The sequence below is a fragment of the Marinobacter shunpengi genome, assembly GCF_045449695.1.
Taxonomy (GTDB): Bacteria; Pseudomonadota; Gammaproteobacteria; order Pseudomonadales; family Oleiphilaceae; genus Marinobacter.
The window spans coordinates 1-113,651 of sequence record NZ_JBJJKZ010000022.1; the positions used below are offsets into that span (position 1 = coordinate 1).

Sequence of the window (113,651 nt, forward strand, 5' to 3'; positions counted from 1 at the left end):
TCCTGGCTGGCCTCGTTGGTCTGGGTGACGCCGGTGTCGCTGTTCTGGGCCGCCTCCACGATGCGCACCACGTTCTTGTTGATCTCCTCGGCCACCTGGCTCTGCTCCTCGGAGGCCGTGGCGATCTGCGTCACCTGATCGTGGATGTGCTCCACCGACTGCTCGATGGTGCTCAGGGCCGAACTGGCGTGGTTGATACGCTCCACAGTCTCCTCCGACAGGCCCTGGGAGGAACGCATGCGCTCCACCGCGCTGCGGGACTCACGGATAAAGCCATCGATCATCTCGCGGATCTGGCCGGCGGACTCGCCACTGCGCTTGGCCAGCTGGCGCACCTCATCGGCGACCACGGCGAAGCCACGGCCATGCTCGCCGGCCCGGGCGGCCTCGATGGCGGCGTTCAGGGCCAGCAGGTTGGTCTGGTCGGTGACTTCGTGGATCACGTCCAGCACCTTCTGGATCTCGTCACTGCGGGAGGCCAGGGCGTCGATGGCCTCGGCGCTTTCCAGGATATTCCGGGACAGGCTGTTCACCGACTGCTGGGAGCCGGCCATGGTCTGGCCGCCATCCTTGGCCAGGCGGTCGGCATCCGCCCCGGCCTGCTGCACCTCGTTGGCGTTCTTCGAGATCTGGTGGATGGTGGCGGCCATCTGGTTGATGGCGGAGGCGATCTGGTCGGTCTCTGAACCCTGGACCTGCACCGAGGCGCGGGTCTCTTCCGCCACCCGGCTCAGTTCCTCCGCGGCCGAGGCCACCTGGTGGGTGGTGTCGCCCACTTCGCGAATGGTGCTGTGAATCTTGCCTACAAACGCATTGAACTGGTGTCCCAGCTCGGCCAGTTCATCGTTGCCATCGTCCGGCAGGCGGCGGGTGAGGTCGCCTTCGCCTTCGGCAATATCCTGCATGGTGCGAGTGACATTGCGCAGGGGCACGGTAACGGTCCGCCCCATGAAAATGCCGAAACCTACGGCAATGACCACAATCACCAAGGTGATACCCAGGATGGTCAGCAGGGCACTGCGAATCTGCGCATTGATTTCTTCCCGCGCGGCCGCCACGGCATGGTCGATCTCAGTAATGTAGACACCGGCGCCGATCACCCAGTTCCAGCGGTCCAGGGTGATGGAATAGGACAGCTTGGGCTCGGGAACTTCTTCCGCCGTTGCAGGGTTGTCGAACTCGTAACGGAAGAAGCCGCCGCCATTCCGGCCCACTTCAAACAACTTGGCCAGCAGTGCCTTTCTTGCCGGTGTCGATTCCTTGGATGGGCCCTCCATGCTGGGGTCCGGAGCGTAAATCAGCATATAGGAGTCGTCACGATAAGCATAAAGGTAGTTGTTATCGCCAAACACAATGGAGCGGAGCTTGTCCCGGACTCGTTCCTTCGCCTCCGCTTCCGGATAGGCTTGCTCGTCGTACTCCTCGCGGATCAGCGCACGTGCACCTTCAACGAGATTCTTCAGGCCGGTCTTGTGAGCTTCCAGCAGGTTGCTGCGCAGGCGTTCGACCTCGGCCTCACCGTCGGCACTGAGCTGCTGAGCGGTGACCCATGCCACGGCGCCGGCGGTTACCAGCACAGGAACCAATACGGCTATTAATAGACGTGAACGGATACGCAGTCGTTCCACCAGTTTCATGTTAAAACTCCAAGGTTAAAAGGACATCGGGCCGGGAAAACTGTGTATTTATTATCCGGGTTTGTGGCGGGAGTGCCGTTCCAAAATGTAACCTGACATACCGCCTGTGCAGGCATAACGGCTTCTGTGGTCATTTCTTGAGAGCCTGGTGTCGGACGGGGAGCCGCATTCCACAACACTGCATTCACCATGTCCTTTAGCCGGCAGGGGCGGCGCCCGCGTTCCTGCTGTTATCCATACTGGTCCAGGGATGTAAAACCATGTACAAGAAACTGATCCCCGCCCTCTGTCTTTCGTTGTTGATGGCAAACTTGATACCAACGGCTAGTGCTGCCGTTTCCCAGGCCCAGGCCAATCGTCTGGGCAATAGCCTGACCCCCTTTGGCGCCATTCGAGCCGGTAATTCCGACGGCACCATTCCCCGCTGGACCGGAGGTGATATCACCATTCCGGAAGGCTATGAGGGAACCGGTGACCACCACATCGACCCGTATCCTGACGATGAGCCGCGCTATGTGGTGACCGCCGACAACCTGTCGGAGTACCGTGACGTGGTGCCGGACGGTGCGGCGGCGATGCTGCAGGCCTATCCGGAAACCTTCAGGCTACGGGTGTTTCCCACCCGCCGGAATCACACCGCACCGGACCACATCGCAGAGAACACCCGCAGAAATGCCACCAGCGCCAGCCTGGTTGACGGGGGCAATGGCGTGCAGGACGCGTTCGGTGGACACCCGTTCCCGATCCTCCACGGCTCCAGTGAGGAAAAGGCCATGCAGGCGGTGTGGAATCACATCACCCGCTGGCGCGGCCGGTATACCGAGCGGGAATTCGCCGAAGTGGTGGTGGTCCAGGGCCAGTTCCGCCCCATCACCATGCGACAGGAGGTCTTCTTCAACTGGAACAAGGAAGGTGGCAGCGCGGAAACCCTCGACAACATCATCAACTACTACCTGTCCACGGTGCTGGCGCCCGAGCAATATGCCGGTGGCGGTATTCTGGTGCACGAGACCCTGGACCAGGTCAAAGAGCCCCGTAAGGCCTGGGGCTTCAGTGCCGGTGAGGTTCGCCGCGCGCCCAGCCTGGCCTACGATGCGCCGATTGCCTCATCCGGCAACCTGCGGACCGTGGACGACACCGATGTTTTCAATGGCGCCCTGGACCGCTACAACTGGGAGTACCAGGGGGTGCACGAAAAGCTGATCCCCTACAACAACTACGAACTGTCCAGTGACCGGTACAGCTACGACGAGGTACTTGGTGACCATCACCTGAACCCGGACCTGACCCGATGGGAACTGCACCGGGTACATGTGGTGGAGGCCACCCTGCGGGAGGATGCCCGCCACCTCTACCACAAACGGGTGTTCTACATTGACGAGGATAGCTGGAACATCGCCCTGGCGGACCAGTACGATGATGAGGGCAATCTTTGGCGGGTGACCATGGCCATGCTGAAGAACTTCTACGATATGCCGGGCGTGTGGATTGATATTGCCGCCTATCACGACCTCAAGGTCCGCCGGTATCACGTGCAGGGCCTGGTCAACGAAACCGAGGGTTCGCGGGTGTTCAGGGACGAGTTTCCGGGTAAGCGGTACTTTTCTCCCTTCACCCTGCGCCGAAGGCTGTCCGAGTAAACCCCTTTGTTAACTGGTGTTAAATGAGCGTGATAGGTTGCTCGCCACTGTGTAACGGCGTGTAACCGCCATGTTTTGAGGTGGCATGGCCATGAAAAATAGTAAAGAATGAGACCAAATCCCATAACGTCCATGAGACCTGCGCGACAGGAGTCTGTGAGTGGCGGACTCCTGTTATGTTCTCAAAACAATAAGATGGTCTGCCCAGATGTACGAGACTATGCGAAAAAACCTGATCCCCGCACTGTGCGTATCATTGCTGGCCATGGTCAGCGTGACGTCCACCCAGGCCGCTGTTACCCAGAATCAGGCGTATCGCCTGGGCAACAGCCTGACGCCATTCGGTGCTGTCCGTGCCGGTAACTCGGCAGGCACCATTCCCCGCTGGATCGGTGGTGATACCACCATTCCGGACGGTTACGAGGGAACCGGTGACCACCATATCAACCCCTATCCCGACGATGAGCCCCGCTATGTGGTCACCATCGACAACATCGAAGAGTACCGGGACGTGCTGCCGGACGGTGTGGCGGCGCTGATCAACCGTTACCCGGAAACCTTCAAGGTTCGGGTCTTCCCGACCCGACGGACCCATACCGCGCCCGAGCACATCATTGAGAATACCCGTAGCAACGCCACCTCCGCTTCCCTGGTGGATGGCGGTAATGGTATCCAGGATGCCTTTGGCGGCCATCCGTTCCCGATCCTGCATGGCTCCAACGAAGAGCAGGCCATGCAGGCCATGTGGAACCACCTGACCCGGTGGCGTGGCCGGTACATGGAGCGGGAGTATTCCGAAGTGGTTGTGGTCGGGGGCCAGTTCCGCCCGGTAACCATGCGCCAGGAAGTCTTCTTCAACTGGAACAGGGAAGGCGGCAGCGCGGAAACCCTCGACAACATCATCAACTATTACCTGTCCACGGTGATTGCGCCCGAGCAGTACGCCGGCGGCGGTATCCTGGTGCATGAAACCCTTGACCAGGTAAAGGAACCCCGCAAGGCCTGGGGCTTCAGCGCCGGTGACGTGCGCCGTGCTCCCAGCCTGGCCTACGACGCCCCGATTGCGTCCTCCGGTGGCCTGCGTACGGTAGATGATACCGACGTGTTCAACGGCGCCCTCGACCGGTACAACTGGGAGTACAAGGGGCTTGAGGAAATGGTCATCCCCTATAACAACTTCCAGATCACCAGTGACGAGTACACCTACGACGAAGTGCTTGGTGACCAGCACCTGAACCCGGAACTGATGCGCTGGGAGTTGCACCGGGTGCATGTGGTGGAAGCCACACTGCGGGAGGATGCCCGCCACCTGTACCATAAGCGGGTGTTCTATATCGACGAGGATAGCTGGAACGTGGCCGTGGTTGACCAGTACGACGACAGCGGCAACCTCTGGCGTGTCACCACCGCCATGCTCAAGAATTTCTACGACATGCCGGGCGTGTGGACGGACCTGGAGGCCTACCATGACCTTCACAAGGGCATTTACCATGTGATTGGCCTGACCAACGAATCCGACAAGACCCGTACCTTCTCGGATGACTTCCCCGGCAAGCGTTACTTCTCCCCGTTCACCCTGCGGCGGCGTCTCTCCGACCAGTGAGGCGATTTGCAGAACGTGTCACAAGGAAGTGACACGACTGACCATCTCCCGCAACACTTGCTCCGCGGGGCTCCAGACAGCCCCCATTGCCTCCCTTTAATCTGTGTACAGGTTTTCGACCCTTCGATTCCCGAAGGGAACGGTCCTCCCTCGAAAACATCCCTGTCCGGTCATGCCCGGCCAGGCCACAAGAACAACAGATTGAGGCTGACTGAACAATGAAACGGTATAACAAGAACAGGTTCTGGCAGATGTCCCTGAGTACTGCGCTGGCGGCGACACTGTTGGCGGGGTGCGGTGGCGGTGGGGGCTCCGGGTCCGATGACGATCCGATCGGGTCGGTGGATACCGAGGTCACGGTCAGCCAGGGCGCCGTGAACGGTACCCTGGAGTCCGGCATGATTGCCTTCCGGGGTATTCCCTATGCCAAACCGCCGGTGGGCAACCTGCGTTTCGCACCGCCCGAGCCCGCTAATGCCTGGGACGGAGTGCTCGAGGCGGATGCGTTTGGTAACAGTTGTCCCCAGTCCGGCAGTGCCTTCAACGGCTTCCAAGACAGCCTGGACGAGGACTGCCTCTTCCTGAATGTCTACACCCCTGAAAGGGGGAGCGATCTGCCGGTGATGGTGTGGATCCATGGTGGTGCCTTTATCACCGGTTCCGGTGGCAGCTCCTATGAACCCTCACGGCTGGTGGCGGAGGATGTAGTGGTGGTTACCATGAACTACCGCCTGGGTGTCCTCGGTTTCCTGCCGGTGGACGGCCTGCCCGAGGGCAGTGGTCAGTATGGTCTGATGGACCAGCAACTGGCGTTGCAATGGGTACAGGACAATATCGAAGCCTTTGGTGGCAACCCGGACAATGTAACCATCTTTGGCGAATCCGCCGGCGGCCACAGCGTGCTGTCACAGCTTGTCTCCGCTGGAGCCGGCACAGGCTCCGAGGGCCTGTTCCACAAGGCCATCGTGCAGAGCGGGGCTTACCAGCCGACGCAGATTCCCCAGGCCTTTGGTGAAGCCAATATCGGCGACCCGGTTATCGCTGCCCTGGGCTGTGATGACTCGCCCGATGTGGCAGCCTGCCTGCGGGACGGGAGCATCGACGCATCGGCTATCCTCGATGCCCAGGGTGATCTCTGGTTCAACCCGACATACGGAGAGGGCATGTTGCCGTACTCTATCCAGGACGCACTGGATAACGATGCCTTCCCGCAGACGATCCCGGTCATGACCGGCAATAACCTGAACGAGGGTCGTCTGTTCCTGGCGTTGGATGAGGTGTCTGCATTGGTGGCGGGCTCCATGGACACGGTGACGGAAGCGGAGTACGGGACCGAAGTGGCCACGCTGCTGGCTTCAGACCCCCGGGGGCTGGATGCTGCCAGAATCGCGGAGGATTATCTGGATACCACGCCGGCAAGCAGCGGTGGCGAACTGATCACCCCCGCCTTCGACGATTCGGCAGGCGATGAGAAGTACACTCTGGCCCTGGCCTCCATCCAGACCTCCTGGCGTTTCGCCTGCAACCAGTTCGACCAGATCGAAAGCCTGTCGGATCAGGGCGTGAGCGCCTTCGGTTACTGGTTTACAGATCAGGATGCGCCGAGTCTGTTCGGTCCCGAGCTTACCGCCGGCCTGAGCTTCGACCTGGGCGCCGCCCACGCTCTTGAAATCCAGTACGTGCTGAACTCCGAAGACACCATGCGTGCCCGGGATGCTACCGATGCCCAGATCGCCCTATCCGAACAGATGATCCAGTACTGGGTCCAGTTCGCCCGCAATGGCGACCCGAGCGCCAGCGATGGCACGGCCACCTGGCCGACCTTCGGCACCAGTGGCGAACTGATGGCGCTGGAACCGTCCACCCTGGGTAACGATGCCCTGGTGAATGCCAGTGCCGCCCAGGACGCCCACAACTGTGACTACTGGGACAATCCTCCCATCGTAGCGCCCTGATCGTGCGGCCCAGCCCGGGGAATGACGCAAGGTCGCTTTCCCCGGGCCGGCCTGTGTGCCCACGGATAATCCACTGAACAAAACTTCAGTCTCACCTGACGCCTCACATTGGAACTTCCTGCTCCAGACAGCTACCGGCTACGGGATTACCCTCTCTGTGCATACCTAACAAAGCGAATGCTCGCTTTATTAGGGCAATGACGAATGAACGGATCCTTCCGAAACAATAACAATGAGGCATTAACATGATATCCATACGAAACAGGGCCTGGCCGCTGGCGTTCGGGGCTTTTCTTGGCTTGGCACTGCTCACGGGCTGTGGCGGCTCTTCCTCGGGCTCTGACAACGACACCGACAATGAGCGTCCGGCCAACGTTCGCGAAACCCAGCAGGGCCAGGTGGAAGGCGTCAGGGAGAGCTATGGCCTGGCTTTCCGCGGCATCCCCTACGCACAGCCTCCGGTTGGCGATCTGCGCTATGCGGATCCGGTGCCCGCCGAGCCCTGGGACGACACACTGGTGGCGGACGAGTTCGGCGGGAGCTGTATCCAGCCTGCCAGTACCTTCGGTGCATCCGAGTCCACCGAGGACTGTCTCTACCTGAACGTTTATACCCCGGAAGAGGCCGAGGGCAGACCGGTGATGGTCTGGATCCACGGCGGCTCCTTCGAGACCGGGTCCGGCGGTGGCAGCTATACACCATCCGGGCTGCTCGAGCATGATGTGGTGGTGGTCACCGTGAACTATCGCATGGGCGTGCTGGGGTTCCTGTCCCACCCGGACCTGGATGGCCCGTCCGGCAGCTACGGCATCATGGACCAGCAACTGGCCCTGCAATGGGTGCAGGACAACATCGCCAACTTTGGGGGTGACCCGGGCAACGTCACCATTTTCGGCGAGTCCGCTGGTGGTGCCAGTGTGCTGACCCATATTGCCTCCCCCGCTTCTGGGGATCTTTTCCACAGGGCCATTATCCAGAGTGGTGCCTATATTGGTCAGATAGACCAGCCCACCCAGGCGACGATGCAGGCTGCCGGAGACACTTTCTACGATGGGTTGGGGTGCGGTGACATCGACTGCATCCGCGACCTGGACGCCCAGACTATCCTCGAGGCCCAGCAGGCGGCGGGGCTGAGCTATGTGCCAAGCCTGCGCTCGGACATCCTGCCGAAGGATGTAAAGACCTCCCTGGCCGATGGGGATTACAACAAGGTTCCGGTGATCGCAGGCAGCAACCTGGATGAAGGCCGGCTGTTCGTGGGTATTGCCGAACTCACCCGGATCGGCGCGCTGATCGAGGGTGGAGCCACCCCGGAGGATGCCGCAGCCCAGGCCATGCTCAAGGAGGAGGACTACCGGGACGAAGTGGTCGCCCTGGTGGGTGAGGACGACGCCGATGCGGTGGTGGCCGAGTACGACACGGCGGACTACGACAATGTCAGCATCGCTGTCAGCGCCATCAATACCGACATCCGCTTTGCCTGCCCGTCCGTGCCCCAGTTGCAGCAGTTGGCTGCCGGCGGTGAGATGGTGTATGCCTACGAATTCACGGACCGGGATGCGCCTTCCATTATTCCTGCCGGGAACACCTTCGACCTGGGGGCCGCCCACGCCTTCGAGATCCAGTATGTGTTTGGAAACCGCGCCAGCCGGGAGGCCAGGGGCATGACCGATGAAGCCTCACTGGATCTGGCAGACGCCATGACCGCCTACTGGGCCTCCTTCGCCACCAACGGTGATCCCAACACCAGCGACGGTACCGGGGTGATGTGGGAGAACGTCCAGGCCAACAGCAACATGCTGGAACTGGACCCGGCGCAGATCGGCAACCTGGCGGTGAATGACTTCTCAACCCGCCACAAATGCGGATTCTGGAATGACCTGTAAGCCGGCGGTCCAGATCAGGGGGCGCCTTCGGGCGCCCCTTTTTTGTAAATCACCGTTTCCTGATGAATAATGGAACGCCATTTCGTTAAACAGAAAACCCACCCACGACTTTTCGTAACAGGGGCGTTCCATGAAGACAAGAATCACTGAACTGTTTGGCATCGAGCATCCGATCATCCAGGGCGGCATGCACTGGGTCGGCTACGCGGAGCTGGCGGCCGCCGTCTCCAATGCCGGCGGCCTGGGCATCCTCACTGCGCTGACCCAGCCCACCCCGGAAGATCTGGCGAAGGAAATCGCCCGTTGCAAGGAAATGACCGACAAGCCCTTCGGCGTCAACCTGACGTTCCTGCCGTCCTTCAAGGAACCCCCCTATCCGGAATACATCCAGGCCATTATCGACGGCGGCGTGAAGATCGTTGAAACCGCCGGTCGCAGCCCGGAGAAGTATATGCCTCTGCTTAAAGAGCACGACATCAAGGTCATCCACAAGTGCACCTCCGTGCGCCATGCCCTCAAAGCCCAGAAGATCGGCTGTGACGCGGTGAGTGTCGACGGTTTCGAGTGCGGCGGTCATCCGGGCGAGGACGACATCCCCAACTTCATCCTGCTGCCCCGGGCGGCCGAGGAACTGGAGATTCCGTTCGTCGCCTCCGGCGGCATGGCCGATGCCCGCAGCCTGGTGGCGGCAATGGCCCTGGGGGCCGACGGCATGAACATGGGCACCCGCTTCCTGGCCACCCGGGAGGCCCCGGTCCACGACCGGGTCAAGGAAACGATTGTCGAGTCCGACGAGCTGCAGACCCGCCTGGTGATGCGCCCGCTGCGTAACACCGAGCGTGTGATGAAGAACGCCGCCGTGGACGAGATCCTTCGCATCGAAAACGAGAAGGGTGCCGACACCCAGATCGACGATATCCGCCACCTGGTCACCGGCGCCAAGGGCAAGATGGTGCTGCACGAAGGCAAGATGGACGAAGCCGCCTGGAGCTGCGGTATGGTAGCCGGCCTGATCCATGATGTGCCATCCTGTGAGGAACTGATCAACCGCATCATGAGCGAGGCGGACGAGATTATCCGTGGTCGCCTGATGGGCAGCCTCTAAGGGAGATGGAACCATGGCAGACGTAAACCTGCTCACTGACGGTGGCCGCTTTTTCGAGGGCCCCCGCTGGCGGGATGACCGCTGGTGGGTATCGGATTTCTACCGTCATGCCATCTACACGGTGACCATGGACGGCCTGGTGGAGAAAGTGGCGGATGTGCCCCAGCAGCCATCCGGCCTGGGCTGGCTGCCGGACGACTCGCTGCTCTATGTCTCCATGGTGGACCGGAAGGTCATGCGCCGGACGCCGGATGGGGCGGTATCGGAATACGCCGACCTGTCCGGCTATGCCACCGGTCATGTCAATGACCTGGTGGTGGCCAACGATGGCAATGTCTGGGTCGGTAACTTCGGTTTTGACCTGATGGCCGGCGCCGACCTGGAACCGGCCAAACTGGTGCGGATTGCCCCCGACGGCAAGCTCAGCGTCGCGGCGGAGGATCTCTACTTCCCCAACGGCATGGTGATCACGCCTGACCAGAAGACCCTGGTGGTGGGTGAGACTTTCGGCAACCGCATGACGGCCTTCACCATTGCCGACGATGGCGAGTTGTATGACCGTCGTGACTGGGCGGAATTCGGCTCGCGGCCTTCACCCGGCCCCCGTGCCGATATGCTCAAGCAGCTCAGTATCGGCCCGGACGGTTGCGGTATGGACGCCGAGGGCCAGATCTGGATCGCCGACGCCTTCAACCAGCGCTGCATCCGTGTGGCGGAAGGCGGGGAGATCACCGACGAGATCAAGGCCCCGGACGGCCTGGGCGTCTTTGCCTGCATGCTGGGGGACACCGATGGCCGAACACTGCTGATGTGCTGCGCCCCGGACTCCTCCGCCAAGCGTCGCAAGCAGGCTGAGGAAGCCGCCCTCTACACCGCCCGGGTGTCGGTGCCCCACGCCGGCAATCCCTGAACGGTAATGCCGGAACATCACGCCAGCTTCCACCCCCGGGGCTGGCGTGATGCTTTCCTCTGGCGTGATACATTTGTGATAAAACACGGACACACTGTTTAATCGACTGTGAGGAAGCCGTGACGGGGTCTCTCCATACTCGGTTGTCGAAACGGGCAAACGCCTGATTCACCACCCTGACCTCAAGGAGAGCACCATGAAAACCCTCGCACTGACCTTCACCCTGCTGCTGGCCACCCTGTCCACCCATGCCCTGGCGGGCGACATGGAAAAAGACGCCATGGGTGACGACATGATGGACGACAAGGCCATGCATGACGAAACCATGAACGGCGACGGCATGATGGGCAACGACCATGGCGACGACATGATGAAAAAGGACGACGCCATGTCCGATGACACCATGATGGACGACGACCATGGCAAGACTTCCATGGACGACGATGCCATGATGGAAGAGTCCACGGACGACCACTGACGGAGCGACACTTGAGCCGTACGGTACTGATCATCGAGGATAGTCCCGGCATTGCCGAGCTGGTGCGGATGCATATCCAGGACCTGGGCATGCATCCGGTGCTGGCGGACCGGGGTGACACCGGCCTGGAGCGTTTCCGGGAGGGCGGGGTGGACCTGGTTATCCTCGACCTGATGCTACCCGGCCTGGACGGGCTGACGGTGTGCCGTGAAATCAGGGCCGGTACCGACTATGTGCCGGTGCTGATGCTCACCGCCAAGAGCACCGAGCTGGACCGGGTGCTGGGCCTGGAAATGGGTGCTGACGATTATCTCACCAAGCCCTTCAGCGTGGCCGAGCTGGCCGCCCGGGTGAAGGCGCTGTTCCGCCGCGTGGATGCCATGGCGAAACAGGACCCTTCCGGCGGACCGGACGAGGAAATCGTCCGCGGCGGTCTCAGGATCGACCCGGCCCGGCGACGGGTGGACGTACATGGCGAGGCCATCGACCTGACCGCCCGGGAATTCGACCTGCTCTGGCACTTCGCCGCCAACCCGGGCCGGGTGTTCAGCCGCAGCCAGTTGCTGGATGCCGTCTGGGGGTACAACCACGACGGCTACGAACATACCGTCAATACCCACATAAACCGCCTGCGCGGCAAGATTGAGCGCGACCCCGCCCACCCCGAGTTCGTGGAAACCGTCTGGGGCGTCGGTTACCGGCTGCGGGATTGAATGATGCGCAATAGTCTGTTTGCCCGGCTCTCCCTTGGCCTCTTCCTGCTGCTGCTGGCGGTGGGGGTGTTGTTCACCCTGTTGGGTCTGGCCTCCCTGAAACAGTACAACGCCTCCCTGGACCAGGAGCTGAACCGGGACCTGGCCAAACGGCTGGTGGCGGACCGTAACCTGGTGGCCGACGGTGAGCTGGACCAGCAGGCGCTGAAAGCCCTGTTCGAGCTCTACATGACCATCAATCCCAGCATCGAGATCTACCTGCTGGATACCGATGGCCGCATCCTGTCCTACTCCGCCGACCCCAGCAAGATCAAGCGTAACCGGGTGTCCCTGGACCCCATCCACCGGCTGCTCGGTGACATGGCGGAATACCCGGTACTGGGTGACGACCCCCGCAGCCACGACCGCCGCAAGGTATTCTCCGTCACCCCGGTGCCCTCCGAGGAACGGCGGGAAGGCTACCTGTACGTGGTGCTCCGGGGCGAGGAATACGACGCCGCCGAGGCCATGGCCCGCAGTGGCCATTATATGGAGATGGCCGCCTGGGCCATGGGGGTGAGCCTGGTGGTGGTACTGCTGGCGGGGCTGGCCATCTTCCGCCTGCTGACCCGGCGCCTGACCCGTCTGACCGGGCTGGTGGCGGAGTTCGAGCACAGCGATATGAGCCGGGAGCCGAGGAAAACCTGGCGCCAGCAGCGACCGGTGATCCGGGACGAGATCGACTACCTGGGGGCCACCTTCGACGACATGGCCAGCCGCATCACCTCCCAGATCCGGCAACTCCAGGACAAGGACGCCCAGCGACGGCGGCTGGTGGCCCAGGTATCCCACGACCTGCGTACGCCGCTGGCGTCCATGCAGGGCTACATCGAGAGCCTGCGCCTGCGTTCCGAACGTCTGACCCCGGAGGAGCGCGAAGCCTTCCTGGATATCGCCCTGCGGGAAAGCCGTCGCCTGGGCCGGCTGGTGGACGAACTGTTCGAACTGGCCTCCCTGGAAGCCTGTGAACGACAGCCGGAGGCGGAACCCTTCGCCCTGGCGGAGCTGGTCCATGATGTGGTCCAGAAACACCAGCAGGAAGCCGCACGCCGTGATGTCACCCTGACCGTCACCGGTGATCCGGCGATGCCCCTGGCCATTGGTGACGTGGCCATGACCGAGCGTGTGCTGGACAACCTGATCGGCAATGCCCTGGCCTACAGCCCGGAAGGGGGCACCGTGGAACTGGCCCTGGCCGGTGGCAACCTGCCGGCGGTGGCCGTGCGTGACACCGGCCCGGGTATTCCGGAGCGGGATCTGCCCCACGTCTTCGACCCCTTCTTCCGGGGCAACCAGGAAGCCGCCCGGGGCGAAGGACTCCATGCCGGACTGGGTCTGGCCATTGCCCGGCGCATCATGACCCTGCAACAGGGGGATATCCGGGCCGGTAACCGTGCCGGTGGTGGTGCCGAATTCCGGATCGTGTTGCCGCGTAGACTCCCAGGTCAGTGACATGCCCGCCGCCGGTACGAGAGTCATCGTTCATCGTTATGAATTCGTAACAACTCCGGGAACAAGGCGTTAGGGCTGGCCCTCATACTAATACCTCGCCTGGTTAATTCATTAACCAGAGTGGATACCAGCAGGGTCATTGTTAAGGAGGCATTAAGATGAAACGCATTATACTAGCCACCCTGGTTGCGGTACCGCTGGCACTGGCGGCCGTGTCATCCGCGGTCCTGGCCCAGCGGGGCAACGACTCCGCCCATGCCCCGGATGACCCCGACCTGGCCGTGGCTACCTTTGCCGGTGGCTGCTTCTGGTGTGTGGAGGCGGGCTTTGAGAAGATTCCCGGTGTGGTGGAGGCGGTTTCCGGCTATGCCGGCGGCAGCGAACCCTCACCCACCTATGAGCAGGTGTCCTCCGGTCGCACCGGCCATACCGAAGCGGTCCAGGTCTACTACGATCCGGACGAGATGACCTATGAAGGGCTGCTGGAAGGCTTCTGGCGTTTTATGGACCCCACCGACGCCGACGGCCAGTTTGTGGACCGTGGTAAACAGTACCGCCCGGCCATCTTCTACCACGACGAGGAACAGCAACGGCTGGCGGAGGCCTCCAAACAGGCCCTGGCGGACTCCGGGCGTTATGACAAGCCGGTGGTGATCGAAATCACCGAACTGGACCGGTTCTACGAGGCCGAGGACTACCACCAGGACTATTACAAGAAGAATCCGATCCGCTACAAGGTGTACACCTTCAACAGCGGTCGCTTCCAGTTCATTGATGAGTACTGGACGGAAGAGGAGCAGGACCTGGATTTCTCCCGCTTCCAGCCGGGCGCGGACAGCGCCAGTAACAGTGCGGGTGGTTCGGCGGCAGCCAGCCGGATTGTTACCGGCCCCGGTTTTGACCCGGAAACCTTCACCCTGCCGGACGACGACACCCTGCGGGAAAAACTGACCGACCTGCAGTACGAGGTCACCCGGGAAGACGGCACCGAACGGGCCTTCGACAATACCTACTGGGACAACAAGGAGCCGGGCCTGTACGTGGATATCATCTCCGGCGAGCCGCTGTTCTCCTCGCGGGACAAGTACAAGTCGGGCACCGGTTGGCCCAGCTTCACGCGGCCTATCACACCGGATGCCGTGGTGGAGAAAGAGGACAACACCCTGTGGATGACCCGTACCGAAATCCGTAGCGTCCATGCCGACTCCCATGTGGGTCACGTGTTCAGTGACGGTCCGCCGCCCACTGGTCTGCGTTACTGCATGAACTCCGCCGCCATGGCGTTCATTCCCCTGGATGAGATGGAAGCAGCCGGCTATGGCGAGTATATCGACCGGGTACGGGAAGAGTAGGCCCGGTTACAGCCAGAGGTCCTTGACCGGTGTTTCCGGCGAGAAGTGATAGCGGATCTGCGCCTGAAGCAGCTCGGCGGTGGCAATGGCATCTATCAGGGCATTATGGCCGGGATAGTGGGGCAGGTGATAACGCAGCCGGCTGTCTGGCAGGCGGATGGACACCGGCTTCTTTCCCAGTATCTGCTGCCAGCGGGTGGGGTTGCGGTTCGGGTTCAGGTGGGCCTCGATGGCCATGGTATCGATAACCGGGAACTGGATTCCCTCCTGCAGACGCCATCGCATGGCCACGTCGAAGAAGGGGCGCTCGATGGCGCGGTAGTGCACCACCACGATCCGGCCCGCCAGGGCTGGCAGCAGCTCGGACAGTATCTCCCCGAAGTCCGGTGCGTGCTCAATGTCGGAATGGGTGATGCCGTGGATGGTCACGGATTCCCGGTGCAGCGGCAGTGGCGGTCGGACTACCCAGTGCCGGGCCCCCGACAGGTGGATCCGGTTCAGGGTGAAGGGCACCAGGCCAACACTGACAATAGAGTGCTCATCCGGGTCCAGGCCGGTGGTCTCAAAGTCCAGGGCCACCATCGGCACATCCGACATGGGCGTGGCCGGCGCCACGCAGCCTGCCTCGTAATAGGTCTTCAGGTGCGGGTCACGGGTGTCCGCGGCCAGTGCCGCCATCCGGTCCGGCCAGTCCGTGCTGGCAAGGTCGTCCGTACTGTGTTCGCTTTCCTGCCTGTTCATGGTCCTCCTGTTATCGGGTGTCCGGCCGGGTACACGAAAGGGCCTAGCGGGGCATGTTGGCGTTGTAGCGGTAGCGGAGGAATTTCTGTGCCTGGCTGACAATCTGGAAGGCGTCCTTCAGGTGGCTGCGTTCGAACGGCGACAGGTCTTCCGGGCGCACGTTGTTGTCCGGTTCACGGCCGTCTTCCATGGCCAGGGCCTGGTGGCGGATACGCACAATGGCAATGAATTCCAGGGCATCCCGCAGGTTGCCGACACCGTCGTCCGGCAACAGTCGTGTCCTGGCGATGTCGCCAAGCCGGGTGAAGGAGTTCTGCCGGCGGGAGCCGCAGGCCAGGGCGTGAACCCGGATAAGGTCGGAGACCGGCGCCGTGCCCCGGCGCTTGAGGTTGAAGGTCTTGCGCTGCCTGCCGCCCTCTTCAAGCATGAACTGACGGAAAAAGCCCAGTGGTGGCGTGCGGTTAATGGCGTTACGGGCCATCATTGCCAGGAAGCGCTGACTGTTCTGGGCCTTGGTGGCAATCAGGTCCTGCAGTGCCTTGGCGTAGCTCATTTCACCGTGTACCCCGTCCAGGTCAAAGAAAATGTTGCTGTTCAGCAGGGCCTCCGCCTTGGGGTTCTCGATCCAGTCGGTGAAATAGTCCTTCCAGACCGACAGCGGCTGGCGCCACTGTTTGTTGGTTGCCATGATATCGCCGGTGCAATAGGCATAGCCGCATTGCGCCAGGCCATCGCTGACAAACTTGGCCAGGGCGAGGAAATACTCGTCATGCTGTTTGGGGTCGAAACTGTCATCCAGCACCATGGCGTTGTCCTGGTCGGTGACGATCAACTGTTCATCCCGGGCCATGGAGCCCAGCGCCAGAAAGCAGTAAGGCACCGGCGGTGGTCCCAGTTTTTCCTCCCCCAGTTCCAGCAGGCGTTGGGTGAAGCTGCGACCGATACCGGCCATGGCGCTACCAATCATGTGGGAGTTGGCGTCCTCGTGGACCATGCGGATGAAGCTGGCCTTCACATCCTTGCTGACGGCCTTCAGCCCCTCCACATCCTGCTGGCGATAGATGTTGCTGACCACGTACAGGCTGTTCTGGGACTCGTACTTCATGATGTCCGACAAGGCGATGACACCCCGGGGTTTGCCGTTCTCCATCACCGGCAGGTGGTGCACATTGTTGTGCAGCATCATCAGCATGGCCTCGAAAATATAGGCATCGGCACGAATGGTGATCAGCTCCCGGGACATGATGTCGGCGACGGGCGTTTCCGAGGGCAGGGCATCGGCCACGGCACGGGTACGCAGGTCCCGGTCGGTGATGATGCCCACCAGGTCTCCCTCATGCTCGCCGCTGCCTTCCACCAGTGGCAGCGCCGACACGCGCTCCCGGGTCATGATGTGGGCGGCTTCCTGCAGGCGGACGGTGGAGGCGGCCATGACCGGTTCCCGGTTGATCAGCCGGGATACCCGCGAGGTCATCAGCTCATTGCCCTGCTGTGACCGGTTCATGGCAGCCCGCAGGCGGCTCTGGTCCTCGACTTCCACATAGTCGGCAAACCCATCCTGGGTGTTGAACAGCTGCTGGAACACCGGCTTGGGGATCAGGTAAATCAGGGTGTCCTCGATCGCGGTGGCGGGAAACCGGACCTGCATGCCCATAAGCAGGCCGGTATGGGCAAAAATCTCGCCCTCCCCGAGCCGGTTGTAGAGTTCTCCCGAGCGCCGGTAAAGTTCAACCGCCCCGCTGCGGATGTAGTGCAGGTCGGTGTTCTGCTGGCCCAGTTCCAGAATCCGGGAGCCGGCGCGGAAGTAGGCAATTTCGATGCTGCCGGCGATGTCGTCCAGCACGGACTCGGGCAGCTCGTCGAAGGGGGCATGCTGCTGCATGTGATTCCGGATGTCGATCAGTTCCGCTTGCATTGTCGGGCCTGTAATCCTGTACTGACGAACGGGTTTTCATAAGACTGCCTGGCATGCCAAGGCTACTTTACGCAATATAGCAGGACACCATGGGGAGCTGCGAATGAGCAATTTGGCCAATAAGACACTGGTGCTTGGGGGTGTCAGATCCGGCAAGTCAGCGCTGGCGGAACGGCTGGCGGGCCAGGCCGGGGTGCCGGTGGTCTATCTGGCAACCGCCACCGCGGGTGATGACGAGATGGCGGACCGCATTGCCCGGCACCAGCAGCAGCGGCCCGACGACTGGGGACTGGTGGAGGAGCCGGTGGACCTGGCGGCGGTGCTGCAGGCCCAGGGAGAACGGCAGCCCGCCCCCGGACTGCTCATTGACTGTATGAGCCTTTGGATGAACAACCTGCTGCAGGAGCCGCAACACCGGTTTGCCGGCCATCGCCGGGCCTTCCTGGATGCCCTGGCGGGCTACCCGGGCCCGGTGGTGATAGTCAGTAACGAAGTGGGGCTGGGTATCATCGGCATGGATTCGCTCACCCGGCGCTTTGCCGATGAGCTGGGGTGGCTCAACCAGGACCTGGCCAGCCGTTGCGACCGGGTGATCATGAGTGTCGCCGGGCTGGAGCTGCCCCTCAAGTGATAGGGTTATCGAGCGATCCGTGGCTGAGCAGACAGGTCAACCGGCCGTGGGGTGACTCGTCCAGCCGGATGCGGCTGCGGCTGGCATAGGGCACCGCCACTGTGCGGAAGGCGGCGTCCAGGGGTGTTTCCAGGATGTCCGCGAGTATCATGCGGATAACCCCGCCATGGCACACCATCAGTATTCTCTTTCCGGCCAATTGCCGGTTCCAGTGGTGCCAGGCTTCCATCACCCGTGCCCGGAACGCTGCCAGGGATTCACCGCCGGGGGGTGGATGGTCCACCGGATTGTCCCAGAAGCGTTGCAGGGCTTCGCCCCAGGTGGCCATGACCTGGGGCGTGGTGTGGCCTTCCCAGTCGCCGAACCCGATCTCCCGCAGGCGTGGCTCGGTGTGAAGGGGAACCCCGAGGCGCTCCGCCTGTTCCCGGGCGAACACTGCACACCGCAGCAGGGGGGAGGCGACAATCGCGTCCCAGTGCTCCCCGTCATTCAACGCCCCGCGCATCTGGCGCCACCCGGTCTCACTCAGGGGGTGGTCGGTCTGGCCACGGAACATGGGACCACCCTCCGGCTCGCCGTGGCGGATCAGGTCAATCAGGGTTGTGGTCATGAACGGTTACTCACACCGGCATCGTCGAAGGTGGCCATGGTGTTATGCAGGGCACAGGCAGAGCGTAGCAGGGGCACGGCGACGGCGGCGCCACTGCCTTCCCCCAGGCGCATGCCCAGGTCCAGCAGGGGCGTGGCCTCCAGGGCATCGAGTACCCGTTGGTGGCCGGGTTCCGCGGAGCGATGGCCGAACAGCAGCCAGTCCCGCACCCGGGGTTGCTGGCGCACCGCCACCAGAGCGGCGGTGGACACGATAAAGCCGTCAACCAGTACCGGAATCCGTCGTTGCGCGGCGCCCAGGATGGCCCCGGTGAGAGCGGCGATCTCCAGGCCGCCCAGGGATCGGAGTACCGCCAGCGGATCGCGATCCTGGCCATGGCGGGCCAGGGCGCGGGTGACCACCTCGGCCTTGTGGCTCAGTCCCTGTGCGTCCAGGCCGGTGCCTGGCCCGACCAGGTGCTGTGGGGCCTCGTCCAGTAAGGCGCAGGCCAGGGCCGCGGCGGAGGTGGTGTTACCGATGCCCATGTCGCCGCCGATAAACAGGTGGGCCCCAGCGTCCGAAGCCCGCCCGGCAGCGTCATCTCCCGCAGCCAGGGCGGCCATTACCTGGGCATTCGTCATGGCGGGCTCCCGGGCCAGGTTGGCGGTGCCCGGGGCGATGGGCTGGTTGCGTACGCCATCCAACGGGCCTTGCAGCGGATTGACCGTGCCCAGGTTGACCACGTCCAGGCTGGCGCGCAGTTCCCTGGCCAGCACGCTGATGGCCGCGCCGCCACCGGCGAAGTTGGCCACCATCTGTGCCGTTACCGCCTGGGGAAAGGCGGAGATGCCTTCTTCACAGACACCGTGGTCGGCGGCAAATACGGTGATGGCAATGCCGTCCATCTCTGGCCGGTCGCTCCCCTGCAGGGCGCAGAGTGTCACCGCCAGGGACTCCAGCTGTCCCAGTGAGCCGGGAGGCTTGGTCAGCACCGCCTGCCGCTGCAGGCCCCGGTCGCGGGCCCCGGTGTCCGGTTGCGGGGGTGGCGTGGTCCAGGCAGGAGGCAGGGTCATGGTGGTCGTCCGTCATTGATCAGGGGTGAAAATGGTCGGATGTGCGCCGGTCAGTGTCAAGAAGGCCTCCGCCTGACGTAGACTGTGACTCTTTTATGGACTCTTTATATAGATACGGGGAATCAGGCGATTGAACGGGATGATCGAGCCGGCGCTGGTGTGTGCGGTGGCGCTGCTGTTGGACCAGGTGCTGGGCGAGCCCCGTCGCTGGCACCCGGTGGTGGGCTTTGGCACCCTGGCGTCCCGGCTGGAATGGCGCCTTAACAGGAACCCCGGCGCCGGTTTCTGGCGGGGGTTGCTGGCAGTGACGGTGCTGATCGTTCCCCTGACCCTGATTGCCTGGCTGATGGTCTGCCTGGCCCCGTCGTGGCTGGTGCCGGTGCTGGAGGCGGTCGGGTTGTGGCTCGCCCTGTCCCTGCGGGGGCTGCGGGAGCACGGGCTGGCCGTGGTGGCACCACTGGAGCGCCACGACCTGGACGGTGCGCGCCAGGCAGTGGGCGGTATTGTCAGCCGCAATGCCCGGCGGCTGGATGAACAGGGCGTAGCCACCGCCGCCACCGAATCCATGCTGGAGAACGGTGCCGACGCCGTCTTCGCCAGCCTGTTCTGGTTCCTGCTGGCCGGGCTGCCCGGGGTGGTGCTGCATCGCATGGTGAACACCCTGGATGCCATGTGGGGCTACCGCAATGAACGGTTCCTGACCTTTGGACGGGTGGCGGCCCGCCTGGACGATGTCATGAACTGGGTGCCGGCAAGGCTGACCGCGTTGACCTATGCCCTGCTGGGGGATACCCGCCAGGCCCTGCGGTGCTGGCGGACCCAGGCCGGTGCCTGGGAGAGCCCCAATGCCGGGCCGGTGATGGCGGCGGGCGCCGGCGCTCTCAATATTACCCTGGGTGGTCCGGCGCCCTACGGTGACCGGCTTCGCCCGCGCCCGATACTGGGGGCCGGCAGGGCGGCCACCGCCGGTTCGATTCGTGGGGCACTGGCGCTGGTCACCCGGGGCGCCTGGCTCTGGGTGGCGCTGCTGGGATTCGGTGCCATGATGTTCACGGGAGGTAACGGATGAGCGCGATATCCACCCATGGCGGGCGTCTGATCGAGGCGGCCCGTCGCTGGGGTATTCCACTGGACCACTGGCTGGACCTGTCCACCGGCATCAACCGGCAGGGCTGGAAGGTGCCGCCGTTGCCGGATCACCTGTGGCGTCAGCTTCCCGAGGACGACGACGGCCTGGATAGCGTGCTGCGTGGCTGGAGCCGGGCCCCCGGCAATGCCGGCTGTCTGCCGGTGCCTGGCAGTCAGGCGGCCATCCAGGCCCTGCCGTTGCTGCGCTCCCCCTGCCGGGTGGGCGTGCCCGCCCCCGGATTCGAGGAACACGCCCGCTGCTGGGCCCTGGCCGGACACCAGGTGGTGCCCGTGGGTCTGGCGCAGGTGGAAGCCGGTGATGACTGGCTGCGTGAGCTGGACGTGATGGTATGGATCAACCCCAATAACCCCACCGGCATGACAATCTCCCGGGAACGGTTGCTGGACTGGCATGCCGATCTGGTGGGCCGCGACGGCTGGCTGGTGGTGGATGAGGCCTTTGCCACCAGCTATCGGGGCATCAGCCTGGTGCCCATGTCCTCCGCGCCGGGGTTGGTGGTGCTGCAATCCCTGGGCAAGTTCTTCGGACTGGCCGGGGTGCGTGCGGGGGCGGTCTTCGCGGAACCGGCGATCACCGGCGCCCTGGCGGCCCGGCTGGGGCCCTGGTCGCTGAGTTCACCGGCCCGTTACATCATGGCCCGGGCCCTCAAGGATACCCTCTGGCAACAGCGGACGGCGGAGCGACTGCAGGCGGACAGCGAACGGCTCGACCGGTTACTGCAGGAGGCTGGCCTGCCCGCCACCCGGGGAACCATCCTGTTCCGCTACCTGGAGCATCCGAAGGCGCGACTCATGGCGGATTTCCTGGCCGGTCGCGGCATCCTGGTGCGCTATTTCGACAACCCGCCGGCGCTGCGTATCGGCCTGCCCGGCGACGTTTTCGAGTGGGAGCGGCTGGAGCGAACCCTGCAACACCTGATGAATGTCGTTGACCAGCACAGGTCGGATTGCTAGCCTGTTGCCCTGTTTTCAGGTATCCCGAAGCCTACTTCGGGTAAAACGGGAAGTCGGTGCGCCCTCAACAGGCAAGTCCGACGCTGCCCCCGCAACGGTAATTGAGTCCGGGAGTTCCATAACCTCCCACGGATAGCCACGACGCCACTGTGCCATCGGCATGGGAAGGCGGTTATCCGGGATGCTTCGGCATCCGCTCATAAGCCCGGAGACCGGCCTGTGAACACACCTGGTGCTGCGGAGGGCGGCAATGGTGGGTGAACCGGCGCATCATTCCTGGTCTCTTGCCCCTGCCCACCCTGCCTCTGGGCCATTCCTTCCCTGACTTTCGCAGCAATGTTGTTTTCACCGTGCGGGGACGCGCGGTTAGTCAGCGAGATCCGAACATGCCTTTTTCCGATCCGGCCAGCAAGCGTCGTCTGGCGTTTCCTGCCCTTGTACTGCTCCCACTGTCCGTTACCGCCGCCGAGACAGAGGCAGACGACCCCATCTATGCCGCCATTGATCCCATTGTGGTCACCGCGACCATGGGGCCGCGCACCGTGGGGGAAAGCCTGTCTTCCGTGACCGTGATCGACGAGGACCAGATCCGCAGGCAGCAGCCGGCGGAGTTCAAGGACCTGCTGCGCAGCCAGCCGGGCATCAACGTGATCAGTAACGGCTCATTCGGCAAGAACACCAGTGTCTACACCCGGGGTACCGGCAGCGAGTCCACCATCTTCCTGGTGGATGGCATCCGCCTGCGTTCCTCCACCAGCGGTAGCGCGCCCTGGCAGTACTTTCCCGTGGATCTGGTGGACCGGGTGGAAATCGTGCGTGGGCCCCGCAGCTCCCTTTACGGCGCCGACGCCGTGGGCGGCGTGATTCAGGCCTTTACCCATGAACCGGGTCGGGACAGTCAACGGGGCTGGGTTGAAGCCGGCGCCGGCAACTTTGATACCCAGATGGGCTCCGGCGGCATTTCTGCCCGTTCAGGCAACACGCGCTTCAGCCTCAGCGGTGTGCACAAGGAAACCGACGGTACCGAGATTGTGGAAGGCGGCGATGACAAGGGCTTCCGCAATACCGCCGGTATTGCCAAGGTCACCCATGAACTGGACAACGGTGGTGAGGCGGGCCTGCTGTTGATGCAGTCCGAGGGCAACAACGAATTCGAGGGTGGCGACACCGACTATATGATCCGCCTGGCCGGCTTCCGCCTGGCGACCCCGGTGAGCGACTACTGGGACACCGCGATCCAGGTTTCCGAGTCCCGGGATGAGCAGGACAACTTCCGTGACTCCGGTGACTCGGTGTTCAACACCACCGCACGCACCGCGCGCTGGGAGAATACCGTCTACTTCAGCAGCCACGAGCTGGCCCTGGGCGCCGAACTGCTGAACGAAGAAGTCAATAGCACCACCGACTACGACGAAGACAGCCGCACCAACGCCGCTGCCTTCGGCCAGCTCCGCCTGGGCTTCGGGCCCACGGACGTGCAACTGAGCCTGCGGACAGACGATAATGAGGCCTACGACCGGGAAACCACCGGCGGCATTGCCCTCGGCCATGCCCTGGATGACTACCACCGGGTTCGCGCCAGTTACCAGACCTCCTTTCGGGCACCCACCTTCAACGATTTGTACTACCCGCTGGAAACCTACGATTTCGGCGGTTCCTACGCCGGCAATCCGGACCTGGAGCCGGAGAAGGGCGGCGCTTTCGAACTCGGCATGTCCGGTCGATATGATATCTGGTTCTGGGATGCCGCCATCTACCAGTTGGATGTGGACAATCTGATCTCCCTGGAAACCGACAACGCCGGCAATACCCGCCCGGCCAATGTCGACGACGCCCGTATTCGCGGCGTGGAACTGACGGGGGGCTTTGACTACGAAGGCTGGCGCGCCCAGGCGGCGCTGACCCTGATGGATCCCCGTGACCGAGATAGCGACAACCGTCTGCGACGCCGCAGCGCCAAACAGTTCCGCCTGGACCTGGACCGTGACTTCGCCAACTGGAGTGTCGGCGGCACACTCAACGCCGAGGGATATCGATATGACGATGCCGAGAACGAGGATCGTCTGCCTGGCTTCGGTACCCTCGACCTGCGTGCCGGCTGGCAGTTCGCCGCCAACTGGTCCACCCGCCTGAGCGTGGATAACGTGCTCGACAAGGAATACGCCACCGCCCTTCGCTTTGATGGCAAGGGTTACCTGGCCGCTGGCCGTACCGCCATGCTGACCGTCCGTTACGACATCCAGTAACACGGCAACCAGGGCAGGGGAATGGCTATGAAACCGATAATGACTGCCGCCGGGGACTACCTGAAGATCCTGGCACTGTTGCTGCTGACACTGCTGGCCCCGCCGGTGGTTGGGGCGACCCTGGTGGGTGTGGTCTCGGAACGGTCCGCCGCAGAGCTGGCCGCCGGGGCGGAACGGTTTGTGGAACGCTACCCGGAGCATCGCGTGGTGCTGCGAACCCCGGAGCAACTGGCGCGCCTGGAGGACCGGGAACTGGCCGGGCTGGTGTCCGGGGCGGATGCCCTGGTGATGGCGGCAGTGTTCGGTGAACAGGTGGGCCGCCTTGCGCGGGTGGTGTCGGAGCAGGCGACAGCGCGATCATTCCCCATACTGGCCATTAACGGTGACCGGACCCTGACCCGGCTGTCGCGGCTGGGCGGCGAATCCCCGCTGGCGGAGCTGGACGACCAGGCCCTCAACGAGCTGATGGCCGCCCCGGAACCGGGCGCCGATGTGGCCCGGCACAACGCTGCCCTCAGGGAGCAGTTCCCGCAGCAGGCCTCCTGGCTGGACGGGCGCATCCTCTACCAGGGCCGCACCCCGGAACATCTGGACGCCCTGCTGCGCTGGCTTCTGGTGCAGGCGGATTATGACCTGGAGGTGCCCGAACTGTCGCCCCGGTCACTGATCCGCTACTACCGCGCTGGTGAGGCCATGGACGACCCTGAAGGCCTTGGCCTGCAAGCCGGGCCGGTGGTGACCCTGCTCGATTTGGACAGTGGCGATCGCCCCGGCGACCGGGCGCTGCTGGATGAAACCTGCAAGGCACTAGAGGCCCGTGATATCCAGTGCTTTGCCGTCCTCGCCCGCTGGGGTGGCGCCAGCCTGGAGGCGGTCCGTGCCCTGCCGGAAACCGTTGGTGATGCCAGCCTGTCCGCCATTGTCAGCCTGCAGGATTTCACGATTGGCGGCGGTGAAGGCCGTCGCCAGGTCACCGAGGCACTGGAGTCGCTGGACGTGCCGGTGATCAAGGGCCTGCGCCTGGCGTCCCGCACCCGCAACCAGTGGCAACTGTCCATCGACGGGGTGCCGGCGGACAAGGTGCACTACAAGCTGGCCATGCCGGAACTGCAGGGCGTCAGCCAGCCGCTGGTGCTGGCGGTGGCGGAGCCGGAGGAAATCCACGAACTCACCGGGGTCGCCCTGACCCTGACACGCCCGGTCCCCGAGCGCATTGAGGCCCTGTCGGAGCGACTGTCCCGCTGGCAGGTGCTGCAAAGCCGGGCCAACGAGGACAAACGGGTCGCGATCATCTACTACAACCACCCGCCGGGGCGGCAGAACATCGGCGCCGACAACCTGGATGTGCCCGCCTCGGTGTTCGAAATGCTGCACTGGCTGAAAGATGAGGGTTACGACACCGGGCCCCTGCCGGAGAGTCCCGAAGCCCTGCTTGACCGCATGCAGGCCCGGGGCGTCAACCTGACGGACGATCCCCGGTCGCTGCGGGCCATGGCGGACCAGGTGCCCCAACTCTCTGCCGACGACTATCTCACCTACTTCCATACCCTACCCACCGTGGTGCAGGAGGAACTGGTCCACGGGCCGCTGGGCTATCTCCATGCGCGGCTGGAACAGGCCCACGAGCTGGGCGAACAGGATATCGCCCTGGACCTGCTGGACCGGGGCACCGGCGACCTGCGCCACCTGGTCGAGCACCTCCAGCACCCCAACCGCCCGAAGGCCCTGGCAGAGCTGGACGAGTACGAGGCCCTGTGGCGCCAACGGCTGACCGAAGGTGGCCAGCGGGACGCCGTGATGGCCCAGCGTGAGGCGCTGGCGGACACCGGTATTCCCGGCCTGCGGGGCTGGGGCGAGGCGCCGGGTCAGTCCATGGTGGTGGACGGCAACATGGTGTTCCCGGGGCTGCGCTTCGGCAATATCTACATTGGCCCGCAACCGCCCCGGGGCTGGGAAGTGTCCGAGGAACTGCTGCACGCCAACACGACCTTTCCGCCGACCCATCAATACGTGGGCTTCTACCACTGGCTGAAGGACGACTTCCGGGCCGACGCCCTGGTCTATCTGGGCCGCCATTCCACACGGGAATTTCTGCCCCGGCGCCGGGCCGGCCTGACCACCGATGATTACCCCGATCTGCTGGGTGGCAACCTGCCGCTGATCTATCCCTACATCGTCGACGGCGTCGGCGAGGGCATCCAGGCCAAGCGCCGGGCCCTGGGCGTGATGATCAGCCACCTGACGCCACCGCTGGCCGCCACCGAACTCTATGACGACCTGCTGGAACTGCGCCAACTGGTGGAAACCTGGGAGTCCGCCTCCGAGCCGGACAGCCCGACCCGGGAACGGGCGGTGACACTGCTGCGGGAGAAGGTTCGCGACCTGGAGATCGGCGACGACCTGGAGCGTGAAATCGCCGGCGAGATGGGGCTGTCCCGGGAGGAAGTGTCCGTGGATGAGCTGTCCCCGGACCTGCTGGTCCATGAGGCGGGCCACTATGTCACCGACATGCAGGAACACTTCATGCCCCTGGGCCTGCATGTGTTCGGCAAGGACTGGACCCCGGAGCAACTGGACACCATGCTCACGTCCATGGCCGGTGAGGACGGTGAACCAGACCCGGACTGGCGTGAATGGCTGGCGGAGTCCCCGGCCAACGAGCGCGCCAGTTTCCTGGCGGCGCTGGACGGGCGGTTCGTGGCGCCGGGGCAGGGCAACGACCCGCTGCGGACCCCGGAAGTGCTGCCCACCGGGCGCAACTTCCATGCCCTGTCCGACGACCTGATTCCCACCCGCGTGGCCTGGTCCCTGGCGGAGGAACTGACCCGCAAGGCGCTGGAGAAAGACAACGGCTCCGCTGAAGACAGCGACGCCCTGGTCCTGTGGGCCTCGGATACCGTACGGGATGAAGGCGTGATGATCGCTTTCGGCATGAAGCTGCTGGGTATCCGGCCGGTGTGGAACAGCCGGGGCATCGTCAAGGGGCTTGAGCGGCTGCCCGTCGGCCCCGACGAGACCCTGGCGGCCCGCCACAATGTGGTGTTCACCACCTCCGGCCTGTTCCGGGATCTGTACGGCAGCCAACTGGAATGGCTGGACCAGGCCGTCTTGATGGCACTGGATGCCTCGGCCGAGACCATCCGCCAGGAGTATCCGGCGCTGACCACGGCCCTGGATCAGGCGCTGTCGGCGTTACCGCCGGAAGTACGCCGGCCCGGCACCGAGCCGCTGGTGTTGAATGGGGTTGCCCGCCGCTGGGTGGAAGACACCCGCGCAATGATCGCCGAAGGCGTGGCCGCGGAAGAGGCCGGCACCCAGGCTTCCTACCGGGTATTCGGTGCCGCCCCCGGTGCCTACGGCGCGGGGGTTAACCGGCTGGCCTCCCGCTCCGGCGCCTGGAGCGACCGGCAACAGCTGGGTGACGCCTATCGCCGCCGCATGGGCCATGTCTACGGGATGGACCGCAATGGTGAGGCCAGCCACCAGGCGTTCGACCGCCAGTTGCAGTCGGTCGGCCATACCTACCTGGGCCGCGCCAGCTATCTGTACGGCCTGCTGGACAATGACGACGGCTTTGACTTCCAGGGCGGTCTGTCCAACGCTGTTGAGCACCTGCGGGGCGAACCTCCCCGGAACCGGGTGCTGCAATACGCCGACCCGGCCAACCCCCAGGTCAGTTCCCTGCAACGGGCGCTGGATGTGGAACTGCGGTCCCGCAACCTGAACCCGCAATGGCTGGCACCGCTGATGGAACACGGCTATGCCGGGGCCCGCACCATGGGCAGCGATTTCCTGGACAACCTCTGGGGCTGGCAGGTCACCAGCCCCCAGGTGGTGCGTTCCGGCGTGTGGAGAGACGTTAACGACGTCTACTTTCAGGACAGCCTGGATCTGGGGCTGGATGAGTTCCTGTCACAGGGGCACAATGCCCACGTGAAAACCCATATGCAGGCCATCACCCTGCTGGCCGCCAAGCGGGGCTTCTGGGATGCCGATCCGTTCGTGCTGGACCAGCTTGCCCGTGACTTTGCCAACGGGATTATTGACCATGGCCTGCCCGGCGACGGTCACACCCGCCCGGACCACCCGCTGATGGACTGGGTGGCCGACCGGCTGGAGCCGGCCCGGCGGGAGGCCTTCAACGCCGCCCGCAAGGGCGGACCACCGCCTGAGGACAGCGGGGACAACCATTCATCATGCCAGTCAGCCGGGAGTCTGTTCGCCGCATGCTAATCCGACGATTCATGGCCGCTGCCCTGATGTGGGGGTGCGTTACCGCCCAGGCGGATGAGGTGTGCGCCACCGACGCCACCGGCCAGCGCCTGTGCCTGGACCAGCCGGCCGAACGCATCGCCGCCCTGTCCCCCGGCGCCACGGAACTGGTGTGGGCGTCAGGGGCTGGCGACAAGGTGGTGGCGGTGGTGGCCTTCAGCGACTATCCGCCGGAGGCGAAGGAGGTGAAGTCGGTTGGCAGCCATACCCGCATGGACCTGGAGGTGCTGGTCTCGCTGAAGCCGGACCTGGTGATCGGCTGGGTTACCGGCAACCCGCCGGAGCAGTTGGAAACCATCCGGGAACTGGGTATACCGGTCTTCTCCATCGAGCCCCGGAGTTTTGACGACGTCTCCCACACCATCCGGCAACTGGCGGCCCTTGCCGGCACCGAAGCCCATGGCAACAAGGTTGCCCACCACTTCCGCCGGGGCATCGCCGAGCTGGAGGCCACCTATCGGGGCGCTGAACCCGTGCCGGTGTTCTACCAGGTGTGGGAGGAACCCCTGATGACCGTGAACGATGAGCACCTGATCGGCAAGGTCATCGCCCTGTGCGGTGGCGTCAATGTCTTCGGCGAGCTGGACCGGCTGGTGCCGAGGATCAGTGACGAAGCGGTACTGGCGGCCGATCCAGAGGCGATTCTCGCTGGCGGCATGGGCGAGGAGAACCGCCACTGGCTGACCCACTGGGAGCAGTACAACGAACTGACCGCCACCCGCCGCGACAACCTGTTTTTCGTGCCCCCGTCGCTGATCCAGCGCCCGACGCCGCGCATGCTTGAAGGCAGTCGGCTGTTCTGCGAGAAACTGGACGAGGCCCGGACCCGTCGCACCGAAACGGTCGGGGAATAGACGATGCCGCTCGCTCGCCCCCATCTGCTGCCGTTACTGATGCTGGCCTGTGCCGGGCTGTTGGCCATGGTGCTGTCCGTCGGCACGGGCAGTGTCAGCCTGTCGCCGGGTGAGGTGATGTCGGCGGTGATGGGTGATGGCGAGCCCCTGCACCATACCCTGGTGCTGGAACTGCGACTGCCCCGCACCCTGGCCGCCTTTGCCACCGGCGGTTTGCTGGCGGTGGCGGGGGCGCTTATGCAGGTGCTGTTGCGTAACCCGCTGGCCGATCCCTATGTGCTGGGCCTGTCCGGAGGAGCCTCGGTGGGCGCATTACTGGCCATGCTGGCGGGGCTCGCCAGTGTGATCATCACAGCGTCGGCCTTCGGCGGTGCGCTACTGGCCACCTTGCTGGTCTTCGGTCTGGCCCATGGCACCGGAAGCTGGACGCCGTCACGGCTACTGCTCACCGGCGTGGTGGTGGCCGCCGGCTGGGGAGCGGTGATCACCCTGATGCTGGCCATCGCCCCCGCCCAGCGGCTGCCGGGCATGCTCTACTGGCTGATGGGGGACGTCTCCTACGCCCGCAGCCCCTGGCCGGCGCTGGTCCTTTTACTGTTGACCTGCCTGCTGGTACTGCCGGTCGGGCGTAGCCTGAATGTGCTGGCCCGTGGCCCTTTGCAGGCGGCGGCCCTGGGGGTGAATGTACGCCCGCTGGAGTGGATGATCTATCTCAGCGCCAGCCTGCTGACGGCGACGGCGGTGACCACGGCGGGCAGCATCGGCTTCGTCGGGCTGGTGGTGCCCCATATGCTGCGTTTGCTGCTGGGCAACGATCAGCGCCTGATCCTGCCCGCCTGTGCCCTGGCCGGCGGTACCCTGCTGGTGCTGGCGGATACCCTGGCGCGGGTGGTGATTGCCCCGGAGCAGCTGCCGGTGGGTGTCATCACGGCATTGTTGGGCGTGCCCACCTTCCTGTATCTGTTGTACCGGAGCCGCTGATGAATCCGCTGCAGACGCGACAACTGGTCATTGACATTCCCGACCGGGCATCGGGCCAGCCGCTGGACTTTGCCCTGGAAAGCGGACAGGTGTGGGGCGTACTCGGCCCCAATGGCGCGGGTAAGACCACGCTGCTTCATACCCTGGCCGGACTTCGTCCGCCACGTAGTGGTGAGGTATGGCTGGGTGAGCGTTCACTGACCCGGATTCGCCGCCGGGATGTCTCTCAGCAACTGGGGCTGGTGTTCCAGGAACGGCAGGATGGCTTCCCCGCCACGGTGCTGGAAACCGCGTTGATTGGCCGCCATCCGTGGCTGTCCCCCTGGCAGATGGAGGGAGGCGAGGACCTGGCCCTGGCGCAGCAGGCCCTGGAAGCGCTCGACGTGGCTCACCTGTCAGACCGGCTGGTGAATACCCTGTCCGGTGGCGAGCGCCAGCGGGTGTCCATTGCTACCATGCTGACCCAGAACCCGGATATCTGGCTGCTGGACGAGCCCACCAACCATCTGGACCTGCACCACCAGGTGGCGGTGCTGCGGCTGCTGGAAGAGCAGGCAAAATCCGGCAAGGCAGTCTTCATGTGCCTGCATGACCTGAACCTGGCGGCCCGCTGGTGTGATCACCTGTTGTTGCTGTTCCCCAATGGCGATGCCTGTTGGGGGGCGGCGGATCTGATGCTGGTGCCGCCGGTGCTGGAGCGTCTGTACAACCAGAAACTGATAACGGTGGAGGCGGATGGGGCGCCGGTGTTTGTGCCGACGCGGTCATAGCCCATTTGTATGATCACGGTGAGTGGGGACCCTCTTGCCGTAGACTCCCAAGCTGAACAAAAAGGGAAGATACACTTGCTAAAGACAACCACCCCTGCCGCAATGATCACCGCCCCAGGCTCCGGCCAGGGCAAATCCATGGTCACCGCCGCCCTGGCGCGCCTGCACCGCAATGCCGGTCGCAAGGTGCGCGTGTTCAAGCACGGCCCGGACTACCTGGACCCCATGGTGCTGGAAGTGGCCTCCGGGCAACCGGTCTATCAGCTCCATCCCTGGATGACCGGTGAGGACGAGTGCCGCTGGCGTCTTGCGGAGGCTGCGCAGGAGGCGGACCTGATCCTGGTGGAAGGCTCCATGGGGCTGTTCGATGGCGACCCGTCCAGTGCCGATCTCGCCAAGCTGATGGGCATTCCCGCACTGCCCGTGATCGACGCCCGGGGCATGGCCCAGACCTTCGGGGCCGTGGCGCTGGGGCTGGCGAGCTTCGACCCGGAGTTACCGGTGCATCAGGTGATCGCCAATCGTATTGGCAGCCCCCGTCATGGGGATATGCTGCGCGAGAGCCTGCCGAAGAACATCGAACTGCTGGGCGCCATTCCCCGTAACGACGCCATGAACATTCCCGACCGTCACCTGGGGCTGGTGCAGGCGGCCGAGGTAGCGGACCTTGATGCCCGTCTGGATGCCGCTGCCGACGTCCTGCAAGAAGCGGGGCTGGATCAGTTGCCGCGACCAGTCCAGCTCAGTGCGGAGCCACCGCATCCCCCGAAACGCCTCCTTGAGGGAACCTGCATCGCCATTGCCCGGGATGCCGCCTTTGCCTTTATCTACCGCGCCAACCTGGACCTGTTGGAGGCCATGGGCGCTGACCTGGTGTTTTTCTCGCCGCTGGCGGACAGCCGCCTGCCCCAGGCGGATGCGCTCTGGCTGCCCGGGGGCTATCCTGAACTGCATGGGGCCACCCTGGCCGACAACACCGGCCTGTTGGCGGATATCCGGGCCTATCATGCCGCAGGTAAACCGATCCTGGCGGAGTGCGGCGGGCTGATGGCCTGCTGTGAACACCTGGTGGACCGGGACGGCAACCGCCATCCGATGCTGGGACTGATGCCCGGGCGGGCGGAGATGGCCGACCGCCTGCAGGCGCTGGGGTTGCAGGGCCTGGCCACCGTTGATGGTGAGTTGCGGGGCCATACCTATCACCATTCCCGGCTGACGACCGACTGGCAACCCCTGGCCCGCACCCGCAAGGTGGCCGGCACCGAGGCGGAACCGGTGTTCAGCCACCATGGCCTGGTGGCCAGTTATTTCCACGGGTATTTCCCGTCAGCCCCGGCCGTGGTGGCACGGATCTTCCGGGGCGAACCGATTCAACCGAAGGAGACCAACCATGGCTGAACGTGCCAAAGACCCGGAGCGCCATGCTCGCCGTATGGCGGCCAAGCAGAAGATCATGAACGAACGCATTGCCCGGGCCCAGAAGGAGCAGGGCGTGCTGCTGGTGCTGACCGGCGCCGGCAAGGGCAAGAGCAGCTCCGGGTTCGGCATGGTGGCCCGGGCCCTGGGCCATGGCATGAAGGTGGGGGTTGTGCAGTTTATAAAGGGGGCCTTCAGCACCGGCGAGGATGCCTTCTTCCGCAAGCTGCCCAATGTGGATTACCACGTGATGGGCGAAGGCTATACCTGGGACACCCAGAACCGGGAGCGGGACATCGCCGCCGCGTCTGCTGCCTGGGACATCGCCGCCCGCATGCTGAAGGACGACAGCTACGACCTGGTACTGCTGGACGAGCTGAACATCGCCCTGAAGTACGGTTACATCGACCTGGACCGGGTACTGGATGACCTCCAGGCCCGACCGGAGATGCAACATGCCATCGTCACCGGTCGCCATGCGCCACAGGAGTTGATCGAACTGGCGGATACGGTCACCGAGATGAAGGTGGTCAAGCACGCCTTCAAGGATCTTGGGGTCAAGGCACAGAAGGGCGTGGAACTTTGACCACCCTGATGATCCAGGGTACTACCTCGGATGCGGGTAAAACGACCGTCGTTGCGGCCCTGTGCCGGTGGCTTTCGCGGCAGGGGGTGTCGGTGGCACCGTTCAAGCCCCAGAACATGGCCCTGAACAGTGCAGTGACCGTGGATGGCGGTGAGATCGGGCGTTCTACGGCCTTGCAGGCCCTGGCCTGCGGGCTGGCACCCCACAGTGACATGAACCCGGTGTTGCTGAAACCCCAGAGTGACCAGGGGGCGCAGGTGATCCTGCGGGGGCAGGTCCACGGCAATATGGACGCGCTGGACTACCACGCCTACAAGGCGGAGGCGAAGCAGTCGGTGATGGCCGCCTGGCAGGCGCTCTCCAGTCGTTACGATGTCATTATTGCCGAAGGCGCCGGCAGCCCGGCTGAGATCAACCTGAGGGCTAATGATATCGCCAACATGGGATTCGCCGAAGCCGCGGACTGCCCGGTGCTGCTGGTGGGGGATATCGACCGGGGCGGGGTGTTCGCCCAACTGGTGGGTACACTTGAACTGATCTCCCCCAGTGAACGGGCACGCACCCGTGGCTTTATCATCAACCGGTTTCGCGGTGACAAGGCCCTGCTGGACCCCGGGCTGGACTGGCTGAACGAACGTACCGGCAAGCCGGTAGTGGGGGTGTTGCCCTATCTGCACGGACTGGTGGTGGATGCCGAAGACAGTGTCGGCACCAGCGGTGACAGCGAAGAAGGCGCCCTGAAAGTGGTGGTGCCGTTACTGCCGCGCATCAGCAACCACAACGACTTCGACCCCCTGCGACTGCACCCGAAAGTGGACCTGCAGTTCATCGCGCCGGATCAGGCGATACCGCCAGCGGACCTGATTATCCTGCCCGGCAGCAAGAGCACCCGGTCGGATCTGGCGTGGCTGAAGTCCCAGGGCTGGCCCACGGTTATCCAGCGTCACCTGCGATACGGTGGCAAGGTATTCGGCATTTGCGGCGGTTTCCAGATGCTGGGAGACGGGGTTGAAGACCCGGATGGCCTGGAAGGCGATACCGGCACCACGGCGGGTCTTGGATTACTGGATATGACCACCCGTATGGTGGCCGGCAAACAGCTCAGACAGGTGAGCGGCCAGCTCACAGAGCAGGCCGTGGGCGTGGCCCAACCGGTGACGTTCACCGGCTACGAAATGCATAACGGCGTGACCCGTGGTGGCGCACTGGCGTCACCCACGGCCACCCTGGACGGTCGCCCCGACGGCGCCGTCAGCGGCGACAACCAGGTGATGGGCACCTACGTGCACGGCATCTTCGATGAACCGGCCGCCTGCGATGCCATCCTCCGCTGGGCCGGTCTGGCGACTGGCGGCCAGTCGGTGGACTACCAGCAACACCGCCTGCAACAACTCGACCGCCTGGCCGATCAGGTGGAAGAACACCTGGACACCGCCTGGCTGAAAACACTGCTGGGCCTGCAAGGATAACCATGACTAACCCCAATCGCCCCTTCTCCGACGAAGAACGCCAGGGCCTGTACCGGGCCATCCACGAGCGCCGGGACGTACGGTCCCAGTTCCTGCCGGACCCGATTCCCAACGACATCCTGGCAAGACTGCTCAACGCCGCCCACCATGCCCCGTCGGTGGGCTTCATGCAGCCCTGGGATTTTATCCTGATCGACAGCGTGCCGGTGCGGGAGCAGGTGGTGGCCATCTTTGAGCAGGAGAACGAGAAGGCCGCCAATAACTACACCGGTGACCGACAGCAGACCTACCGCAGCCTGAAACTGCAGGGCATCCTCGAAAGCCCCATCAACCTGTGCATCACCTGCGACCGAAGCCGGGGCGGCGAACACGTGCTGGGTCGTAACTCCATTGTGGAAACCGACCTGTTCAGCACCTGCCTGGCGGTACAGAACCTGTGGCTGGCCGCCCGGGCCGAAGGCATCGGCGTCGGCTGGGTCAGCATCCTGGAACCGCAGCAACTGGCGAAAACCCTGAACCTGCCGGAACACGTCTACCCCCTGGCTTACCTCTGCCTGGGTTACGTCAGCGAATTCCTGGACCAGCCGGAACTGCAGAAAAAGGGCTGGCGTTCACGGTTGCCCCTGGAGGAACTGGTGCATGGGAATGGGTGGGGAACGCCTTCCGACAATCAGGAACTGCTGTCGAAATTGGCTGACCGTCCAGAGCAGACCTGCTAACCCAGCGGGCTGCGAACACCCGCAAACCCCTGGCCCAATACGTGGGTGTAGATCTGGGTTGTTCTGAGGTCAGTATGGCCAAGAAGGTCCTGCACCGTGCGAATATCGTTGCCACGCTTCAACAACTCCGTAGCAAAGGTGTGACGAAACGTGTGGCTGCTGGCCGGTTTGCCAATGTCAGCATTTTCTATACTCTGTTTGATCGCTTTTTGGACCGAACTGACATGTATGTGATGGCGCACGGTGTTACCCAGGTCATCAACGCTGAGGGAATGGGAGGGGAACAGCCATTGCCACGCCAGGGTTGAACCGGCATTGGGGTATTTTCGGGACAGCGCAAACGGCAAGCTGACCGGCTTTTGCATGGATGGTTCGTTTTCTTTCCATGTCCGACGAACGTGGTCCATATGACATCTGAGGTCAGCAGCAAGGGTGACCGGTAGTAGCGTCGTGCGATCCTTCGCGCCCTTGCCATCGCGCACAGTAATCACCTGCTGTCCGAAATCCAGGTCTTTCATCCTGAGGCGGCACGCTTCGGTTACCCGCAACCCAGAGCCGTACATCAATGACGCCAGTAGGCGATAGGGCGCATCCAGCCGATCAATAACGCGCATAGCCTCGTCATGGGAAAACACCACAGGAAGTTGCCGTGGTTTCTTCGAGCGCACGATCTGCCCAATATCACCCAGCGGCGTACCCAGTACTTTTGAATAAAGAAATACCAGCGAATTCAGTGCCTGAGCCTGCGTGGCGGAAGCAACATGTCGTTCAACTGCGAGCCAGGTCAAAAATTTGTTCACTTCCTGTGGCCCCATGTCACGTGGATGGGTCATTCCGTGAAAGCGGATGAAATAGCGAATCCAGTACCAGTAGGATTTTTCCGTGCGGATGCTGTACCGGTTCACCCGGATGACGGCTCGAAACTGTTCTCTCAGCCGTGGTTTCGGTACCTGGTGGTTGCCATCCATGTTGGCTCCTTTCTATTGAGGCTGTATGTATATACAGTAGTATTGAGCGAGCAAAACATGGAAGTCAAGCGATTACGTAGTTCAGCAGGCGAAATTAAGCTAAGCTGTTGGGAAATTTGAATTTTGAGACTGCGACTGATCCTGCGAAAAGCGGAGTTATCTAGAATCGGCTTTTTCGTAATGATGCGGAACGCGGTCTAATACCTGTTATGCCTATGAATAAAAGACGAATGTTGTTGGCTTTGGTGATCGCGCCGCTCATTCCTGTAGTGGCGGTGATTCTCTTGCCTGCGTTGTTGGGGCAGCAGATCTTTGGCAACTGGCTGCCCTTTGCAATACTTTTTGGGCTAGTCACTAGCTATCTAGGTGCGATCGCCTTTGGCGTACCCCTGATTTCACTACTTCGGAAATTCGGGCGGCTTAATATAATTTCGGTATCACTGGTAGGCGCGGCTTCTGGTTCTGTTGTCTTGTGTCTATCCATGAATCTTTTTGGTTTTATGCTAGGTTCTCAGCCGAGCGTCAATTTAGCGACTCTTGTTTGGGGTGCCGGTTTAGGCCTTACGGTGGCGATCCCTTTTTGCTTGATCGCTGGCATAACCAGTCATTCCAGTTCGTTACGGCCCTGAAGGGCCTCCACCGGACGGCCTTTTCTCCGCTTCGCTGCGCAAAGGCCGCCGCTGAATATTGGCGTTATGGCTAAACCAGGTACACAATGAAATATGTAGTCGGTGGCGTAACTTTGGCTATTTGCATGCTCATTGTCGTTCTTTTTCAAAGTTGGGGCGAGTGCTCATTCAGCGAAGAGTATGCTACTCAGAGGGTAGTTAGGACTTTGTCTGAGAATCAAGATCCCAAGTACTTGGGCGCTCCGACTTTCGAGAAAGAACAATGCTCATACAGTTACCTATATAAAAGTCCGAGCTCAAAGATATCGTATATATTTACAGGCTGGGGTGAGGTTCATAAATGGGATTATGCGCGTGATGAATGACCCAAGCCATAACCAGCCAAGGCAGTGGGACATATTTTGCTTCGCTGCGCTCAAAACGCAAAATATGCCCCTGCTTGGGGGCGTTATATTTTAGGGACGCTATGTACTACGAAAATGAAAACTACCGAATAAGTGATGACCGGGAAGAGATTCAACTTGATGCAGTGGTGTCACTGTTAAGATCATCTTATTGGGCCAGCGAAAGAAGCCTAGAAGCCATTAAAATGTCCATAGAGAATAGCATTTGCTTTTCACTCAGTTATAGTGGCACTCAAGTAGGGTTTGCACGAGTAGTAACCGATTTTGCTTCGGTTGCCTATATCGCTGATTTAATAATCCACCCAGATCATCGCTCTAAGGGGATAGGAAAATGGATGTTCGGGGTTATAGTCAACGATTCGCGTTGGTGCTCTAAATTTCAGTTCCTAGCTACGGACGACGCTCATGGCTTATATGAAAAGTTCGGATTTTCAGGTAGCAATAAACTAATGAGCACAAAAATATAACAATCGGCTGTTGTCGCCCCTACGGGGCTGGGACGGCCTTTCCGCCGCTTCGCGGCTACAAGTCCGCCCCAAAGCCGGGCGTTATGTGTAAGGAAAGCCGAACATGGAAGAGATAGGCGCAGGCATATTTGGCTGGCTACTGAAATTACTCGGTTTAGCTGCAAGATCAATGGTTTGGCTCGTCGTTGCGGCTTGGGAATACCTTATAGTGAATTTGGCCTGGTATTTCGGTTGGCCTATTTGTCGGGTACTGAGCATTGGGCAATTTCCGAAAACAGAGATCGGCAATGGTGATAATGCCTCACTGACGGAAGCAATTTTGGTTTGCCTGGTTGGTTTAGCAATACCGTTCACCATAGCGGTGCTCCTCGCTCCGTGGGAGAACTTTGGTGCGTCGTGAATGCATGCCACATAACCAGTCGCTTAAGTATGTTCCCGGCCTAGCGACCGTCCACCGGACGCCACTGACGTGGCGCCGCTTAGCTCTGCGTTAAACGGTCATTGAAATGGACGTAGCTCAAACCTTAATTGATCTTGAAATGGAGCTGGTAAGCTCTTCGGCGAGAGCGAGCGTTGATCGCATAAATGAGCTCCTTTCCGAAGGTTTCGAAGAGTTTGGTAGCTCGGGAAAAGTTATTACCAAGGCCGATGTTCTGAAGGCTGATGGCCCAGTTCCTGCGTATGAGCTTAGCGATTTTTCGGTCCACATGCTTGGGGAGAGGGCGGCGCTAGTGAAATACCGTGCCAGTATTCCAGATCATAACTCGCACAGGAGTTCGGTTTGGGTGAAATGCGAGAATAGGTGGAAAATGCTTCACCATCAATCTACGGTGGTGCCAAGTGACGTTTAACCAAGCGCAGCACTACGCAGCCTTCGGCTGCCGGATGCTCGCAAGCTCGCACCGGTGTGCGCGGCGTTATGGTGCCGGGTCGTAAAATTATTGGTCTGTGCCAGTGTGTAATTTTGGGCACTGTTTTGGCACGCAGTATTTGGCTTTTTGCCATGATAAAATTCAACAGATTCGTTCCTAGTGCTTTCGTTTAAGTCCAAAGGAATCGCGGTAACTCCGCTGCAGTAACGTTGAGTGCCAGTAAGAGAATAATTGGTTGGGGAAAGTTCAGAGTTCTTTCCTCGTTTTTAATGGGCTGCGACACCGTAGCTGCCAGTAGGTACCTCGGAGCGCGTCAGCCATAACCAAGCGCTGCAGCCGACATCTTACTTTGGGCACTTTGTTGCGCGGTCGCTGCGCTCCCATTTTTGCGCAACAAAGCACCCAAAGTAAGCTGCGGCTGAGCGCGGCGTTACATGCCTAAAGCAGACCAGGAGTAAAGTTGGAAAAATTTTATACTGTTGATAGGACTGGAAGCCTTAAAGAGGGTTTAGAAATTTCGCTAAACTCTCCTGAGATTAATTCACCAGAGCTTCAAGAGCATATGCTTTCTATGTTCCCGGAAGGGTTATCTCATCACGGCGTGAGCTATTTTGTAAGTTCAGAAAGCCGCGCGGATTCACCGAGTCAGTCAATAGAGCTTCTATTTGAATATGTCAGGCAAGCGCACTATCCAGAGCTAATGTCGAGGTTTCAGAGCTTTTTTGCGTGCCAAAGTATAGAAGAGGCTCGCTTGTTCAGGCAGAACTACGGTACAGGAGATGAAAAAATCTATGAGGTTCTTGCGAGAGGCCGTTACTTTAAAGCAAATATGAGGCTTCTGGATAACAATCAAACTTCTTTGTGCTGTTCTTTTCTCGCGCACAAGTACTGGCGATCTGAAACTGTGTCTTTACCGAATGAGCTTTGGGAAATCCTTTTGGAGCTGCCGGTAACCATAGGCCGGGTGGTTGGGCAGCATGTAACAAGGCCATGAACTTCGCGCCTGACGGCGCCGGACAGCCTACGCTGCGCTCCGGCTGCCGGTTATGGCAACGTTATAAGCCATGGAGACTTCATTGAAAAATCTGGCTATCGGTGTGATTGTCGGTGTTTTAGTCAGCGCAGCGGTGTTCTATCCCCTTTTAAAGGGTGAACAAGAGAATAAATTTAATTTTGGTCAATCCCAAGGATTCATCAACGGTCAATGGGAAGCTATTGAGGCGTTGGAGCCATTTTTAGATCAGGTTCCTCCAGAAAAAGAGGTTAAAATTTTGTTCTCGGTTAAAACCTCGGATATTGTTGTTTATGAAGAAAATGGTGTAAAAGTCATTGGGCTTCGGGAGTAAAGGGCTTATAACAAGCAGCGGCAGAGCGACAGCCAACACTACGCGCCTTTTGTGTAACTCGCTGTCGCTCAAACATTAACACAAAAGGCGCTCCGCGTTGGCTGCGCCTGCGCTGGGCGTTAATGCTCATATGAATAGAAAGTTAGTCTTGGCTCTAGGTTTCGTATTCCTGGTTTCTGCCGGCATCAATGTCTACTGGTACATTGAGTTGCAGAGATACGAGGAAGCTTTGGTAGAGCAGATAGTAGCAACAAGCGAAATTGAAGCTATTCTCAAGGAATCCGAGGCTGACACGTCTTTTGAGGGAATAAAGCGCTTAGCTATAGCTACATTCGGAAGTGATAGTGTTAGCGAAGTTGATGTCCCTGAAATACAGATAACCTGGGGCGCCGACAGAATTGGACTAAAGGTGAACGAGACGCTTCTTTTGTTTAGGAATGGTGTCTACTATGGCAGCAAGGCGAACCTCCCGCTGCATTAACAAGGCCAAGCACAGCGACAGCTTTTCCGTTGCGGCTTCGCCTTCACTACAAAGCTGCGCGTGTTGGCGGCGTTAGTAGCACCAAGAGTTGGGCAATGGAAATAGAAGGCGAATTAAGGCAAGCAGAACTGATTTTGGGTGCACTTGGGTGGTGCTCTGATGAGCATCATTACGACATGCTGTTAGTTATGGCCAGGGAAATCCTTAAGCCCTATTGGGCAAAATCCCACCCCAGGGCGCTTTGGCTCAAATCGGGTATGCCGAATCTTGGTGAAGATACTCCGCCTCTTGGCGACGCTGAGTTTGACCAGAAATATGACGAAATTATACGTCTAGCAGCGGAAGGCGGCTGCCCTGAAGCCCAATACAGGCACGGCTGTAAACTTTACGAATTGGGTGAACAAAGCAAAGCGGCTGAGCTCTACTTGAAGGCAGCCCAAGAAGATTTTGCGCCAGCCCAATGGTGCTATGGATTGGACGTCCTGAATGGTAATGGCGTCGATCAAAACGAAGAAATTGGTCTCAGCTATATCCGTATGGCAGCTGAGCAGCGCTATGAATACGCAGTAGAGTTTATGATCGATGCCTATCAAAACGGTAGGTATGGCGGCAGCAATGATGAATCGGAACTACAGAAATGGCAGCGCATTCTGCCTTTCTGCGAGTATCGCTACTAACAATTCACAGCACCGGACGCTGGGCTTCCCCCGGTGTAGTGGGCACGCCAGCCCCACCACTATTACATGGAATAAGACATTGCGATCGAGTGTTTTCGCATACGGTGATACCCCCATAGTCCCATGAGCAACACTGTTCCCCCTGCGACCAGGGCAACACTAAAACCAGCACGCGCCCCATCCATATCCACGACCTGGCCTGAGACTGCCGCCCCCATCGCGACTCCGACATTCAACCCCGCAAGCAGCCAGGTCATACCCTCGGTCAGCTTGTTTTCCGGCACCATGCGCTCAACCAGTGACATTGCCACAATCATGGTAGGGGCAAAGAACAGACCCGCGACAAACACCGCCCCGGCCAAGCCAGCAATATTGCCCGCAAGCAACAGTGGCAGTGTCGTTGTCGCGGTTGCCAAGCCCCCGAGCAGCAGCAACTGGTGCTGCGGGGTTTTTAGTTTGAGCGCACCGAACAGCAGGCCAGCCAGGCAGGAGCCGATAGCATACGCCGACAACACGAAGCTGGCCGCTGCGGGGCTTCCCATCTGCTCGGCAAACGCAACGCTGACGATATCTACCGTCCCGACAATGACCCCCATCGCGATCATCAGCACCGTCAACAGTCGTACATCTGTCAACCGGATAACCGAGCCGGTGTTGTCCACCGCAGCGTCGTGCTGCTCTAACGGTGGCTCAGTACCACGTAACGCGACAAAGACCTGTACACCAACCGCCAGCAGCATCGCCGCCACCAGCGGGCCGGCCTGGGGAAACAGTGCCACAGATAGCCCCACCGACAGCGGTGGGCCCGCGATGAAAGTCACTTCATCGAGCACCGTTTCCAGAGAGTGGGCAGTCTGCAGGCGGGGCTTGCCCCGGTAGATGGCAGTCCAGCGGGCGCGCACCATCGCCGACATGCTCGGCATAAAGCCCGCCAGTGCCGCACCTGTAAATAGCGTCCAATCGGGCATCTGCCAATACGAGCAGGCAAGCAACAGCAAAATACCTGCCACACTGATCCCGGCAGCAGCCGGCAATACCCGGCTTTGGCCGTGCCGATCGACCAGGCGCGAGACTTGCGGCGACATCAGCGCATAGGTCAGTACGAAGGTAGCGGCCACGGCACCGGCCAGGCCGTAGCTGCCGCGTAGCTGTGACAGCATGGTAATGATGCCGATGCCAGTCATCGGCAGCGGGATACGCGCCACCAGGCCAGCCACAGAAAAGCCTTTGGTGCCATGGGCGTCGAACAGCTCGCGATATGGATTGGGCATACCAACTCTCCTTTTCTAGAGGGCTCAACTTGCTAAAGCAGAGTTGGGCGGGAATAATACATACAGCGCGTATGATTAGAGTATAATCATACGCGCTGTATGTAAATGGTCCGCCGACGTATTTATGAAGAAGGAGAAGGCGATGGTTCGACGTACCCGAGCCGAGATGGAAAAAACCCGTGCCAAGCTGCTGGCTACTGCGCGCCAGGTCTTCAGTGAGCAGGGCTACGCCGATACCTCGATGGACGACCTCACCGCACAGGCCGGCCTAACTCGCGGCGCGCTTTATCATCACTTCGGTGATAAGAAAGGATTGTTGATGGCGGTGGTCGCACAGATTGACGCTGAAATGGACGCACGGCTACAGGCCATTTCAGATGGTGCCGACGATGCTTGGGAAGGTTTCAGGAACCGCTGCCAGGCCTACCTGGAGATGGCACAGGAACCCGAGATCCAGCGCATAGTGCTGCGTGATGCCAGGGCGGTCTTAGGTAACCCTTCCCTTAACGAGCAACGGTATTGCGTAACCTCTATGCAAACATTGCTAGAGCAGCTCATGCAGCTTGGCATTGTGGAGCAATCCGATCCCGAAGCGTTGGCCCTAATGATCTACGGCAGCTTGGCTGAAGCAGCATTCTGGATTGCTGAGTGTGAACGCAGCAAAGAACGGCTGAGGCAGGCGTTAGGGGCCATGGAGCTACTGTTAAAAGGGATACGCGCCATATGATATGGACTGCTCCTATTGAAGGCTAAAGACAAAGGGTGGTGGTCGATTCGGGGTAACGGAAACTGGTGCATGACGTTCGAATTTCAGGACGGCAACGACTACATTCTTGATGATGAGGATTATCATTAATGACTATGCATAATCCGCCACATCCTGGTGAATTCATTCGGGATGTGTACCTGGAGCCTTTCGGTATCAGTTCCCGTCAGCTTGCTTCCAGTCCGGGGGCTCTCCTTCCACTTTGTCTCGGCTTCTCAAAGGGGATAGCGGTATTAGCCCGGAAATGTCTCTTCGGCTATCCAGGGTTCTCGGATGGGCCCGCGCTCCGGCACGCTGCAAAGCCAGGGCGTTGGGCAGAACCCAAATCAAACAACTCTATGTAGGGAAGATAGTGAATATGAATGCCAGACCAAATATTGTCATCTCATCGCGTGATGCAGAGAGGCTTGAGGCGTTATTGGACTCTGTGTCAGACGGCGCATTTCCTGGTAAAGCGGAATTGGAGAACGAACTCGCGCGGGCGGAAATAGTGGATCCGAAGGAGATCCCATCCACCGTTGTATCCATGAATTCAACGGTAAGGTTTCGGGTAGAGTCGTCACAGGAGGAGTTCAACCTGACGTTGGTGTATCCAAAGGATATGGACTCTAGCGGTAATACGATTTCAATTCTTGCTCCCGTGGGGAGCGCTTTACTAGGGCTTTCGCAGGGAGATCAAATCGAATGGCCAAAGCCTGGCGGAGGGCTCTTGAGTGTCCGTATCGAGGAGGTTGTGTACCAGCCAGAACGGGCAGGGGAGTACCATCGGTAATGACGGACCGGAGTCTGCCTTAACGCTGGATCGAGAATCCGCGGGCAGTCGTGATGTTCGTATTGCGGGTGGAGCCGGTGTGATCCAGCAGTACCTGAATCTCGGCTTCGTTGATGAGCTGGAAATTGCTTTGGCGCCCGTATTGTTTGGCAGTGGGCGTCGTCTCTTCGAGAACTTAACCGAGCCCCCGCCGCAGTTTCGCATTGATAAGGTTCTTGATGGTCCGGATGCCACGCATTTGCGCTATGTGCCTCAGTGAGGCGGGCCTAAATTTTATCTGCCTAGGACAGGAGACCCAGATATGCCGGCAAACAAGCAAGCCTTACCAGAGGTCGTCTCTCGTGAGGCGTGGGAAGTGGCACTCAGTCAGTTGCTCGTCAAGGAGAAGGAGCTAACCCGGGCGCGTGATGCATTGAGTGCCGAGCGCCGAAAGCTGCCCATGGTAAAAGTGGAAAAGCACTACGAGCTTCATGGCGACGAAGGTCCCATATCCTTCCTCGAGTTGTTCGGTGGGCGCCGCCAACTTATCGTCTATCACTTCATGTTTGCGCCTGACTGGAAGGCGGGTTGTGACGGATGTTCCTGGGTTGCCGATGCCATGACTCACCCGGCCCACCTGCATGCCCGGGATACCTCGTTGGTCATGGTGTCACGGGCTCCTTTGGAGAAACTCCAGCAGTACAGATCCCGTATGGGGTGGACGATTCCCTGGTACTCGTCATACGAAAGCGACTTTAACCATGATTTCGGTGTAACGACAGCCGATGGTGAAAGGCACGGAGCAAGCGTGTTTCTCCGGGACGGAAACGACATCTATCGCACCTACTTTACGGGTGCCCGTGGCATTGAGCACCTGGGCAGCCACTGGACGTACCTGGACCTGACACCGTACGGTCGCCAGGAAACGTGGGAGGATTCTCCGGAAGGTTGGCCACAGACGGAACCCTATGTGTGGAACCGCCGCCACGACGAGTATGACCTTTAGAGGTCTGTACGTGGGCTAGCAGCCCAATCGCGGCGGTGGCTCTCCGCTACGGTTCCCGCTGGCCGGATCGTTCATACTGCGCCGGTACTCGTGGATACGATGCCTTTGGGCCGCATCCCCGGGTACCGGGGCAGCATGTACGGGCTGCCTGATGACAGAGGCCAGGGGACACTCCCAAGCCGCCACTCCGGCAGACGTCTGATCTATGCACTCAGCAACTGGCCGATGCGCTCCCCCGCTGTAGCCAGGCTTTCCGCTTTGTGGCTCTCGTTCAACGCCAGGCCCTCGGCGTGGATGAACTCCACATCCGTGATGCCAATGAATCCGAGTATCTGGCGCAGGAAGCTGGTCTGGGAGTGATCCTCTCCGTAAACCCCGCCACGGCTGATGAAGACGTAGGCTTTCTTACCCTTCAGCAACCCCTCCGGTCCATTTTCCGTGTAGCGGAAGGTAATGCCGGCCCGGGCAATATGGTCGAAGTAGGACTGCAGCATGGTGGGCACGTTGAAGTTGTACATCGGCACGCCCAGCACGATGACATCGGCATTCTTCACTTCTTCAATCAGGGCGTCCGAGTAGTCGGCCACCTGCTGTTGTGCCTCGGTCCGTTCGTCCGGTGCGGTGGTGAAGGCCTGGAAACGGTCCAGGCTCAGGTGCGGTACCGGTTCTTCGGCGAGGTCGCGGCTGACGATGTTCCCTTCCGGGTGCTGCGCCAGCCACTCTTCGGCAAAGCGTGTGGCCAGGGCGGATGATTGTCCGTGGCTGTTGAACAGGCTGCTCTGGATCTTCAATAAGGTGCTCATGTGGTTATCCCCCGATAGGATGATGATTGATGGTCATCATTTAAGCATTGACTGTTTCGATGCAAAAGCGTAAATATTTGCCTTAAACCATCGAATAATTTGATATATGGATAACAAGCAGACCGCTATCCCCCATATCAGCCTGGAGCAATGGCGAAGCCTGGTCGCGGTGGTGGACGAGGGAGGCTATGCCCGGGCCGCTGAGGCGCTGCACAAGAGTCAGTCGTCCATTACCTACGCGGTACAGAGGCTGGAGCATGTGCTGGAGGTGAAAGTGTTTACCATCCAGGGGCGCAGGGCGGTGCTGACCCCGGTGGGGCAGATGCTGTACCAGCGGGCCTGCCAGTTGCTGGAGGATTCCCTGGCTATGGAGCGGGCCGCGGGCAGGGCCTCCGCCGGCTGGGAAAGTGAGATAGCGATTGCCGTGGAGGTGCTGTTCCCCACCTGGCTATTGCTTGGATGTCTGGATGTTTTCGGTGAGGTCAGTCCCCAGACCCGGATCAACCTGTACGAAACCGTGCTCGATGGTGGCACGGAGTTGCTGCAGCAGGGCAAGGTTGACCTGGCCATCCTGCCCAAGGCCCCACCCGGCTATCACGGTGAGGTGCTGCAACCGGGGGCAAGGATTATCCCGGTCGCGCATCCGGATCATCCGCTGCACCAGGTTGAGGGTGAACTGTCCCTGCGTGACCTGCGCAAGCACCGGCACATTGTTGTGCGCGACACGTCGGCCAGGCGCGATGACAGAACCCGTACGGTGGATGTGGCCCGGCGGTGGACGGTCACCAATATGGCGACGTTAATTGGTGCGGTATCCCGGGGGTACGGTTTCGCCTGGATGGCGGCGGACAAGATCCGCCACGAACTGGAGGCGGGGGTTCTGAAACCGCTGCCATTATCGGGTGGTGAGCGTCTTGCCGACCTGTATCTGGTCTTTGCCGACGCAGAGGCTGTTGGCCCGGGTGTCAGGCGTCTGGCGGAGATCCTGCGGGATAAGGTGAAACCGGTTTGTCCTTCCAGACCGAGCCTGCCATCCTGAAGCGGTTGCTGGAAATCCGGCGATCCGTTCACCGCGGATATGTTGGAAGAGTTTGAGGGGAGCAGCGGTCGGGAACCGGCGGATGACGTCAGTGCCGACCTGTTCATCTTCCCTGTACCTTATCCCGATAGGCCTGACAAATGAGAGCCGAGACCCCGATGACCAACTACCAGACCGGATTTGTAACTGAAGCCGACAAACCCCAATGGCGGACCCTGTTCAATGGCTACGCGGACTTCTACGGCGTGCCCATGGACGACACCATCGCAGACACCGTCTGGAACTGGCTGCTGGACCCGAACCATGTGCTGGAAGGCATCGTTGTGCGGGATGAGAGCGAAGTGGTGGTGGGCCTGGCCCATATGCGGGCCTGTCCACGGCCACTGGGTGGCTGTGAGATGGGGTTCCTGGACGATATGTTCGTGGCGCCGGAAGCCCGTGGCACGGGTGCGGCGGATGCGTTGTTCGAGGCGCTGCGCGACCTGGCCACCGAGCGCGGATGGCCGGCGGTGCGCTGGATCACCCAGCATTTCAATGAGCGGGGCAGGGCCTTCTACGACCGCTACACGAATGGCCCCAGCGACTTCATCATGTACCAGTGGAAGCTGCCCAATCCATAACGGCCATTCGGGCATTACCTACCCGCAGGTTTTGTGCGCCCTGACCATCTTTGGTAGTATCGCTACCTACCAGATCGGAACGTAATGTTTTTGTGTTCCCCTCTCTTACCTGCAGCCCTTTCTGCGTCAGTCATCTGCCGGATGAGTTTGTGAAAGTGATCAGTCTGTCAGCACCCATCAATGAGAACGCTGCCGTGGCTTCCCTCCGGGAACCTCGTACCGGTGTGACGTTGCTGTTGGCGATGCTGATGACTGGCCTGGCCGGTACGCTGGTCCACTTCGGTCTGGCCTATGACACGGCTGAGCTGATCCCGTTGCTGGAAAACGCCATCACCCTGGAGTTGCTTGCCAGCGTGGGCCTGGCCGGGTTGGTTGTTTCCCCGTTGCTGGTATACCGGCACCTCCTGTTACTGCTCCACTTTGTTAACTCCCTGCGCCATGCCTTCCTGCGGCAGTTGCGTCAGTGGTTGCCGGCCACGCCGGCGCCGCGTGTTGTTCCCCGTGCAGCCCATGGTTGCCGGGCGCCTCCCACCGTGGGCCGTGCGTAAGATTCGCTAACGGTTCGCGGTGCCAGTACTCCCATGTCCTCTGTGAGCAGCGCCTGACATAGCGCCGCTATCCGGGTGCCTGTCTCCCGGAGTTGCAGTCACTGGCTATCCTCCCGCCCCCGTAGCTTGCCCACGGCCTATCCCCGGTGTTCGTCCTGCCTCGTTTGCGGGCAGATGTTGTCACTTTCCGTGTTTAGGGGATCAATCCTCGTGTCAGTTCGTAGCCTCAGAAAAGCTGCGCTGGCGGCTGCCGTGTTCTCACTGGCGGGCTGTCAGGGTGGTGTGCTCGACCCCAAGGGTCAGGTGGGTGTCGATGAGAAGACCCTGATCATCGTCTCGACCCTGCTGATGTTGCTGGTGGTCATTCCGGTGATCGTCATGACCCTGTACTTCGCCTGGAAGTATCGCGAAGGGCGTGACCATGAAATCTATGCCCCCAAATGGGCCCACTCGGGCCGCATCGAAACCATTGTCTGGCTGGTGCCGGTGGCGATCATCGTGATCCTGGGGGGCATAACCTGGTATTCCACCCACGCGCTGGACCCCTATAAACCCCTGGATCATGAGCGTGAGCCGCTGACCGTGCAGGTGGTGTCCCTCAACTGGAAGTGGCTGTTCATCTATCCGGAACAGGGCGTGGCGTCGGTGAATGAGCTGGTGTTCCCGGTGGATGTGCCGGTGCAGTTCAGGATCACTTCCGAATCCACCATGAACTCCTTCTTCATCCCTCAACTGGGCAGCCAGATTTATTCCATGGCGGGCATGGAGACCCGGCTTCACCTGATCGCCAATGAGCCCGGCACTTACCACGGCATTTCGGCCAACTACAGCGGTGAGGGCTTCTCCGATATGCATTTCGATGCCATCGCCACCAGCGATGCGGCGTTCGAGCAGTGGGTAACGTCCGTCAGGCACGACAATCCGACCCTGACCCCGGAGCGTTACGCCACCCTGGCCGAGCCCAGCGAAGACCACCCGGTGGAGCACTTTGGCAGCGTCAGCGACGGCCTGTTCCACCAGATCATCGACCGGTACATGCAGAACTACAACGACTGGAACGAGGGGCCCCAACACCACGGATCCGCTGAGCGTTCATCCCCCGTCCACCCATCCGCTGAACAGGCATCCGCTCTGTCCGGTTCGGCCACACCAGAGGAGGCCCAGGACCATGTCGCTACTCGGTAATCTGTCGCTGGATGCGATTCCCTTTCATGAGCCCATTATCATGGGCACCCTGGCGGTGGTCGGCGTGGCCGGCATCGCCCTGGTTATTGCCCTCACGGTGTATAAGAAGTGGGGCGTGCTCTGGCACGACTGGCTGACGTCCGTGGACCACAAGCGCATTGGCGTGATGTATATCGTGCTGGCCCTGATCATGCTGATCCGGGGCTTTTCCGACGCCATCATGATGCGTGCGCAACTGGCCATGGCCACCAGCGGGGCGGAAGGCTACCTGCCACCGGAACACTACGACCAGATCTTCACCGCCCACGGTGTGATCATGATCATGTTCATGGCGATGCCGTTCATGATCGGCCTGATGAACATCGCCCTGCCGCTGCAGATCGGCGCCCGGGATGTGGCTTTCCCGTTCCTCAACAACCTGAGTTTCTGGTTCGCTGCTGGCGGTGCGGTACTGATCAACCTGTCCCTGGGCCTGGGCGAGTTCGCCAAGACCGGCTGGATGGCCTATCCGCCGTTATCGGAGTTGTCGTTCAGTCCCGGAGTAGGGGTGGACTACTACATCTGGGCGTTACAGATATCGGGCATCGGGACGCTGCTGACCGGGGTGAACTTCCTGGTGACGGTGTTCAAAATGCGCGCCCCGGGCATGAAGCTGATGCAGATGCCCATCTTCACCTGGACCTGCACCTGGGCCAATATCCTGATCGTGGCGTCGTTCCCGATCCTGACCGCGGTACTGGGGCTGCTGACCCTGGACCGCTACCTGGATTTCCACTTCTTCACCAACGACGCCGGCGGCAACGCCATGATGTACATCAACCTGTTCTGGGCCTGGGGCCATCCCGAGGTGTACATCCTGATCCTGCCGGCCTTCGGCATTTTCTCCGAGGTGATCTCCACCTTCACCGGCAAGCGCCTGTTCGGCTACAAGTCCATGGTCTGGGCCAGTGGCGCCATTTCCATCCTGGGCTTTATTGTCTGGCTGCACCACTTCTTCACCATGGGCTCCAGCGCCAATGTGAACGCCTTCTTCGGCATCATGACCATGATCATTGCCGTGCCCACCGGGGTGAAGCTGTTCAACTGGCTGTTCACCATGTATCGCGGCCGGCTGCGCCTGGCGGTGCCGGTGCTGTGGACCCTGGGCTTTATGGTGACCTTCACCATCGGGGGCATGACCGGCGTGCTGCTGGCGGTGCCGGGGGCGGACTATGTGCTGCATAACAGCCTGTTCCTGATCGCCCACTTCCACAACACCATTATCGGTGGTGCCGTGTTCGGCTACCTGGCCGGGTTTGCCTACTGGTTCCCGAAGGCCATGGGCTTCCACCTGAATGAGCGCCTGGGCAGGGCCTCCTTCTGGTGCTGGCAGGTGGGCTTCTACGTCGCCTTTATGCCGCTATACGTGCTCGGCTTCCTGGGCATGACCCGTCGCCTCAACCACACCAACAACCCGGACTGGAACCTCTGGCTGACCATCGCCTGTGTCGGCGCGGTGATCATCCTGGTGGGCATCGTGCTGCAGTTCGTCCAGCTTTACGTCTCATTCCGTCAGCGTGAGCAGAACCAGGACACCACCGGTGATCCCTGGAACGGCCACACCCTGGAATGGGCCACGGCCTCGCCGCCCCAGTTCTACAACTTTGCGGAACTGCCCCAGGTGCGGGATATCGATGCCTTCACCGATATGAAGGAGCAGGGCACCGCCTACCAGCGCCCGGCCCGGTACGCACCGATCCATATGCCGAAGAACACCCCCTACGGCATCCTGATTGCCGGCGCCACCACCGTTTTCGGCTTTGCCGCGGTGTGGCACATCGGCTGGCTGGCCGCCATGGGGCTGGTGGCCGCGGTCGGGTTTTACCTGATGCGGGTCTATGACAACGATGTGGATTACTTCGTGCAGCCCGAGGAAATCGAACGTATTGAATCCGCCCACTTGCAACAGCTTGGTGTGGCGTCGGCAGACCGGGCCGGGGAGGTTACGGCATGAACATGATGACCAACGCGGCCCACGTGGCCGACGAGCACCACCACGATACCGGCGAGAGCACGGTGTTCGGTTTCTGGCTCTACCTGATGACCGACTGCCTGCTGTTCGCGTCGGTGTTCGCTACCTACGCGGTGTTGTTCATGAACACCGCCGGTGGCGTGTCCGGTCGGGACATCTTCGAGCTGGACTATGTGGCCATTGAAACGGCGGCACTGCTGCTGAGTAGCATCACCTACGGTTTTGCGATGATCGGCGCCCACCGCCAGAGCCGTCCGGCGACCCTGGGCTGGCTGATGGTGACCTTCGCCCTGGGGGCCGTGTTTATCGGCATGGAGATCAATGAATTCCATCACCTGATTGTCGAGGGCCACGGTCCTTCGCAAAGCGCCTTCCTGTCTTCCTTCTTCGCACTGGTGGGCCTGCATGGGCTGCACGTCACCGCCGGCCTGATCTGGATGGCGGTGATGATGCTGGAGGTGCGCAAGCGGGGCCTCGGCAGCCAGACGGTGACACGGCTGAGCTGCCTGAGCCTGTTCTGGCACTTCCTGGATGTGATCTGGGTCTGTGTGTTTACCGTGGTTTACCTGATGGGAGTCCTGTAATGAGTTCTCATTCCTCTGAGCATTCACCCGCCCATGCCCATGACGCCCACGAAGCCAGTCACGGCTCCGTGAAGTCCTACCTGGTGGGCTTCGTGCTGTCCGTGATCCTCACCGTGATTCCGTTCTGGGCCGTGATGACCGGCGCGTTCGAGAAATCCACGTTGATCCCGCTGGTGGTGATCCTGGCGATTGTCCAGCTCATCGTGCACCTGAAGTACTTCCTGCACCTGGATTTCAGCCCGGCGAGTCGCGCCAGTACCTTCGCCTTCCTGTTCTCGGCGCTGATTATCGTGATGGTGGTGGGGCTGTCGATCTGGATCCTCTACAGTGCCAACGCGATGATGATGTACTGATGATGGCGGCCCCAATGAAACACTACCTCAAGGTGACCAAGCCCGGGATCATCATGGGCAACCTGATCTCCGTGGCGGGCGGCTTTTTCCTGGCGGCCCGTGGCGAGGTCGACTGGCCGGTGTTCCTGGCGACGGTGATTGGTCTGTCGCTGGTGGTGGCCTCCGGTTGCGCGGTCAACAATGGTATCGACAGTGATATCGACGCCCGCATGCAGCGCACCCGTAACCGTGTGACGGTGACCGGGGAACTGTCCGCCCGCGCGGCGATGGTGTTCGGGGCCGTGCTTGGTCTGGTGGGTTTTGCCCTGCTGGCGTTGTTCACCAATGGCATCAGTGTGGCGTTTGCTGCGCTCGGATGGCTTGTTTATGTGGGCCTGTACAGCCTGTGGCTGAAACGTAGCTCTGTCTACGGCACGCTGGTGGGGGCCCTGTCCGGGGCCATGCCGCCGGTGGTGGGCTACTGCGCCGTCACCGGTCGGTGTGATGCTGGCGCCCTGATCCTGCTGGCGATGTTCTGCCTGTGGCAGATGCCCCATTCCTACGCCATTGGCATCTTTCGCTATCGGGATTACGAGGCTGCCGGCATCCCGGTGCTGCCCGTAGCCCAGGGCATTGCCCGCGCCCGGCGGCATATCGTGCTGTACATCGCGGTATTCAGCCTGGTCACGGTATTGCTGCCCCTGGGGGGATACACCGGCGTGGCCTTCATGGCCGTGGCCTGTACCACCAGCTTGTGGTGGCTGGCCATGGCCCTGCGGGGTTACCGGCCGGATATCGAGGTCACCGGCTGGGCGCGGCAGGTCTTCGCCTTTTCCATCGTCACCATTACCGCACTCAGTGTCACCATGGCGCTGGATTTCAATGCGGTAGCGCCAAACCTGCTGGTGCTCAACCCCTGATCCTGTCTGGCTTCCCCGGACGCTTGGGGTAAAATACCCGGCCCCCACACAGGATGGAGTAGACATGTTCAAACCCAGAAAAACAGAAAGCGCCCCCGACTGGCTGGATGACGATGGCATCAAGCTGTACACCATCTCCGCCACCGGACAGCCGGTGGATACCAGCCCCTACTATCCCAGGCTGGCGGAGGTTAAGGTGTCGAAGGCCGTGGACTGGCCAGAAACCCCGGCCTTTGCCATCTTCCACGACGGCGCGGGCATGAAATACCTGGTGCTATGCTGGTGGGGCAATGACAACGAACTGTTTACCTCGGTATCGGTGCACACTGGTGAGGAATGGGTAGAGGACCCCTCACGCTTCTCCTTCTGCCTGTGGGACCTGGAAGTCATCTGGTACGAACGCAATGCCTTTGTGGAGACCCTTTACAGTGGCGCTCCCGATATCCGGCAGTACCAGGCGTCCCGCCTGATCCAGGAGAGCTGAGCCCGGAACAGCCCTACATGGAGGTGGCGATTGAAAACCCTTGGCATCTACGTGGCCACAACCGCCTTGTTATTGCTGGCGCTGGCCCTTGGCTATTTTGCCATGGACTGGCGCTCGCCGGACTTTGCGGGGTATCGCAGGGTCGCACTGGTGGTTGCCGTCGCGGTGGCCCTGCTGATTGTCCTGGCCGCCGTGGTGGCCTTCCTCCGTGGCCGGACTGGCCGGTGGCATCGCGGGGCGTCCGGTCTGGCATTGCTGGCGGGCGTGATTGCAGCGGCGGCCCTGGGGCAGGTTATTGTCATGGAAGGTCGCTTCCAGTGGATGAGGTATACGGTGCTCAACAGCGATCCGGCGACGCTGGAAGCGCTGGGGCAGCACTTCATCGTCGGTTACCGAAACCGTGAGGAAGTCAGCGTCCTTGGCCAGCGCAAGGCAGTCGCCGGGTTCTTTATCACCCATCATAACGTTGGGGGCATGGACGAGTCGGCCATCCGCCAGGAGATCCACTGGCTGCGCTCCACACTTCCCGCCCAGGATGCCCACCCGATGTGGATTGCCACGGACCAGGAGGGCGGGGGCGTATCCCGGCTGTCCCCACCACTGCCACGACAGCCCGCCCTGGGGCGCGTGCTGGAGGAGCAGGCACCTGGTTCCACGATTGAATCGGCCAGCCTGGCCTATGGCCGACGCCAGGGCGAAGGGCTGGCCTCCCTCGGCGTGAATCTCAACCTGTCGCCGGTGGTGGATATCGACCATCAGGTGGATAACCCGGCGGACCGGTTCACCCGCATCTCCACCCGGGCCCTGTCCGACGATCCGGCGGTGGTGACCGAGGCGGCAGGCGCCTATTGCCAGGGGCTGGCGGCATTCGGGGTGCAATGTACCCTGAAGCATTTCCCGGGCATCGGCCGGGTGTTCCACGACACCCATGTGGAGCGTGCGGTGCTGTCGGAATCCCCGGACCAGCTTCGGGAGAGCGACTGGCTGCCCTTCCGCCGGCTAGCAGGTTCCGGGCCCCCGCCCTGGATCATGCTCAGCCACGTCATCCTGGCCCAGGTGGATCCGGACCGGCCGGTGTCCACATCCACCCCGGTGGTGCAGGGGTTGCTGCGTGACCAGTGGAGCTTCCAGGGCGTATTGATCACCGATGACTTCTGCATGCGGGCCATCCATGACGCCCCGGGCGGGGTTGGCCAGGCCACCGTGGATGCCCTGAACGCCGGGGTGGACATCATCCTGATCAGCTTCGACCCGGACCAGTACTACCTGGCGATGTATGCGCTGTTGCAGGCGGACCGGGAAGGGAAACTGGACTGGGATGTGTTGCGGCGGTCGAAACAACGTCTCATGTCGTCCGGATCGCTGGAAGGGCAGGAGGGACAGTCCGTTTTTCCACCGGTCACGCCGGAGGCGATCCCGTCCAGTCGATAGAGCCGGTTATACCCTGACCCCGTGTTAGTCCGCCATCCTCCCCGCATTGTGATTTCGCCCCGTTTTTCCTTTTGCCCGGGTTGGGTATACTCGAATTCCACCGTAAAAGGGACTTCCCCAGTGGTTCCCACACTAAGGAAAGGCGCGGGCACATGGCAGTAGTAGGCATTGATCTCGGCACCACCAACAGTCTGGTGAGTGTCTGGCAGGATGGCGAGAGCCGCATCATTCCCAACTCTCTCGGCGAGTTACTCACCCCCTCCGTGGTCAGCGTGGATGACCGGGGCATGGTCCTGGTGGGCCGGGCCGCCAAGGACCGGCTGGTGTCCCACCCGGAGCAGACCGCCTCCCAGTTCAAGCGCCTGATGGGCAGTAACGAGAAGGTCACCCTGGGTAACCGTACCTTCTCCCCGGAGGAACTCTCCGCCCTGGTGCTCAAGCAACTGAAGGCCGACGCCGAGAGCGACCTGGGCGAGCCGGTAGAAGAGGCCATCATCAGCGTGCCCGCCTACTTCAACAACAACCAGCGCACCGCCACCCTCCATGCCGCTCAGCTGGCGGGCCTGAACGTGGAGCGGCTGATCAACGAGCCCACGGCTGCGGCGCTGGCCTATGGCGTTCAGGAAGCGGAAGACGAGCGCAATTTCATTGTGGTGGACCTGGGCGGCGGCACCCTGGATGTGTCCATCCTGGAGAAGTTCGACGACCTGCTGGAGGTTCACGCCACCAGTGGCGACAGCTTTCTGGGCGGCGAGGACTTCACCTTTGCCATGGTGGGTGCGGTCTGCGGCAAGCTGTCCATGGACCGCCAGGCCCTGAGCCGGGAGGAGCGCGCCCACCTGTATCGCCTGTGCGACCAGGCTAAAAAAGCGCTGGCGGACGAACCGGTGGTGGAGATCGCTGCCAAGCTGGGTGGCGGGGAGCACCGGGTCAGCTTCAGCCGGGAAGACTTCAGCCACTGCTGCGCTGACCTGCTGGAGCGTATCCGCGGCCCGCTGGAGCGCTCCGTGAAGGACTCGGGTATGGGCCGGGGGGACTTCGACGACGTCATCCTGGTAGGCGGCGCCTCGCGGATGCCACTGGTGAAGAACTTTGTCGGCCGTCTGTTCGGTCGCATTCCCTCCGCCACCATTGATCCGGACCTGGTGGTGGCCATGGGTGCGGCGGTCCAGGCGGCCCTCAAAAAGCGTAACCAGGCCCTGCGGGACACGGTGCTCACCGATGTCTGTCCCTTTTCCCTGGGCATCGAGACCGCCCACAAGATGGAACAGGGCCACAGGACCGGCTTCTTCTCGGTTCTGATTCCCCGCAACACAGTGATCCCCGCCAGCCGGGTGGACCGTTTCTTCACCATCGACGATAACCAGACCGACCTGCGGGTGGTGGTATACCAGGGTGAGCAGCGGCTGGTGAAGAACAATATCCGCATTGGCGAGCTCAGTGTGAAAGTGCCAAAAGCCAGGGCCGGTGAGGAATCGGTGGATATCCGCTTCACCTACGACATCAACGGCATCCTGGAGGTGCAGGTGGATGTGGTGAGTACCGGCGTCCGGGAAACCCTGGTGATCCAGAACACCACCAACAACCTGGATGACGCCGAACTGGCCAGCCTGCTGAAGAACATGGAAAAGCTCAAGTTCCATCCCCGGGAGGACAGCGCAAACATCGCCGTGATGAACGAGGCGGAGCGCATGTGGTCCGAGGCCCTGGGCGAGGAGCGGGACTACATCGAACAGATTATCCGCTACCTGGAGGACGCCCTGGACTCCCAGGATCCACAGCGGGCGGAGGAAGCCCGGGGCATGGTCTCCGACAAACTGGAGGAGCTGAAAGCCCGGCGGGGGCGGTGGTGAATCCCTGGCAGGTACTGGGGGTTGAACCCGGCAGCGACCGCAGGACCATCAAGCGGGCCTATACACGCCTGGTTAAGGAGGTGCACCCGGAGGACCATCCGGATGAGTTCATGGAACTGCGCCAGGCTTACGAGTGGGCGCTGAAAACGCTGGATGCGCCCGCAAGGCCCATGGCATTCACGGTGGAGCCGGAGAACACCGGGTTCGAACCGCCGGAGCCCTCTGACTGGGACAGCCAGGGGAGCGCTTCGTCGGCCGATACCCGGCAGGCTTCCCCTGTTATCGAGGACACCTGGTCCGTGACCCTGCCGGAAGCGGAATCACCGGTTGTTCCCATCACCGATACCTGGTCAGATCCGGAGCCGGATGGCGCCGACCGCCAAAGCGCCGATGCCTGGAACGAGCCACCCCCTCGGCTGGTGGAGGATGAGGTCCAGGACCGGCAGGAAACACTGAACCGGCTGGTATCCGCCATGGCCCGGCTGCTGGATGACCCGGACCACCGCAATGACCTGGCCCGCTGGGAACCCCTGCTGATGGCGCCGGAGCTGAACGACTTCCAGTCAAGCTCGGCGGTGAGCAGCTGGCTGCTGCCCCAGGTAATCCGGGTACTGCAGTCGGGGCAGGTTGAATGTCCATTCGAGCCGGGGGTGCTGATTCGTTTTGATGACCGTTTCCAGTGGAGTTCCGATCACAGTGGGACCATGCCGGTTATCGAGGATCAGATGTTGCGGCTGTGTCTGCTCATTGAAGCCGCACGGGCGTTGGGCGGGCGGTCCCGTGCCCGGCTGGGTTGGGCGTGGCTGGCAGAAACCCTGTTTGGCGTATCGGGTCGCCTGTCCCGTATTGAGTGCCTGTTGGGGTATGGCGTTGCCCTGGGAGTCCTTGGTCTGCTAACCGCCCTGTCCATAACAACCGCCATGCCCGATCACAGTGGCCTGGCTGCTGTGGCGGTGATGCTGTTGATGCTCTATAGCACGATCAGCCTGGCCATCAAGCGTGTCAGGGACGCCGGTATCAACCTGGCGCTGGCGTTTGTGGTGGGGGCGATCCTTCCCGGCTCTTGGCTGGTTTTCCTGCTGGCGGCGCCGAAGCACAATGACAAGGTGCCTGATCCGCGTCTGAAGTACTCGCAGGTTTTCGATCGGACCTATCGGGAACACTATGTGGCCGAGGGGAAACGCTCCCTGCCGGCCCGGCTGCGGGAGCGGTTGTCCGGCATTCACCCCGGTATCTATCTGACCCTCGCCGGGCTTTGGGCCGCCACGGCGGTGCTGTTATCGTTGTAAGCCGTGATCCACATGTTGGGGGAACCCCATGAGTGAGCCCTGGCGCCCCGCCAACCACCTAGCCTGGCTGTGCCAGGCCCCGCAGTTGCTGGACAGTCCGGAGACCTTTCCCCTGCGTGACCACCTGCCGGACGACTGGCCTTCCAGGCTGGCGGGCTGGGCCACCGACCCTGAGAACCGCCCGGCATCCCTCACGGAACCCGCCCATCCGCGCCTGGGATACTACTTCGAACGGCTCTATGAATGCATGCTGACGGAACTGCTGGGCTGGCCCCTGCTGGCGAAGAACCTGCAGGTGCGGGACGCCGCCGGCCGCACCCTGGGCGAGCTGGACTTCGTGGTACAGAATCCCCACACCGGGGCGGTGGAACACCATGAGATTGCGGTGAAGTTCTACCTGGGCTATCCGGAGCCGGGGCAGGACACCCGCTGGTTCGGGCCCAACAGTCGCGACCGGCTGGACCTCAAGGTCGGGCGACTGCTGGAGCACCAGAGCCGCCTGGGCACGTTGCCTGAGGCGAGGGCGCTGCTGGCGGACCTGGGTGTGGACGAGCCGGTGATGCCCCGGGTGTTCATCCCCGGTTACCTGTTCTACCCGACCGGGGATGTGGTCAGCCTGCCGGACTTCGTGCCCGGGAATCACCTGCGGGGCCACTGGCTCTACCATGGGGATACCCGCACGCTGGACACCCGCCACTGGGTGCCCCTGCACAAGCCCCACTGGCTGGGCCTCTGGTGGCAGCAGGAGCCCCCCGATGCGGGGCTGTCATCAACGGCGCTGGCCAGTGTGGAGGAGTACCGTCGCCCGCGCCTGTTCGCGGCTCTGGAGCAGGCCCCGGATACCGGTTTCTGGCATGAGACGGCGCGAACCTTCGTGGTGCCATCCAGCTGGCCGGGGCAGGGTTAGGAATCTACGCGCTTTCTACCGCACAGCCTGCTGGGCCAGGCGTCAGCGGGCATCACCCCTCAGGTATCGTACTTTTTCCTCCAACACGGGAGCGGAGGCCTGTTCCGGGGCCACCGGCTCACCGGCCCGCAAGTGGATCTTCGACCAGAAACGCTTCGGCAGGTGACGGAATGCCGGTCCGCCACAGTTGCTGAAGAAACTGCCCCACAGGCCCTGTAACGCCATGGGCACGACCGGTACCGGGCGCCGCTCGAGGATGATATCCACACCGGGTCTGAACGTGTCGATCTCGCCATCCCGGGTCAACCGGCCTTCCGGGAAGATACACACCACATTGCCGGCGGCCAGTTCCTCGTCGATTCGGTCGAAGGCGGCGTCGTAGATCTCGGGTACCCTGGTTTTCGGGCCGATGGGAATGGTCTTGGCCAGTTTGAAGAAGCCGCCGATCACCGGGGTGGAGAAGATCTGGTGGTCCATGACGAAGCGGACCGGGCGGCGCACGGCACCGGCAATCACCAGGGCATCCATGTAGGAAACGTGGTTGCACACCAGCAATACCGGGCCTTCCTCCGGTATGCGATCCAGGTCGTGGTGCTTCACCCGGTAGAGGGTGTGTGACAACACCCAGATCACGAAGCGCAGGGCGAATTCCGGTACCTGTTGGTACACGAACGCTGCTACCACCAGGTTCATGATGGCCAGCACCAGGAAGAACTCGGGAATGGAGATGCCGATTACCACCAGCATCAGGATGCCCATCAGGGCACTGACCACCATGAACAGGGCATTGAACACGTTCAGTGCCGCAATCACCCGGGCTCGCTTGTCCGGTACGGTCTGCTGCTGCACGAAGGCATAGAGCGGCACGATAAACAGGCCGCCGAAAAAGCCGATGGCCAGCAGGTCGATGGCCACCTGGCGGTAGTAACCGTCGGTGAGGATCATCCACCAGTCCGACGGAATCGGCTGGTCCGGCATGTTCATGTACAGGTCGATGCCGAACAGGCTGATACCCAAGGAGCCGATGGGCACGATGCCCAGTTCCACCCGGTGGCCGGACAGCCGCTCACAGGCCATGGAGCCGGCGGCAATGCCCACGGTGAAGATCGCCAGCAGCAGGGTAACCACGGTCTCGTCGCCCATCAGGTGGGTCTGGGCAAACTTGGGGAACTGGGCCAGGTAGGCCGCCCCCAGAAACCAGAACCATGAGATCGCCATCACGCTCAGCAGGACATTGTGGTTCTCCCTGGCAATGGCCATCAGGCGCCAGGTTTCCCGCAGTGGATGCAGGCTGACCTTCAGGTCCGGAGCGGCAGGGGGCGCCTTGGGAATCATCAGGGCGGATGCCAGCCCGACCACGGCCAGCAGGCCCAGCCCAATGGCCACCAGTTGCTGGCCGGATTCCAACTTGGTCAGCACACCGGCCAGCAGGGTACCCAGCAGGATGGCGATAAAGGTGCCCATCTCCACCAGCGCGTTACCGCCCACCAGTTCCTTGTCCCGCAGCACCTGGGGCAGGATGGCGTACTTCACCGGCCCGAAGAAGGCCGACTGCACCCCGGTGAGGAACAGCAGCAACAGCAGCGCCCCGTACCAGCCGTGCCATACGCCCACGGCGGCCAGCCCCATGATCAGCACCTCCGCCAGCTTGATCCAGCGGATCACCGTGCCTTTCTCATAACGGTCCGCCACCTGGCCGGCAATGCCGGAGAACAGGAAGAAGGGCAGGATAAACAGCAGGCCGGCCAGATTGGAGAGCATGTCCAGGGACATGCCAAGCACGCTGGTGGCACTGAAGGTGACCAGTAGCAACAGTGCCTGCTTGAACAGGTTGTCGTTCAGGGCACCGGCGAACTGGGTGAGGAAAAAGGGCAGGAACCGTCGCTCGGACAGCAGGCGAAACTGGCTCTGGTCTTCCATCGACTACATCTCCTTGAATGGGGCTGGCCATCAGGCGAATCCGTCACTATATAGCCTGCTTCAACCGGGTCAAGGAACGGGCACACGCACGGATATCGGCTTTGCACCATGCTGGTGCGGAATCAGTGCGCTCTCCGGTCGTGGACCACAGATAACGCAGGATGTCCTGGCCTAGTCTCTGAAAAGCCGGTGAAAAATTGGTCACCGGCACAGAACCTGCACTTGTCCAGGTAAGGACACACCATGCAACCGAGGCCCTGAGGCCGGGAGTGACCGTGATACTTGCCACTGATCTGGACGGAACCTTTCTCGCCGGCGATCCGGAAAATCGCCTGAAACTCTACCAGCTTATCTCCACCCACCCTGACCTGACCCTGATCTACGTGACCGGGCGCGGCCTGGAATCGGTGCTACCCCTGCTTTCGGATCCTACACTGCCCCAGCCGGACTACATCATCTGCGACGTGGGCTGCACTGTGGTGGAGGGCGAGACCCAGCAGCCGATCATCGAGATCCAGGCGGAGATCGAGAAACGCTGGCCCGGGGAGCACGTGGTGGAAGACATCATGACGGCCTTCGAGGGGCTGAGCCGGCAGGAGGTGCCCCAGGAACGTCGATGCTCTTTCCTGTGTGAGCCGGACGCGGTGACCGATGAGGTGCGTGCGGCGGTGGAGGAGCTGTCCTGCGATCTGCTCTATTCCGCCGGTCAGTATCTGGACGTGCTGCCGCCGGGGGTGAACAAGGGGCGTACCCTGCGGGACCTGGTGGAACACCTGGGGGCGGACCCGGAGAACGTACTGGTGGCGGGCGATACCCTCAATGACCTGTCCATGTACGAGCAGGGCTTTATCGGCGTATGTGTGGGTGAATCGGAACCCGCCCTGCTGGACGCCACCGAGAGCCGGGCCCGGGTCTACCATGCGACCCTCAGTGGCTGCGGTGGCATCCTGGAGGCCATCGGCCACTTCGGTTTTCTGGGGCCCCGGGGGCTGGCGGCCGAGGCCCGGGATATCCTCAAACCGGGCAAGTCCGACCTGGTGATCGTCTACCACCGCCTGCCCTACGAGGAAGTGGTGGAGAACGGCACCCTGGTGCGTCGCCGTCCGACGTCGCCCAACGGCATCATTCCCACGCTGCTGAGCTTCTTTGCCGACGGCAAGGCCGGCTCCTGGGTGGCCTGGTCGGTCCATGAGCCGTCGCTGGGCGCCTTCGAGACCCACACCGAGGTGGACACCAGTCGCTATGCCCGTTTGCGGGCAGCGCGGGTCCGGCTCAGCAAGGAAGACGTGGATATCTTCTACAAGCAGTTCTCCAAGGAGGCCTTCTGGCCCACGCTGCACACCTTCTGGGAGCGAGCGTCATTCCGGGAGGACCACTGGCAGGTGTTCCTCAAGGTGAACCGCCTGTTTGCCGAGCGCACGGCGGCGGAAGCGGCGGAGAATGCCGTGGTCTGGATCCATGACTATAACCTGTGGATGGTGCCCGCGTTCCTGCGGGAGCTGCGCCCGGACCTGACCATCGCCTTCTTCCACCACACCTACTTCCCTTCGGCCGATGTGTTTAACGTACTGCCCTGGCGCCGGGAGATTGTCGGCAGCCTGCTGCAGTGCGATTACATCGGCTTCCATATCCCCCGCCAGGCGGAGAATTTCGTGGACGTGGCCCGGGGCGTGACGCCCCTGGAAGTGATCGACCGCACCGGCTGTGCGCCACGCTTCCTCACCTATGGCTGCGCCGTGGGGCTGGACGAGATGACCACCACCATTCGCGTCAATGACCGGGAGATAGGCCTGGGCGCGCACCCGGTGGGACTGGATCTGAACCGGGTCGGCCAGGCCCTGGAGCAGCCGAAGGTGCAGCAACGCATGGCGGACCTGCGTAACGAACTGGGGAATATCCGGCTGGTGCTGTCGGTGGAGCGGCTGGACTACACCAAGGGCATCCTGGAAAAGCTGGAAGCCTTTGGCCGGCTACTGGAGGAACATCCGGAACTGGTGGGCAAGGTCACCCTGATGACGGTCTGCGTGCCGGCGGCCCGGGAGATGACCATCTACCGTCAGTTGCAGACGGATATCGAGCAGGCCGTTGGCCGCATTAACGGTCAGTACGCCCGGGTGGGCTGGACGCCGATCCAGTTTTTCTTTCGGGGCTTCCCGTTCGAGGAACTGGTGGCCTGGTACGCCATGGCGGACGTGATGTGGATTACCCCGCTGCGGGACGGACTCAACCTGGTGGCCAAGGAATACGTAGCCACCCAGGGCATGACCGACGGACGCGGAGTGTTGGTGCTGTCGGAGTTCGCCGGAGCGGCGGCGGAACTGCGGGGCGCGTTGCTCACCAACCCCCACGATCCGGTGGAGATGGCCCGCACCTGCTACCTGGCCCTGGCCATGCAGAAGGATGAGGCGAAGGACCGCCTGCAGAAAGGGTTCGAGGTGGTCAGCTACTATGATATCGAGTTGTGGGGCCGTGAGTTCCTGGAAGCGGTGGGAAACGGCCGAAAGCGGCGACTGGCCAGTGAGGGCAAACGCCCCAAACCCCTGACATCCGTGGCCTGAAGGCGTCCACGCAACCGAGTAACCGGGAGTATGAATGAGCCTGCGTAATGCCGTACAACTGATGTGCTACCCCAACCGGATCGGTCGTAACCTGGCGGACCTGGGCACCTTTATCGACCGCCACCTGGAGGGCGCCATCGGCGGCGCCCATATCCTGCCGTTCTACCCGTCAAACGCCGACGGCGGTTTCTCGCCCCTGACCCACACCGAGGTGGACCCGGCCTATGGTGACTGGTCGGATATCGAACGGCTGGCGAAGGATATCGATATTTGCGCGGACCTGACGGTGAACCACATCTCCGACGAGTCACCGGAGTTTCTGGATTTCGTGAAGCACGGCTACGAGTCTGAGTATGCCGACCTGTTCGTCCATGTGCACACCTTCGGGGAGATCAGCGCCGACGACCTGGCCAAGATCCACATCCGCAAGGAGAAGGAGCCTTTCCGGGACGTGACCTTTGCCGATGGCAGCAAAGGCCAGGTGTGGTGCACCTTCACCGAGCGCCAGATCGACCTCAACTACGAGTCCGACAAGACCTACGAGTTGATGGAGCACTACATCCACTTCCTTACCAGCAAGGGCATCAAGCTGCTGCGACTGGATGCCTTTGGCTACACCACCAAGCGCATTGGCACCAGTTGCTTCCTGGTGGAACCGGAGGTGTACCGCATCCTCGAATGGGTGAACGAGACAGCCCAGCACCATGGCGCCGAATGCCTGCCGGAGGTCCACGACCACACCAGCTACCAGTACGCCATCGGCCGGCGCAACATGCACCCCTATGGCTTTGCGCTGCCGCCGCTGATTCTCTACTCCCTGCTGGCGGCCAACAGCGTATACCTGAAGAACTGGCTGCGTATGTGCCCCCGCAACCAGATCACTGTGCTGGATACCCACGACGGCATCTGCATTCCCGATGTGGAGGGCGTGCTGCCGCCCCGGGAGATCCAGGACCTGATTGACAACATTGACGCCCGCAGTGCTGACCCGATCCTGCGACGGTCCGCCGCCAATATCCACAGCGTCGGCTCCATCTACCAGCTTACCTGCACCTTCTATGACGCCCTGATGCAGAATGACGATGCCTATATTGCCGCAAGGGCGATCCAGTTTTTCACGCCAGGGATTCCGCAGGTCTACTATGTGGGGCTGATGGCGGGCTGCAACGACCAGGAACTGATGGAGGCGACCGGCGAGTTGCGGGACATCAACCGGCATTTCTATTCCATGGACGAGGCGGATGAGGCCATGGCGCAGCCGGTGGTGAAACGGCTGCTGACGCTGATGCGTTTCCGCAGCCAGTACCCGGCGTTTGACGGACGTTTCGAACTCAACTATTCCAACCAGTCCAGTGTGGCCATGGCCTGGCGCCACGGTGAGTACTACTGTCACCTGTTTGTGGACCTGAACTTCAACACCACCCGCATCCGCTACCGCGATCCGGACAACGGCTTTGAGGAAACCGCCCTGGAATGCTGAGCTGATAAGCTATGCTAGTCTCAGGTAAGCCATTCAACGGCAAACCCACAGGGAGACAGTCATGTACCTGTCCGTGCAACTCAGCTTCTATCCCTTTACCGACAACCACAAGCCCCCCATCAGGGATGTGATTGATCGCCTCCAGCGCAGCGGTCTGGAGGTCCATGCCAATCGCATCAGCACCCAGGTGTTCGGCGAGTACGACCAGGTCATGCGGGTGCTGTCCGACACCATGAAATGGGCTTTTGAGCAGTATGGTCAGGCGGTGTTTGTGGCCAACTTTGTTAACGGTGACCGTCGACCGGTCAGCTGACCGGGACCATACAGACTGCTCCTCTGGTCACGGGGGCTTCATACCCTTGTCACGGATGCCATGAACACTGGGTGAGCATGCATTGTCATGTCACAGGTTTCACGGAACAACTAGGGAGTGGTTTATGAAGCTCAAACAATTTGGTTCGTCTGTTCTTGCGGTGACCACACTGGTGGTTGCCGTTTCACTGCCGCTGTCTGCCTCCGCCAGGGGGTGGCAGCACGAAGGCGACCTGCCCCCCGGCCTGGAACGGCTTCAGGAAAAGTTCGAAAAACTGAAGCGGGACCTGCGGAGTGGCCACGGCAACGTCCAGGTCGGTCCCCGGCCCTACTGGCTGGTGGATGATATGGACGATGGCTGGCTGAAGGACAAGCTGGAGCGCTGCGAGAACCGTCGCATGCGCCGCACGGATTTCTCCATCGGCCATCGGGGCGCGCCGTTGCAGTTCCCGGAGCACACCATGGAATCCTACGTGGCCGCAGCCCGTATGGGAGCGGGTATCGTCGAGTGTGACGTGGCTTTCACCGCTGACCGTGAGTTGGTGTGCCGCCATGCCCAGAATGACCTGCACACCACCACCAATATCGTCACCATCCCCGAGCTGAACGCCAAGTGTACCCAGCCGTTCGTGCCGGCGGACCCGGCATCCGGTACCCCGGCCCAGGCGGAATGCCGCACCAGCGATATCACCCTGGAAGAGTTCAAGTCCCTGGAAGGCAAGATGGACGCCTACAACCCCATGGCCACCACGCCGGAAGAATACGTGGGCGGTACCGCCGACTGGCGCACCGATCTTTACGCCAGCCGTGGCACCCTGCTCAGTCATCAGGAGAGCATCGAACTGTTCAAGGCCCTGGGCGTGAAAATGACACCGGAACTGAAGACCCCGGTGGTCGACATGCCCTATGAGGGCGACTACACCCAGCAGGACTATGCCCGCCAGATGATCCAGGACTATATCGACGCCGGTGTCGATCCCCGGGATGTCTGGCCGCAGTCGTTTCTGCTGGACGACGTGCTGTTCTGGGTCAACGAGACCCCGGCGTATGGTCGTCAGGCGGTGTTCCTGGACCAGGAACCGATCACCCCGGAAACGTCTTCACTGGCCTATATGGAAAGCCTGAAGGCCCAGGGCGTGAATATCATTGCCCCGGCCATCTGGAAAATGCTCACCCTCAATGGTCACCAGGACATCGTGCCGTCCGAGTATGCCGAGAATGCGAGCGTTGCCGGCCTGGATATGATTGCCTGGTCGCTGGAGCGTAGCGGCCCGCTGGCCAATGGCGGCGGCTGGTACTACCAGACCGTCACCGACGCCATCAACAATGACGGCGATATGCTGACCGTGGTGGATGTGCTGGCCCGGGACGTGGGCGTGATCGGCATCTTCTCCGATTGGCCGGCCACTACCACCTACTATGCCAACTGTATGGGTATGCGGTAGATTTTCCCTGCCGGGGAAGGGGGGGTAATGAGCTTTCCCGGTGACGTCCGGTCCGGTACGCTTGGATTTCTTTCAAGGCGTACCGGACCCGATCCCATCCATGTCAGCAGAACTCTTCACACGGCACTTCCTCGGCAGTTTCTTTCTCCTGATTGGTATCCTGTTCGCCTGTCGTGCCCTGGGCCTGTATGCCCGGCTGGGTTTCAGTCACATCAACTACGGCAAAACGGGTAGCGCCACCTGGTGGAACCGCCACCTGTTCAATGGGTTCCGGGCCACCATCCTGGTGGTATGCCTGGTGCGAATGGTCTGGCCCATTGACCCCTGGCTGGGAATCTTCGACGGGTTCTATCAACCGGTGGTCCTGCTTCCGGGGGTGGCCACCCTGCTGGTTTCCTTTGGTCTGGCCAGTTACCTGCAGGCCTACATGCACGCCGACTGGCGTTCGGGCATTGACCTGGACCATGCGCCCAACCTGATTACCTCGGGGCCCTATGCCCGTAGCCGAAACCCGCTGTTCCTGGCCATTATGCTGGGGCAGTTCGGGTTCTTCCTGGCCCTGCCGAGCCTGTTTTCCCTGGTCTGCCTGGTGGTGGGTGTGTGGGTGATCCGTCGTCAGGCGCTGGAAGAGGAAGCCGCGCTGGCCGCCCACTACGGCGAACCCTACAGCCGGTATCGTCAGCAGGTGCCGCGCTGGCTCTGACCGGCTCTGGTCAGGGGGAGTGCGCCCAGCAAGGCGATGACGGCTGCTGCCAGCATCGCCCAGCCAATGGGGGAGCCCAGGCCCAGCAGGGTGATGCCGCCGATCAGGCTCCACAACAGGGGTACAGGTATTGCCAGTGCCAGCCGCCAGCCATCCAGGGTCACCAGTACCACGCCCAGGGTGGTGATCGCCAGCGGGTCCGGAAACAGCAGCCAGGTATCCGCGGCCTGCACCCCGCGCTGGTCCAGCAGGAAGCCCAGCGGATGGATCAGGGTGCCCCAGACCACCAGGAGCAGGCCTGCCCAGTGCCGATGGAGGCGGGACAATGGCTCTCCGGCTTTCAGGACGAACAGCAGGAACAGTCCTCCCATGGCGACGAAGGGCACAATGGCCCAATCCACGGCCCAGTTGATGACCCGGTACTGCTGCCACAGGAAAGACCAGGTGACGAACCACCAGACCAGACCCATACCGCCAAATACCAGTCCGTGCCGTTTATCGCCACGGTGTCCGAGCTGCCAGGCCAGTAAGAGGCCGGCCACGGGGGCCAGCAGCGCCAGCCACCACCAGCTAACGTTATTGCCCGCCACCAGGGCCCAGTAGACCCGGGGCGAGAATAGCAGGAAGTCCTGGGGATGGTAGCTGAGCAGGGTGTCCATCACAGGGATCGGATGGTGTCGCTGATGCGTCGACGCAGGTCCGGATCCGGCAGGGGCTCGCGGGCCGCGGCCAGGTTCTCCCGGACGTGATCCACCCGGGTGGTCGCCGGGATGGCGCAGGTTATGGCGGGGTGGCTGAGGATAAACTTGAGGATCAGTTGCGCCCAGGAACCGGCATCCACCTCCGTGGCCCAGTCGGGCAGGGGCTCGCTGGCGAGTCGTTCGGTCAGCGCACCCCGCTGGAAGGGACGGTTGACGATCACGCCGATGCCTTTCTCCCTTGCCAGTGGCAGCAGGCGATCCTCGGCCTCACGGTCCACCGGGTTGTAGGTCAGTTGCACGAAGTCGATGGGCTCCGAGGTCATGACCTGTTCGATCTCCCGATGGCGACGACCATGGGAAGTGGTGATGCCGATGGTGCGTACGGCGCCTTCATCCCGCATGGCCTTGAGGGTATCCAGGTGGGCCTGCCAGTTCACCAGGTTGTGCACCTGCAACAGGTCAAACCGGTCCACCTGCCATAACTCCGCGGATTCCCGGCTCTGGCGGCGGCCGTCGTCGCCGCGGGTCCAGATCTTGTCTGCCGAGAATACCTGGTCCCGGGCATCCAGTTTGTTGAGGCCGTATCCGACCGTGTTCCGGGAAGACCCGTACATGGGGGAGGAATCGATAATGGCGCCGCCATCCTCGAAGAAGGCCGCCATCACATCGACGCAGTTGTCCAGCAGGCGCTGGTTGTTGCCGACGTTAAAGGTGATCCAGGTGCCCAGCCCGACGGACGGAAGGGTGATGTCGCGGCCGGGCAGTGGACGGGTAAGCGGGCCGCCTTCCCGGGCCCGGGCCAGTGACAGGGGCAGGGCGGACAGACTGGCGGCGGCCGCCAGGCCCCGTAGCAGGCGACGTCGCGTCAGTGACCACTGGTCTGCCATGACGGTCTCCGGTCAGGGAATGTATCTGCACTGACACTGACAATAATCGACAGTTCCCGGATGTCCAGTTCAGACAATCGCCGTTCCAGGGTTCAGGAATCACCGTCGGACGCTTCTTCGGACTCCGGCGCTGGCTGGTAATACACCTGCAGCATGGTCCTGGAGCCTTCCATGTGGGTGGCCGTGCGGGCATCCGTGGGCTGGATGCGAATGTTGGGAATCCGGTAGGTGTCCGGCCCGTCAATGCGGGTATCATCGCCGGCGCTTTGCAGTATCTGTACATGCTCGCCGCTGTCGTTTTGCAGGATGGTGAAGTCCGGCAGTTCCTTCCGGTACCAGTCGACCACTTCCTCCGGTGTCATCAGGGTCAGGAACACGGCCAGGGGCAGGCTTTGTACCGTGCCTTCGTTGGTGCTCTTGTCGATGCCACTGGTGGCGTGGATGATCAGCTTGCTCTCCGGTATCACCGGCAGGGTGACCTTTTCCTCGCCTTCGTTGGTGATGTCACTGAGGGTGGAATGGGCGCCGGCCTGGCTGACAAGCAGGGCACCAGTGCACAGGGCCAGCAGGGTGAAGCCCTGGATAACGCGGGTTCGGAATGCCGTGCGGATAGTCATGATGTTCTCCCTGTGAGCCGGTTCAGATTCCTGGGGGAGCACACGACAGCCGTGGAGGCTGCCTGTAGGCTCCTGCTTTCCTGTGAGGCGGGGACATCCTGCTCCCACCGAGGGGCTATCCTGCCCCAGAGCCGGAGAGGCTGAAATCGAAGGGTTGGCAATTTACCAGGCTGTAAGTTACGCCACTGGACACTCTCCGGGGTGATGTGGGTGTGGCGTCACTTTCAGGTCGTTATACTGACCGGATACACCCATGATCTCTGGAGGCCGACATGAAATACCTGCACACCATGGTGCGCGTCAGTAGCCTGGACGACTCCCTGCATTTTTACTGTGACCTGCTGGGGCTGAAGGAAATCAACCGTAAGGAAGTGGAGAAGGGGCGCTTTACCCTGGTGTTCCTGGCAGCGCCGGAGGACGAGCAACGGGCACGGGAAGAACGGGCACCGATGATCGAGCTGACCTGGAACTGGGACCCGGAAGAGTACGCCGGTGGCCGCAATTTCGGACATCTGGCGTACCAGGTGGACGATATCTATGGGCTCTGCCAGCACCTGCGGGACAACGGCGTCACCATCAATCGCCCGCCCCGGGATGGTCGCATGGCGTTTGTGCGTTCACCGGACGGTATCTCCGTGGAACTGCTTCAGAAAGGCGAGCCGCTGCCGATACAGGAACCATGGGCCAGCATGGAGAACACCGGCAGTTGGTAGCGTCCTGTGCCGTGGTGGGCTGGCTGAATTGCAAGCCCGGGTTTGCAATTGCATTACAAAAATAATCCAAACAGTCGTTCTAAGAATGCCGGCTCAATAGGCTCATAACGATAGTAAAGCCGGATTGGTTGTCGCTTTACGGTAACGACAGACAATAACGATAAAACCATCAGCGCACACAATATCCTGCCGTGCAGGGAGGTATTCGCATGCAATCTTCGTCCGCCAGTGCCCAGACGATGTCCCAGGCAGGAGCCGCCGCCACCGACCAGCCGGCCAGTCCACATCGCTGGCTGCCCACACCCACGGCCATCCTGCTGATCCTGTTGCAGGCCGCGCTCGTGATCGCCGTCGCCTGGCTGGGAACCGCCACCTTGGCCACCGTTGCCGTGGTATTGGGTGGCATTGTGCTTGTGCTGGCCTGGTACCTGGGCGTGCGTGCCCGCCAGGACCAGGGCATCAGCCGGGTGTTCGAACTGGCGCTGGGTCAGCAGATTGATATTTCCGAGAGCCTGACCGAAGGCGATGATTCGGAAGAAGCCCGGGCGCTCAGGGACTTCAACAAGCGACTGCGGGACATGATCCTGGACTTCCAGCACCAGAGCATCAGCATTTCGCTGTCGTCCGCCCGCAGCCGTCTGTTGGCCGAGCTGGCCAACCGTGAGGCATCCGGTCAGCAGAAACTGTCTGAACAGATCTTTCTGGCCAGCGATGAAACCACCACTGCCCTGCAGGATGTCTCCGGCCGTACCTCCACCATTACCGAGATGAACAGCCGCAACCTGGAGGTGGCCAAGGACTCCAGCCAGCAGCTGGAAGAGGCACGGTTCCAGGTGGAAACCATCAATAACGCCATGGGTGAATTCCAGCAGAATATCGCCCGGCTGGATGAGTCCTCCAACCAGATCCAGAAGATCCTGGGTACGGTGCAGGATTTCTCCGAGCAGACCAACATGCTGGCCCTGAATGCCGCCATCGAGGCGGCCCGTGCCGGTGAGCAGGGGCGCGGTTTCGCGGTGGTGGCCGACGAGGTGCGCAACCTGTCCGTGAGGGTGGGTGAGTCCGCCAGCCAGATCGGCGGCCTGCTGGATGACATGATCAATGCCATGTCCGGCGCCGGCAACCAGGCCCAGTCAATCATGACCCAGAGCGCCACGGCCGGGGAATCCGTCAAGAGCGCGGCGTCCCAGTTCACGACCATGGTGGACGACTTCACCCGGGCCCATGAGGACCTGCTGATGGTGAGCAGTTCCCTGGAGCAGCTCACTGCCACCAACACCGAGACCCACAGCCATGCCACGGCGATCCGCGACAGCAGCGATCAGATCCTGGAGGGCATGTCGAACATCTTCACCCAGGCCGACGCCCTGCGGGACAACACCAACCTGGTGTTGCAGGCACTGTGTCGGTTCAACCTGGGCGAGGGCCCCCTGGAGGGCATGGTTAACAAGCTGTTTACCCGGCGAGACCAGCTCCAGGAGATCATGGAGAACCTCCGCAGGGAGGGGTACAACCTGTTCGATTTCAACTACCGGGAAATTTCCGGCACCGGCGGCCAGAAGTTCGACACCAGTTGGGCCGATGCCCTGGGCAAGCGTATCCAGCCCCTGCTGGATGAATGGGATCTGGGTGGCAAGGATGGCATCATCTACACCCTGCCTACAGACCACAATGGTTACCTGGCCATCGCCCGCAGCGCCAGTGCCCAGCCCATGACCGGTGACCCGAAGGTGGATGCCGCCCGCAGCGTGCACAAGCGTATTACGGTTCGGGGCCGGGAGCTGGAGAACCTGCGCAAGTGTGACTACCTGAGTATGGGGACATTCATTCTGCCGGGCACCACCAATGTCATACTGGTGATCTACGTGCCTCTGTATGTGGATGGCAAGAAGTGGGGGGTGATGACCTCCGGTATCGTGCCGAAAGCGGTTGGCGTTGATCTGTAAGGGAGAGGGACAAAAAACCTCCCCGCATGAGCTCCATGGCCACAGGTGGTATGATGCGCCTTTTGCATCGGGAGCCAGTCCATGGGCCTTCTGTTTGAACAGATCGACAGCCAGCCCTCCCCCCTGGGGGAAATCACCCTGCGTCGCCGCCGTATTCCGGCCCTTGGTGACCGGGATATCTATGAGGTCAAGCTGGGCGAGGAATTCCTCATGTCCAGCATGTTCGTGGATGCCGAGGTGGCACTGGCGGACCTGACGCTGGAAGTTGCCCAGGGGGATGACCTCGCCGTCGTGGTGGGTGGTCTGGGCCTGGGCTATACCGCCGATGCCGCCCTGCGCAATGACCGGGTCGGCGAACTGCTGGTGGTGGACGCCCTGGGCACGGTCATCCGCTGGCATGAGGAGGAAAAGGTGCCCCTGGGTCAGGTGCTCAACGATGACCCACGCTGCCGCTATGTCCATGGCAGCTTCTTTGAACTGGCGGACCCGGAGCGGGGATTCGACCCGGACGAACCCGGTCGTCATTTCGATGCCATCCTGCTGGATATTGATCACTCGCCTCGAGCCCTGCTGAACGAATCCAATGCCACTTTCTACAACGTCGGATCGCTGGGGCGGATGGCCCGGCAACTGAAGCCAGGCGGTATGTTCGGCATGTGGTCCAACGAGCCGCCGGACGAGGACTTCCTGCAAGTGCTGGAGGACGTTTTCGTGGCGCCCGAAGCCCGGGTGGTATCCTTCTTCAACCCCTTTCAGAACCGGGAGGCCACCAATACCGTCTATCTGGCGCGGGCAAAGGGAGGGAACGGGCAATGACCGGAACATCCATTGACTGGAGCAGTCACACCGCCGCGGTATGGCGCCGTCATCGCCAGGGCCTGCGGGCCATCCGCCGGCTGGACCCGGTCCGCTGGGACCAGTTGCATGGCATTGAGCGGCAACAGGCTGAGCTGGCCCGCAACACCGAGCGTTTCCTGGCCGGTGAGCCGTCCAACAACGCGTTATTGTGGGGCTCCCGGGGCACCGGCAAGTCGTCGCTGATCAAGGCATTGCTGAACCGCTACCACCAGGATGGCCTGCGCATGATCGAGGTGGATAAGGACGACCTGGTGAACCTGCCGGAGATTGTCGATGATATCAGCGAGCAGCCCTGGCGTTTTGTCCTCTACTGTGACGACCTGTCCTTCGAGGTGGGGGAGTCCGGCTACAAGGCGCTCAAGAGCGTGCTGGAGGGCTCTTTGGAGCTGCCGCCGGAGAATGTGCGGGTCTACGCCACGTCCAACCGTCGGCACCTGATGCCGGAGTTCATGTCAGACAACCTCCAGAGTGAGGTGAAAGGCGGCGAACTGCACCCGGCGGAAGCCATCGAGGAACAGGTCTCCCTGGCGGACCGGTTCGGATTGCAGCTCTCCTTCTATCCCTTCCCCAAGGACGTCTACCTGCGGGCCATCGATGCCCTGTTCCCGCAGGTGACCGACCGGGAGACCCTGCACCTGCACGCCATCCGGTTCGCCACCAGCCGCGGCGGTCGCAGTGGCCGCACGGCGCAGCAGTTCTTCCGCCAGTTCAGCGGCGAGTTTGTTTAACCGGTGTGGCCTGTCGTGCCGGGCAGGTCCACCTCGAACCGTACCCCACTAATGCCGTCCTGGCGGTGGTTCTCCGCCCGCACATGGCCGCCGTGGTGCTCCGCAATCAGCCTTACGATCAGCAGTCCCTGGCCCAGGTGGCCCTCACCACTGCCCTCCCGGACCGAGACAAAGGGGTTGAAGATGTCCCGGGCCAGGGACTCCGGCAGCGGTGGCCCCTCGTTGAATACCCCCAGCTGCAGGCGCTGCCCGGTCGGTTCCACGGTTACCAGGATATGGCCACCGGTGGGGGTGAAGTCCCGGGCGTTGTCCACCAGCTTGTCCAGCAGTTGCACCATCAGTTCCGGTGAGCCGGTCATCAGGCAGCCGTCGTCGGGGCCCTGGTAACGGATCTGGTGGTCCGGGTCCAGGCTCTGGTAGGCGGCGGTGGCTTCGACCATGACCTGGGCCAGGTCGAAGGTTTCCGGCTCGGCCTGGTCAAAGCTCTGCTCCAGCCGGGCGGCCTCGCTCATGCCCTGCAGGATCTGGCTCAGGCGGTCGGTGGCGCTGCGGGCCCGCTCCCGGTAGCTGGCCCGTTCATCGTCGCTGGTGGCGTGTTCCAGATTGTCCAGGGAGGAGCGGATGACCGCCACCGGGGTCTTGAGTTCATGGGACAGCCGGCGGGAGAAGCTTTCCAGGTAATCGGTATAGCCCTGCAAGCGTTCCACCATGTGCCCGAACTGCCGGTTCAGCTCCCCCAGCTCGTCCCGCGCCCGGCTCCGAGGAATGCTGGCCAGTATCCGGCCATCTGGGTCGACGCTGGCATTGACCGCCCGCTGCAGCCGGGCGATACGCCAGGACAGCCAACTGGCATAGCCCAGCAGTACCAGCATCAGGGCGATAATCAGCAGCACGCTGCGGGCAATCACCGAGCCCAGGGTGTTGCCCGACAGGGCCAGGATCTGCTCCAGGGACTGCTCCAGCACCAGCAAGCGACCATCGCCGACGGCTTCCGCCGCCATCAGGTAGCGTTCATCGTCCGGGTGTCGCACCAGGCCACTGTGGCCCGGTACCTGCTGGTGGGTCTGCTCGGCCCGGAAGGGCGCCGGTTCCGGCTGGTAGAAACGGACCAGGGCGCGCAGGGCGTTGAGGGTTATCTGTTCCAGCACCTCCAGCGGTGACAGGTTGTCGAAGTCACGGTGGTTGTCGGGCAGGGGTTGGTTGCTGCGGGCGATCAGCCAGCCCGCCGGCTCGCTAAGGAAAACCCGCTGTCCCGGCGCCAGCAGAGTATGCAGACGGGCCTCCAGCAACGGGCTGCGACCGGTCACCACGGGCAGCGGATGCTGGCGGGTGCCGGCACTGTAGGCGAAGTCCGGCCTGAGCGGATCGGGCCAGACCAGTTCCAGGGCCAGGTAATCACCGGGATGCAGCCTTGGCAGGCGCAGTTCCACCTGGTAGCCATCGCTGCGGCTCCGCCACACGCCGCTGACCCGGTGGTCCTGCCGGCTACGGCTGAAAGGAAAGCGGCCCACCACCGGGCCGGGAGCGGAGGTGCGGATAATGCGTTCGGTCACCAGGCTGTCGGAGCGCCATCTCAGCCGCAGGAATTCGTAGGGCTGATCCGGGTTGGCGGGGTTGAAGTACCGCGGATCGGGACGCTGTACCCGCAGCAACAGGTACAGGTAGCGGCCATGGACGGAGGCCTGCCAGGACAGGACGTTGTCGGCATCCGTGGTGGTCTGCCAGGGTTGTTCGTCGTCCTCGTAGCCGGGCCAGTCGTCGCCGTGCCCGTCCAGCTTGATGGGGCGCTCCGCCCGGCGGATATAGATCGCGTCCTCACCGCTGGCCAATACGGACTGTCCCGCCAGTTCCGAGGCGGCTACCTCAGCCATGCGCCGGGCCTGTACCTGAAGCTGGCTGGCGGACTGGGCCCGAAGAGCCTGGTCCAGTTCCAGCACAAACTGCAGACCCGCCCAGGGGATCAGCAGCATCAGCAGGCTGGCGAGGAAAAGCTGGCGCTTGAGGGACACTAGGCCTCCCGGGCGTGCCAGCGGTAACCCATGCCGTAGGCGGTCTGGATGCCATCAAAGTCCGGGTCCAGTTGCTGGAACTTGCGGCGGATACGCTTGATGTGGGAGGTCACGGTATTGTCGTCCAGTACCGTGCTGGCCGCCTGCATCAACTGGTCCCGGTTGCGCACATGGCCGGGGTGGCGGGCCAGGGCGTGGAGCATCCAGAATTCGGTCACCGTCAGGTCCACCGGGATGTCGTCCCAGGCCACGGTCATGCGGTCCACATTGATGGCCAGACGGCCCCGCCGGAGCACCTCGTCCGGCTGCTGCAGGGCCTCGGCCCAGGCGTCGGCACGGCGCAGCAGGGCGGTGACCCGGGCCAGCAGGTGGTCCAGGCTCATGTCCTTGGTGACGTAGTCATCGGCCCCGAGGCGCAGGCCGTGCACCGAGTCGATATCGCTGTCGCGGGCGGTGAGGAAGATAATGGGCACGGTGGCGGACAGGCGGCGCAGGTCCTGGCACAGGTCGAAGCCACCCTCGGGCTCATCCCCCAGCCCCACATCGATGACCGCCAGGTCGGGCAGGGCGGTTTTCAGGGTGGCCCAGGCCGTGTGGCGGTCGCCGTATACGGACACGCTGTAGCCCCGGCGCTCGAAGGCATCCCGGTAGTTCTCCCGGATGGCGGGTTCATCCTCCACCAGCACGATCTGCTTCTTCATGACTGCTTCCATGTTCCCCTGTTACGTGGCCCAAATGTAACGGGCGGGACGGAGCCGGACAAGCACAAGGGGCTGCTTTTGGCGGCTATTGCCACAATTCATCATTTTCCGGACGTTTCCTCGCCAGATTGCACCACGGGTTCGACGTTTCCCGACGCTTTAATGGGTTCCACAACATCCAATACCAAATGGAAAAAGGAACCTGAACCATGCTACCCAGCAAGCCATTACCGGGCTACCGGACGGACCAGCAGCCCGGACGACCGCAGCGCCTCAGCCACCGGCAGGTGAGGCGGATGGAGGGCGCCAGCCTGTGGCTGGCCATGTTGATGCTGCTGTTTGTGCAGCCCCTGTTTGTCGAGGTGGAGGCGCAGGAACGCCAGGTGGCGGAGGGCGCCGGTGAGTTCCATTATGTGGCCGACCAGGGTCGGGTGCCGGCGCCGGTGCTGAGCACCGACTACCAGGTGACGATCACCGGCCTGATCGCGGAAACCCGGTTGCGCCAGACCTTCGGCAACACCTCCGGGCAGTGGCAGGAAGGGGTGTATACCTTCCCCCTGCCCGAAAACGCCTCGGTCCATGCCATGACCATGACCACCGACGAACGGGTGATCGTGGGGGAAATTCGCGAACGGGAGCAGGCCCGCCGGGAGTACCAGAAGGCGAAGGAGGAAGGCCGCCAGGCCGCCCGGGTGGATCAGCAGCGCCCAAACCTGTTCACCACCCACCTGGCCAATATCCCGCCGGGGGAGAGCGTGACGGTGGAACTGAAATACCAGCAACTGGTCCACTACGACAGCGGTGAGTTCAGCCTGCGCCTGCCCACCACCCTGACACCCCGCTATATCCCCGGTGTACCGGAAGTGCCCGGCGATACGGAATGGACCGGGGGCTGGGCGATGCCCACCACCCAGGTGGCGGATGCCCACCAGATCACCCCGCCCCAGTTGGCCCATGAGGATGTGGCCAGCGGCAGCCACCAGGCCACCATCGCTATCGAACTGAACGCCGGCCTGCCGCTGGGTGAGGTGAGCAGCCCCAGCCACGACGTGGCGGATGTCCATGATGGTAAACGCATCCGGGTGACGCCAACGGCCGGCAAGGTCGTCATGGACCGGGATTTCCGCTTGCGCTGGCGACCAATACGGGGCCAGGAACCGGCGGCCGCAGTGTTCCATGAGACCTGGCAGGGTGAGGACTACCTGCTGGCGATGCTGGTGCCGGGAGAGCAGGGTAGCCGGGTGCTGACCCGGGAGCTTATCCTGGTGATCGACACCTCCGGTTCCATGGCCGGCGACTCCATCCGCCAGGCCCGGGAAGCGCTGCTCACCTCCCTGGATACCCTGGGGCCAGGTGACACCTTCAATATCATCCAGTTCAACAGTCACACCAGTCGCCTGTTCCCGCAACCGGTCACCGCCGGTGCCGACAACCTGGACCGGGCCCGTCGCTACATCCGGAGTCTGCAAGCCAATGGTGGCACCGAGATGGCCACTGCCCTGGAGGCAGCGCTACTGGACCGGGAAGAGACCACTATCACCGACCTCCGCCAGGTGGTCTTCGTGACCGACGGCGCGGTGGGTAATGAACAGGCCCTGTTTGGCCAGATCAGTGACCAACTGGGCGGCAGCCGGTTGTTCACTGTGGGCATTGGCAGTGCACCCAATATGCATTTCATGCGGCAGGCGGCCCGTTATGGCCGTGGTACCTACACCGCCATCGGTGACCTGTCGGAGGTGTCCAGCCAGCTCGACACCCTGTTCCGCAAGATGCAGTCGCCGGTACTCACCGGCATTGATGTGGACTGGCCGGACGGGGTGGAGCCCGGCGAACAGTTCCCGGCCCGGGTCGGGGACCTCTACCTGGGCGAACCGATGATGTTGCTGGCCCGTGGTTCCTCCCCGGAGGGGGCGCTGGAGGTGTCCGGCTCCCTGCCAGGCGGCCAGTCCTGGCAGCGGGGGCTGGCCCTGGATCAGTCGGCACCGGGTACCGGCGTGCACCGGCTCTGGGCCCGGGCGCAGATTGACCAGTTACTGGATCAGGGCCTGTCGGGACGGGTGGATGCCGATACCCGTGAACAGGTGCTGACCCTGGGCCTCCGGCATCAGCTGGTCACCCCCTACACCAGTTTTGTGGCCACCGACAAGACGCCGGCCCGGCCCGTGGAGGAAGAACTGAAGAAGGCCGCGGTGCCGTCACTGATGCCCGCTGGCAGTGCGCACCAGCGCATCGGTTACCCGCAGACCGCCACCCCTGCGCCGTTGTTGATGGTCAGTGGCCTGCTGGGACTGCTGCTGTCGGGCGTGATGGTGTTGATCCGTCGCTGGAGGAGGTGATCATGGGGCGTCTGCTGCTGTTGGTGGTCACCCTTTCCGCCGGTCTGCTGCTGGCGGGCCTGTGGATTCCCTTCAAGGCGGTGGTGGCCCAGGAACTGTTGTCCCTGGCCTGGGCCCGGACACAAGCGAGCCAGGTGGAGAGCCGACCCTGGCCCTGGGCGGACACCTGGCCGGTGGCGAGGTTGCAGTTGCCCGGGGAGCAGTCCGCCCTGGTGGTGCTGTCCGGGGGGCATGGCGAGAGCCTGGCCTTCGGGCCGGGGCAGGTGAGGGGCCCTGAGCTGGGTGGGCGTCCACAGTCGCCGGTAGTGATTGCCGGCCACCGGGACACCCATTTCCGGCCGCTGAAGGACATCCGCCAGGACCAGGAAATCCGTCTGCAATTCGCCGACGGCGTGTGGCAGCGGTACCGGGTGGATTCGGTGCGAATTGTCGACAGCCGCCAGGAACGGATGGACCTGAACCGCTATACCTCCAACTCCCTGGTACTGGTGACCTGCTACCCCTTCAACTCCCTCAACGCCAACGGGCCCCTGCGGTTCGTGGTGGAGGCCAGCCGTGATATGGCCTGGCCATCGGACGAAACCGCCGCCGGCGTCTGAGACCGGCGGCCGGCTCCCATCGGGTCGCTGGTATCGCCAATGCGCTTGCATGCGCCTGAAAATCACGGCAATCTCGGTTCATCCAATGGCGGGCGTCCGGTATCCAACTGGTCGCCCGCTCCTACGGTACTACCAGGGAGTAACACGGATGAACCTGATTCTGTTCCTGATTATTGGTGGTGTGGCCGGCTGGCTGGCCGGTCTGATCATGAAGGGCCGTGGCTTTGGGGTTCTTGCCAATATCGGTATTGGTATCGTCGGTTCGTTTATCGGCGGTTTCCTATTCAGCCTGCTGCAACTCCACGCAGGGGGCACCATTGGCGAGCTGGTCACCGCGACGGTGGGCGCCGTGCTGCTGCTGGCCGCCATCAACGCCATCAAGAAGGGTTAATCTATGCTGATGCCGGTTACTGCTGTATTCGCAGCCGTTACAGCAGTCCTGCTGTTATTCCTGTCCGCCCAGGTGTCCCGCTACCGTCTCAAGTACCGCCAGGGACTGGGTGTCAACGACGACCGGGAATTTGAGGTGGCGGTGCGTGCCCAGGCTAACCTGGCGGAATACGCACCCATGGCGCTGATTCTGATGGCAGTGGGAGAGCTGAACGGTGTCAATGCCCAGTGGATCTACTGGGTGGGCATGGCGTTCGTGGGTGGGCGCATTGCCCATGCCTACGGCATGTTCAACGGCCACGGCGGGCCACATATGGCTCGGCTGTCGGGTATCCTGTTGACCTGGCTCAGTCTGTTTGTGATGGCGATACTGGTGGTCTGGAATGTGATCCAGGTGCAACCCTGATAGCGAAGGGGCGCCGACCTCTCCCGGCCCTGGGGCCGGGAGAGCCGGACGGGTGATCAGATAACAAGGGCGAGGGCTTCCTCCCGGGCTTTCTGAACGGTGCTTTCCTGCCGGGCGCAAGCCAGTTGGCCGGGGGGTGAAACCGGTGCGTCTGTGTGAACTTCCATGGTTTCTTCCGCCTGGACCTCTTTGCTGGCCTGGGCTGCCTCAAGTGCCGCTGCGCGAGCAATCAGCTCCGGGCTATCCAGTACAAGTACGGTCATGTCGAATTCCTTATTTCCATTGGGTCAGGCTATTGTTCTTATTCCCGCATACTATCGTCGGTATGCGGGGGCTTGGCAACCCCTCGGGTGATTGCCCTGATTGAATGACATGGTTGTGACTGCTGTATGACATGCGCTGTTCCTCGTTTCGGGAAAATTTGACAGTTGTCCTGTCTCTCATGGCCATTACAGCGCGCAATGCTGGCCGGGCTATGGTAAAAATCCGGCTGATCACCGATACATTGTGATGAAATGTGCGGAGTAGTCCCTGGCACCTGATCCCATAGGACGGTCGGGGTCACCGTAGAGCCAGACGTTGTATGACGGTATGCCCGGATGTTGATAGTTCCCGCTGAGAAAAAAATCGACTGGCGTCATCCACCCTGGATGACGTTTGCCCTGATGCTCTCCTGTGTGCTGGTGTTTGTGTTCTACCAGTCCAAGGATCCCGAGCTGTTTGGTGAGGCCGTGACGCAGTATGTGCAGGCGGATCTCGATCGCCTGGAAGCGCCTATCTACGAGGACTACCTGGAGCGGAAGATCAGTTTTGAGGGCCAGAATGAGCTTCAGGACCTGTTGGACTGGTTGCGGTACCTGGAAGAGGAGGGGGACCGTGGCACTCTGAGCTCGATGATACTGAGCGATCCGTTTTTCTACGACTATCTGCAGGACAATCGTGCCATCCTGATGGCGACCCTTGACCGGGCGCACTGGCAATCGGAGCGTGACCGGATTGAAGAGCAGTACCTGTCCCGTATGAGTGCCAGGGAATCGGGGCTGGTGCCGTCTGATCTCAACGCCTACTCGCTGGTCACCTACCAGTTTCTCCATGGCGGCTGGGGCCACCTGATCGGCAATATGGTGGTGCTGTTCCTGCTGGGCTTCACCGTGGAGCGGGCTCTGGGTGCCGGTCGCTATCTTCTGGCCTATCTTTTCAGCGGTGCCGTGGCCGGCCTGACCTACGCCGCGTTTCACTGGGGGGAACCGGTGACGCTGGTCGGGGCTTCCGGTTCGATTGCCGGGCTGATGGGCATGTATGTGGTTTTTTTCGGGCTCAAGAAGATCCGTTTTTTCTATTACCTGGGTTTCTATTTCAATTATTTCCGGGCGCCGGCCCTGGTGCTCCTGCCGGTGTGGCTCATCAAGGAGCTCTACTTTTTCTGGTCGGATACTGGCGACGGCGTGGCCTACATGGCCCATGCCGGCGGACTGGCAGCCGGAGCCGGCCTGATCCTGCTCATGGGCAAGGGCTGGTTCCAGGCCCGGGAGTCATTTTACGAGCCGGAGCCGGAGGAGCAGGACGAGGCCTTCACCAGGGAGTACGCCAAGGCCATGGAGGCCCTGTCGCGGATGGATTTCACCCTGGCCCGGCAGCGGTTTGAATCCCTGTGGCAGGCACATCCGGACCGGCCCGTGTTGCTGGAGCACCTGTACCACCTGGACAAGTTGCGACCAGCCCAGCCCGCCTACCGGGAGCGGGCCGTGGCCCTGATGAACCAGTACCTGCGCCTGCAGCAACCGGAGAACCTGCTGGCTACCTGGCAGGAGTACCTGGAACTGGCGGAGTCCACCCAGCCCCTGGCCCCGGAGGAGCATAACCGGGTGCTGTTCGCGGCCCTGCGGGGCGACGACCTGAGGCTGGCAGAGAAGGCGTTTGCGAAAGTGAAGGCGTCTGGCAGCGCGGATATGGTACGGGAAGCCGGGCGCCTGCTGGCGGAGGAGTTCAGCAAGCGCCAGATGGAGCCCAAGGCCAACGAGTATCGAATGCTTCTGAAGACACTCTGACCAGGGCCCCGAGAAAATCCGGGGCTTCCGCATTGTGGAATTCCGGAGGGTTTGTCACGCCCACCGGATTCCGTTACCCTTCCGTACATTAGTGTATTGTCATTGAGTTTATTAACTGACTGAAAGTATGGATAAAGTCGGTTTTCCCTGAAACAGGGTCGCGTTCAGGGCATGACAGAACACCCAGGGATAAGGCATTATTCTTCCGGATTTCCGCTTTTGGCTTTTGCTGAGCGGAACTGAATTCCATAGTGACACCGGCAGCACAACCACAACTGTCAATTATAAAGACCGTCAATCCGGTCCCAGACGACCCAATCCTGTGCTGCCCCCAAGGAGAGCAAGCATGACTGATCTGGATACCTTCCGTCAGGAAACCCGGGCATGGCTTGAAGACAACTGCCCCCAGAGCATGCGTTCCCCCTTCAAGAGCGACAAGGACGCTTGCTGGGGTGGCCGCAACTTCCAATTCCAGAGTGAAGACCAGCGCCTGTGGCTGGAGCGTATGGCCGAGAAGGGCTGGACCGCGCCGGACTGGCCCACCGAGTATGGCGGTGGTGGCCTCAGCCGTGAGGAGCACAAGGTGCTGCTGGAGGAAATGGCCCGCATCCAGGCGCGTCCGCCGCTGAACAGCTTCGGTGTCTGGATGATTGGTCCGGCGATCCTCAAGTTCGGTTCCGAAGCCCTCAAGCAGCAGCACCTGCCTCCCATCGTGCGGGGCGAGATCCGCTGGTGTCAGGGGTACTCCGAGCCGGGGGCCGGCTCCGACCTGGCGGGACTGCAGGCCAAGGCCGAGGACAAGGGTGACCACTTTATCGTCAATGGCCAGAAGATCTGGACGTCCTATGCCGACAAGGCGGACTGGATGTTCGCCCTGGTGCGCACCAACCCGGATGTGAAAAAGCAGGAAGGTATCAGCCTGGTGCTGTTCGACATGGAAACCCCGGGGGTATCCACCCGTCCCATCAAGCTGATCTCTGGTGATTCCCCCTTCTGCGAGACCTTCCTGGACAACGTGCGGGTCGAGAAGGACCAGGTCGTGGGCGATATCGACAAGGGCTGGACCATTGCCAAGTACCTGCTGACCCACGAGCGCAGTATGATCAGTGGCTTCGGCGGCACCGCCGCCGGCCAGAAGACCCTGGCCGAGATAGCTGTGGATGCGGTCGGTCTGGAAGACGGCAAGCTGGCGGACCCGTTGCTGCGTGCTGATATTGCCGCCTGGGCCATTGATTCCATCGGCCATGAGCTGACCTCCGAGCGGGCCAAGGACGAAGCCAAGGCAGGCCAGGGCGTGGGCAACGTGTCCGCCATGCTCAAGCTGGCCGGTACCGAGCTGAACAAGCGCCGCTATGAACTGCTGGTGGCCGCCTTCGGTAGTGAAGGCCTGCTCTGGGAAGGCGACGACCGACCCGCCGGGGCCCTGCCCCAGCAGTGGCTGCGCACCAAGGGCAACTCCATTGAAGGGGGCACCTCGGAAGTGCAGCTCAACATCATCGCCAAGAATATTCTCGGACTGGGCTAAGGGCGGAGACCATCATGCAAAAGCTTGTACTGACTGAAGAACAACAGATGCTCAAGGATGCCGCCCGTGGCCTGTTCGGCGAACAGGCGCCGGTATCCCAGCTACGCAAACTGCGGGACGAGAAAGACCCGCTGGGGTACGCGCCGGAATTCTGGAACCAGGCCGTGGAACTGGGCCTGGCCGGTACCCTGATCCCGGAAAGCCACGGCGGCTCCGAGTTCGGCCACGTGGGCATGGGGCAGGTGATGGAAGAGGGCGGTCGCACCCTGGCCGCCTCGCCATTGTTCGCCTCCGGCGTACTGGGCGCCTGTGCCCTGATGCTGGCGGGCAATGACAGCCAGAAGGCGATCCTCAACGACATCGCCACTGGCAGTCACCTGACGGCCCTGGCCATTGACGAGACCGGACGCCACCAGCCCCTGCGTGTGGCCACCAAGGCCGAGGCCCAGGGCGGCGGCTTCGTGCTCAACGGCAGCAAGACCTTTGTGGTGGATGGCCATATCGCCAACACCCTGATCGTGTCCGCCCGCACCAGCGGTGGCGAGCGTGACGAGTCGGGCATCACCCTGTTCCTGGTGGACCCGAAGGCGGAAGGCGTGAGCGTCGAGCGCACCATCTTCCCGGACGGCCGCAACTACGCCAAGGTTCAGCTACAGAATGTGGCCGTGGATGCCGATGCCGTACTGGGCGAAAAGGACCAGGGCGCCAGGCCGCTGCAGAAGCTGCTGGATATCGGCAGCGCCCATATGGCGGCGGAACTGCTGGGCCTGTCCAGCGAAGCCTTTGACCGCACCGTGGCCTACATGAAGGAGCGCAAGCAGTTCGGCGTATACATCTCCTCCTTCCAGGCCCTGCAACACCGCGCCGCGCACATGTGGAGCGAGCTGGAGCAGGTGAAGTCCATGGTACTGAAGGCCTTTATGGCCCTGGACGCGGATGACGAGCAGGCCTCCCTGCTGGCCAGCGCCGCCAAGGCCAAGGCCAGTCAGGTGGCGGAGCTTGTCACCAACGAAGGCGTACAGCTGCACGGCGGCATGGGCATGACCGATGAATTCGACATCGGCCTGTTCATGAAGCGCGCCCGCCCGGCGCAACTGCTGCTGGGTGACTTCCGCTACCACGCGGACCGTGTGGCCAGCCTGAAGGGCTTCTGAGGCAGCAGCCACCCATCAGCGTGGATCAGGAAAACGGCAGGGTCGGAAGGCCCTGCCGTTTTTCGTTCCGGGTGAGGGTTACGAGGCGGCGTTGCTGACGTCGGAGGCGGGGGCGAAGGTTGCCTTCGGGCCTTTCAGTGGCTCCCGCTTGTCGGCCTGGGCCAGGTAGGCGGTGATGGCTTCCTTTGTCTCCGGGTCGCTGGTGCTCGTGCCGGCGAACTTCAGGAAGGTGACGGCCTTGTCCCATTGCTCGAAGCCGTTGGCCAGGATCCGCGCCACCAGGATATAGGCGGGGGCGATCTGGTCGCTGTCCGGGAAGCGCTTGTGGAAATCCTTCAGCAGTTGCAGGGCCGGCTTGGGTTCGTGCTGCAGGAACAGCAGGTCGGCGCAGGCCACCACCAGTTCCGGCTCCTGGGGCTGGAACTGCGGGTCCTTCTCACGCAGCAGGGTGAGCAGGGTTTTCATGTCACGGTGTCTGCGATGGGCCACCATCCAGCGCAGCAGTTTGGCGTGGTGGCGGTGCAGGGCATCCAGGTCATGGCGGGCCAGGGATAGCTGGTAGAGCTGGCCGAGCCGGTTGGGGTTGGCCGGGTCCCGCTTCAGGGCTTCCTCCAGTATCCCCGCCACCCGGTTGTAGTTGCCTTCCTTGAGGTTCATGTCGATATCCGCATCCACCCGGCGGGAGCGGTCCCGGTTCGGGTCCGCCGGTGCTTCCTCTTCCTGGAAATCGCTGGCGAAGCCCAGTTCCTCCTGGTACTGGAACAGCAGGTAGCCGAGCATGTGGAAGGCGATGATGACGAAGATGTTGATCAGGGCACCGAACAGGGGAAAGGCAAGGACGGGGTGAAAGTGTGTGAAAGCGAGCTGTATCGCAGCAATTTCCGCCAAAAACATCAGAAAGAGGAAGCCAAAGAACACGAAGTAAGGCCAGCCGATCGAACTGATGACAGAGGTCAGTCTGATGGGGTCAAGAGCGGGAAGTGCTGAATCCTCCATTGCGGTTACCATCAGAAAAGCTGGCAGGACCAGAAGGGCGAGCGCTGAGATGGCCAGAAATGGAATTGGGCCAATCACATCCACCGCCTGTTCGCCGGCATAGCTTAATCCAACCATCAGGACGTAGACCTGAGCGGCTATGGAAAAACCATCTCCGGAGAACGCCTGTGCCACGGGTGGTGGCTTCATCTGGCCATTTGAGGTCTCCTGCAACGCCGTGATGCCGTACTTGATCAGTATCAGTAACACAATCGTGCTCGCGTACCACGACATCATACCCCCGCCGAAGAACATAGGAACTGCGGTGCAGATGATCACCACCAACAGCGGATCGGAATAGAAGGGGTAGCGGAAGAAGGCCGACAGCCGCTGCCAGAAGGGCTCCACCTCCGTCGCCGCGCCCAGATAGCGCATGTTGCGCCCGCAATGGGGGCAGAGCCCGGTCTGCCGACGCGGATCGGCATCCGGCATGCAGCCGGAGCAGTAGTGGATCAGGCACTCTCCACAGTGCCACTTGGCGGGCTCGCCGGGGTGGTAATGGCAGTCGTTCTTCACAGCGTGGTTCCTTACAACTCTTGCCCACATGATTGCAGATCGGGCCGCTTCCGGCCATCCGACCCGCGTAAAAAGCCGCTGGCCGAGGGGCATGGTATCCCAGGCCTCAACCAGTTTGGTGGTAGCTGCACACATTACACAGATTCACAAAACGGCACTTACCGGGGGCGGCGTTAATTATGTATATTAGTTAATGAATTGCCGGCCAACGGAGTGCCCGCAGGGTCGGAAGGCGAATAACACAAAAGGGATGTGAGTATGAAGCGCGTATTGCTGGTGTTGCTGGTGGCCGCCGTTGCCGGTGTGTTCTATGCCAACTACCGAATTACCAGTGAGGTTGAGGAGGGACTGGAGCTATCGAAGAGGCAGTTGTCCCTGTTCGGCCAGCTCGATTGGGGCGATGTCTCCGTGTCGCCAATGGGGGCGCTCAGCATTACCGATCTGAGCTTTACGCCTCACGGCACCCCGGAGGAGTATCGGGTGGAGGAAGTACGGTTTGAAACCGCCCATCTGTTCGAGCTCTACCGCATTTCGTTCGAATTGGATCAGCGCGAGATTCCCGAGGAAATGCACATCAAGGTCAACGGCTTTGAGGTGGACCTGGATTCTTCCCTGTTCCGCAATATGGAGGCCCAGGCAGGCCCCAGTACCCTGGTGTCCAGGCTGATGACGGCGGGTTGTGGTGATCGCAGCTACTTCGGTATCGATGACTACATGGACATGGGCTACGGCGTCTGGGTGGCGGACATGAACATCGGCTACCGCATGAGCCATTCCGGCACCCGCATGAACCTGGATTTTGACGTAGTGTCCCGTGGCATGGTCCGCCTGGTGACCGATATGGCGGTGGATCTCAACCCCACGGCGGCCCTCAACCTCAATACCGCCAGTGATGCCAAGGTCAGCCGGGTCAAGGTGGCCATTACCGATACCGGCCTCAACGAACGCCGCCATGACTTCTGTGCCGGCGAAGCCGGAGTTGCCCGCGCCGACTATCCCGGCCATCACCAGCAGGCCTGGATGCAGGTGTGGAACCGGGACGGCCTGGAACCCAGCGAGACCCTGGTGGATGCCTACCGGCGCTTCTCCAACGGCCAGAGTGACACCCTGATCCTCGCCGTCGAGCCCTATCCGAGCCTGGACGCCAACGACCAGTCCATGAGCATGGACCCCACCTACCTGTCCGGTCGACTGAGCCCTTCCGTTGCCGTGGCCGGGGAGGAACCGGAATCGTTCAGCGTGGCCAGTGTGGAGCCGGTGGACACCGCCGTGGCGGAAGAATCCGGACAGGATCAGGAGGTGCAGGCGTCTGATCCCCTGGACATTACCGGCAGCCTGCACCAGCACCTCAACCAGGATGTCCGCCTGACCCTGACCGATGGCCGCCGTGTTGACGGTCGGATCAAGGGCATTGAGAACGGCCGGCTTCAGTTCAACCGGCGACTCCACGGGGGCACCATGGTGGTTCCGATTCCCCTGGCGCGGGTCGAGCGGGCAAGGCTGGTTGAGAACTGAGGCTGAGCCGGGGGCGGGTGCCTACCCGGCCCCGGCGGGGTATCAGCCCTTCTTCATGCGGTCGGTATAGGGCGGCCAGCCCAGGGGCTTGCCCGCCAGCAGGTGCAGATGGATGTGGAACACTGTCTGCCCGGAATTCTCACCACAGTTCATGACCACCCGGTAGCCGTCGTCGGCAAAGCCCATGTCTTTCGCCAGTTTGGCTGCCACCCAGTAGAGGTGGCCCACCAGTTCCCGGTCATCCTCCTGGATGTCGTTGATGGTGGCGATCTCCTTCCTGGGAATGATCAGCAGGTGCACCGGCGCCTGTGGGTTGATGTCCCTGAATGCCAGGCTGAGGTCGTCCTCGTAGACGATATCGGCGGGAATCTCACGGTTGATGATCTTGGTGAAAATCGTTTCGGCCATCTCTGGGTCCTTGTTGGTGGTTCTCTGGTGAACAGTCATGATGCCATCTGCAAGCTCTGGGTCATAACCCCGTCAATCGCCCCAATGCCGGAGCACGGCGGAGCAGCGCTTCCACGGGGGCGGGCAGTTGCTCGTCCAGGCCCATGGCGTAGCGCGCCACCCGGTTGCGGCCAAACGGCAGGGTCTGTGCAAGCCCCAGGCCCAGGTTGCGGGCGGCCCATAATGGGGTTAAGCGGTTGCTGAACAGGTGGTAGAACACATCCATGGCCAACATCATGCGGCGGTTAGCGGGGCGGCGCTGTTCCTCGTACTGGGCCAGCAGCGACGGCGATGCCGGGTCCTGGCCTTTGCGCCGAGCCTCGTCCAGCAAGGCCTGCAGGCAGCGGGCGTCCTGGAAGCCCAGGTTCACCCCCTGGCCGGCCAGGGGGTTGATGGTGTGGGCGGCATCCCCTACCAGCACCGTGCGGCCCTGGTAATAGCGATGGGCATGCTGACGGGCAATGGGGAAGCTGGCCCGGGCGGCCACCGCCGTCAGGGGCGGCAGGTCGTCCGGGAAGGCGGCCTGCACCCGGGCCAGGAAGTCGGCTTCCGGCAGGGCCTTGAGTTCGGCATGGGTGGCCGGGTCGTCGTACCACACCAGCGATGCCCAGCTTTCCCCGGTGTGGGCCGGGCCGGCATCGTGGAGCGGCAGGAAGGCCCGCGGGCCGGAGCTGTGGAAGGCCTGCCAGGTAATATCCTGCGGCGCGCCCCGGTAGCGGACACTGGCCACCATGGCCTGTTGTTGGTACTGGTCCCGGGTGACGCCGATGCCGGCAAGCTGGCGCACCTGTGATCCGGCCCCATCGGCGCCGATCACCAGGCGCCCGCTGATCTCGCGACCGTCCTGCAGCGTCACCCGGGCGGTGTCCGCCTGCTCCGTCAGTCTTTCCACGACGGAGCCCGCAAACAGGGTGATGGTGTCCTGTTGTTCGGCCCGCTGCCACAGGGCCCCCTGGGTGACCTGGTTCTCGACGATGTGTCCCAGGTGGTCCGTTTTCAGGTCCGAGGCGGAAAAGGTGGTCCGGGGAGGCTGGCCGGGCAGCCACTGGCTGACGGGATGGCCCCGGGCTTCCCACACCGACAGGCGCCGGTAGGGTGTGGCCCTCATGGCCATCATGTGGTGCCAGACGCCAAGGTCGCGCAGGTAGTGTTCACTGCCCACACTCAGTGCGGAAACCCGGATGTCGGGGTCGCCCTGGTCGTCGAATTCCGGGGGCCGGCCCTGGTCAATCAGGGCGATGTGGTGGCCCTGGTCCGCCAGCCCATTGGCAATGGCGGCGCCGACCATGCCGGCGCCCACCACGATAAAGTCGAAGGTCTGAGTCATAAGAACGTTCCTGGTCAGACCCCCAGTTTACGGACCTTGCCGGTGCAGGCAAGCGGCTATCCTTGCCGGGGCTCAATAACCCGCCAGTTCCCGGCGCTTGATCTGCTCGTCCGACGGGGCGGCGGCCTTCTGGCGCTTGTGCATCCACGCCGGTTTGCGGGCGCCGGGACGGATAAAGCCCTTCTCGATCACCACCGGATCCACCAGGGCCAGGAAATCTTCCGTCTTCATATGGATGGAGGACTCGTGGGAGCCGGCGGCGAAGGCTATGTCGGGTTGTCGGGTCAGGGCCTCGCTGCAGTAGACGGCCATGCCAAACAGGTTGCCGAAGGGTGGCATGGCGCCGACCTCACAGTCCGGGAAGCGATCCTTGAATTCCATCTCGTCCGCCAGTTCCAGGAAGTCGGTCTCCAGGACATCGCTTAGCCGGTCCCAGTGGATGCGCCAGGTGGAGGGCATGACCAGCATGGCCATCTTGCCGTCCAGTTCGATGATCACGGTCTTGGCCACCCGGTCTCCGGGGATCCGGCCATGGTGGGCAAGTTGTTGGGCAGTGTAGGCGGGGGGATGGGACAGGGCGATGAAATCGGCCCCGGATTTTTCAAGGAAGGCTTTGAGTTGTTTTCCCGGCATAGTGCTATCTCCTGCCAGTGCGACGTATATGGCTGCGCCAGGGCGTGCGCAGTCAGCTTCACTATTGCCTAGCTTAGCCAACTGGGAGGGGATTGCGAGGGGCCGGAGTGAAAGACTGTGATCCGGGCCGTCCGGCAGGCATGGCGGAAGCCGCGCAAAAGGCGGTCAGGCCTGCTGGGGGATGACATGGGAGGTGCCGGATCGCCCGGTGGGGCGACCCGGCAAGGGGTCACTCCGCCGTGTCCTGCCCGTCGTCGGAATGCTGGTAGATATGTACGTCCCGCTGCGGGAACGGGATGGAGATGCCTTCCTGATCAAAGGCCTTCTTGATCTTCTCGGTCAGCTCCCAGTAGGTGGGCCACAGATCGTCGGTCTTGACCCAGGGGCGGGCGAGGATGTTGACCGAGTTGTCTCCGAGGCCGGCAACGGCAATGGTGGGCGCCGGGTCCGACAGTACCTTGTCGTTCTCGTCAATGCAGCGTTTGATGATGTCCTTGGCCTTGTCGATATCATCGCCGTAACCGATGCCGAACGTCAGGTCGCAGCGCCGGGTGTCGTAGTAGCTGACGTTCACCAGGGATGCATTGGACAGTGACCCGTTGGGGATAATGATGCGGCGGTTATCGAAGGTGTTGACGATGGTGTACAGGATATTGATCTCGGCCACGGACCCGAGAAAGCCCTGGGCCTCAAGGGTGTCACCCACCTTGAACGGCTTGAAGATCAGGATCAGTACGCCACCGGCGAAATTGGCCAGGCTGCCCTGCAGCGCCAGGCCTACCGCCAGGCCGGCGGCACCGATGACCGCTATGAAGGAGGTGGTGGCGATGCCCACCATGGAAGCCACTGAAATCAGCAGCATGATCTTCAGCAGTGCGCCGATCAGGCCGCCCAGGAACTTCGCCAGGGTCGGATCCCTGGCCATGAGCCTGGCGTCGAGGAGCCTGACCACGCGGTTGATCAGCCAGAGACCAATGATCAGGGTCACAATGGCCAGTACCACCTTGGGGGCGTACTGCATGATCATCTCCACGGCGATGTCCAGCCATTCACTGGCCTTGCCGTTTGCTCCAAACAGGTCTTCCATACTGTCTCCTGATGCTTTCGAATGAGTGGTGGTTCCTGAGGTGGCGGTCACCAGGAACCGGACGCAACAAGGCGTCCGGAAGGCGGTGCGGCCCCGGGATTACTGCCGTGTCGCCCAGTCCGCCAGAGCCTGGGGCCCTCCTGCCATGGCAATCCGGCCGGACTTCTGGCTGAGCTGGTAGTCATACATTGGATCATAATAGTCGGTCAGTAATGACTTTATCCATCTTTCGTGGCCCGACAGGTCACCGGACTCCGCCTGCAGGGCCAGGGCGTCCTCCATGATCCGCCGCAGGCGCTGGTGGCGTTCGCCGCCCAGACGCTTGCGGACCCGGTCCAGGGCACTGAGCAGGTAGTCGCAGAAGTTCTCCCATCCGGCGGCCTCGCCATCGCGTTGCCGGTAATCGCGGAGCATGTCCTCCACGTAGTCCTCGCGGATAATGGCGATGCGCTCCGACAGCGGCCGCTCCAGGATCAGCAGCGGCGCCGAGGCCATTCGCTCCCTCAGGTCCAGTGGCAGGCTGCAGCGGCCCACCAGCCGGCCTTCATCCTCCAGGTAGATGGGGCCGCCCCGGTCCTGTGCCTTGAGCATGGCCACGGCGAGGGCGTTCTCGAAATCGATCTGGGACGGCTGCGGCGTCACCTGCCGGCCAAAGCTGGAACCCCGGTGGTTGGCCAGGCCCTCCAGGTCCACCGGGTTGGGCATGTCATGCAGTACCCGGGTCTTTCCGGTGCCGGTACGTCCGCTGATTACGTGGAAGGTGCCCTGCTGGATGACATCGTCCAGGGAATCGATCAGGAAACGGCGCAGGGCCTTATAACCCCCCTTGACCAGGGGGTAGTCAATACCGGCTTCCTTCAGCCACTGCTGGGTCAGCCGTGACCGTAACCCGCCCCGGAAGCAGAACAGGTAGCCGTCCGGGTGTTGGATGGCGAACCGCTTCCAGGCCTCAATCCGCTCGGCCTTGATGTCGCCGGCAACCAGTTGGTGGCCCAGGCGGATGGCTTCCTCCTGGCCCTTCTCCTTGTAGCAGATACCGACCCGGTGGCGCTCCTCGTCGTTCATCAGGGGCGCGTTGGCGGTGTTCGGGAAACTGCCCCGGGCGTACTCAACGGGGGCTCTCACGTCCATCAACGGGGTGTCGTTCAGGAAGAGCTGACGGAACTGGTCTGTGTCGGGACGGATACTCATGCCTGCAGATTGTCATCCATCAGGTGAAAAAGGGACGCTAGTATAACGGACCCGCCGTGGCACTGTCGTGAATGCGGCGGGTGTCCCGTCTGGCAATGACCACATTTTTGCAGCGCCCGTGTAGAATACGACCGTTCCGATTTCTGAGGCAATCCATGACGACACTACCACCGGTGCCAGCCGGACTGGCCGATGCCATCCGACGTACCCTTCCCCGGGGCCGCCTGGCCATGTCGAGGCCGGCAGGGTGCCCGTCACTGCCGCTGTACCTGTTCGACCCCGGGGTTCTCGAAGGACCGCTGAGCCATGATGAGGCCCAGGCGGTGGTGGCCGAGCCTGCCTACTGGTCGTTCTGCTGGGCCAGCGGCCAGGTTCTGGCCCAATGGATTCTGGATCATCCGGAGGTGGTGGAAGGACGGCGGGTGCTGGACTTTGGTTCCGGGTCCGGCATTGTGGCGGTAGCTGCTGCCAGGGCCGGTGCCGCTGAAGTCATTGCCTGTGACCTGGACGAGGATGCCCTGGCGGCCGCCCAGGCCAATGCCGCCCTGAATGGGGTGCGTATTACACCCTGTAATGACTGGCACCGGCGCCCCGCGTCGCTGGACCTGATTACCGCGGCGGACGTGCTCTATGACAAGGACAACCGGCCATTCCTGCAGGCGTTCCGCCAGGCGGCGGGAGAGGTCCTGCTGGCGGACTCCCGGGTCCGGGACCTGGAGGAACCGGGGTATCGTGTGACGGGAACCGCTTCCGCAACAACCTGGCCGGATCTGAATGAATTTGAGGAGTTCAACCAGGTACGGCTGTACCGGGCCGGCGGATAATCCGCAAACACAAAAAAGAAGAGGGCAACCCTTTCGGATTGCCCTCGTCGGAACAGGTCGTGGCGTCCATGCCCTGGTGCAACCATCCTGCTGCTGTATTGTCCTGGCCATTTCCCTGGCGCCGGCGTCCTAGCCAGCGGTCCGTAATAGGTTTTCCCTTAAGCCTTTTATCCGTAAGGTCCCTGCTTCCCCCCACCGTCCTGTGAGGAGCATCCGATGCGTCTTCCTCTTCCTTGTCATCCCTGACGGTTCCCACTATACCAAGCTGAAAATTCCAAGCGCATGACAAAACCATGATGTTTCTGTCACAGGTCGATGTACGGAATGTTAATTCCTTTAAAAAACAGCGCAGTAGATATTTCTTGCTTCGTTGGATCGGCATCGCCCACGCGATGTTGCGACGGATTCTCACATCAATGTAGGAAATATCTCACACGAGGAATGGGCAAAATAGCAAACCCGGCTTTCAGCCTTGCGGGTGTCTGTTCCACAGTCGGTAAAACGCTGTCATCAAGCCGTACCCCAACAGGATGCCAACGACATCGGCGAGCAGGTCGGTCATGGCAAAATCCCGCCACGGTGTAATCGACTGTCCCAGCTCCAGCGCCAGGCCGAAACCGGTGAGCACCAGCAGGGGGACCGGCAGCCCGAGCAGTGGCCAGCCGAGCCGTGTCAGGATGGCCAGCTCCATGAACGCCATCATGTGGTTAATCTTGTCACTGGTGGCGGAGGGTATCGGGTAGGGCTCGCTGGTGAACCCAAGCCAGGTAATGGACGCGATGGAGATACAGAACAGTGTTCGCCAGAGTGGTTGAAGCCTGATCAGTCTGTGGAGGAGTTCTGGAAGTCGCATAACCTGTCCGGCTGTGGGTGTTACCTGGAAGCCTGCTTGTATCAAGGGGCACTGGGCCTGTTCTGGGCCTCCATGGCTTCATGATATGCTTTGCGCCCCGTCATCGCCACGCGTCATGAGGCTGCGAGCATGTTGCAAGGTAACTTTTTCCAGGGCCTGGGCTACCTCGGTGAGGGGTTCGGGTTGATCCGGCAGCCGGGATTGCGGCTGTTTGTCATCATTCCCCTGATCCTCAACCTCCTGCTGTTTGTCGTCCTTTTCTGGGCCATGGCCGAGGGCTTCGCCATGCTTATCGGCATTGTCATGGGCTGGCTGCCTGACTGGCAGTGGCTCCAGGCCCTGGACTGGTTGTTCTGGCTGTTATACGCCGTGGTGATACTGCTGGTTTTCGCTTACGGTTTCGTCATCCTGGCGAACCTGATCGGTTCCCCGTTCTATGGCTTCCTGTCGGAGCAGACCGAAAAGTTCCTCACCGGCCAGGAGGTCAGTGACGAAGGGGGCTGGATGCAGATATTCAAGGATATTCCCCGGGCCCTGGGTCGGGAAGTCCAGAAGATTCTCTATTACCTGCCCCGGGCCCTGCTACTGTTTATTATCGGCCTGATTCCGGTGGTGAACCTGGTGGCGGCGGTGCTCTGGTTCGCCTTCAACAGCTGGATGATGTCACTGCAGTACGTGGACTACCCTGCGGACAACCACCGTGTCAGTTTCGGGGCGCTGCGCCGGCGCCTGGCTGCCCGGCGTCTCAGCGCCATGGGATTCGGTCTGCCGGTGGCGCTGTTGGCGATGGTACCGGTGGTGAATCTGTTCGTGGTGCCGGCGGCGGTCTGTGGGGCCACCGCATTCTGGGTCAGGGAGCCTGATCCGACGGCCATCACCCACCGTTAATACGACTGGGGCAACGACAGTGCCCCACCATGATTGCCATTGAACTGATTGGGAGGATTCTTGGAAGCACCTGCTTTTGCCATTGGCCAGCGTTGGGTCAGTCATTCGGATGCGGCCCTGGGCCTGGGGATTGTCACGGATGTCGCGGGTCGTACCGTTACCCTCGGATTTCCGGCGTCGGATGAGGAGCGGACCTACGCCATCGACAGTGCGCCCCTGTCCCGTATCGTCTTCCAGATGGGAGAGGCCATCGAAACCTTTGACGGCCAGGTGCTCACGGTTCAGGCGGTGGAAGACCGGGGGGGCGTACTGATGTACCACGCCGCCGATGACACCGGTAACCTGCAGGAAGTCTCGGAAGTCCGCCTGGCCAGCCAGGTGAACTTCTCGGCCCCCCATCAGCGGCTGTTTGCCGGCCAGTTCGACCGTAACGGTGCCTTCCGCCTGCGCCTGGCGACCCTGGAACACCAGGACCGCCTGTCCCAGTCGCCGGTACAGGGGCTGCTGGGGGCCCGAACCCAGCACCTGCCCCACCAGCTCTACATCGCCCACGAGGTGGCCAGCCGCTATGCCCCGAGGGTGCTGCTGGCGGATGAGGTGGGGCTGGGCAAGACCATCGAGGCCGGCCTGATCCTCCATTACCAGTTACACACCGGCCTTGCCCGGCGGGTGCTGCTGGTGGTGCCGGATTCCCTGATCCACCAGTGGCTGGTGGAAATGCTGCGGCGGTTTAACCTGCGCTTCTCCATCGTGGACCACTCGAGCTACGAGGCCCTCACCGAGTCGGAGCCGGAGGAAGAGGAAAAACCCAACCCCTTCGAGCAGAGCCAACTGGTACTGTGTTCCCTGGACTTTATCACCGGCCATACCCTGGCTCAGCGGGATGCGGTGGCGGCAGGCTGGGATCTGATGGTGGTGGACGAGGCCCATCACCTGGACTGGAGCCCCGAGCAGGCCAGCGCCGAGTATGCGACGGTGGAGAGCCTGGCCGAGGAAACCCGGGGCCTGCTGTTGCTGACGGCGACACCGGAGCAGGCCGGGGAGGAGAGTCATTTTGCCCGCCTGCGGCTGCTGGACCCGGCCCGCTTCCACGACCTGGAAAGCTTTCGCCGTCAGGAGCGGGACTACCAGGCCATCAACGAGGTCGTCCGGGAGTTGCTGGCATCCGGCGAACCCCCATCGCCGGAGCGCCAGGAAACACTGGCACAGTGGCTGGGTGATGACCTGGACGGCCTGATGCAGGCGGAAGATCCGGTGAACGCCATCGTGGATGCCCTGCTGGACCGCCATGGCACCGGTCGCGTGCTGTTCCGTAATACCCGGTCCTCGGTCCGGGGATTTCCTGAGCGCCGGCTGCAGACAGTGGCCCTGCCGTGCCCGGAACGGTACCGGCAGGAGGGTGACCTCCGGGGCATCGCCGGCCTCACCCCCGAAATGCGCCTGTCGGACGAGACCTGGCTTGCAGAGGATCCACGGGTGCAGTGGCTGGAGCAGACCCTCAAGTCCCTAAAGCGGGAGAAAGTGGTGGTCATCTGTGCCCATGCCGAAACCGCCATGACGCTGGAGGTTCACTTGCAGTTGCGGGCCGGCATCCGCAGCGCCGCCTTTCATGAGCACCTGAGCCTGATCGAGCGGGACCGGGCGGCGGCCTATTTCGCCGAGGAGGAGCAGGGGGCCCAGGCACTGATTTGTTCCGAAATCGGCAGCGAAGGACGCAACTTCCAGTTTGCCCGACACCTGGTGCTGTTTGACCTTCCCGCCAACCCGGACCTGCTGGAACAGCGCATCGGGCGCCTGGACCGGATCGGCCAGGGCGATGTGATCGAGATACACGTACCCTACCTGGAGGGGACCACGGCGGAGTTGCAGATGCAGTGGTTCCGGGACGGGCTGGATGCGTTCGAGCAGAGCTGCGCCATTGGCATGCCCGTCCTCGACCAGGTCAGGGACCAGTGGCAGATGGTGATGGACGGCGCCGCCGACGGCATCGATGAACTGGTGGCCCGCACCGCCACCCTGGCCGGCGACCTGCGGGCGAAACTGGAAGCGGGTCGGGATGCCCTGATCGAACTCAACTCCTGCCGGCCGCAGGTGGCGGCTGCCCTGATCCGGGACATTGAACAGGAGGAGGATGACAGCCGCCTGCGTGACTACCTCCATACCGCCTGCGATATCTTCGGGGTGGACGTGGAGGAGCATTCCGCCGACACCGATATCCTTCGGCCCAGCGAGCAACGGCATTCCGGGCAACTGGAACTGGTGCCGGACGAGGGTATGACGGCCACCTTTAGCCGGGAAAAGGCCCTCCAGCGTGAGGACCTCGCCTTCATGAGTTGGGAACACCCGGTACTGACCGGAGTGATGGACTCGGTACTGGGGTCCGGCCTGGGCAAGGCGGCCCTTTCCACCATTTCGGTGAAAGGGCTGCAGCCGGGCACCGTGATGATGGAGGCGGTGTTCGTGGTGCACTGTCCCGCCCCGGACAACCTGCAACTGTCCCGGTACCTGCCGCTGTCACCCCTTCGGGTGCTGGTGGACGTTAACGGCCGGGATCTGTCGGAGGTGTTGCCCCACGACCGCCTCAACGGCATGTGTTCCAATATCCCCCGCCGCACTGCCCAGTCCGTGGTGCCGAGGGTACGTGCCGAAGTGGAGACCCTGGTGGACCACGCCCGGGTGCTGGCGGAGCCGCGCTTCGAGCCGGCGCGGGATGCCGCCCTGGCCGGGGTCCGCCGGATGCTGGAGCCTGAGATTCACCGGCTGGAGGCGCTGAAACGCCACAACCCCGCCGTGCGGGATGAGGAAATCCATTATTTCCGGGAGCAGCTTGCCGCCGCCGAGGATGCCATCGGGCGAGCGGAGCTGGCCATGGAGGCCATACGGGTGGTGATTACCGCGTAAAGGGTGTGCCGTTCGCCTGGCGTGTTACAGTCCATCAGGACTCGGCAAATCAACGCATTGTTAGGCCGGAGCGCTGGCCAGTTCCCATCCGTTCCGGTAATTTTGGCGTACACAAGGCAGAAAGTTTCAAGGAGGGCCTTCGCTGGCCTGATCCATTTTTGGACCACTGTCCGGAGGACAAGAGAGCCCTATGATGACCCTGATACTGTTTATCCTGGCGGCCGCCGCCCTGCTGGCCGTGATGCGGCGTGAAGCCGGTGCCAAACCCGCCATCGCCGTCCTGGTGGTATTTGGCCTGCTGTCATGGATCTTCGCTTCTGGCTGGCTGACCCTGCTGCTGTTTGCCGGCGCCGTGGTGACCGCAGCCGCCGGCCTGCCCCGGTTCCGTCGGAGCTGGCTGACCCCGCGGGCCTTTGCCATGTTCAAGAAAGTGGCCCCCAAGGTGTCCGCCACCGAGCAGGTGGCGCTGGATGCCGGTACGGTGGGCTGGGACGGCGAACTCTTCACCGGTCGTCCTGACTGGCACAACCTGCTGATCAACCGCAATACCGGCCTGACCGAAGAGGAGCAGGCGTTCCTGGACAACCAGTGTGTGAAAGCGGTGTCCATGTGCAACGCCTGGGACATTGCCGTTGAGCGGGCGGATTTGCCTCCGGAACTCTGGGAGTTCATCAAGAAGGAAAAATTCCTCGGCATGATCATTCCCAGGGAGTACGGGGGCCTCGGTTTCTCCGCCAAGGCACAGTCGGCGGTGTTGCAGCGCCTGGCCGCCAACGAGGTACTGATGACCTCGGTGGGCGTGCCCAACTCCCTGGGCCCCGGCGAGCTGCTGCTCAAGTATGGTACCGACGAGCAGAAAGACCACTACCTGCCACGGCTGGCGGACGGTCGTGAGATTCCCTGTTTCGGCCTGACCGGCCCCCGGGCGGGTTCCGACGCCACGTCGCTGCCGGACACCGGTATCGTGTGTAAGGGCACCTACGATGGCAAGGAAGTGCTGGGCCTGAAGCTCAATTTCGAGAAACGCTGGATCACCCTGGCGCCCATTGCCACTGTAGTGGGGCTGGCGTTCCGTATGTTCGACCCGGATGGCCTGCTTGGCGAGGAAAAGGACCTGGGCATCACCTGTGCCCTGATTCCCCGGGATACCGACGGCATGGAGATCGGCCGTCGTCACTGGCCCATCGGCAGCCCGTTCATGAACGGGCCCATCGTTGGCAAGGACGTCTTCATTCCGCTGGACTTCATTATCGGTGGGCCGGAAATGGCCGGTGAAGGCTGGCGCATGCTGGTGGAGTGCCTGTCCGTGGGCCGCTGCATTACCCTGCCGTCCGGAGCCGCCGGTTCCGCTGCCACCTCGGTGGGCGTGGCCGGGGGCTATACCCGGGTGCGTCGCCAGTTCAATACCCCGGTGGCCGAAATGGAAGGTGTGCAGGAAGCCCTGGGGCGTATTGGTGGCTACTGCTACATCGCCCAGTCGGCGGTGCTGCAGACCGCCAATATGGTGGACAACGGTGAAAAGCCGGCAGTGCCGTCCGCCATCCTCAAGTACCAGTTGACGGAAATGCAGCGGGCCACGCTCACCGACGCCATGGACGTGCATGGCGGCAAGACGGTGACCCTGGGGCCCCGCAACTACCTGGGGATCGGGTTCTCCGCCGCGCCGGTGTCCATCACTGTGGAAGGCGCCAATATCATGACCCGCAGCCTGATGATCTTCGGCCAGGGCGCGATCCGTTGCCATCCCTATGTGCTGAAGGAACTGGCGGCCAAGGACAACGACGACGAGAAGGCCTTCGATGAGGCCTTCTTCAGCCATGCCGGGCTGATCTTCGGTAACGCCGCCCGGGCCTTTACCCAGGCGCTGGGCTTCGGCAGGGCCGAGGTGCCGTTCGACAGCACCGCCCGTCGCTACGCCCAGGGCGTGGCCCGGTTCAGCGCCGCCTTCGGCCTGTGTTCCGATGCCGCCATGACCACCCTGGGCTCGCAGCTCAAGATGCGGGAGCTGATCTCCGCCCGGCTGGGTGACATGCTGGCGAACCTGTACATGGCGTCCATGGTGCTCAAGCACTGGCATGAGACCCAGCCGGTGGAAGGGGAGGCCGACCTGCTGGAATACAGCATGGGCCTGCTGCTGTATCGTACCGAGAATGCCCTGGATGAGCTGCTGCAGAACCTGCCGAACCGGCCGGTGGCCATGGCCCTGCGGGCCATCACCATGCCCCTGGGCCGTCGCTGGGACAAGCCCCACGACGACCTGACCCGTCGTGTGGCCCGGGCCATCTCCACCGATACCCCGGTACGGACCAAGCTGCTGACGCCTATCTCCCAGGCGGGTGGCGACGACAAGCCCAATCCGGTGGCCCAGTACAATGCCCTGCTGAAGGATTATGAGCGGGCCGAGGGCATCTACCGGAAGGTGGGCAAGGCGGCGGCCAAGGGGGAGCTGCCCATGGAGGCGCTGCATCCGGAAGAGCAGTTCGAGGCCGCCCGCAAGGCGGATATCCTCAGCGAGGAGGAAATCACCTTCATGCGTGAGTACGAGAAGAACGTACTCGAGATGCTGACGGTGGATGACTTCGCTTTCGATGCCCTGGCCATGGACAAGTCCACCCTGATTGACCATAACCCGGCATGAACGGCTGGGCATTCCTGGCAGTCAGCGTTGGCGCCGTTATCGGCGCCAACCTGCGCTGGGCGCTTAGCCTCTGGTTCAACAGTCCGCATCATACCCTGCAGCCTGGCACCCTGGTGGCCAACCTGGTGGGAGCCGGGCTGGCCGGCTTTCTCATCAACTGGTTCAGCCACAGTTCCCTGTCACCGGAGTGGCGGTTGCTGGCGATCACCGGGCTGTGCGGCGCGCTGACCACCTTCTCCACTTTCTCACTGGAGCTGATGGGCGCTATCGAGGCAGACAAATGGTTGATGGCCCTGGTCAGTATCCTGGTCCACGTGCTGGGTTCCCTGGCCATGGTAGGCGTGGGCATGTGGGTGTACGGTCTGTCCCGGTCCCTGGGTTGATCCTGCCTGGGCAAGGACGGATCGGGAAGCAACAAAAAAGGCAGCCATGTGGCTGCCTTTTTTATGTCGATGGCACTCAGTGCTGCGTGAATGCCACCTTCGCTGAAGCCTGATTTACAGGGCTACAACGTTCTCCGCCTGAGGACCTTTCTGGCCCTGGGTGACGGTGAACTCGACCTGCTGGCCTTCGGCCAGGGTCTTGAAGCCGCTGCCCTGGATGGCACTGTAGTGAACGAAAACGTCCGGACCGGACTCACGGGTGATGAAACCAAAGCCTTTCGCTTCGTTGAAGAACTTAACAGTACCGGTAACAGTAGACATACTCGATTTTCCTGTATTCAAAACACTTACTAGATATTGTCCTTGCAATCGCGCCGGGATGCCGGACTCCGCTGCAGGACCTTCGGGAGGAAACACAGAACTGCGGATTCAAAAACAGGACGGATGCACCACTGCAGAAGAGAGATACGCCTTGATTATGAAATGCTTTACTGATCTTTCCTGAATCTGACTCTACTCCTGCTTTTCGGTGAATACCAGTCCTTTGTTAACAAAAAATTCCGTAGTTCTACTTACCGGATAGCAGCCGCAAAACGACTGATATCCGGTGGTTGTGTTGTGTGCCGGACAGGCAATTCAGTCCTGGAATATCTCCTGGTAGAAGGCCATGGTGCCCTCCCAGGAACGTTCCGCGGCCTCCCGGTCATACCCCACCGGCATGTCGTGCTCCGCGGCAATGGCATCCGCGCCCGGATTCATGAAGGAATGCAGTACGCCCGGAAAGCTGGTCACCGAGAAGTCCGCTTGCGCCTGCTGCATGCTGGTGACAAAGCCGCCCACCTGATCGGCGGGCACCATCTGGTCTGCCCCGCCTGTGTAAACCTGGATGCGGGCCGTGATATCGCCGGGCTCGGGCCCGATGGGGCTACCGAGAGCGCCGTGGTAGCTCACCACGCCATCCAGGTCCATGCCCATGCGCGCCATATTGAGCACCACCGCCCCGCCGAAGCAGTAGCCCTGGGCGGCAATGCGGTCATCGTCCACCGTCGGGTGTGCCTGCAGCTCTTCCATGGCGGCGGTGAAACGGGCCTTGAGTGCCTGGGGGTCGCCGGTGGCTTCCTTCATGAACGCCTGCGCCTCACTGGGATGCTCGGTCACCTTGCCTTCCCCGTACATATCCAGGGCGAAGGCGGTATAACCGGCGGCGGCAAGCTTCTCGGCCTGATCCCGGGCGAACTCGTTGTGGCCCCACCATTCGTGGACCACGAGGACCCCGGGGCGGGCTCCTTCAACACTGTCATTCCAGGCCAGGTAACCGGTGAATTCCTGGCCGTCCACCGTGTAGGTGACGGTTTCGGTCTGTAGCTGCGCGTGTGCCAAACCGCCAGCCAGTGACAGGGCAATACCGGTAGCAATGGGAGTAAGGCGTGAAGTCATACGTAAATCCTTCTGATTGCTGGGCTGGTCCGGCCGCCAGTCCTGCGGGGCCGGTATCCCGTTGATGATAGATCACTTTCGTTTTACGACGCGAATCCGACCGCGGATGGACCGGCGGTATTCGGGAATTTCCGGTTTACGACACTATACTTCTGTCACACGGGACGTTTCGGGGAGTTGGCCTATGCGCATAGGTGTGCCAAAAGAGATCAAGAACCACGAGTACCGGGTTGGCATGACCCCGTCTGCGGTCCGGGAGCTGACCCGGGATGGTCACGAGGTACTGGTACAGACATCGGCAGGTGCCGCCATTGGTTTTACCGACGACGACTACCGGCGGGCCGGTGCCGCCCTGGAATCCTCGGCGGAGGCGGTGTTCCGCAATGCCGAACTGATCGTCAAGGTGAAGGAGCCCCAGGCCGGGGAGCGCCAGCTGCTGACTCCGGACCAGACCCTGTTCACCTATCTTCACCTGGCGCCCGATGAAGCCCAGACCCGGGACCTGGTGGCCTCCGGGGCGACCTGCATTGCCTACGAGACGGTGACCGATGACTATGGCCGCCTGCCACTACTGGCCCCCATGTCGGAGGTGGCCGGACGCATGTCGGTACAGGCCGGCGCCCACTGCCTGGAACGGGAGCGAGGCGGGCGTGGCGTGCTGCTCGGTGGCGTGCCGGGTGTCAGTCCGGCACGGGTGACCATCATCGGTGCCGGCATGGTGGGGCAGAATGCCCTGGCCATGGCAGCGGGTATGGGGGCGGACGTGTCCATTCTCGACGTTAACCTGGAGGTGCTACGGGCCCTGGACCAGCGCTATGGCAACCGCATCCGCACGGTTTTCTCCAGCGCCGACCAGCTTGACCAGTGCGTGACCGAGGCGGACCTGGTGATCGGTGCGGTGCTGATCCCCGGTGCCTCGGCCCCCAAACTGGTGACCCGGGACATGCTGCGCCGCATGCCCGACGGCAGCGTACTGGTGGATGTGGCCATCGACCAGGGGGGCTGTGCCGAGACCTCCCGGCCCACCACCCACGATGATCCGGTATTTATTGAGGAGGGGGTGGTGCACTACTGCGTGGCCAATATGCCCGGGGCCGTGGCCCGCACCTCGACACTGGCACTGACCAACGCCACCCTGCCGTTTATCCGCCAGTTGGCGAACCTGGGGCCGGTCCGGGCCATGCGCGATAACCCCCATCTTCTGGCGGGCCTGAACGTCTGCCACGGTCAGGTTACCTACCGGGAGGTGGCCCAGGCCCATGGCCTGGACTATGCGGAGCCGGCATCCGCGCTTGCGGGTTCTTCAGCAGCCTGTTAAAGCGAGTCCCGCACCTCCGCCAGAATATCCAGGGCGTGGCGCCGCCGGCCCGGGTCGTACAGGTCCACGGTGAACATGAGTTCGTCCACCTCCACGGTGGCCAGGATCTGCTCCAGGCGCTGGCGGATGTTGTCGGCATCCCCCAGCAGTTGCAGGGCCAGGAAATCCCGCACGCCGGCTTCCTCGGCCGGACTCCAGAGACCGTCCATGGATTCCACCGGCGGCTTCATCCACAGGGGCTGGCCACGGAACAGCGCCAGGATCCGCTGGTAGCTGGTGGTGGTCAGGTGGTGGGCCTCATCCAGGGAATCGGCGGGGGCCGCCGGCAGGCACAGCATGGCGTGGGGGCGCTGCAGCTGTTCCGATGGTCGGAAGTGCTCCCGGTAGACCTTCAGGGCCTCCCGGTACAGGCGCGGTGCGAAATGCCCGGCGAAGGCGTAGGGCAGGCCGCGGAGGGCCGCCAGTTGGGCACTGAACAGGGATGACCCCAGCAGCCAGATAGGCACGTTGGTGCCGGCGCCGGGAATGGCTTTCACCTGCTGGCCGGGTTGGAGGGGACCCAGCAGTTCCTGCAGCCGCTCCACATCGTCGGGAAACTGCTCGGCACCAATGCCGTCCCGGCGCAAGGCCCGGCTGGTGATGGGGTCGGTGCCGGGGGCGCGGCCCAGACCCAGGTCAATTCGCCCCGGGTACAGACATTCGAGGGTGCCGAACTGCTCGGCAATCACCAGCGGCGGGTGGTTGGGCAGCATGACGCCGCCGGAACCGACGCGGATACGCTCCGTCTGGCCGGCGATATGGCCAATCAGCACGGAGGTGGCTGAACTGCTGATGCCTTCCATGTTGTGGTGTTCCGCCAGCCAGAAGCGGTTGAAAGCCAGGCTTTCGGCATGACGTGCGTAGGCTACACTGTTTGACAGTGTCTGCGATACGGAATCGCCTTCCCTGACGGATGCAAGCTCCAGTAAAGAAAACGGTTTCTTGGATGGCATGGCTGCTCCGGAGTTACGTGGTCGGTCGCTGGCAGCATACTTCATGGTGCCGTGACACAGGAAGCGGGCTCCTGCCAGGGGACATCAGGTTTTGTTGTCGGAGTTGCGGAGGTGCTCGTCGTGTCCTTACCAGACGCCAGGACATCACCACTGGGAATCGCCCTGATCTACCTGGCGCTGGGGAGCCTGTGGATTCTCTTCTCCGATGACCTGGTGGCCTGGCTGTTTGCCGATGCTGGCTATAATGTGCTGTCCAGGGCCCAGACTTTCAAGGACTGGTTCTTTGTGGCGGCCAGCGCCCTGGTGATCGGCTGGCTGTTCCATCGTTCCATTCGCCGGCTGGAGCATGCCTCCAGCTTCATGTCACTGCAGAGCTCGATGATCGAGCAGGCCCATACCGGCATCCTGGCGGCGGATGCGGACCACCGGGTCATCTATGCCAACCCGGCCGTTGAACGCATGGCCGGGAACAGACTGGACCGTATCCTGGGTCGGCAGCTCTCGGAATTTCGCTCAGGCGCCCACACCGAGGCGTTCTACGATGAACTCTGGCGTGAGGTGGACGAGATCGGCCTCTGGCAGGGTGAGGTGGTTGCCTGGCGCCGGGACGGTTCCCTCTACAACCAGTGGGTGACGGTAACACGGGTGAACGATCGTAAGAAGAACGTTGCCTACTACGTGCTGTTTGTCACCGATATTACCGAGGAAAAGGCCGACAAGGAGCGCCTGCGTTACCTGGCGTTCTATGACCCCCTGACCGACCTGCCCAACCGGGCGATGATGTCCGAACACATCCGTAATGCCCTGCGCCAGACCTCCGGGGAGGGTCGCAACCGGGTGGCGGTACTTTTCATCGACCTGGATGATTTCAAGACCATCAACGAATCCCACGGTCACCAGCTTGGTGACCGGCTGTTGCAGATGGCCGGCCAGCGCATCCTGCAGTGTCTGTCCGATGGCCATGAACTGGGCCGCTTCGGCGGCGATGAATTTGTGGTGATGGTACCCCATGTAACCGACCAGAAAGAGGTGGAACACCTGGCCACCCGGTTGCTGGATGCCCTGGGCGCCGGTTTCCGGCTGAATGACAGCACCCGGGTCATGGTCCGGGCCAGTATCGGTATCTGCCTGGCCGATGGTAACCGGGACAGTGACAGTCAGGATGTTTCCCGCCTGTTCAGCCAGGCTGACTCCGCCTTGTCGGAGGCCAAGCTGGCCGGTAAGAACACCTTCGCTTTCTATAACGCCGATATGACCCGTCTGGCCCGGCGTCGGCTGGAACTGGAGGAGGCCCTGACCACCGGTATGGCGCGCCGTGAGTTCGAACTGTTCTACCAGCCGGTCTACGCCGTCGCCTCGGGTGAACTGATCGGGTCAGAGGCCCTGCTGCGCTGGCGCCATCCCCAGTGGGGACTGGTCTCGCCCGGTGAATTCATCCCCCTGGCGGAGGAGACCGGCCTGATCGTCGACCTGGGCGGCTGGGTCGTGGAAGAGGCCGCCCGGCAGGTACGGGCATGGCTGGATGAGGGGCTGGAGCCGGGCTTCGTGGCGGTCAATGTCTCATCCCGCCAGTTGCAGCGTGGTCATTTTCCCGGCTTCCTGAAACGGGTCGTCAGCGAGGCCGGGGTGCCGCCCCACCAGCTGGAGGTGGAGCTTACCGAGAGCAGTCTTCTGACGCTGGGTGAGCGCACCGCGCAACTGCTGGGCGAGATCCGGAATACGGGGGTGCGGCTGGCGATCGACGACTTCGGCACCGGCTACTCCTCCCTCAGCTACCTCCGTCGTTTCAAGGTGGACAAACTCAAGATCGACCGCAGTTTCGTGAATGAACTCACCGCCGCCGGTGGTGGCGGGCAGGGCATCGTCAAGGCCATTGTCCGCATGGGGCAGGCCCTGGAACTGGAGGTTCAGGCCGAGGGCGTGGAGCAGGATCGCCAGCTAGGGATGTTGGCGGCGCTCGGCTGCGACAGCTTCCAGGGGTACCTGCGAGCGGCCCCCATGCCGACAGCGGATTTTCGTCAACTTCTGAAGGGCGCCGGGACATCCGCCCAGGGGTGACTATGCCGTCAGGACGCGGGGATCACCGTGACCTGTCACGGCCGCAATTTCCTCATCGGTGAGGAAGTCGCTGGCCGGCCGGCCCAACAGCTCGGCACCCCGGGCGAGGGCGTGGGCCCACGTGCAGTGGTTGGCGAACAGCATGCCCGCCTCGTTGAGGGTGCCGCCACGGTTGATATAGCCCAGTACCCGGGTGTGCCCGTTGCCACCGCAAATGCCTGTGGCATGGCCACGGAAGACTTCCGGGCGCATATGGGTCAGCACCACCCGGTGGGCGTAATCCCGGGGGAACAGCCGTTCCCGGTCCGCCTCTGGCAGGGTGCCGGTCGCCTCGAAACGGTCCCGGGGGTCACGAAAGCGGCCCGGTTCCTGGACGTATACCAGCCGGAACGGGGTATTGGCGTCCCGCAGGCGTTCACTGGCGCGGATCAGTTCGGAGAGCTGGTAGGCCCCATTGGCCACCAGCAACAGCGGGGTGCCCTGCGACAGGTCTTCGTCCACCATCTGGGCCCCGGTGCGGGCCAGTTGCCGGGCTTCCTCCCGGGTAAAGACGCAGGGCCGGTCGCGCTTGGGAATGACCATGCAGGCCAGTTGCCCACGGCTGGTGTAGATCTCCGGCAGCAGCGCCTGGGTACTGTTGTAGTCCGCCGGGAAGAGCACGCGGACCATGTCGTTCATTTCCCCCAGCAGGGCCTCGCAGAAGGTGGTGTCCTGGTGGGACTGTTCGTTCTTGCCGTTCTCCCAGCTATGGGAGGTGGCGATCACCGGGAACCCCAGCCATTGGGCGGGCCGGTCCAGCTCCTTCTGGTGACGGGCGAAGATCAGTTCCTGGCGAATGGCGCCCAGCATCTTGACGCAGAAGGCCTCGTAGCTGGCCACCAGGTTCAGGCCACCCTTGTTGGCCAGGCAGGCGGACACCACAGCTTCCTCGTTCAGGGCCGTGATGACCATGCCGTGGACCGATTCCTGGTCATTCTCCGGGTCGTCCACCCGATGTCGCAGGGCGCTGAGGACACCGGACAGCCGGTTGCTGGCCAGTTCATCCGGATTCCCGACCCGGGGGCGCAGTCGCGGGTTGCAGGCCACCAGGGCCTGGAAGAAATCGTCCACCGCCAGCATCGGCGAGCAGGTATCGTTCCGGGCTGGTAATTCCGGAACGGCCGGCGTGTCCGGGGCCCTTACCGCAAGGGGATGGTCCTTCTCCCGTGGCCTCTGCTGGCGCCGGTGATTACGCAGCAGCCCGACGGCGTCCCTCAGGTCGGTCTCAGGCACATGGAGGATACCGGTGTGGTGGTTGAACAGCTCCCGGGCCCTGTCGTCATGGCGGGGGCTGCCAGGTAGCGGCAGGTTATGGGCGGCGTTGCTGCCGGCCCCGTAAAAACCATGGCCCTTGACGGTTTCAGCGATGCCGTAGGGAACCGGCAGGGGGTAGCGGCGCAGGCCCTGGCTATACTCCCGGGCGGCGGTCCTGAGGCATCGTTCCATGGTGAACAGCGTACAGACGAAGGCGGCGGGATCCCGGCCATCGAAACGAATGGCATCGAAACCGGCACGCTTGAGGTGGGTGATGAAACCATCCAGCCCCTCGCGGGTGCCCAGTTCCGTGCGCTGCTCGATACGCCGGCCATTGGCGATCATCACCGGCAAGGGCAGGCCACAGTCCTCGCTTCGCCACCAGCGGGGCGCCCAGTCACTGCCCCGCTGCTCCTCCGCCGCACCGTCGGACAGGAAGGCCACCAGGGTTTCTCCGGGCAGGGGCATGTGCACATACTGGAGTTCCGCGAACCCGAGGTAGCCCCCTTCCAGGATGCCGCCAGCGGTATGGGGGTTCACGTGACTGCCCAGGGGCGCCTCGTTGCGGCCGTCCGCCCGCTGGCGGTAGCTGTAGAAGTCGGTGACCAGCCGGTCGAGGCCACCAACGCCGCCATAGCGGACGGCCTGCTCCGGGTTCAGGTTGTCCAGCAGCACATTGATGGACTCGATGGCCGCCACGCAATGTCCCTGGCCCATCAGCCAGCTACGGGTCTCACCGGTGAGAGCGTTGAGGGCCATGTAGGCGGCGTAGCCCGGCACCATGTTCAGGGCGCCCCCGGTATGGCCCTCCGGGTTGCTCTTGAAGTCTGCGGATTGCAGGGCCGTGCCATCGGGGCGTACCCGCAGTGCATAGGTCATGTGCACCACCAGCCAGAGGCCGGCACTGGTCAGCCGGTCCAGGGCCGCCAGGACGCGGAACACCGTGGCGGTATCCGGTTGCAGGCCGTCGGACACCAGTTGCTCCGCCAGTTTCAGGGCCTGGTGCTGGGTGTCGGGCAGGTGTCGGATAACACCATAGCCCTTGCGCCAGCGGGCAAATTCCGTGTCCTGGCCGGCCATCCGGTCCAGCATCTGCAGATCGGCAAAAGGTGTGCTCATGGTAAGCCTCCGGTGTGTCCAGTATGGCTCAGGGTAGACCGTATACCACAGGTCGGTGTTGATTTGGGTCAGTCCGGTGTGAGCGGGCGTATCGGTTATCATGGCAGTCTGGGCGTCCGGGGAGGTCCCGTATTCCGTCATTTCACAGGAGAACCGCCATGATCCATCTGTTCACCACCGGTGGCACCATCGACAAGATCTACCACGACGCCAACAGCGAGTTTGCGGTCGGTGACAGCCTGCTCCCCGAACTGCTGGAGGAGGCGAACGTCACCGTGCCCTGGTGCATGACCGGGCTGCTCCGCAAGGACAGCCTGGAGATGACCGATGCCGACCGGCGGCGGGTACGGGACGCGGTGGAGGCCTGCCCGGAGCAGCGGATCATTGTTACCCACGGTACCGACACCATGGCCAGTACGGCGGCGGTGCTGTCTGGCATGGCCGACAAGACCATTGTGCTTTTTGGCGCGATGCAGCCGGCCAGGATGCGCCGCAGCGATGCGGTGTTTAACCTCGGCTTTGCGGTGGCGGCAGTGGGCCTGTTGCCCCCGGGGGTGTATGTGGCCATGAACGGGGAGGTGTTCGAGGCCGGCAGGGTCAGGAAGAACCTGGAGGCGGGGCGTTTCGAGCGCGGCTGATAGCGTTACCCGGGGAGCGCCAACCGGCGGATCTCATCCTCGGTCATGTTCCGGAACTCGCCGGGTGCCAGGGTGTCATCCAGTGTCACGGAGCCGATCCGGTGGCGGTGCAGGGTCTCCACATGGTTGCCGATGGCGGCCATCATCCGTTTGACCTGGTGATAGCGCCCTTCCGTGATGGTCAGGTCGACCACGGTGTCGGACTGTCGCTCCACCACCGCGGGCCGGGTGGTGCGGTCTTCATGGCGCAGATAGACCCCGCTTTCCAGTTGCCGGCAGCCATCGTCCGTCAGCGGTTCCGTCAGGGTCACCCGGTAGGTCTTGGGGCACTGGTGTCGGGGGGAGGTGATCCGGTGGGACCACTGACCGTCGGAGGTCAGCAACAGCAGGCCGGTGGTGTCCAGGTCCAGCCGACCCACCGGGTGCACACGGGTCGCCAGTTCCTCCGGCAACAGGTCGGTCACCACCGGCTGGCTGGCATCGGTGGTGGCGCTCAGCAGGCCCGCCGGCTTGTGGAGCATCAGGTACCGGTGCCCGGGCAGCGACAGCGGTTCGCCGTCCAGGGTAACGGCCGCCGGGTCCGGTATCGGGGCTGATGCCTTGCTGACCGGATCACCATCCACCAGTACCCGGCCGGCCTTGATGGCGCGGCGGGCGTCCTTGCGGGACAGGCTGGTGCAGCGGGAAAGGTAGGCGTCCAGTCGCATGGTCAGGAGCAAGTCTCGCCGGCGGGCAGCGCTTCGGAAGTGGCCATGCAGAGGACATCGGCCTCACCGGTGAGTCGGGACCAGAAGGCCCGCAGGGCGTCGTCACGCATGGCGGGGCGTGGCTCCTGGGTGCTGTTGGTGGCGGTCCACTGGTCCTGGCTGTTTCGGCGGGCGATGACGAAGGTGAACGGATGGGCGCCGGGTACGCCCAGCCGGATGTCGGTGGCCAGCAACCGGTCATCGCGCTCGAACACGTCGAGGAAACTTCCGGTAAACCAGATCAGTCGCTGACCTTCCGGGAATGAGGCAACGCGGTCGATGAGGACCGGGTTTCTCGGAAAGCGTTCGATGGTTAGTGGCTGGTCACCCTCCAGTGGCCCGGTGACGATTTCCAGCCGTTCATCCTCCCCCAGTACCGTAACCCGCCACAACAGCGTGGTGAAGGGCATGGGCTGGACCATGCGTGGTGCCTCCGACAGTCCCTGGGTGGCCAGCTCATTGCCAACCCGCCCGTCCACCAGGGCCTGGGCGCCCAGGGCCCAGACCAGGTAGAGGGACGATAGCGTCAGCGCCGCTCCCTGGGCCCGGGGGGTGGAGGGCTTCCACACGCCATAAACCACAGCCGCCAGCAGCGGCAGCGTATAGAGCGGGTCGATGATGAATATGCTGGTGGTGGCCACGGGCGGGCCGAAGGGCCAAAACAGCTGGGTGCCGTAGGTGGTCAGGCAGTCCAGCAGCGGATGGGTCACCAGGATCAGCAGGGTGAAGGCCAGCCAGCGGGCCAGGGAGAGCTGGGGTTTCCAGCGATGGAAGGTCAGGGCCAGGGCTATGCCCAACGGCACCAGCACCAGCAGGGAATGGCTGAACCCCCGGTGCTGGGTGAAATTGGCGATGGCGCTGCCGTAGTCGATGATCACGTCCATGTCTGGCAGCGTGCCCAGCAGGGCACCACCGACGAACGCTACCCGGCCAAGGGTGCGTCCGGCCACGGCTCCGCCGATGGAGGCGCCCAGGACCGCCTGGGTTATGGAATCCATAGCGTCATATCCTGGTGCTGTCCGTTCATGACGATGTCGGTTGGACTCCCAGGCTTTCCAGCAGTTCCGGCCCCGGGAAACCATCGGCGATCAGACCCTCGCTGGACTGGAAGCGTCGAATGGCGGAGCGGGTGTTGGGGCCGAGGATGCCGTCCGGGTGGCCAGAGTCAAACCCCCGGGCATTGAGGGCGGACTGCAGTTTCTGCACATCGTCCCGGGACAGGGCCGGAACGTCCTCCGGTGGCGGGTTTTTCAGCCCGTCAGCGCCGGCGATGCGATCCGCCAGGTGACCCACGGCAATGGCGTAGTACTCGGACCGGTTCCAGCCCATGATGACCCGGAAGTTGTCATAGGCCAGGAAGGCGGGGCCCCGGTGGCCGGCGGGAACCACCAGCTTGGCTTTGATGGGCTCTTCCGCCAGTGGATTGCCGTGTATATCGGTGACGCCCAGCGCATTCCACTGGGCCAGGGTCCGTTTGCCGGCCCCGGTCATGGAATAGTCGAATCCTTCGGGCAGCAGTACCTCGCGTCCCCAGCGGTAGTCCGGGTCCCATCCCATGCTCTGGAGGAACCGGCCGGCGGACATCATGGCATCGGGTACGCTGTTCCAGAGGTCCCGGCGGCCATCACCGTCGGCATCGGTGGCGTAGCGGAGGAACACCGACGGCATGAATTGCACGTGGCCCATGGCGCCGGCCCAGGAACCTTCCATGCGGTCCGGTTCGATGGCGCCCTCGTCGAGGATCTTCAGGGCGGACACCAGTTCCCCGGAGAAATAGTCACCCCGTCGCTTGTCGCAGGCCAGGGTGGCGAGGGCGCTGGGAACAGGCATTTTTCCGAAATAGCTGCCATAGTTGGTTTCAAGGCCCCAGAATGACACCAGGTAGGCGGGGGGCACGCCGGTTTCTTCGCTGACCCGGTTCAGCAGCTCACGGTGTTGCTCCAGCATTTCGCGGCCACGCTCGATGCGGGTCTCGCTGACCCGCCGGCCAAGGTAGTCGGCAAAGGTGGTGGTGAACTCCGGCTGATGGCGGTCAAGCTCGATCACCCGCGGCAGGAATTCCGCCCGGGCCAGGACAACATCGGCGGTATCCCGGGAGACTCCCTCGGCTACCGCCTGTTGCCCGATACGGGTGAGGCACTGTTGGAAATCGGCGGGTTCCCGCGGCTGGTCGGCACTGTCGTCGGCGAGGGTGGCCGGGGACAGACCCGTCAGGGCCAGGCTGCCGGTTACCATCAGGGCGGTGAACAAACGTTGTTGGGTGAAGGGATATGACATCCGCTGTCGGTATTTCAGGGTCTTGACCACGTAAACCTCTCAGTCCTGTTGAACAGGCTCTATAGTAGCGTGTTTGGGATCACGGTAAACAGTCCATGCCAGCGCCATTAAGGGACGGTGTGAACGGCGGGCGAATCGAGGATGGCAGAGTTATGGCAGTACTGAAAGCGCTGGTGGTTGATGACGCCAGTTTTGTACGGGATCTGGTGAAACGCACCCTGCGCCAGCGTTTCCCGGTGATCGAGGTGACTGAGGCACAGAACGGTCGCCGGGCCCAGTCGCTGATGTCCCGTGCCCGGTTTGACCTGATCCTCTGTGACTGGGAGATGCCGGAGATGTCCGGGCTGGAGCTGTTGCAGTGGGTGCGTGCCGAAGAGCACTACCGCCAGGTGCCGTTCATCATGATCACCAGTCGGGGCGACAAGAGCCACGTGGTGGAGGCGGTGCAGGAGGGGGTCTCGGAATACCTGGGCAAGCCGTTCAGCCCCGAGGGACTGAGCCGGAAGGTCATGAAGGTGATGGGCAAGACCCTGCAACGGGCGATGGCCGAGGGCGGGCGCAAACCGCCGGCCCAGGGTGACGCCTTCCGGGATTCCGCCGATCTGCTTACCGGCGCCAAATCCATCGTTGCCGACAGCGCGCCGGAAATCGCTCCCCGGAAGTCGGCCAGCAACGGTCGCCTGGTGGTGGCGGCTATCCGCTTTGCCGACAGTACCCTCA

General features: G+C 62.3%; 103 protein-coding genes, 1 pseudogene and 1 riboswitch (1 of these 105 running past the window's edge). Of the genes and pseudogenes, 75 read left to right on the plus strand and 29 right to left on the minus strand.

From position 1 onward, the window contains the following. Window positions 1-1,637 (minus strand): methyl-accepting chemotaxis protein (locus tag ACJO2E_RS18510; RefSeq protein ID WP_406965830.1); only part of this gene is annotated, 1,637 nt, incomplete at its 3' end. Between the two features lie 260 nt (window positions 1,638-1,897). Between ACJO2E_RS18510 and ACJO2E_RS18515 the strand changes: the two genes are divergently transcribed. From ACJO2E_RS18515 to msrA, 10 genes are all read left to right on the plus strand, one after another. Further along, window positions 1,898-3,277 carry a DUF1329 domain-containing protein gene (locus ACJO2E_RS18515; RefSeq protein ID WP_406965831.1) on the plus strand — a complete coding sequence of 460 codons (1,380 nt, stop codon included), beginning with the start codon at window positions 1,898-1,900 and terminating at the stop codon, window positions 3,275-3,277. A 220-nt stretch (window positions 3,278-3,497) separates the two neighbouring features. Continuing rightward, window positions 3,498-4,880 carry a DUF1329 domain-containing protein gene (locus tag ACJO2E_RS18520; RefSeq protein ID WP_406965833.1) on the plus strand — a complete coding sequence of 461 codons (1,383 nt, stop codon included), beginning with the start codon at window positions 3,498-3,500 and terminating at the stop codon, window positions 4,878-4,880. Window positions 4,881-5,131: 251 nt separating this feature from the next. Continuing rightward, entirely contained in the window at window positions 5,132-6,835 is a 1,704-nt protein-coding gene (locus tag ACJO2E_RS18525) for a carboxylesterase/lipase family protein (RefSeq protein WP_406965834.1), read from the plus strand. Between the two features lie 245 nt (window positions 6,836-7,080). Further along, window positions 7,081-8,721 carry a carboxylesterase/lipase family protein gene (locus ACJO2E_RS18530; protein WP_406965835.1) on the plus strand — a complete coding sequence of 547 codons (1,641 nt, stop codon included), beginning with the start codon at window positions 7,081-7,083 and terminating at the stop codon, window positions 8,719-8,721. Window positions 8,722-8,851: 130 nt separating this feature from the next. Further along, window positions 8,852-9,826, plus strand: coding sequence for an NAD(P)H-dependent flavin oxidoreductase (locus ACJO2E_RS18535; RefSeq protein ID WP_406965836.1), 975 nt, complete (start codon window positions 8,852-8,854; stop codon window positions 9,824-9,826). A gap of 13 nt (window positions 9,827-9,839) precedes the next feature. Beyond that, entirely contained in the window at window positions 9,840-10,736 is an 897-nt protein-coding gene (locus tag ACJO2E_RS18540) for an SMP-30/gluconolactonase/LRE family protein (RefSeq protein WP_406965838.1), read from the plus strand. A 196-nt stretch (window positions 10,737-10,932) separates the two neighbouring features. Continuing rightward, entirely contained in the window at window positions 10,933-11,214 is a 282-nt protein-coding gene (locus ACJO2E_RS18545; protein WP_406965839.1) for a hypothetical protein, read from the plus strand. Between the two features lie 11 nt (window positions 11,215-11,225). After that, window positions 11,226-11,927 carry a winged helix-turn-helix domain-containing protein gene (locus ACJO2E_RS18550; protein WP_406965840.1) on the plus strand — a complete coding sequence of 234 codons (702 nt, stop codon included), beginning with the start codon at window positions 11,226-11,228 and terminating at the stop codon, window positions 11,925-11,927. A gap of 3 nt (window positions 11,928-11,930) precedes the next feature. Then, window positions 11,931-13,418 (plus strand): sensor histidine kinase, encoded by a 1,488-nt coding sequence (locus ACJO2E_RS18555; RefSeq protein WP_406965841.1) that lies wholly within the window; start codon window positions 11,931-11,933, stop codon window positions 13,416-13,418. A 158-nt stretch (window positions 13,419-13,576) separates the two neighbouring features. After that, window positions 13,577-14,770, plus strand: a complete 1,194-nt coding sequence (gene msrA / locus ACJO2E_RS18560; RefSeq protein WP_406965842.1) for a peptide-methionine (S)-S-oxide reductase MsrA — start codon at window positions 13,577-13,579, stop codon at window positions 14,768-14,770. Window positions 14,771-14,776: 6 nt separating this feature from the next. Here the strand turns inward: msrA and ACJO2E_RS18565 are convergent, their stop codons facing one another. Both ACJO2E_RS18565 and ACJO2E_RS18570 read right to left on the minus strand, forming a co-directional pair. Next, a complete protein-coding gene (locus ACJO2E_RS18565) occupies window positions 14,777-15,511 on the minus strand; it encodes a 3'-5' exonuclease (protein ID WP_406965843.1) in 735 nt (244 codons plus the stop codon). Window positions 15,512-15,554: 43 nt separating this feature from the next. Further along, entirely contained in the window at window positions 15,555-17,426 is a 1,872-nt protein-coding gene (locus tag ACJO2E_RS18570) for a DUF294 nucleotidyltransferase-like domain-containing protein (protein ID WP_406965845.1), read from the minus strand. A gap of 103 nt (window positions 17,427-17,529) precedes the next feature. On the opposite strand from ACJO2E_RS18570, the gene cobU reads away from it, so the two are divergent. Beyond that, window positions 17,530-18,057 (plus strand): bifunctional adenosylcobinamide kinase/adenosylcobinamide-phosphate guanylyltransferase, encoded by a 528-nt coding sequence (gene cobU / locus ACJO2E_RS18575; RefSeq protein ID WP_406965846.1) that lies wholly within the window; start codon window positions 17,530-17,532, stop codon window positions 18,055-18,057. On the opposite strand, the gene ACJO2E_RS18580 is transcribed toward cobU, so the two are convergent. After that, window positions 18,050-18,667, minus strand: coding sequence for a histidine phosphatase family protein (locus ACJO2E_RS18580; protein ID WP_406965847.1), 618 nt, complete (start codon window positions 18,665-18,667; stop codon window positions 18,050-18,052). The two genes, cobU and ACJO2E_RS18580, sit on opposite strands and share 8 nt — an antisense overlap. Beyond that, window positions 18,664-19,713, minus strand: a complete 1,050-nt coding sequence (cobT, locus tag ACJO2E_RS18585; RefSeq protein ID WP_406966175.1) for a nicotinate-nucleotide--dimethylbenzimidazole phosphoribosyltransferase — start codon at window positions 19,711-19,713, stop codon at window positions 18,664-18,666. Before cobT ends, ACJO2E_RS18580 begins: the two co-directional genes overlap by 4 nt. A gap of 145 nt (window positions 19,714-19,858) precedes the next feature. Here cobT and cbiB point away from each other — a divergent pair, with 145 nt between their 5' ends. From cbiB to bluB, 11 genes are all read left to right on the plus strand, one after another. After that, a complete protein-coding gene (cbiB, locus tag ACJO2E_RS18590; RefSeq protein ID WP_406966177.1) occupies window positions 19,859-20,788 on the plus strand; it encodes an adenosylcobinamide-phosphate synthase CbiB in 930 nt (309 codons plus the stop codon). Next, window positions 20,785-21,822, plus strand: a complete 1,038-nt coding sequence (gene cobD / locus ACJO2E_RS18595; RefSeq protein ID WP_406965848.1) for a threonine-phosphate decarboxylase CobD — start codon at window positions 20,785-20,787, stop codon at window positions 21,820-21,822. Before cbiB ends, cobD begins: the two co-directional genes overlap by 4 nt. Then, a riboswitch (cobalamin riboswitch) is annotated at window positions 21,823-22,057 on the plus strand. A 151-nt stretch (window positions 22,058-22,208) separates the two neighbouring features. Further along, window positions 22,209-24,068 carry a TonB-dependent receptor domain-containing protein gene (locus tag ACJO2E_RS18600; RefSeq protein WP_406965849.1) on the plus strand — a complete coding sequence of 620 codons (1,860 nt, stop codon included), beginning with the start codon at window positions 22,209-22,211 and terminating at the stop codon, window positions 24,066-24,068. 27 nt (window positions 24,069-24,095) lie between these two features. After that, entirely contained in the window at window positions 24,096-28,301 is a 4,206-nt protein-coding gene (locus tag ACJO2E_RS18605; RefSeq protein WP_406965850.1) for a cobaltochelatase subunit CobN, read from the plus strand. Next, window positions 28,295-29,194, plus strand: coding sequence for a cobalamin-binding protein (locus tag ACJO2E_RS18610; RefSeq protein WP_406965851.1), 900 nt, complete (start codon window positions 28,295-28,297; stop codon window positions 29,192-29,194). Before ACJO2E_RS18605 ends, ACJO2E_RS18610 begins: the two co-directional genes overlap by 7 nt. Window positions 29,195-29,233: 39 nt before the next feature. Next, window positions 29,234-30,175 (plus strand): FecCD family ABC transporter permease, encoded by a 942-nt coding sequence (locus ACJO2E_RS18615; protein WP_406966179.1) that lies wholly within the window; start codon window positions 29,234-29,236, stop codon window positions 30,173-30,175. Then, entirely contained in the window at window positions 30,175-30,945 is a 771-nt protein-coding gene (locus ACJO2E_RS18620; RefSeq protein ID WP_406965852.1) for an ABC transporter ATP-binding protein, read from the plus strand. Before ACJO2E_RS18615 ends, ACJO2E_RS18620 begins: the two co-directional genes overlap by 1 nt. A 102-nt stretch (window positions 30,946-31,047) precedes the next feature. Then, window positions 31,048-32,343 carry a cobyrinic acid a,c-diamide synthase CobB gene (locus ACJO2E_RS18625; RefSeq protein WP_406966180.1) on the plus strand — a complete coding sequence of 432 codons (1,296 nt, stop codon included), beginning with the start codon at window positions 31,048-31,050 and terminating at the stop codon, window positions 32,341-32,343. Further along, the gene (cobO, locus tag ACJO2E_RS18630) at window positions 32,336-32,947 is read left to right on the plus strand and encodes a cob(I)yrinic acid a,c-diamide adenosyltransferase (protein ID WP_406965854.1); all 612 of its coding nucleotides are present in this window, start codon (window positions 32,336-32,338) and stop codon (window positions 32,945-32,947) included. The genes ACJO2E_RS18625 and cobO overlap by 8 nt, the downstream gene beginning before the upstream one ends. Beyond that, complete coding sequence (locus ACJO2E_RS18635) at window positions 32,944-34,416, plus strand: cobyric acid synthase (RefSeq protein WP_406965856.1); 1,473 nt, start codon at window positions 32,944-32,946, stop codon at window positions 34,414-34,416. The genes cobO and ACJO2E_RS18635 overlap by 4 nt, the downstream gene beginning before the upstream one ends. A gap of 2 nt (window positions 34,417-34,418) precedes the next feature. Further along, window positions 34,419-35,135 carry a 5,6-dimethylbenzimidazole synthase gene (bluB, locus tag ACJO2E_RS18640; protein WP_406965857.1) on the plus strand — a complete coding sequence of 239 codons (717 nt, stop codon included), beginning with the start codon at window positions 34,419-34,421 and terminating at the stop codon, window positions 35,133-35,135. On the opposite strand, the gene ACJO2E_RS18645 is transcribed toward bluB, so the two are convergent. Continuing rightward, window positions 35,132-36,103, minus strand: coding sequence for an integron integrase (locus ACJO2E_RS18645; RefSeq protein ID WP_406965858.1), 972 nt, complete (start codon window positions 36,101-36,103; stop codon window positions 35,132-35,134). The genes bluB and ACJO2E_RS18645 overlap by 4 nt on opposite strands. Before the next feature lie 215 nt (window positions 36,104-36,318). Between ACJO2E_RS18645 and ACJO2E_RS18650 the strand changes: the two genes are divergently transcribed. The 8 genes from ACJO2E_RS18650 to ACJO2E_RS18685 all read left to right on the plus strand — a co-directional run bounded on the left by ACJO2E_RS18650 (window position 36,319) and on the right by ACJO2E_RS18685 (window position 40,979). Continuing rightward, the gene (locus tag ACJO2E_RS18650; protein WP_406965860.1) at window positions 36,319-36,732 is read left to right on the plus strand and encodes a hypothetical protein; all 414 of its coding nucleotides are present in this window, start codon (window positions 36,319-36,321) and stop codon (window positions 36,730-36,732) included. A gap of 589 nt (window positions 36,733-37,321) precedes the next feature. Continuing rightward, a complete protein-coding gene (locus ACJO2E_RS18655) occupies window positions 37,322-37,603 on the plus strand; it encodes a GNAT family N-acetyltransferase (protein ID WP_406966182.1) in 282 nt (93 codons plus the stop codon). Window positions 37,604-37,706: 103 nt separating this feature from the next. After that, a complete protein-coding gene (locus tag ACJO2E_RS18660) occupies window positions 37,707-38,003 on the plus strand; it encodes a hypothetical protein (RefSeq protein WP_406965861.1) in 297 nt (98 codons plus the stop codon). A gap of 139 nt (window positions 38,004-38,142) precedes the next feature. Next, entirely contained in the window at window positions 38,143-38,454 is a 312-nt protein-coding gene (locus ACJO2E_RS18665; RefSeq protein ID WP_406966184.1) for a nuclear transport factor 2 family protein, read from the plus strand. A 481-nt stretch (window positions 38,455-38,935) separates the two neighbouring features. After that, window positions 38,936-39,469, plus strand: a complete 534-nt coding sequence (locus tag ACJO2E_RS18670) for a DUF2441 domain-containing protein (protein ID WP_406965863.1) — start codon at window positions 38,936-38,938, stop codon at window positions 39,467-39,469. An 82-nt stretch (window positions 39,470-39,551) separates the two neighbouring features. Beyond that, complete coding sequence (locus tag ACJO2E_RS18675; RefSeq protein ID WP_406965864.1) at window positions 39,552-39,821, plus strand: hypothetical protein; 270 nt, start codon at window positions 39,552-39,554, stop codon at window positions 39,819-39,821. Window positions 39,822-39,951: 130 nt separating this feature from the next. Then, on the plus strand, window positions 39,952-40,302 hold the full coding sequence (locus tag ACJO2E_RS18680; protein ID WP_406965865.1) for a hypothetical protein: 351 nt from the start codon (window positions 39,952-39,954) through the stop codon (window positions 40,300-40,302). A gap of 95 nt (window positions 40,303-40,397) precedes the next feature. Continuing rightward, on the plus strand, window positions 40,398-40,979 hold the full coding sequence (locus ACJO2E_RS18685; protein WP_406965866.1) for a tetratricopeptide repeat protein: 582 nt from the start codon (window positions 40,398-40,400) through the stop codon (window positions 40,977-40,979). Window positions 40,980-41,041: 62 nt separating this feature from the next. Here ACJO2E_RS18685 and ACJO2E_RS18690 read toward each other — a convergent pair whose 3' ends face one another. Continuing rightward, a complete protein-coding gene (locus ACJO2E_RS18690; RefSeq protein ID WP_406965868.1) occupies window positions 41,042-42,250 on the minus strand; it encodes an MFS transporter in 1,209 nt (402 codons plus the stop codon). 142 nt (window positions 42,251-42,392) lie between these two features. On the opposite strand from ACJO2E_RS18690, the gene ACJO2E_RS18695 reads away from it, so the two are divergent. From ACJO2E_RS18695 to ACJO2E_RS18720, 6 genes and pseudogenes are all read left to right on the plus strand, one after another. After that, the gene (locus ACJO2E_RS18695; protein WP_406966186.1) at window positions 42,393-42,977 is read left to right on the plus strand and encodes a TetR/AcrR family transcriptional regulator; all 585 of its coding nucleotides are present in this window, start codon (window positions 42,393-42,395) and stop codon (window positions 42,975-42,977) included. Between the two features lie 15 nt (window positions 42,978-42,992). Then, on the plus strand, window positions 42,993-43,106 hold the full coding sequence (locus tag ACJO2E_RS18700) for a type II toxin-antitoxin system RelE/ParE family toxin (protein ID WP_406965869.1): 114 nt from the start codon (window positions 42,993-42,995) through the stop codon (window positions 43,104-43,106). Next, window positions 43,106-43,290 (plus strand): annotated as a pseudogene (locus tag ACJO2E_RS18705) (HigA family addiction module antitoxin); the annotation flags it as partial. The gene ACJO2E_RS18700 and the pseudogene ACJO2E_RS18705, both read left to right, overlap by 1 nt. A gap of 84 nt (window positions 43,291-43,374) precedes the next feature. Beyond that, window positions 43,375-43,788, plus strand: coding sequence for a nucleoside diphosphate kinase regulator (gene rnk / locus ACJO2E_RS18710; RefSeq protein ID WP_406966188.1), 414 nt, complete (start codon window positions 43,375-43,377; stop codon window positions 43,786-43,788). Beyond that, a complete protein-coding gene (locus ACJO2E_RS18715; protein ID WP_406965871.1) occupies window positions 43,730-44,047 on the plus strand; it encodes a dihydrofolate reductase family protein in 318 nt (105 codons plus the stop codon). The genes rnk and ACJO2E_RS18715 overlap by 59 nt, the downstream gene beginning before the upstream one ends. A 42-nt stretch (window positions 44,048-44,089) precedes the next feature. Beyond that, on the plus strand, window positions 44,090-44,773 hold the full coding sequence (locus ACJO2E_RS18720; protein ID WP_406965872.1) for a DUF899 domain-containing protein: 684 nt from the start codon (window positions 44,090-44,092) through the stop codon (window positions 44,771-44,773). A 203-nt stretch (window positions 44,774-44,976) separates the two neighbouring features. On the opposite strand, the gene ACJO2E_RS18725 is transcribed toward ACJO2E_RS18720, so the two are convergent. Then, window positions 44,977-45,576, minus strand: coding sequence for an FMN-dependent NADH-azoreductase (locus ACJO2E_RS18725; protein WP_406965874.1), 600 nt, complete (start codon window positions 45,574-45,576; stop codon window positions 44,977-44,979). A gap of 106 nt (window positions 45,577-45,682) precedes the next feature. On the opposite strand from ACJO2E_RS18725, the gene ACJO2E_RS18730 reads away from it, so the two are divergent. The 13 genes from ACJO2E_RS18730 to ACJO2E_RS18790 all read left to right on the plus strand — a co-directional run bounded on the left by ACJO2E_RS18730 (window position 45,683) and on the right by ACJO2E_RS18790 (window position 58,779). Beyond that, window positions 45,683-46,615, plus strand: a complete 933-nt coding sequence (locus tag ACJO2E_RS18730; RefSeq protein ID WP_406965876.1) for a LysR family transcriptional regulator — start codon at window positions 45,683-45,685, stop codon at window positions 46,613-46,615. A gap of 140 nt (window positions 46,616-46,755) precedes the next feature. Continuing rightward, window positions 46,756-47,235, plus strand: a complete 480-nt coding sequence (locus ACJO2E_RS18735; protein ID WP_406965877.1) for a GNAT family N-acetyltransferase — start codon at window positions 46,756-46,758, stop codon at window positions 47,233-47,235. A gap of 149 nt (window positions 47,236-47,384) precedes the next feature. After that, entirely contained in the window at window positions 47,385-47,783 is a 399-nt protein-coding gene (locus ACJO2E_RS18740) for a hypothetical protein (protein ID WP_406965878.1), read from the plus strand. A 210-nt stretch (window positions 47,784-47,993) separates the two neighbouring features. After that, on the plus strand, window positions 47,994-48,968 hold the full coding sequence (gene cyoA / locus ACJO2E_RS18745) for a ubiquinol oxidase subunit II (RefSeq protein ID WP_406965879.1): 975 nt from the start codon (window positions 47,994-47,996) through the stop codon (window positions 48,966-48,968). Beyond that, entirely contained in the window at window positions 48,952-50,961 is a 2,010-nt protein-coding gene (gene cyoB / locus ACJO2E_RS18750; RefSeq protein WP_406965880.1) for a cytochrome o ubiquinol oxidase subunit I, read from the plus strand. Before cyoA ends, cyoB begins: the two co-directional genes overlap by 17 nt. Then, window positions 50,958-51,563, plus strand: a complete 606-nt coding sequence (gene cyoC / locus ACJO2E_RS18755; protein WP_406965882.1) for a cytochrome o ubiquinol oxidase subunit III — start codon at window positions 50,958-50,960, stop codon at window positions 51,561-51,563. Before cyoB ends, cyoC begins: the two co-directional genes overlap by 4 nt. Further along, the gene (gene cyoD / locus ACJO2E_RS18760; RefSeq protein ID WP_406965884.1) at window positions 51,563-51,916 is read left to right on the plus strand and encodes a cytochrome o ubiquinol oxidase subunit IV; all 354 of its coding nucleotides are present in this window, start codon (window positions 51,563-51,565) and stop codon (window positions 51,914-51,916) included. Before cyoC ends, cyoD begins: the two co-directional genes overlap by 1 nt. A gap of 14 nt (window positions 51,917-51,930) precedes the next feature. Further along, window positions 51,931-52,815: a heme o synthase gene (gene cyoE, locus ACJO2E_RS18765; protein WP_406965885.1), complete on the plus strand. Its 885-nt coding sequence runs from the start codon at window positions 51,931-51,933 to the stop codon at window positions 52,813-52,815. A gap of 64 nt (window positions 52,816-52,879) precedes the next feature. Further along, a complete protein-coding gene (locus ACJO2E_RS18770) occupies window positions 52,880-53,299 on the plus strand; it encodes a hypothetical protein (protein ID WP_406965887.1) in 420 nt (139 codons plus the stop codon). Between the two features lie 30 nt (window positions 53,300-53,329). Beyond that, complete coding sequence (locus tag ACJO2E_RS18775) at window positions 53,330-54,730, plus strand: glycoside hydrolase family 3 N-terminal domain-containing protein (RefSeq protein ID WP_406965888.1); 1,401 nt, start codon at window positions 53,330-53,332, stop codon at window positions 54,728-54,730. 152 nt (window positions 54,731-54,882) lie between these two features. Next, entirely contained in the window at window positions 54,883-56,583 is a 1,701-nt protein-coding gene (locus ACJO2E_RS18780; RefSeq protein ID WP_406965890.1) for an Hsp70 family protein, read from the plus strand. Next, on the plus strand, window positions 56,580-57,872 hold the full coding sequence (locus ACJO2E_RS18785; protein WP_406965892.1) for a DnaJ domain-containing protein: 1,293 nt from the start codon (window positions 56,580-56,582) through the stop codon (window positions 57,870-57,872). The genes ACJO2E_RS18780 and ACJO2E_RS18785 overlap by 4 nt, the downstream gene beginning before the upstream one ends. A gap of 28 nt (window positions 57,873-57,900) precedes the next feature. Then, window positions 57,901-58,779, plus strand: coding sequence for a DUF1853 family protein (locus ACJO2E_RS18790; protein WP_406965894.1), 879 nt, complete (start codon window positions 57,901-57,903; stop codon window positions 58,777-58,779). Window positions 58,780-58,821: 42 nt separating this feature from the next. Here ACJO2E_RS18790 and ACJO2E_RS18795 read toward each other — a convergent pair whose 3' ends face one another. Next, the gene (locus ACJO2E_RS18795; protein WP_406965895.1) at window positions 58,822-60,699 is read right to left on the minus strand and encodes an MFS transporter; all 1,878 of its coding nucleotides are present in this window, start codon (window positions 60,697-60,699) and stop codon (window positions 58,822-58,824) included. Between the two features lie 275 nt (window positions 60,700-60,974). Between ACJO2E_RS18795 and ggpS the strand changes: the two genes are divergently transcribed. From ggpS to ACJO2E_RS18820, 5 genes are all read left to right on the plus strand, one after another. Next, complete coding sequence (gene ggpS, locus ACJO2E_RS18800; RefSeq protein WP_406965896.1) at window positions 60,975-63,257, plus strand: glucosylglycerol-phosphate synthase; 2,283 nt, start codon at window positions 60,975-60,977, stop codon at window positions 63,255-63,257. A gap of 34 nt (window positions 63,258-63,291) precedes the next feature. After that, on the plus strand, window positions 63,292-64,737 hold the full coding sequence (gtfA, locus tag ACJO2E_RS18805; protein ID WP_406965897.1) for a sucrose phosphorylase: 1,446 nt from the start codon (window positions 63,292-63,294) through the stop codon (window positions 64,735-64,737). Window positions 64,738-64,798: 61 nt separating this feature from the next. Beyond that, window positions 64,799-65,050 (plus strand): hypothetical protein, encoded by a 252-nt coding sequence (locus ACJO2E_RS18810; RefSeq protein WP_406965898.1) that lies wholly within the window; start codon window positions 64,799-64,801, stop codon window positions 65,048-65,050. A gap of 124 nt (window positions 65,051-65,174) precedes the next feature. Then, window positions 65,175-66,494 (plus strand): glycerophosphodiester phosphodiesterase family protein, encoded by a 1,320-nt coding sequence (locus tag ACJO2E_RS18815; RefSeq protein ID WP_406965900.1) that lies wholly within the window; start codon window positions 65,175-65,177, stop codon window positions 66,492-66,494. 100 nt (window positions 66,495-66,594) lie between these two features. Next, window positions 66,595-67,197, plus strand: a complete 603-nt coding sequence (locus ACJO2E_RS18820) for a methyltransferase family protein (protein WP_406965901.1) — start codon at window positions 66,595-66,597, stop codon at window positions 67,195-67,197. On the opposite strand, the gene ACJO2E_RS18825 is transcribed toward ACJO2E_RS18820, so the two are convergent. The 3 genes from ACJO2E_RS18825 to ACJO2E_RS18835 form a co-directional block, all read right to left on the minus strand. Further along, entirely contained in the window at window positions 67,173-67,856 is a 684-nt protein-coding gene (locus tag ACJO2E_RS18825; RefSeq protein WP_406965902.1) for a DUF6064 family protein, read from the minus strand. The two genes, ACJO2E_RS18820 and ACJO2E_RS18825, sit on opposite strands and share 25 nt — an antisense overlap. After that, a complete protein-coding gene (locus ACJO2E_RS18830; RefSeq protein ID WP_406965904.1) occupies window positions 67,856-68,785 on the minus strand; it encodes an aldo/keto reductase in 930 nt (309 codons plus the stop codon). The genes ACJO2E_RS18825 and ACJO2E_RS18830 overlap by 1 nt, the downstream gene beginning before the upstream one ends. A gap of 92 nt (window positions 68,786-68,877) precedes the next feature. After that, window positions 68,878-69,402, minus strand: a complete 525-nt coding sequence (locus ACJO2E_RS18835) for a hypothetical protein (RefSeq protein WP_406965905.1) — start codon at window positions 69,400-69,402, stop codon at window positions 68,878-68,880. Between the two features lie 272 nt (window positions 69,403-69,674). On the opposite strand from ACJO2E_RS18835, the gene ACJO2E_RS18840 reads away from it, so the two are divergent. The 4 genes from ACJO2E_RS18840 (at window position 69,675) to ACJO2E_RS18855 (ending at window position 73,647) form a co-directional block, all read left to right on the plus strand. Next, window positions 69,675-70,115 carry a VOC family protein gene (locus tag ACJO2E_RS18840; RefSeq protein ID WP_406965906.1) on the plus strand — a complete coding sequence of 147 codons (441 nt, stop codon included), beginning with the start codon at window positions 69,675-69,677 and terminating at the stop codon, window positions 70,113-70,115. A gap of 209 nt (window positions 70,116-70,324) precedes the next feature. Then, a complete protein-coding gene (locus ACJO2E_RS18845) occupies window positions 70,325-72,061 on the plus strand; it encodes a methyl-accepting chemotaxis protein (RefSeq protein ID WP_406965908.1) in 1,737 nt (578 codons plus the stop codon). Window positions 72,062-72,142: 81 nt separating this feature from the next. After that, window positions 72,143-72,877, plus strand: a complete 735-nt coding sequence (locus ACJO2E_RS18850; RefSeq protein ID WP_406965909.1) for a spermidine synthase — start codon at window positions 72,143-72,145, stop codon at window positions 72,875-72,877. Next, complete coding sequence (locus ACJO2E_RS18855; RefSeq protein ID WP_406965910.1) at window positions 72,874-73,647, plus strand: ATP-binding protein; 774 nt, start codon at window positions 72,874-72,876, stop codon at window positions 73,645-73,647. Before ACJO2E_RS18850 ends, ACJO2E_RS18855 begins: the two co-directional genes overlap by 4 nt. On the opposite strand, the gene ACJO2E_RS18860 is transcribed toward ACJO2E_RS18855, so the two are convergent. Next, entirely contained in the window at window positions 73,644-75,656 is a 2,013-nt protein-coding gene (locus ACJO2E_RS18860) for an ATP-binding protein (RefSeq protein ID WP_406965911.1), read from the minus strand. The two genes, ACJO2E_RS18855 and ACJO2E_RS18860, sit on opposite strands and share 4 nt — an antisense overlap. Further along, the gene (gene pdsR / locus ACJO2E_RS18865; RefSeq protein WP_406965913.1) at window positions 75,656-76,357 is read right to left on the minus strand and encodes a proteobacterial dedicated sortase system response regulator; all 702 of its coding nucleotides are present in this window, start codon (window positions 76,355-76,357) and stop codon (window positions 75,656-75,658) included. Before pdsR ends, ACJO2E_RS18860 begins: the two co-directional genes overlap by 1 nt. Before the next feature lie 209 nt (window positions 76,358-76,566). Between pdsR and ACJO2E_RS18870 the strand changes: the two genes are divergently transcribed. The 4 genes from ACJO2E_RS18870 (at window position 76,567) to ACJO2E_RS18885 (ending at window position 80,088) form a co-directional block, all read left to right on the plus strand. Next, window positions 76,567-78,693, plus strand: a complete 2,127-nt coding sequence (locus ACJO2E_RS18870) for a marine proteobacterial sortase target protein (RefSeq protein ID WP_406965914.1) — start codon at window positions 76,567-76,569, stop codon at window positions 78,691-78,693. A gap of 2 nt (window positions 78,694-78,695) precedes the next feature. Continuing rightward, a complete protein-coding gene (locus ACJO2E_RS18875; RefSeq protein WP_406965916.1) occupies window positions 78,696-79,292 on the plus strand; it encodes a class GN sortase in 597 nt (198 codons plus the stop codon). Between the two features lie 148 nt (window positions 79,293-79,440). Then, window positions 79,441-79,683: a GlsB/YeaQ/YmgE family stress response membrane protein gene (locus tag ACJO2E_RS18880; RefSeq protein ID WP_406965918.1), complete on the plus strand. Its 243-nt coding sequence runs from the start codon at window positions 79,441-79,443 to the stop codon at window positions 79,681-79,683. A 3-nt stretch (window positions 79,684-79,686) separates the two neighbouring features. Then, window positions 79,687-80,088: an MAPEG family protein gene (locus ACJO2E_RS18885; RefSeq protein WP_406965920.1), complete on the plus strand. Its 402-nt coding sequence runs from the start codon at window positions 79,687-79,689 to the stop codon at window positions 80,086-80,088. Between the two features lie 56 nt (window positions 80,089-80,144). On the opposite strand, the gene ACJO2E_RS18890 is transcribed toward ACJO2E_RS18885, so the two are convergent. Then, a complete protein-coding gene (locus tag ACJO2E_RS18890; protein WP_406965921.1) occupies window positions 80,145-80,351 on the minus strand; it encodes a hypothetical protein in 207 nt (68 codons plus the stop codon). A 336-nt stretch (window positions 80,352-80,687) separates the two neighbouring features. Here ACJO2E_RS18890 and ACJO2E_RS18895 point away from each other — a divergent pair, with 336 nt between their 5' ends. The 3 genes from ACJO2E_RS18895 to ACJO2E_RS18905 all read left to right on the plus strand — a co-directional run bounded on the left by ACJO2E_RS18895 (window position 80,688) and on the right by ACJO2E_RS18905 (window position 84,815). After that, window positions 80,688-82,136 carry a rhomboid family intramembrane serine protease gene (locus ACJO2E_RS18895; protein ID WP_406965923.1) on the plus strand — a complete coding sequence of 483 codons (1,449 nt, stop codon included), beginning with the start codon at window positions 80,688-80,690 and terminating at the stop codon, window positions 82,134-82,136. Between the two features lie 346 nt (window positions 82,137-82,482). Further along, window positions 82,483-83,661 carry an acyl-CoA dehydrogenase family protein gene (locus tag ACJO2E_RS18900; protein ID WP_406965925.1) on the plus strand — a complete coding sequence of 393 codons (1,179 nt, stop codon included), beginning with the start codon at window positions 82,483-82,485 and terminating at the stop codon, window positions 83,659-83,661. Between the two features lie 14 nt (window positions 83,662-83,675). Then, window positions 83,676-84,815, plus strand: a complete 1,140-nt coding sequence (locus tag ACJO2E_RS18905) for an acyl-CoA dehydrogenase family protein (protein WP_406965926.1) — start codon at window positions 83,676-83,678, stop codon at window positions 84,813-84,815. A gap of 78 nt (window positions 84,816-84,893) precedes the next feature. On the opposite strand, the gene ACJO2E_RS18910 is transcribed toward ACJO2E_RS18905, so the two are convergent. Then, window positions 84,894-86,366 (minus strand): hypothetical protein, encoded by a 1,473-nt coding sequence (locus ACJO2E_RS18910; RefSeq protein ID WP_406965928.1) that lies wholly within the window; start codon window positions 86,364-86,366, stop codon window positions 84,894-84,896. 258 nt (window positions 86,367-86,624) lie between these two features. Between ACJO2E_RS18910 and ACJO2E_RS18915 the strand changes: the two genes are divergently transcribed. Then, entirely contained in the window at window positions 86,625-87,881 is a 1,257-nt protein-coding gene (locus ACJO2E_RS18915) for a hypothetical protein (RefSeq protein ID WP_406965929.1), read from the plus strand. Between the two features lie 42 nt (window positions 87,882-87,923). On the opposite strand, the gene ACJO2E_RS18920 is transcribed toward ACJO2E_RS18915, so the two are convergent. From ACJO2E_RS18920 to mnmH, 5 genes are all read right to left on the minus strand, one after another. After that, window positions 87,924-88,289, minus strand: a complete 366-nt coding sequence (locus tag ACJO2E_RS18920) for a histidine triad nucleotide-binding protein (RefSeq protein ID WP_406965931.1) — start codon at window positions 88,287-88,289, stop codon at window positions 87,924-87,926. A gap of 61 nt (window positions 88,290-88,350) precedes the next feature. Further along, the gene (locus ACJO2E_RS18925; RefSeq protein WP_406965933.1) at window positions 88,351-89,655 is read right to left on the minus strand and encodes an FAD-dependent monooxygenase; all 1,305 of its coding nucleotides are present in this window, start codon (window positions 89,653-89,655) and stop codon (window positions 88,351-88,353) included. Between the two features lie 72 nt (window positions 89,656-89,727). Continuing rightward, entirely contained in the window at window positions 89,728-90,288 is a 561-nt protein-coding gene (locus ACJO2E_RS18930; RefSeq protein ID WP_406965934.1) for an aminoacyl-tRNA deacylase, read from the minus strand. 229 nt (window positions 90,289-90,517) lie between these two features. Next, window positions 90,518-91,375, minus strand: coding sequence for a mechanosensitive ion channel family protein (locus ACJO2E_RS18935; protein ID WP_406965936.1), 858 nt, complete (start codon window positions 91,373-91,375; stop codon window positions 90,518-90,520). Between the two features lie 99 nt (window positions 91,376-91,474). Beyond that, window positions 91,475-92,566, minus strand: coding sequence for a tRNA 2-selenouridine(34) synthase MnmH (gene mnmH, locus ACJO2E_RS18940; RefSeq protein ID WP_406965938.1), 1,092 nt, complete (start codon window positions 92,564-92,566; stop codon window positions 91,475-91,477). Between the two features lie 155 nt (window positions 92,567-92,721). Here mnmH and ACJO2E_RS18945 point away from each other — a divergent pair, with 155 nt between their 5' ends. Next, complete coding sequence (locus ACJO2E_RS18945; RefSeq protein ID WP_406965939.1) at window positions 92,722-93,390, plus strand: class I SAM-dependent methyltransferase; 669 nt, start codon at window positions 92,722-92,724, stop codon at window positions 93,388-93,390. A gap of 466 nt (window positions 93,391-93,856) precedes the next feature. Here the strand turns inward: ACJO2E_RS18945 and ACJO2E_RS18950 are convergent, their stop codons facing one another. After that, window positions 93,857-94,243 carry a VanZ family protein gene (locus tag ACJO2E_RS18950; protein ID WP_406965940.1) on the minus strand — a complete coding sequence of 129 codons (387 nt, stop codon included), beginning with the start codon at window positions 94,241-94,243 and terminating at the stop codon, window positions 93,857-93,859. 129 nt (window positions 94,244-94,372) lie between these two features. Here ACJO2E_RS18950 and cysZ point away from each other — a divergent pair, with 129 nt between their 5' ends. From cysZ to crcB, 4 genes are all read left to right on the plus strand, one after another. After that, window positions 94,373-95,131 carry a sulfate transporter CysZ gene (gene cysZ, locus ACJO2E_RS18955; protein WP_406965941.1) on the plus strand — a complete coding sequence of 253 codons (759 nt, stop codon included), beginning with the start codon at window positions 94,373-94,375 and terminating at the stop codon, window positions 95,129-95,131. A gap of 60 nt (window positions 95,132-95,191) precedes the next feature. Continuing rightward, a complete protein-coding gene (gene rapA, locus ACJO2E_RS18960; RefSeq protein WP_406965942.1) occupies window positions 95,192-98,032 on the plus strand; it encodes an RNA polymerase-associated protein RapA in 2,841 nt (946 codons plus the stop codon). Window positions 98,033-98,225: 193 nt separating this feature from the next. After that, window positions 98,226-100,670, plus strand: coding sequence for an acyl-CoA dehydrogenase (locus tag ACJO2E_RS18965; RefSeq protein WP_406966189.1), 2,445 nt, complete (start codon window positions 98,226-98,228; stop codon window positions 100,668-100,670). Then, window positions 100,667-101,053, plus strand: a complete 387-nt coding sequence (gene crcB / locus ACJO2E_RS18970; RefSeq protein ID WP_406965943.1) for a fluoride efflux transporter CrcB — start codon at window positions 100,667-100,669, stop codon at window positions 101,051-101,053. Before ACJO2E_RS18965 ends, crcB begins: the two co-directional genes overlap by 4 nt. 114 nt (window positions 101,054-101,167) lie before the next feature. On the opposite strand, the gene ACJO2E_RS18975 is transcribed toward crcB, so the two are convergent. Then, the gene (locus ACJO2E_RS18975; protein ID WP_091853271.1) at window positions 101,168-101,374 is read right to left on the minus strand and encodes a cold-shock protein; all 207 of its coding nucleotides are present in this window, start codon (window positions 101,372-101,374) and stop codon (window positions 101,168-101,170) included. Window positions 101,375-101,689: 315 nt separating this feature from the next. Continuing rightward, the gene (locus tag ACJO2E_RS18980; RefSeq protein ID WP_406965944.1) at window positions 101,690-102,490 is read right to left on the minus strand and encodes a dienelactone hydrolase family protein; all 801 of its coding nucleotides are present in this window, start codon (window positions 102,488-102,490) and stop codon (window positions 101,690-101,692) included. A gap of 184 nt (window positions 102,491-102,674) precedes the next feature. On the opposite strand from ACJO2E_RS18980, the gene ald reads away from it, so the two are divergent. Then, window positions 102,675-103,808 carry an alanine dehydrogenase gene (ald, locus tag ACJO2E_RS18985; RefSeq protein ID WP_406965945.1) on the plus strand — a complete coding sequence of 378 codons (1,134 nt, stop codon included), beginning with the start codon at window positions 102,675-102,677 and terminating at the stop codon, window positions 103,806-103,808. Here ald and ACJO2E_RS18990 read toward each other — a convergent pair. After that, window positions 103,805-104,800, minus strand: a complete 996-nt coding sequence (locus ACJO2E_RS18990) for an LLM class flavin-dependent oxidoreductase (protein WP_406965947.1) — start codon at window positions 104,798-104,800, stop codon at window positions 103,805-103,807. The genes ald and ACJO2E_RS18990 overlap by 4 nt on opposite strands. Window positions 104,801-104,920: 120 nt before the next feature. Here ACJO2E_RS18990 and ACJO2E_RS18995 point away from each other — a divergent pair, with 120 nt between their 5' ends. Further along, complete coding sequence (locus tag ACJO2E_RS18995) at window positions 104,921-106,858, plus strand: putative bifunctional diguanylate cyclase/phosphodiesterase (RefSeq protein WP_406965948.1); 1,938 nt, start codon at window positions 104,921-104,923, stop codon at window positions 106,856-106,858. Here ACJO2E_RS18995 and ACJO2E_RS19000 read toward each other — a convergent pair whose 3' ends face one another. Then, window positions 106,859-109,270, minus strand: a complete 2,412-nt coding sequence (locus ACJO2E_RS19000) for a phosphoketolase family protein (RefSeq protein WP_406965949.1) — start codon at window positions 109,268-109,270, stop codon at window positions 106,859-106,861. Window positions 109,271-109,428: 158 nt separating this feature from the next. Between ACJO2E_RS19000 and ACJO2E_RS19005 the strand changes: the two genes are divergently transcribed. Next, complete coding sequence (locus tag ACJO2E_RS19005) at window positions 109,429-109,908, plus strand: asparaginase domain-containing protein (RefSeq protein WP_406965950.1); 480 nt, start codon at window positions 109,429-109,431, stop codon at window positions 109,906-109,908. A gap of 5 nt (window positions 109,909-109,913) precedes the next feature. Here the strand turns inward: ACJO2E_RS19005 and ACJO2E_RS19010 are convergent, their stop codons facing one another. The 3 genes from ACJO2E_RS19010 to ACJO2E_RS19020 are packed head-to-tail and all read right to left on the minus strand — an operon-like array spanning window position 109,914 to window position 112,889. After that, entirely contained in the window at window positions 109,914-110,627 is a 714-nt protein-coding gene (locus ACJO2E_RS19010) for a pseudouridine synthase (RefSeq protein ID WP_406965951.1), read from the minus strand. After that, window positions 110,618-111,652 carry a metal-dependent hydrolase gene (locus ACJO2E_RS19015; RefSeq protein ID WP_406965952.1) on the minus strand — a complete coding sequence of 345 codons (1,035 nt, stop codon included), beginning with the start codon at window positions 111,650-111,652 and terminating at the stop codon, window positions 110,618-110,620. Before ACJO2E_RS19015 ends, ACJO2E_RS19010 begins: the two co-directional genes overlap by 10 nt. A 25-nt stretch (window positions 111,653-111,677) precedes the next feature. Beyond that, window positions 111,678-112,889 (minus strand): lytic murein transglycosylase, encoded by a 1,212-nt coding sequence (locus tag ACJO2E_RS19020; RefSeq protein ID WP_406966190.1) that lies wholly within the window; start codon window positions 112,887-112,889, stop codon window positions 111,678-111,680. 194 nt (window positions 112,890-113,083) lie between these two features. Here ACJO2E_RS19020 and ACJO2E_RS19025 point away from each other — a divergent pair, with 194 nt between their 5' ends. Then, window positions 113,084-113,651: the 5' portion of a response regulator gene (locus ACJO2E_RS19025; RefSeq protein WP_406965953.1), read on the plus strand. It continues 266 nt past the right edge of the window; the window shows 568 of its 834 coding nt (coding positions 1-568); the start codon lies at window positions 113,084-113,086; its stop codon lies beyond the right edge, outside the window.

Excerpts from the sequence above, each read along its gene's own strand:
- ACJO2E_RS18515 (WP_406965831.1), top strand. The coding sequence starts at position 1,898 with ATGTACAAGAAACTGATCCCCGCCCTCTGTCTTTCGTTGTTGATGGCA.
- ACJO2E_RS18520 (WP_406965833.1), top strand. The coding sequence starts at position 3,498 with ATGCGAAAAAACCTGATCCCCGCACTGTGCGTATCATTGCTGGCCATG.
- ACJO2E_RS18525 (WP_406965834.1), top strand. The coding sequence starts at position 5,132 with ATGTCCCTGAGTACTGCGCTGGCGGCGACACTGTTGGCGGGGTGCGGT.
- ACJO2E_RS18530 (WP_406965835.1), top strand. The coding sequence starts at position 7,081 with ATGATATCCATACGAAACAGGGCCTGGCCGCTGGCGTTCGGGGCTTTT.
- ACJO2E_RS18535 (WP_406965836.1), top strand. The coding sequence starts at position 8,852 with ATGAAGACAAGAATCACTGAACTGTTTGGCATCGAGCATCCGATCATC.
- ACJO2E_RS18540 (WP_406965838.1), top strand. The coding sequence starts at position 9,840 with ATGGCAGACGTAAACCTGCTCACTGACGGTGGCCGCTTTTTCGAGGGC.
- ACJO2E_RS18545 (WP_406965839.1), top strand. The coding sequence starts at position 10,933 with ATGAAAACCCTCGCACTGACCTTCACCCTGCTGCTGGCCACCCTGTCC.
- ACJO2E_RS18555 (WP_406965841.1), top strand. The coding sequence starts at position 11,931 with ATGCGCAATAGTCTGTTTGCCCGGCTCTCCCTTGGCCTCTTCCTGCTG.
- msrA (WP_406965842.1), top strand. The coding sequence starts at position 13,577 with ATGAAACGCATTATACTAGCCACCCTGGTTGCGGTACCGCTGGCACTG.
- ACJO2E_RS18565 (WP_406965843.1), bottom strand. The coding sequence starts at position 15,511 with ATGAACAGGCAGGAAAGCGAACACAGTACGGACGACCTTGCCAGCACG.
- ACJO2E_RS18570 (WP_406965845.1), bottom strand. The coding sequence starts at position 17,426 with ATGCAAGCGGAACTGATCGACATCCGGAATCACATGCAGCAGCATGCC.
- cobU (WP_406965846.1), top strand. The coding sequence starts at position 17,530 with ATGAGCAATTTGGCCAATAAGACACTGGTGCTTGGGGGTGTCAGATCC.
- ACJO2E_RS18580 (WP_406965847.1), bottom strand. The coding sequence starts at position 18,667 with ATGACCACAACCCTGATTGACCTGATCCGCCACGGCGAGCCGGAGGGT.
- cbiB (WP_406966177.1), top strand. The coding sequence starts at position 19,859 with ATGATCGAGCCGGCGCTGGTGTGTGCGGTGGCGCTGCTGTTGGACCAG.
- cobD (WP_406965848.1), top strand. The coding sequence starts at position 20,785 with ATGAGCGCGATATCCACCCATGGCGGGCGTCTGATCGAGGCGGCCCGT.
- ACJO2E_RS18600 (WP_406965849.1), top strand. The coding sequence starts at position 22,209 with ATGCCTTTTTCCGATCCGGCCAGCAAGCGTCGTCTGGCGTTTCCTGCC.
- ACJO2E_RS18605 (WP_406965850.1), top strand. The coding sequence starts at position 24,096 with ATGAAACCGATAATGACTGCCGCCGGGGACTACCTGAAGATCCTGGCA.
- ACJO2E_RS18610 (WP_406965851.1), top strand. The coding sequence starts at position 28,295 with ATGCTAATCCGACGATTCATGGCCGCTGCCCTGATGTGGGGGTGCGTT.
- ACJO2E_RS18615 (WP_406966179.1), top strand. The coding sequence starts at position 29,234 with ATGCTGGCCTGTGCCGGGCTGTTGGCCATGGTGCTGTCCGTCGGCACG.
- ACJO2E_RS18620 (WP_406965852.1), top strand. The coding sequence starts at position 30,175 with ATGAATCCGCTGCAGACGCGACAACTGGTCATTGACATTCCCGACCGG.
- ACJO2E_RS18625 (WP_406966180.1), top strand. The coding sequence starts at position 31,048 with ATGATCACCGCCCCAGGCTCCGGCCAGGGCAAATCCATGGTCACCGCC.
- cobO (WP_406965854.1), top strand. The coding sequence starts at position 32,336 with ATGGCTGAACGTGCCAAAGACCCGGAGCGCCATGCTCGCCGTATGGCG.
- bluB (WP_406965857.1), top strand. The coding sequence starts at position 34,419 with ATGACTAACCCCAATCGCCCCTTCTCCGACGAAGAACGCCAGGGCCTG.
- ACJO2E_RS18645 (WP_406965858.1), bottom strand. The coding sequence starts at position 36,103 with ATGGATGGCAACCACCAGGTACCGAAACCACGGCTGAGAGAACAGTTT.
- ACJO2E_RS18650 (WP_406965860.1), top strand. The coding sequence starts at position 36,319 with ATGAATAAAAGACGAATGTTGTTGGCTTTGGTGATCGCGCCGCTCATT.
- ACJO2E_RS18655 (WP_406966182.1), top strand. The coding sequence starts at position 37,322 with ATGTCCATAGAGAATAGCATTTGCTTTTCACTCAGTTATAGTGGCACT.
- ACJO2E_RS18660 (WP_406965861.1), top strand. The coding sequence starts at position 37,707 with ATGGAAGAGATAGGCGCAGGCATATTTGGCTGGCTACTGAAATTACTC.
- ACJO2E_RS18665 (WP_406966184.1), top strand. The coding sequence starts at position 38,143 with ATGGAGCTGGTAAGCTCTTCGGCGAGAGCGAGCGTTGATCGCATAAAT.
- ACJO2E_RS18680 (WP_406965865.1), top strand. The coding sequence starts at position 39,952 with ATGAATAGAAAGTTAGTCTTGGCTCTAGGTTTCGTATTCCTGGTTTCT.
- ACJO2E_RS18685 (WP_406965866.1), top strand. The coding sequence starts at position 40,398 with ATGGAAATAGAAGGCGAATTAAGGCAAGCAGAACTGATTTTGGGTGCA.
- ACJO2E_RS18690 (WP_406965868.1), bottom strand. The coding sequence starts at position 42,250 with ATGCCCAATCCATATCGCGAGCTGTTCGACGCCCATGGCACCAAAGGC.
- ACJO2E_RS18695 (WP_406966186.1), top strand. The coding sequence starts at position 42,393 with ATGGTTCGACGTACCCGAGCCGAGATGGAAAAAACCCGTGCCAAGCTG.
- rnk (WP_406966188.1), top strand. The coding sequence starts at position 43,375 with ATGAATGCCAGACCAAATATTGTCATCTCATCGCGTGATGCAGAGAGG.
- ACJO2E_RS18720 (WP_406965872.1), top strand. The coding sequence starts at position 44,090 with ATGCCGGCAAACAAGCAAGCCTTACCAGAGGTCGTCTCTCGTGAGGCG.
- ACJO2E_RS18725 (WP_406965874.1), bottom strand. The coding sequence starts at position 45,576 with ATGAGCACCTTATTGAAGATCCAGAGCAGCCTGTTCAACAGCCACGGA.
- ACJO2E_RS18730 (WP_406965876.1), top strand. The coding sequence starts at position 45,683 with ATGGATAACAAGCAGACCGCTATCCCCCATATCAGCCTGGAGCAATGG.
- ACJO2E_RS18735 (WP_406965877.1), top strand. The coding sequence starts at position 46,756 with ATGAGAGCCGAGACCCCGATGACCAACTACCAGACCGGATTTGTAACT.
- cyoB (WP_406965880.1), top strand. The coding sequence starts at position 48,952 with ATGTCGCTACTCGGTAATCTGTCGCTGGATGCGATTCCCTTTCATGAG.
- cyoC (WP_406965882.1), top strand. The coding sequence starts at position 50,958 with ATGAACATGATGACCAACGCGGCCCACGTGGCCGACGAGCACCACCAC.
- cyoD (WP_406965884.1), top strand. The coding sequence starts at position 51,563 with ATGAGTTCTCATTCCTCTGAGCATTCACCCGCCCATGCCCATGACGCC.
- cyoE (WP_406965885.1), top strand. The coding sequence starts at position 51,931 with ATGAAACACTACCTCAAGGTGACCAAGCCCGGGATCATCATGGGCAAC.
- ACJO2E_RS18770 (WP_406965887.1), top strand. The coding sequence starts at position 52,880 with ATGTTCAAACCCAGAAAAACAGAAAGCGCCCCCGACTGGCTGGATGAC.
- ACJO2E_RS18780 (WP_406965890.1), top strand. The coding sequence starts at position 54,883 with ATGGCAGTAGTAGGCATTGATCTCGGCACCACCAACAGTCTGGTGAGT.
- ACJO2E_RS18790 (WP_406965894.1), top strand. The coding sequence starts at position 57,901 with ATGAGTGAGCCCTGGCGCCCCGCCAACCACCTAGCCTGGCTGTGCCAG.
- ACJO2E_RS18795 (WP_406965895.1), bottom strand. The coding sequence starts at position 60,699 with ATGGAAGACCAGAGCCAGTTTCGCCTGCTGTCCGAGCGACGGTTCCTG.
- gtfA (WP_406965897.1), top strand. The coding sequence starts at position 63,292 with ATGAGCCTGCGTAATGCCGTACAACTGATGTGCTACCCCAACCGGATC.
- ACJO2E_RS18810 (WP_406965898.1), top strand. The coding sequence starts at position 64,799 with ATGTACCTGTCCGTGCAACTCAGCTTCTATCCCTTTACCGACAACCAC.
- ACJO2E_RS18815 (WP_406965900.1), top strand. The coding sequence starts at position 65,175 with ATGAAGCTCAAACAATTTGGTTCGTCTGTTCTTGCGGTGACCACACTG.
- ACJO2E_RS18820 (WP_406965901.1), top strand. The coding sequence starts at position 66,595 with ATGTCAGCAGAACTCTTCACACGGCACTTCCTCGGCAGTTTCTTTCTC.
- ACJO2E_RS18825 (WP_406965902.1), bottom strand. The coding sequence starts at position 67,856 with ATGGACACCCTGCTCAGCTACCATCCCCAGGACTTCCTGCTATTCTCG.
- ACJO2E_RS18830 (WP_406965904.1), bottom strand. The coding sequence starts at position 68,785 with ATGGCAGACCAGTGGTCACTGACGCGACGTCGCCTGCTACGGGGCCTG.
- ACJO2E_RS18835 (WP_406965905.1), bottom strand. The coding sequence starts at position 69,402 with ATGACTATCCGCACGGCATTCCGAACCCGCGTTATCCAGGGCTTCACC.
- ACJO2E_RS18840 (WP_406965906.1), top strand. The coding sequence starts at position 69,675 with ATGAAATACCTGCACACCATGGTGCGCGTCAGTAGCCTGGACGACTCC.
- ACJO2E_RS18845 (WP_406965908.1), top strand. The coding sequence starts at position 70,325 with ATGCAATCTTCGTCCGCCAGTGCCCAGACGATGTCCCAGGCAGGAGCC.
- ACJO2E_RS18850 (WP_406965909.1), top strand. The coding sequence starts at position 72,143 with ATGGGCCTTCTGTTTGAACAGATCGACAGCCAGCCCTCCCCCCTGGGG.
- ACJO2E_RS18855 (WP_406965910.1), top strand. The coding sequence starts at position 72,874 with ATGACCGGAACATCCATTGACTGGAGCAGTCACACCGCCGCGGTATGG.
- pdsR (WP_406965913.1), bottom strand. The coding sequence starts at position 76,357 with ATGAAGAAGCAGATCGTGCTGGTGGAGGATGAACCCGCCATCCGGGAG.
- ACJO2E_RS18870 (WP_406965914.1), top strand. The coding sequence starts at position 76,567 with ATGCTACCCAGCAAGCCATTACCGGGCTACCGGACGGACCAGCAGCCC.
- ACJO2E_RS18875 (WP_406965916.1), top strand. The coding sequence starts at position 78,696 with ATGGGGCGTCTGCTGCTGTTGGTGGTCACCCTTTCCGCCGGTCTGCTG.
- ACJO2E_RS18880 (WP_406965918.1), top strand. The coding sequence starts at position 79,441 with ATGAACCTGATTCTGTTCCTGATTATTGGTGGTGTGGCCGGCTGGCTG.
- ACJO2E_RS18885 (WP_406965920.1), top strand. The coding sequence starts at position 79,687 with ATGCTGATGCCGGTTACTGCTGTATTCGCAGCCGTTACAGCAGTCCTG.
- ACJO2E_RS18890 (WP_406965921.1), bottom strand. The coding sequence starts at position 80,351 with ATGACCGTACTTGTACTGGATAGCCCGGAGCTGATTGCTCGCGCAGCG.
- ACJO2E_RS18895 (WP_406965923.1), top strand. The coding sequence starts at position 80,688 with ATGTTGATAGTTCCCGCTGAGAAAAAAATCGACTGGCGTCATCCACCC.
- ACJO2E_RS18900 (WP_406965925.1), top strand. The coding sequence starts at position 82,483 with ATGACTGATCTGGATACCTTCCGTCAGGAAACCCGGGCATGGCTTGAA.
- ACJO2E_RS18905 (WP_406965926.1), top strand. The coding sequence starts at position 83,676 with ATGCAAAAGCTTGTACTGACTGAAGAACAACAGATGCTCAAGGATGCC.
- ACJO2E_RS18915 (WP_406965929.1), top strand. The coding sequence starts at position 86,625 with ATGAAGCGCGTATTGCTGGTGTTGCTGGTGGCCGCCGTTGCCGGTGTG.
- ACJO2E_RS18920 (WP_406965931.1), bottom strand. The coding sequence starts at position 88,289 with ATGGCCGAAACGATTTTCACCAAGATCATCAACCGTGAGATTCCCGCC.
- ACJO2E_RS18925 (WP_406965933.1), bottom strand. The coding sequence starts at position 89,655 with ATGACTCAGACCTTCGACTTTATCGTGGTGGGCGCCGGCATGGTCGGC.
- ACJO2E_RS18930 (WP_406965934.1), bottom strand. The coding sequence starts at position 90,288 with ATGCCGGGAAAACAACTCAAAGCCTTCCTTGAAAAATCCGGGGCCGAT.
- ACJO2E_RS18935 (WP_406965936.1), bottom strand. The coding sequence starts at position 91,375 with ATGGAAGACCTGTTTGGAGCAAACGGCAAGGCCAGTGAATGGCTGGAC.
- mnmH (WP_406965938.1), bottom strand. The coding sequence starts at position 92,566 with ATGAGTATCCGTCCCGACACAGACCAGTTCCGTCAGCTCTTCCTGAAC.
- ACJO2E_RS18945 (WP_406965939.1), top strand. The coding sequence starts at position 92,722 with ATGACGACACTACCACCGGTGCCAGCCGGACTGGCCGATGCCATCCGA.
- ACJO2E_RS18950 (WP_406965940.1), bottom strand. The coding sequence starts at position 94,243 with ATGCGACTTCCAGAACTCCTCCACAGACTGATCAGGCTTCAACCACTC.
- cysZ (WP_406965941.1), top strand. The coding sequence starts at position 94,373 with ATGTTGCAAGGTAACTTTTTCCAGGGCCTGGGCTACCTCGGTGAGGGG.
- ACJO2E_RS18965 (WP_406966189.1), top strand. The coding sequence starts at position 98,226 with ATGACCCTGATACTGTTTATCCTGGCGGCCGCCGCCCTGCTGGCCGTG.
- crcB (WP_406965943.1), top strand. The coding sequence starts at position 100,667 with ATGAACGGCTGGGCATTCCTGGCAGTCAGCGTTGGCGCCGTTATCGGC.
- ACJO2E_RS18975 (WP_091853271.1), bottom strand. The coding sequence starts at position 101,374 with ATGTCTACTGTTACCGGTACTGTTAAGTTCTTCAACGAAGCGAAAGGC.
- ACJO2E_RS18980 (WP_406965944.1), bottom strand. The coding sequence starts at position 102,490 with ATGACTTCACGCCTTACTCCCATTGCTACCGGTATTGCCCTGTCACTG.
- ald (WP_406965945.1), top strand. The coding sequence starts at position 102,675 with ATGCGCATAGGTGTGCCAAAAGAGATCAAGAACCACGAGTACCGGGTT.
- ACJO2E_RS18990 (WP_406965947.1), bottom strand. The coding sequence starts at position 104,800 with ATGCCATCCAAGAAACCGTTTTCTTTACTGGAGCTTGCATCCGTCAGG.
- ACJO2E_RS19000 (WP_406965949.1), bottom strand. The coding sequence starts at position 109,270 with ATGAGCACACCTTTTGCCGATCTGCAGATGCTGGACCGGATGGCCGGC.
- ACJO2E_RS19005 (WP_406965950.1), top strand. The coding sequence starts at position 109,429 with ATGATCCATCTGTTCACCACCGGTGGCACCATCGACAAGATCTACCAC.
- ACJO2E_RS19015 (WP_406965952.1), bottom strand. The coding sequence starts at position 111,652 with ATGGATTCCATAACCCAGGCGGTCCTGGGCGCCTCCATCGGCGGAGCC.
- ACJO2E_RS19020 (WP_406966190.1), bottom strand. The coding sequence starts at position 112,889 with ATGGTAACCGGCAGCCTGGCCCTGACGGGTCTGTCCCCGGCCACCCTC.